Below are 100805 nucleotides of genomic sequence, written 5' to 3' on the forward strand. Positions count from 1 at the left end.
GACCATCTGAAAATGAATTTGCGAAATATGCAATTGATATAACGAAGAAGAATGATGATAAAGAAACTGGTGAAGGAAATCCAACGACACCGCCAACAGGTGGTGGAGAAAATCCGACGACACCGCCAACAGGTAATGGAGAAAACCCAACACCACCAACAGAAGAAGGTAATAATGGTAATGAACCAAAGCAAGATGGAAATAATACCGGATCTGGACAAACTACAACAGATGATCAAAATACAAAAGAAACAACAACAACTGTAAGTGAAAATAAAGAAGCTGAAAAAGATGAACGTGATTTACCGAAAACAGGTGCAAGTATTGCTTCTACAATTGGAGCTGGTCTTGCGTTTGTTGGAGCGGGATTACTTATGTTATTTAGAAGAAAGAAAGCGAATAGATAGTTGAGAAATATAAAAAGGATTACCGATTTGGTAATCCTTTTTGTTATATTATGAAACTGGTACTGCTTTTTCTTTTTTCCATGAAAGGCCGAATCCAGTAAAGCCGACGATAATGGTTACGACTGGACACGCTAAACAGAAGATTGCGTATGGCAAGTAATCGAATGTTGGAACGCTAAGAACGTTTGTTAAGAATACGCCACTGACACCCCATGGTACGAGTGGATTAATTACTGTACCAGCATCTTCTAATACTCGTGATAAATTACGACGCTCTAAACCGACTTCATCGTATTTATTAGCGAATGCTTGTCCTGTTAAAACGATGGATAAGTACTGCTCACCAAGTAAGAAGTTTACACCAATTGCAGTTGAAGCAGTAGAAATAATTAAGCGTGTACTAGTTTTTACGAAGCTAGAGATAATATTCATCAGCTGCGCTATAATGCCCATTCCTTGTAATAATCCTCCCATACAAAGAGCTAGGAAAATAAGAGCAATTGACATCATCATACTTTGCAGGCCACCGCGAGATAATAAGCTATCAATATCTTTGATACCAGTTTTAGAAACGTAACCGTCTTGCATAATTTTCATTAAATCAGCTAAAGAAGTGCTAGGTTTAAAAATAAAGAGAATAATAATTCCTACCACAATTCCTGCAAGTAATGTTGGAACTGCGGGTACCTTTTTAAATGCGAATAGGAACAGTAATAAAATAGGAATAAGTGTAACGATAGAAATCGTTGCATTTTTTTCTAGTGTATTAATAAATGCTGAGAAATCAACGTTTCCACCAGATCCGCTTCCTAAAATGAAAAATGCGATAAAAGCAATAATGAAAGCTGGCACTGTTGTCCAAAGCATGTTACGAATATGTTCAAATAAATCTACACCCGTTACAGCAGGCGCTAAGTTTGTTGTATCAGATAAAGGAGACATTTTATCTCCGAAGAATGCACCAGAAATAATTGCACCAGCAATAAGAGCTGGATCGTATCCAAGGGCAGTACCCATTCCCATAAAAGCAAGTCCTACAGTTGCAGCAGTTGTAAATGCACTACCGATACTCGTTCCAACAATTGCACAAACAACAAAAACAGTTGGAACGAAAATTTTTGGAGATACAAGCTGGAAGCCGTATACCATTAAAGTCGGAATAGTTCCAGCTGCGATCCAAACGCTAATTAATACGCCTACAAGTAAGAAAATAAATATAGATGGAATACCAGCTGAAATACTACTAATCATCCCTTTCTCCATAGTAGACCAAGAGATTCTCTTCAGGAATCCAAATGCTAATAAAAGAACGATACCAAATAAAATTGGGATGTGTGGTGAAACTTCTAATTGAATAACACTAAAACCAATACAGAAAAAGATAAAAATTGTTAAAAGAACAGACTCAATTTTTGAAACCATTGTTTTCCCCTCCTAAGTAATGTAAAATAGCTCTTTTTTATATAAAATTCGCCAATATTGTATATTTCCTTCTAAAATTTAGAATTTTGTGACAAATTACCGGTAATTGTTAGTCCTTCTATATGATACGGAAATGATTGGATAAAAAAACGTCCCTGCATATAATTATGCAGGGACGAAGAAATCGCGGTACCACCCTAGCTTGTGAAATGAATGCGTCACAAAATAAAGGGTCATATGATATGCGCTTATAAAATAAAAAACGCCCCTGCAATATATGCAGGGACGAAAAATTCGCGGTACCACCCTAAATTGTGAAACAGTGTCGTTTCACCACTCTTTAGACATAACGGTCTATAACCGTCTTTCACTACTCCTCACGTTTCGTAAAAGAAGCTCCAGGGGGTAATTCATAATTCGCTCTGTACTGGTTCGCACCGACCACCAGCTCTCTGAAATCAGAAATCGAAATACTACTAAATCCTATCAACGCCGATTCATATGATGTTAGTTAAATTTTTATCATATTTTCATCTTACATGTCAATAAAAATATTAAATGTTTTTTTAGGGAAATAAAGGATAATTGTTTTTAACGCTGTAAAAATGTACGTTATAATGAATTTGAAAGGGGGAGGAAAGAGTGAAGAAAAAAATAATTCTTTTTACCACTTTATTAGTTATTGGAGGAAGTGCTGGAATTTACACAGCTTTTGCGGCTGAATCAGAGCAGTTGAAACAAAAGCAAATACAACAGTCAGAAGTGAAGAAAGTAAAAGAAATAGAAGAGAAGAAATCAATGGAAAAAGCAGCAGAAAAACTAGGAGTTTCTACTGAGGGGAAAACAAAAGAAGAGGTTACGAAAGAAGTAAATACCGCTAGATTTGAGAAGCGTCATGATTTATTAATTGAGCACGCTAAGCAACTTGGAATTGATACAGAGGGGAAAAAAGATGAAGAAATTATTTTAGAAATTGGAAAGATACAGCATGGAAAGTAGAACAACTTATCGTATGATAAGTTGTTCTTTTTTAAGAACTATTTGATTTTAAAATAATTGACAGTCATTCGGATTTAATGTTAACTATATTTATAAACAAGTTAACATTAGGGGTGACAGTTGTGACAATAAATAGTAGAACGATTGAAAAATCATCTTATACATATGAAGAATTAGCAGAGAAAAATAAAGCTTACGTATGGCACCCATTTACACAAATGAAAGATTATTTAGAAGAAGATCCTGTCATTATTGAACGTGGAGAGGGAAGAAAACTATACGATGTAAATGGTAATGAATATTGGGATGGTGTTTCATCTATATGGTTAAATGTTCACGGACATCAAGTACCGGAATTAGATGAAGCAATTCGTGAGCAATTAAATAAAATTGCTCATTCTACTATGTTAGGACTTGCTAACGTTCCATCTATTTTATTAGCAGAAAAAATTATTGAGGTTGTACCAGATGGATTGAAGAAGGTATTCTATTCTGATTCAGGTTCTACCGCTGTTGAAATTGCAATTAAGATGGCTTTCCAATATTGGCAGCATAAAGGGAAAACAAAGAAACAAAGATTCGTTACATTAAAAGAAGCATATCACGGTGATACAATTGGAGCTGTTTCAGTAGGAGCAATAGACTTGTTTCACCAAGTGTATAGTTCGCTCTTATTTGATGCGATTAAAATGCCGTATCCATATACATATCGTTCTCCTTACGGAAATAATAAGGAGGAAATTGTAAAAAGCCATTTAGAAGAAATGGAAGAATTGTTGAAAGAAAAGCATGAAGAAGTAGCTGCCATCATTGTAGAGCCATTAATGCAAGGTGCTGGCGGAATGATTACAATGCCAAAAGGATATTTAAAAGGACTGCGCGATTTATGTACAAAGTACAATGTATTATTTATTACAGATGAGGTAGCGACTGGATTTGGGCGTACAGGGAAAATGTTTGCGTGTGAACATGAAAATGTGACGCCAGACATTTTAACTGCTGGGAAAGGTTTAACAGGTGGATATTTACCAATTGCAGTTACGGTAACGACAGATGAAATATATAATGCCTTCTTAGGAGAATATGAAGAACAAAAAACATTTTTCCATGGACATAGCTACACAGGTAATCCGTTAGGGTGTGCCGTAGCAATCGCGAATCTAGAACTATATGAAAAAACAAATTTAATAGAAGAAGTGGCACGTAAAACGGATTATGTGACAGCGCAATTAGAAAAGCTCTTTGTGTATAAACATGTAGGTGATATTCGTCAGTGCGGATTAATGGTTGGTATTGAGCTTGTGAAGAATAAGGAAACGAAAGAAGCGTTTGACTGGACAGAAAGAGTCGGTGTTCAAGTATGTAAACGCTCAAGAGAGCTGGGTATGATTTTACGACCGCTAGGTAACACGATTGTATTTATGCCACCACTTGCTTCTACTTTTGAAGAGATTGATGATATGTTACGCATTTTATATAAGGCAATCTCAGATGTTACGGAGGGAGAATAATGAGTGGTTTTTTCATAACAGCAACTGATACTGAAGTTGGAAAAACAGTAGTTGCAGGTGCTATAGCAGGTGTATTTAGAGAATTAGGATATAACGTAGGGGTATATAAACCGTTACAAAGTGGGCATGTTGCATCAAACCCTGAGGGAGATGCGGCAAGGTTAAAAGTACTATCAGGTGTACCGACACAAGAAAATGAAATTTGCCCTTATTCTATTGAAGAACCACTTGCTCCGAGACTTGCCATGAAAAGAGCTGGAAGAGTAGTAAAGTTAAAAGAAATTACTGATTACTATAATGAACTATTAAAAGAGTTTAATAGCTTATTTGTAGAAGGAGCAGGTGGGCTTGCTGTCCCATATACAGAAGATGCTTTAGTAATAGATTTTGCAACAGAATTACAGTTGCCTCTTATTGTAGTAGCTCGTCCTACATTAGGAACAGTAAATCATACAGTGTTAACGATTGCTTACGCAAAGGCGCATGGCTTAACCGTAGCGGGTGTCATTTTATCAGGTTGCAAAGAATGTGAAATGGAAAGAGTGCAAGAAAATAAAGAGATGATTGAAGAGCTGAGCGGGGTACCAGTTTTAGGATTATTACCATTCTTTGAAGGTGAGTTTACGAAAGAAGAAGTATTGGAATCTGCAAAAGAATATATTATGATTTCAAAATTAGAGGAGTTTATCCAAAATGAATCAAACGTGGCGGGCGCATCTTCAATCTAAATTACAACAATTACATGAGCAAGGGCAGTATCGAAATTTATATGTAACAGAGAAGGCAGAAGAGACTTGGCTTATTCGAGATAAAAAAAGGATGTTAAATTTAGCGTCAAATAATTATTTAGGGTTAGCTGGAGATGAAAGGTTAAAAGAAGCTGCTATTGCCTGTACAAAAAGATGTGGAACTGGAGCGACTGCCTCTCGTCTCGTTGTAGGAAATCATCCATTATATGAAGAGGTTGAGAGAAGCATATGTGACTGGAAAGGTACTGAAAGAGCTTTAATTGTAAATAGTGGGTATACGGCAAATATAGGTGCCATATCTTCTTTAGCCTCTCGGCACGATATTGTTTTTAGTGATAAGTTAAATCACGCAAGTATTGTTGATGGAATCATATTAAGCGGGGCAGAGCATAAAAGGTATCGTCATAATGATTTGGATCATTTAGAGAAGCTGTTGAAAACAGCGTCACCTGAAAAGCGGAAATTAATCGTAACTGATACCATTTTTAGTATGGATGGTGACACTGCTTATTTGAGAGATTTAGTACAGCTGAAAGAGAAATACGGGGCAATCATTATAGTCGATGAAGCACATGCGAGTGGAATATATGGAATCGGCGGAGCTGGGTTATCTCATATAGAAAAAAATCTTGCTCAAAAAATTGATATACATATGGGGACGTTTAGCAAGGCTTTAGGGTGTTATGGTGCGTATTTGACAGGTGATGAAATTTATATAGAGTATTTACAAAATATGATGAGAAGCTTTATTTTTACTACAGCTTTACCACCAAGTACGTTAGGAGCAGTGCAAAAAGCAATTGAAATTGTAAAAGAAGATAACGAAAGAAGAGAGAACCTTATAGCAAACGGAGAATACTTCAGAACTAAATTAAGGGATGCTGGTTTTGATATTGGGAATAGTTCAACTCATATTGTACCGATTGTAGTCGGTTCAAATGAACATGCTTTACGATTTAGTAAAAGGTTGCAAGAGGCAGGGATTGCGGCTATTGCAATTCGTCCGCCAACTGTGCCGGTTCATAGCTCTCGAATTCGCTTTGCAGTTACATCGCAACATACAATAGATGATTTAAAATGGGCTATTGATCGAATTATTCACATTGCGAAAGAAGAGGAGATTTTCGTATGAACGAGCTAAAGATTATTTTTATCCCAGGATGGGGAATGGAAGAGAATATTTGGGATTTAGTATTTCCGTATTTTAAAGGATACCCTGTTCAAAGCATAGATTGGCGTAATGTGAAAGAACGAAGTGAATTTGCGGAACGAATTGTAGATGTAGCGCATAATGACAACGTAATTTTAGTTGGATGGTCACTAGGAGCGTTAGCAGCAGTTGAAGCTTATAAAAAGATTCAGGCAAAAGGCATCGTATTAATTGGTGGTACTGCTAAATTTACAAATACGAGCGACTACAGTAACGGATGGAATGCTTTGCATGTAGAACGGCTGAAAAGGAATTTGGCGAGAAGGAAAGAAGATACGCTCAAGCGGTTTTATGAAAATATGTTTACGAAAGATGAGCTAAAAGAGAATAAAAACTTTGAAGACATTGTAGAACGTTTTAAAGGTGATTCTATTCAGTCTTTACAACTAGGTTTGGATTATTTAATAGAAACAGATATGAGAGAAGAACTAAAAGAAATTAAAGTACCTATACTACTTATTCACGGAGAACAGGATGTAATATGCCCATTGTCTGCGGCACGTAGTATGACGGAGAATAGCAGCAGCGAGCTGAAAGTAGTAAGTGATGCAGGGCATGCGTTATGTGTGAAGAATTTTGAATATTGCGCAAATGAGATAATTCAATTTATAGAGGGGATACGACATGATCAACAAAACGTTACTACAAAAACGGTTTAATGGGGCAGCCGTATCTTACGATCGATATGCAAATGTACAAAAAAAGATGGCACATTCATTACTTTCAATCTTAAAGGAACGATATAGTGAAACGGCATCAATACGTATTTTAGAACTGGGGTGCGGGACGGGGTATGTAACAGAGCAATTATCAAAGTTATTTCCGAAAGCACATATTACAGCAGTTGATTTTGCTGAAAGTATGATTGCAATTGCGCAAACTAGACAAAATGTAAAAAATGTAACGTTTCACTGTGAAGATATTGAGCGATTGCGATTAGAAGAATCATATGATGTCATTATTTCAAATGCTACATTTCAATGGTTAAATAATTTACAACAAGTGTTAAGAAATTTATTTCAACATTTGTCTATAGATGGGATATTACTCTTTTCAACGTTTGGACATGAAACATTTCAAGAATTGCATGCTTCGTTCCAACGTGCGAAAGAAGAAAGAAATATAAAAAATGAAACATCGATTGGTCAACGTTTTTATTCGAAAGATCAGTTGCTTCATATATGCAAGATAGAAACAGGGGATGTGCATGTTTCTGAAACATGTTACATAGAGAGTTTTACAGAAGTTAAGGAATTTCTACATTCTATTCGAAAAGTAGGAGCGACTAATAGCAATGAAGGATCATATTGTCAAAGTCCCTCACTCTTTCGTGCGATGCTGCGCATATACGAAAGAGACTTCACGGGAAATGAAGGGATAATGGCAACGTATCATGCTTTATTTATGCATATAACAAAAGAGGGGAAGAGATGAAATGAAACAAGTACAAACAAAAAGGGATTGGAAAAAACTTGCATACGACGTAGTGGAAGAGAAGATGATTACGAAAGAAGATGCAATAGCGATATTAGAAGCTGATGATACAGAAGTTCTAGAAATTATGAATGCAGCTTACATCATTCGTCATCATCACTTTGGTAAGAAAGTAAAATTGAATATGATTATTAATACGAAATCTGGATTATGTCCTGAAGATTGTGGATATTGCTCACAGTCTATTATTTCAGAAGCACCGATTGATAAATATGCATGGTTAACGCAGGAGAAGATTGTAGAAGGGGCACATGAAGCAATACGCCGTAAAGCAGGTACATATTGTATTGTAGCGTCTGGTCGTCGTCCGACGGATAAAGAGGTAAATCACGTAATTGGAGCAGTTAAGGAAATTCGTGAAACGACAGACTTGAAGATTTGTTGTTGTTTAGGTTTCTTAAATGAAGATCAAGCAGGACGTTTAGCGGAAGCGGGCGTGCATCGTTATAACCACAACTTAAATACACATGAAAATAATTACGATAGTATTTGTTCAACTCATACGTATGATGATCGTGTTGATACAGTTCAAAAAGCGAAACAAGCGGGCATTTCTCCATGCTCTGGAGCGATTTTTGGCATGGGAGAAACAATTGAAGAGCGTGCTGAAATTGCATTTGAATTACAACGTATAGATGCAGATTCTATCCCTTGTAATTTCCTTGTTGCTGTAAAGGGAACACCTCTTGAAGGGCAAAAAGAGTTAACGCCAGTAGAATGTTTAAAAGTACTGGCAATGATGCGTTTTGTAAACCCGACAAAAGAAATTCGTATTTCAGGAGGACGTGAAATCAATTTACGTTCTGTACAGCCAATCGGTTTATTTGCAGCAAATTCTATTTTTGTCGGGGACTACTTAACGACAGCTGGACAAGAGCCGACTGCAGACTGGGGTATGATTGCAGATTTAGGATTTGAGATTGAAGAGTGTGCATTATAAGATAGATGAAAAAGCAAACTTGTAAAAGGGTTTGCTTTTTTTGTAAATAAAATGTAATAAATAGTTGTGAACGCTTGATATTATTGGTTTTTGAGCGGAAAAAAGAATTTTTGTGGACGAATTTTCCAAGCCCTAGTTGTACATAGTAAATATGTAATTTATATTGGGTTGGAGGATTTTACATGTACAAATACATATTAGCGATTATGACTTGTTTAATTTTAATAAAAGCAATAAGTTCTGATCCAGTTAAGGCTGCTGAAAATCCTGAACAAAAAGAGATGCAACAAAGAATCGAACAACACTTTCGAACGAAAGCTGAACATTTTGGATTGAAAACGGAAGGAAAAGATTTAAAGGAAGTTAGAAAAGAAATTACTATTATAGAAGAAGCGAAAAAAAGAGAGAATGTATGGAGAACAGCACAAGCTCTTCATATAAAAACAGAAGGAAAAACGATGAATGAATTAATAAAAGATGTACAAAAAAAGGTGAAAAAATAAAAAGAGGCCGAAGCCTCTTTTTTTATGCCCATTGTTTTGATAAGTGAGCCATTTCAATTGCAGCAACAGCTGATTCATATCCTTTATTACCAGCTTTCGTACCTGCGCGTTCAATCGCTTGTTCAATTGTTTCTGTCGTTAATACGCCGAAAATAACTGGGATGTCCATTTGTAGTGATAAAGACGCAACACCTTTTGCTACTTCATTACAAACGTAATCGTAGTGAGTTGTAGCACCTCGGATTACAGTACCTAATGTAATAACAGCATCATACTTTCCGCTACTAGCCATCTTTTTAGCGATTAAAGGAATTTCAAATGCACCAGGAACCCAAGCAACATCAATATCATTTTCTTCTACACCGTGACGCTTTAATCCGTCTAAAGCGCCGCCAAGTAACTTACTTGTAATAAATTCGTTAAAACGTCCAACAACAACTCCAACTTTTAATCCTGTACCAACTAAATGACCTTCGAATACCATAATAAATCTCTCCTTTAATTATAAGTTTAGTAAGTGTCCTAATTTGTTTACTTTCGTTTGTAAATACGATTTATTCTCTTCTTTTGCTGGCATTTGCAACGGTACACGCTCGACTACTTCTAAATCGTAACCTTGTAAGCCAGCAATTTTTCTTGGGTTATTCGTTAATAATCGTAAACTTTGTAAACCTAAATCTTTTAATATTTGTGCTCCGATACCGTAATCACGAAGATCAGCAGGGAAGCCGAGTTTTTCATTTGCTTCTACAGTATCGAATCCTTCTTCTTGTAATTTATAAGCACGAAGCTTATTAAGAAGCCCAATGCCTCTTCCTTCTTGTCTCATATAAAGAAGAACACCTTTTCCTTCACGCTCAATTTGAGCAAGTGCTGCATGGAGTTGTGGTCCGCAATCGCAGCGATGTGAACCGAATACATCTCCTGTTAAGCATTCAGAATGAACACGCACAAGTACCGGTTCACCTATTGAAATATCACCTTTTACAAGTGCGATATGTTCTTTCGTATCTAATGAGTTAGAATAGCCAATTGCGTGGAAAGTACCGAAATCTGTAGGTAATGTAATTTCCACCTCTCTCGTCACAAGTGTTTCATGATGGCGGCGGTAAGCAATTAAATCTTCTATTGTAATCATTTTTATCTCAAATTGTTTTGCGCATTCTATTAAATCAGGTACACGTGCCATCGTGCCGTCCTCATTTATAATCTCGCAAATAACTCCAGCTGGTTCGGCACCGCATAGCTTCGCTAAATCAACAGCAGCTTCTGTATGACCTGCACGACGCAGGACACCGCCTTCTTTCGCAATTAATGGAAAGATATGTCCAGGTCGATTGAAATCAGCGCCTTTTGATGCGGGGTTTAACAATTCTTGTATCGTAGTTGCACGTTCGTGAGCGCTAATCCCTGTTGTTGTAGAAACATGGTCAATGCTCACTGTAAACGCAGTATGATGTGAATCTGTATTATGAGATACCATTGGTTCTAATTGTAGACGTTCTGCGTACCCTGCTGTAATCGGTACACAAACGAGACCACGGCCATGTGTAATCATAAAATTAATTGTTTCTGGTGTAATGTACTCTGCTAAAGCAATAAAATCGCCTTCATTTTCTCGGTTTTCATCATCACATACGATAACGACTTTACCTTGTTTTAAATCTTCTAGAGCTTCTTCAATACGATGAAACATTATGCTTCCCCCTTATAGAAATCCGTTTTCTTGTAAAAAGCTTTCAGTCATTGAACCTACTCGTTTTGTAGGTTTAGTAATAAAGCGTTCGATATATTTACCAATCATGTCACACTCAATGTTTACGATATCTCCGGCATTTTTTTCTCCAATGACAGATTCGCTTACTGTGTGCGGGATGAGTGAAATCGTTATGGAAGATTCGTCTATATCAAATATCGTTAAACTCGTTCCATCAACAGCAATGGATCCTTTATGCAAACAATAGCGCAGCAGTTCATCAGAAATTGCTATTTTGTAATAGACGGCATTGTAATGTTGTTTTTTATTTAAAATCGTTCCGATGCCATCAATATGTCCTGAAACGAAATGTCCACCGAATCGTCCGTTTGCAGCCATTGCTCGCTCTAAATTTACTTTAGAGTGCGGTTTAAGCATGCGAAGTGATGTCGACTGCATCGTTTCAGGCATTGCATCAACTGTAAATGAATTAGTTGTAAAGCTTGTTACAGTTAAGCAAATACCGTTCACCGCGATACTATCACCTAAGTGAACATCTGATAAAATTTTCTTTGCATGAATCGTTAATTTCATCGCTTCTCCGCTTTGTTGCATGTTTGCTATCGTTCCTAATTCGTCTACAATTCCTGTAAACATTCCGTCACCTCGTTTCGGGCATTCGCAACAATTTTTATATCATCACCAATTTGTTTCATCTCTTGAATTTTCAAGGAAAGCGCATCTTGTAATTTTGAAAAACCATTTCCTCCAAATAAAGTAGGAGCATCTTTCCCACCAATTAATTTCGGGCTTATATAGGTTACAATTTCATTAAAATTGTTTGTTTTTAAGAAACTTGTATGAATCGATTGGCCACCTTCAACGAATAGAGAAAGAATTTGTTTTTCTCCAAGAAAGGAAAGAAGGTCCTCAATTTCTATATGCTTCGTTTCCATTTGGAATATAGCTATATTTTTAGATTCATAAGAAGATATCTTCTCTTTCTTTACATCCTTACCGACAATAATCCATGTCGGTGCTAAACCATCTGTTATAACATGAGAAGATGGTGGTGTTCGTAAATGGGTATCTAAAACAACGCGAATAGGATGTTTCCCACCATTTGGAATTCTTGTTGTTAAATGAGGATTATCAGCTATAACTGTATTCACTCCAACAAGAATTGCATCATGTATATGGCGATATTGGTGAACATCAGCACGTGCTTCTTCACCTGTAATCCACTTACTTTCACCAGTTACAGTTGCTGTTTTTCCATCTAAGCTCATCGCTGTTTTGATTGTTACAAAAGGGCGTTTCGTTTTCATGTAGTGAAAAAAGTAGCGATTTAATAAAACTGCTTCTGCTTCAAGAACACCGGTAGTTACTTCAATTCTAGCTTCCTCTAATCTTCTTTTTCCGTTACCAGAAACGAGCGGATTACAATCGAGAGTAGCAATTACAACACGCTTAACTCCTTTTTCGATGAGCAATTCACAACAAGGTGGTGTTTTTCCAAAGTGGCTACACGGTTCCAGTGTTACATAAACGGTAGCGTCTTTGGCGTTCTGACCAGCCATTTGAAGGGCATGAACTTCTGCGTGTTCTTCACCAGCCCGTAAATGAGCCCCCATACCAACGATGTTTCCATCTTTTACAACAACAGCACCAACCATAGGATTTGGACTTGTTTGTCCTGATGTTCCTTCTGCTAACTGCAGGGCAATCCTCATATATTCTTGATCTGTCATTTTCTTCACCTCTCCTAAAAAAATCAAAAAACCCCAAGGATTTAATATCCTTGGGGTTTGGGAGACGTGATTTCTAGAAATATAGTTTGAATACGAAAGCATAGGAAAGAAACCTAACGATAATTGATATTTCTGCATAAGGAAAAAACCTAGCAAAATATCGAATTTTTAAACGCTAGTTGTCTCTTTTTATTTCAGTATAAAAAATAAGTATAGAAAATTAAACATATATAAAGAATCAAAATGAATCTTTAAAAATATGCATACTGAAATAAAAGTGTATTCACTATATAAAAAACTAGAAACATATCCTTCTCCCATCCAGACTATACTGTCGGCCCTAGAGTTTCACTAGATCCACCGTTTTCGAGTTGAAAACGGGTCACGGACTTAGAAGTTTTCACTTCATCACCGCCGGTTGGGAATTTCACCCGACCCCGAAGGATGCTGTTTGCTCAAATTATAGCACAAAAAAAATAAAAGGCTAGTAAAAAATATTCGAATGTGAAGAATTGTGTGAAAATATATGCAGGCTGGAATGGAAATAAAAGTATTAGAAATGTTGTAAGGAGAAGGGATATAACGGAGTTGCTAAAAAGAAAAAACATGCACAAAAAAATGTGCATGTCACATGTAAATTTATTCTGCCTCTGGTGCTCTAACAACAGACTCGAATTTACCTTTATGCGAAGCGTCGCAATAAGGCATATTTTTTGATAAACCACAACGGCATAAAGAAAATGCCGGTTTTGCTGGGAATACATTCCCTTGTGAGTCGACTAATTCCACGTCCCCTGTAACGCGAAAAGAGCCATTATCATTTACTTTAATTTGTACTTTTGCCAACGTTATCCCTCCTTCCCAAACGCTTAATTTCATCATATAATCAAGGGAAGTGCTTGGCAATATAAAGTGAAACTTTAATTAGTGGGGGAGGCATCCCCCACTAATTATTATTTGAACCAATCGGGCTTTTAGGGGCAGTTAATCTCCCGCCTAACTTCTTTGTTTCAGCCGAATTTTGAGGTGGGAGTTTTACTGCCCACAAATAGCGGGGAAAAAAGAGCACTTTGTTTGAGAAAGAAGAGAGTGTTATAATAGTTTTCATAACTGACTAGAGTAAGGTGACGAGAGATGGATAAACAATTACATACATTACGAAACATTGCAAATGAGCGCACGTGGGCATCATTTTTGAATGATAATCATCCATATAGTTTGTTACATTGGTCCATTGCAGGTGTAGGGCAAGAGGTAAAGGATGTTTGGTTACTTCAAGATGAAGTAACATTTCAAACGACAGAATTTCCAACGTTAGATGATGCAATGCAATGGATTTCTGAAAATATGGAACAAGTTACAGACGTTTTAGCGCAATAAAAAAACAGGCTTATGCAAGCCTGTTTTTTGTTTCTTTCACATATGTGTTTAAAAATTGATCGATGGCTGCTTCGTACTCTTCTTTATTTTCGTTATAAGAGCAAGCGTGTGCACCGTGTTCTGCAATATAAAGTTGCTTATTATTTTCTTTCGCTTCATATAACGCTTTTGTCATATCAGCTAAAATATAGTCGTCATCTTTACTATGAATAAAGAGAACGGGATTGTTAATGTTTTTTATACAGTCGATTGGTGAAACTTCACGAATTGTATAACCGTCACGAACTTTTAAAAATGCGTTTGCTAAAGGTAATAAAGGCCATTTTGGTAAATGGAATTCAACCTTTAAACGGTGCTGTAATTGTCCGTGAAAATCAGAGAAAGGACAATCTGCAATATAGAAATCAGCGCCATCTTCTACAAGTCCTGCGTATTGAAGAATTGTTGCGGCTCCCATAGATTCACCATGAATACCAAGTGTAATATTGGTTCCAAAACGGTTTTTTAGCCAGTCAACTACGGATTTCAAATCATGCTTTTCATAGTATCCATAGCTTGTTGTTTTTCCGCCAGTTTTACCATGACGACGATGATCGTAAATGAGGACATTATATCCCCTTTTTAAGAATAAGTTTGCATATTTTACAGAGTTTATTTTATTTACAGTTACACCGTGGCAAAAAACCATAAACTTATTGGAATGACCAGCAGGAATGTAATATCCGTGAAGGTCGTATCCGAATTGTGAAGGGATATGAATTTCTTCTTTATGAAGAGCATCAAAATCCTCTATACGAAAATGTTTTTTCGTTTCTCTTTCGAGTACTTCTTCCTCTGTTTTTTTCTTTAAGTACATCACTTTATTTGTAAAGAAAATCCCAAGGGCAGTTATTGCACCTAGTATAGTAAACAATGCTGCAAAAAAACGTTTCATACTTTACCTCATCCTCCAAATACCGTTACATGTGATACACTTATATTGTATCACAATGATATAAAAGGGGAGAAATAGGAAATGCTGCATATACAAAAAATTACGCCAGCGATGAAAGAAACAATCCGAATGTTCATGTGTAAGAACTGGGGAAGTTCATTGATGGTTTCACGTGGTAAGGGACATCAGTTAGAAGAGTTGCCAGGATTTGTTGCGCTCTCAGATGACAGAATAATCGGAATTATAACGTATGAAGTGACCGGAAATATGTGTGAAATTGTATCGCTAGATAGCTTTGAAGAAAGAAAAGGAATAGGGACGAAACTTGTGAATTGTGTATTACAAGTTGCAGAAGAAGAGCGGTGCAGACAGGTTTGGCTTATTACAACAAATGATAATATGAATGCGTTACGATTTTACCAAAAACGTAATTTTGTAATGACTAATTTATATGTGAATGCGGTAGAGGAGGCACGAAAAATAAAGAAAGAAATTCCACGTATTGGATATGATAATATCCCAATTTTACATGAAATTCAGTTGGAGTATCATTTAGTTAAATGATGTAACAATTTTCAGAAATATGAGTTATTAATCTTGACGGATAGTGTAATTTAGGTTACCGTAAAATTGTAATCTATTACCATATTAAGGGGTGACGATGTGGCAACTATACGTGATGTTGCAAAATTGGCAGGTGTTTCAGTCGCAACCGTTTCACGAGTTATTAATGAAAAAGGATACGTTCATGAGGACACAGTAAAACAAGTAAAGGAAGCAATTGAAGAATTACGTTATAGGCCAAACAGTGCAGCGAAGCCACTATTTAAAGAGAATTCAACGATAATTGCATTACTTGTAGATAATTTATGTAACCAATCAAACATCACTTTGCTACATTGTATTGAGGAAATAGCATATAAAGAAGGCTATCAAATCATTATTTGTAATATAGAGAATAAAGATAGATACATACATATGCTGAAGCAAAATAACATTGCAGGTGTTATTTTGACGAGAGCAGTTTTTAAAAGTGTAGGAGAAATTCCATTTCCGTTTGTTGTGATCGATGAGCAACAATCACATAGAAATTATTATGAAAGTGGACAGAGAGCTGTTTCTTTATTAAAAGAGAAAGGGTGTCACTTTCTTGCATATTTCGGTGAGGGAGAAGAAAGTGAAGAAATGGAAGATTATATAGCAGGGTTTTTAGACGCTGTTTGGGATGAAGGAATCTCTTATCGAGAAGAATGTGTACAAGGGTATACAAATAAACAATTTATTACATTATTGCAAAACAATCCGTATATAGATGGAATTGTAACCTCAAGTGATCAGATTGCTATTGAGTTAATTCGGTCAGCGAGATTTCTAAATATACATATACCAGATAAATTAAAAATTGTTGGACCTAATGGGAGCATAGAGTGTGAATGGATAGGTTCATCACTACCGGCAATTGAAAGTTATGTCAAAGATAATGGAAAATTAGCTTTTCAACAATTAAAAGGAAAAATAAAAAAGTAAAAGGTGCGTTTTATACGCACCTTTTTATAATGTAATTGCGGCAATAAAACCAAATATAAGTAACGGTATATTGTAATGTATAAAAGTGGGTACACATGTATCCCATATATGATGGTGCTGACCATCAGCATTTAAACCGGATGTTGGTCCAAGGGTACTATCCGATGCTGGAGATCCTGCGTCACCTAGCGCTCCGGCTGTACCGATAATAGCAATTGTGGCCATTGGACTAAATCCAAGCTGAATGCAAAGAGGTACAAAAATGGTTGTTAAGATAGGGATGGTTGAAAAGGATGAACCAATTCCCATCGTAACGAGAAGTCCAATAACGAGCATAAGAAATGCAGCGAGTGGTTTATTATTTCCGATTATATGTGCACTCGTTTGCACCAGAGATTCAACATGTCCTGTTTTTCGAAGAACAGCGCCGAATCCAGCGGCAGCAATCATAACAAAGCCAATAAAGGACATCATACGCATTCCGCTTGTTAATATCGCATCTGCTTCTTTAAGTGGTAGACTGCCGCTAACCGATAAGACGATAATACCTGCTAAAGCACCAAAAATCATTGATTCTGTTGTTAATTGAACAGTTAATGTAGCAATGATAGATAATAACCCGAAAGTAATGCTACGTTTTGTATAGGGAACGATTTCATTTTCGGTAGTATGAATTTGTTCTGTTTCATACGTACGAGGTTTTCGGTACGTAATGAATACCGCTACACATAATCCAATAATCATACCAATTGCTGGAATAGTCATTGCTTTTGGAATAAGTGTGACATCAAATGTAAGGCCGCTTTGCGCAGCGTTGGTTTGTAATACGTCATGATAAATTTTTCCGAATCCTGCAGGGATCCACATATAAGGAGTAATCAATCCAAATGTAATAATACATGTGACAAGTCTGCGATCCACTTTCAGCTCATTTAATACTTTTAAAAGTGCTGGAATTAAGATGGGGATGAAAGCAATGTGAACAGGAATCACATTTTGTGAGAAACAAGCCATCGTTAAAATAATGAATAAAATAAGTATTTTAGAATAAACTTGTTTTTTCGTGTCTTGTTCATTGCCAATCCATTTTAATGCAGTTTGAATCATAGCATCTGGAAGTCCTGTTTTGGAAAGGGAAATAGCGAAACCACCAAGCATTGCATAACTTAAAGCGATTGGAGCACTGTTTCCAAGACCAGTTGTAAAAGTGTTAATCGTTTCTGAAATACCGAGTCCGCCGATAATTCCGCCTGTTAAAGCTCCAACAATGATGGCGACAATGACCTGGACACGTAACAAACTAAGCAATAGCATAATTGCTACTGCGACGAGTACAGCGTTCATAATAAATGTAATCTCCCTAAATTTTTATTCTGTTAAGACAAGTAAATATGAAACATTTTGCGATGTTTATACATACTTGCGACATATTATTATAAAATGTTTTCTATGAAATGTAAAAGAGCCTTTTGTTACTAATGCTGAAAAGCTAGCTCTTGTTTAATTGATTGCAAAGAATTAGCGAATAATTCTGGTTCTTCTAAATCAGGAGAATGTGCTGAATTTGGGAACCAAATCATCTTTTTTATAGGCGCTTCAATAAGATCGCAATATTCCTGAACGAGTGCATAAGGAGTTTGATAATCATAGCGACCAGAACAAAAATAAACTGGAATAGATAAACTTGAGATAGAAGAAAAGAAATCGATTGTCAGCATTTCTTCCCATAAAATTCCAGATTTTAAATTTCCTACGAGAAACTTGAACCAATCTAATAGCGTATACTCAGGAGAAAAGAACCCTTTTCGTATGAAAGAAAAGGAAGATCCGTTTTGGATTGCGCCTCCAAATGTGCCAAGCCACTTTCTTTGAATAATGAGACGTCTCGTATCTAAAAATGGTGGTTTGCCTAATTTTAAAAGGGAAGCTAATGCTTTTTTATGATCATGTTTTTTTGCAGAATGAATTAAATGTTGATATAGCAATTCTTCATTTTGTTTCATATGTACAATTTGCCCAATACCGATGTAAGCCTCGATATACTTTGGATATTGATGTGCTATGTTAAGCCCAATAATACTTCCCCAAGAATGACCAGCGAGAAATAGTTTTTGTTTGTTGAACCTTTTAAGTACATATTGAATCACTTCTTTTGCATCGGAAACGAATTGTTCAATTGTGAAATTTGCTCCGAAATCTTTCATTGAAAAGGATTTACCAGCCCCGCGCTGATCCCAATTAATAACAATAAATTGCTTCTCTAATTCTTTTTGAAAATGGCGAATAAATCCGATTTGTGCCATCCCAGGTCCGCCGTGACAGCATAATAAAATAGGTTGCTCTACGTTTTGTCCACGCATAAGGAGAGTTTGTTTTCGATTATTTATCATAACGCTTTCTATCGTAGCGATACTATTAGGAATGAGTTGTTTGTTTTCGTTATAGAACTGAGGGGTGTAGCTACGAAAAAGCATATTGAAAACCTCCTTTTGTGAAATCGTATGAATCGCACAGGCTATTCATTTTGCATATACTGTTAGAAAATCATTGTAACATACCATACTAGTGTCATTTCAACACGGGAGGAGGGAAATTGTGACGATTGGAGAAATTATAGATGGTTTAAACAGACGTGAATCCATCGCTATTATAGCAAAACGTCTTGAAATAAGCCCGTATACATTATCGAAGAAATTAAGATTGATTGGATACGAATATGATGGAGAGCAGAAGAAACGTATTTTTGTAGGAGATGGAGAAGAACCACGTCACTTACAACTCCAAGAAGCGACCGCCCTTCAATATGAGAAAACAGATTATCAATTATTAATTTACGAGCAATTACAAAGCATTTATGAGTTACTAAGAAAAAGAGGCGAAGTAATTGCACCAATTATGAGTAAGAGTACAGAGAAAAAGAGACGAACCTTTTCTATTAATACAGAAATATTAGCAAGATTGGACCTTATATCAGAATCGAAAGGAATTCAAAAGTCTAAACTTGTAGAAGAGGCGTTGCAACAATTTTTACAGCAATATGAAGTTGACAAAACATCACATTTTGATAACTAAAGAAAAGGATACTATGTTCATTGGAAGAACGAGTATCCTTTTTATGATGTATATTACGTATAAAATAGAGGATCAGTACAAATCCTTTATGGCGTGAAAAATAAAATTTATTATTAGAGAAACACTTAATTTACTTTTTGAATTCTTCCATCAATAACTGGCTGAATTGGTTCTTTTAATTGTTTTACGTAATCGACTAACGCTTCAAAGTCGTTTGGACCAGTTTCTGCATTTTTACCATTTTTAAATGATACGAATCCGTCACCGCCAGAAGCTAAGAAGGCATTTGCAACTACGCTATACGTTTTAGATGGAGATAATTCTTCTCCGTTTGTTAAACGTATATTTGTAACTTTTTCACCGTTTGTTTTATTTGCATCCCACGTATATTGAATACCTGAAATTTGAAGCATTCTTGTTGTTCCTTTTTGCCATTGCTGATTTAAAATATCGCGAATGTCTTGACCTGTTAAATCTACTTTAATCAATTGATTTCCAAAAGGTTGAATGCCGTATAACTCACCCCACGTAATATCACCAGCATCTAAGTCATTACGAATGCCACCAGGATTCATGAGGGCGATTTGAGTTTGCATCGTTTGACGCTGAGCATCGGCAACTAAATTTCCAAGATTGGACTCACCAGCATCATTTTGTTTACGGTCGATAGGTGCTGTAGATTTTCCGACCACTTCATTTACAAGTGGTGCGATTTTTTCTTTATATTGATCTAGTTTTTTCTTTACTTGTTTATCAGGTTCTACACCTTCATGATACGTTGTAACAACTTCAGCTTTTTTCTTTACAATATCCTTTGTTTTACGATCAATTGTTACATCCACGTCTGAGAAAGCCGTTCCGTATGAATTTGCTTGGACAATTAGTTTATTATTTACTGTACCATTTACATACGTATGACTATGTCCACCGAAAATAACATCAACTTCTGGGTCTGTTTCATTTGCAATTCGAGTAAGATCGCCATTTGTTACCCCAGACTCATCGGTTGTTCCACCGACATGAGCAAGAACGACGATCGATTTAACGCCGAGGCGTTTTAATTGTTGTGTTGATTTATTAATTGCTTCTACTTCATCAGTAATTTGTACATTTTTAAGCATCGTAGGCATAACAACATTTGGTGTATCAGTTGTAACAACCCCAATGAATCCAACAGGAACACCATCTACCATTTTTACAGTAAATGGTGGTAAAAATAAGCGGCCAGTTGATTTGTTATAGAAGTTAGCAGCTACATAGGGGAAGTTAGCCCCTTTGAAATTCCCTGTTTTTTCATGATATCCACCGTAAATGAGGCGTTTCATTTCATCAATGCCTTCATCAAATTCATGGTTTCCGATTGTACCAACATCAAATTTTAAATCATTTAAAAATTCAATCGTCGGTTCATCTTGTAATAATGCTGAAACTGGTGGACTAGCTCCGACGATATCACCAGCATGTACGAGAAGTGTATTAGGGTTTTGTTTTTTACGTTCTTTTAAATAAGTAGCTAAGTAATCAGCGCCACCAGCTTCTTTATTATTGATTTTTTTAACAGTATCTAGTTGTCCATGGAGATCATTAATACCAAGCATTTGTACGTCTATGTAGCGGTTTTGTTCAGCTGGATTCTGAGATGGGGGAGCGGCAAATACGCTTGAAAAAGTAATAGTGCTTAAAACAGCAACGGCAGGAATAATTTTTTTCCACATAATATAATTCTCCTCTTTTTATAATCTGACATCATACGACATAATTTTAATAGATTCATAGGATTATAGCTACATAAAAATTTAGTCTTTTCGAAAAATTAACATATTTACAAAAAGTGAATAATAGAGTAAAGACCCTTTTTTATTGTCGATTTCATCGTGTATCTACTATAATGGAGAAAAAAGTAAAAGGTGAGTAGCATGAAGAAAAAGAAACAAAGACAAATGCAAAGACAATCGCAAGTGAATCAACCAAAGAAAGAAACACTTACATTAGGCGATCAATTAAATGATTCACTCATGCAACAATTAAAGAGTAAGAAGAAAGAGTTGCAAGTGAGAGAAGAGGAAAAAGAGGCAGCTGAACTGGAAAGAAAGCGCCAAGAACAAAAAGAACGTGAAAAGAATAAATCATTTGAAGAACTGCTAAGTGAAAGTAACCTTACTTGGAAAGACTTTAAATAATAAAAAAATGATCAGTGAAATACCACTGATCATTTTTTGACGAGCTTGTAAGAAAAGGGGAGTTAGAATGAGAAAAATTGTCGTTGTTCCACATGAAAACCATTGGATTGAAAAATTTCAAATGGAGGCTGAAAGATTAAAATCAGCGATGCCAGAAACGGTGAAAATGCATCATATTGGAAGTACGTCAGTGCCCGGACTGGCAGCTAAACCTATTATTGATATGATCATGGAAGTAGAAAATATCGAAAGAGTAGATGGGTGGAATGAACGATTTATAGAGCTTGGTTACATCGTAAAAGGGGAAAATGGTATTTCAAGACGCCGATATTTTATTCATGGAACTGAGGAAAAACGTTCGTATCATTTACACGTGTTTGAAAAAGGAAATCCAGAGATAGTAAGGCATTTAGCGTTTCGTGATTATATGATGGCTCATTGTGAAGAAGCAGAGGCATATGCAACCTTAAAGAAAGAATTAGCCGAAAAGTATACATATGATGGCACGTTATATACGGAAGGGAAAAATGAGTTTGTGCGCAATGTGGATAAAAAAGCGAAAGAATGGAGAGAAAATAACGTGAATGAATGAGTTCACGCTATTTTTTAGCTATATAAAAGTGTTATGTAAACTGTACGTATGTTTTGACTTTTGGGATGAATCTTGTTGAAATAAAATTGTGGCTTATAAAAAATGTAACAATGAAAGGGAGACGACTGTGCATATTCCAACAACTACACTTCATAATGGCGTGAAAATGCCGATGATTGGTCTAGGCGTATATAAAGCGAAAGAAGGAGACGAAGTAAAGCAAGCAGTAAAAACAGCGTTAGAAGTTGGATACCGTTCGATTGATACAGCAACTGTATATGAAAATGAAAGCGGTGTCGGAGAGGCGATACGTGAATCAGGAATTCCAAGAGAAGATATATTTATTACAACAAAAGTATGGAACGACGATCAAGGATATGAGGAGACACTCGAGGCGTTTGAAAAGAGTTTGAAAAAATTACAAATGGACTATGTAGATTTATATTTAATACATTGGCCGGTAAGAGGGAAGTATGTTGATACGTACCGAGCTTTAGAGAAATTGTATGAAGAAGGTAAAGTGCGTGCGATTGGTGTTTCTAATTTTCATAAACATCATTTAGAACTATTATTACCAAATTGCAAAGTGAAGCCGATGGTAAACCAAGTGGAACTTCATCCGATGTTGACGCAATTTGAGTTGCGTAATTTCTGTCAAGGTGAGCAGATTCAAATGGAAGCATGGAGTCCATTAATGAGAGGCGGAGAAGTATTTCAGCACCCGATTATTCAGGCTATTGCTACTAAATATGAAAAAACACCTGCGCAAGTTATATTAAGGTGGGATATTCAAAGCGGGATTGTGACGATTCCTAAATCTGTTACACCATCTCGCATTAAAGAAAACTTTACTATTTTTGATTTTGCACTAACTGAAGAAGAGATACGTCAAATTAACACGTTGAATCATGATTTACATGTAGGAACGAATCCTGATAAATATGATACGTTATAAAAAAGACTGTCTCCTAATATTGGAGGCAGTCTTCTGTTTTATCGGTAATTCGATATTTTTAACGATGCAAAGCATATGTGTCATATTTAACAATCTTTTGAAGTTGTATATATTCTTCTTTTGTTAAAGGTAACTGTTGGCTAGCTCGTATATTTTCCTGTAATTGTTGAAGAGAGCTTGCACCAGGTATAACAGCTGCAACAGTCTTATTATGTAAGCAATATTGAATAGCTGTTCCTGTTAAAGAGCGTTCTCCAATCATCTCTTTTACACTTGCTAGAGTTGCATGTAATTCATCGTAAGAATAAGAGAGATAATCCTTTTCCTTTACTCTTTCTATCTTTCTTGCATTATTGTCAGTTAAAATTCCTTTTGCAAGTGGCCCGCGGGCAATGACGCTAATTTGGTGTTCATTTAGAAGGGGGAACCATTCTTCTGGACGACGATTTAAAAGGTTATATTCCATTAGTACACTAACGATGTTTGAGCGTTTTGCATATTCACGAACGACATTTGGGCGTATAGAAGAAATACCGTAATGGCGAATAATACCTTCCTTTTTCAATTCTTCAAAAGCTTCAATTGTTTCATTTATTGGATCTTCAATTGTTCCGCCATGAAGTTGGTAAAGGTCAATATAATCAGTTTGAAGTCTACGTAAACTTTCCTTTACTTCAGTCTTTATGTAAGCTTTAGAAGGATCCCAAGACCAGCCATTTTTTTCTTCTGTCCAACGATTTCCAACCTTCGTTGAAAGAACAATTTGGTCTCTTTTCCCCTTCAAGGCTTTTCCAACAAATTCTTCATTTAATCCGTAATCATATAAATCTGCTGTATCAAAAAAATTAATTCCTAAATCGATCGCTTCATCGATAATACGCATAGCTTCTGTTTCAGATGTACCGAGAGACATACAGCCAAGGCCCATTTCTGTAACAAACAAATCTGAGTTTCCTAATTGACGTTTTTTCATAGGTCAACCTCCTTACCTTTATTGTACGAGAGGGAAAAGAGGTTGACAAACGTTTCCTTTTCGCTTCGCATTAACTGCCCGTAAAAGCATGATTAATGTTTCACTTTATTTGCTGTAATCCACTCTTGTACAGTTGTATACTCTTTGCTATATTGCTTTAGCTTATGGCGAATTTGCCATGCTTTTCCGACTAACGTGATGCGATTTGGTAAAATATAAACTTTCATTTCTATCACGCTCCTTTCAATGTGATAAAATGTATGAAGAAAGAATAGGAAATAGAACAGGGAGATGAAGTAGTATGAGTAATCTTACAGAGAGAACAGTAAAAACTGAGCCGATTTTTGATGGTAGAGTTATAAAAGTTCGTGTTGATGATGTAGTATTACCAAATGGAGAAATGAGTAAACGTGAAATTGTAAATCACCCTGGTGCAGTTGCGATTATTGCTATTACGGATGAGGGGAAAATTGTGCTTGTTGAGCAGTATCGTAAAGCGCTTGAAAAGGCAATTATAGAAATTCCAGCCGGCAAGTTAGAACCCGGTGAAAAACCAGAGGTGACAGCAGTTCGTGAATTAGAAGAGGAAACAGGATATGTATGTGAAAATATGGAGCTCATTACTTCTTTCTATACATCTCCAGGATTCGCAGATGAAATTTTATATGTATATAAAGCGACAGGTTTGACAAAAAAAGAAAATAAAGCTGAGTTAGATGAAGATGAGTTTGTGGAATTGATGGAAGTATCGTTAGAAGAAGCGATTACTCTTATGAAAGATCTTCGTATTCATGATGCGAAGACGATGTTTGCAGTACAATATTTACAATTACAAAAATAAACACTCGCCAAAGGCGAGTGTTTTTTAATTGATTTTTGCATATACACGTGCATCACGTAAGCTACCATCTGGTGCTAGGAAATCATTTTCCATTGTACCTTCTAGAATGAATTCTAGACGTTCTGCTAAGCTACATGCATTTATATTTGTTGCATCAGTACGAATTTCGATTCTTCTAGCGCCTAGTTTATCAAAGGCGAACTGAATTGCACCTTTAACAGCTTCGGTCATATAGCCTTGTTTTGTATAGGCACTATGTAGCCAGAAGTGAAGTGAAAACTTTGGAATATCCCAGTTTTCAGGCTTTAGTGTAATTGCTCCGATGAATGTACCAGATACTTTATCGTATAAGTGAAAATCAAGTGTTTCACGAAGTAAAAACTGTCCGTGAGCTTCGCGAACAATTTCTTCAGCACTTTCTTCTGTTTCAGCGTTAATTGGTATCCACGGTACTAAGTCTTCTAGAGAAGCTTGGATTGCTTCATATACTTCTGCACCATCACCTGGAAATGGTTTACGAACTTGCAAGCGTTCAGTTTGAAATAATGTTGGAAAATCTAATAATAATGGTTTCAAGAGAAATCCCTCCTATTCTCTACTTTTTAGTTTAGCAAAGTAGAGCGGAATTTCAATGTTAATTCGTCATACTTTTTTCTTTCTTTCATACATTTTTAATAAGAGTGTGAACGGAGGGAAGAAAAATGTGGCGAAAAAATTGGCAAGACCGTGTAATGTCTCACATACAGGAAAACTCTTCATTATATATATTTAACGCCGTTTTATTATTGATGGGAGTAATATTCGGAGCCATTCTGGTGAATAGTTTACAAATCAATCAAAAACAAGATTTATCATTTTATTTACAACGTTTTTTTGGACAAGTCTCTAAAGGAGAATTTGCCATTGCAGGCGAAATGTTTCGAGAAAGTTACTTTTCGCAATTAAAATACATCGGATTTATTTGGATTTTAGGGATTTCAATTATTGGATTACCACTTATTTTTATTTTATTATTTGTAAAAGGAGTTGTCGTTGGATTTACAGTTGGTTTTTTAGTAAGTCAGCATGGATGGAATGGACTATTATTAGCATTTGTATCTGTTTTGCCACAAAATTTAATTATCATTCCAGTCTTTCTCGTTATGACAACTATTGCTGCAAGTTTTTCTTTACGGATGATTAGGCATCAATTTATTAGAAAAATAACCGAGCCACTATTACCATTATTAATCCGTTATACATGCTTCTTTCTCGTAATTGGAGTGGTGTTAGCACTTGCTTCTAGTGTGGAGGCTTACGCATCACCAGTTTTAATGAAAGAAGTCGTTGAGGCTATTAATAAAAAATAAATACTTTTTGAGAATAATTATCAATTTGTTTTTATTGTTTTTTCTTTTGACAGAAGCCCTTCTTCTGATATAATGGTGTAAGAGTGGCGAGGAGGGAGTAGTACCGAATGGAAGAAAGAATTGAACGAATTAAGAAGCAATTACATGCAGCGAGCTACAAATTAACACCGCAACGTGAAGCAACAGTTCGTGTGCTGCTAGAAAATGAAGAAGATCATTTAAGCGCAGAAGATGTTTACCTCCTTGTAAAAGAAAAGTCGCCAGAGATCGGATTAGCAACCGTCTATCGAACTTTAGAACTATTATCTGAGTTAAAAGTTGTCGATAAGATTAACTTCGGAGACGGTGTTTCACGCTATGACTTACGCCAAGAAGGTGCGCAGCGTTTCCACCATCATTTGATTTGTACACAATGTGGTGCTGTACAAGAAATACAAGAAGATTTACTTGGTGAAGTGGAAAGGAAAGTAGAACGAGACTGGAGCTTTAAGGTGAAAGATCATCGTTTAACATTCCATGGGATTTGTAAAAACTGTCAAGAAAATGAAACGGATGAAAAATAACCTTTTCCTATTTATCTAGGAAGAGGTTTTTTATTTGAATAAGGTATAAATTGGTGAAAGCTTGGCATATGTTGTAATAACTTATATTTTGGAGGAATTTACAATGCGCCGAGCTTTAAAATTAACTTTTGATGGAATAAAAGTATTTTTATTATTTACAAGTTGTACGATTTTGTTTTATTTCGCTATACTATGGATAAATGAAGAATATGAAAGCTATCATCGTTATGAAAAACCTAAAGAAGAGACTGTAGAAAAAGTATCAGGGAATGAAGAACCGGCAAAGGATGCTTTCGTAAATAGAATGATGTTTTTCTATGAAAATGGGGAGTAGTGTAGAGTGGAAGATCAATTAAAAGATTTTATTCATTATATGGTTGTCGAAAAAGGATTAGCAAAGAATACAGTAGTATCTTATGAACGGGATTTAAAAAGCTACGTAAAGTATTTGCAAAATGTGGAACAGACGAAAACTTTTCATGAAGTGACCCGTTTACACATTGTTAACTTTTTGCAGTATTTAAAAGAAAACGGAAAATCTTCGAAAACATTGGCGCGTCATATCGCATCAATTCGTTCGTTCCACCAATTTTTACTTCGTGAACGAGCGGTAGAACACGACCCATCCGTACATATTGAAACGCCACAAGGGGAACGGAAATTACCAAAAGTATTATCAGTTGATGAAGTAGAGGCGTTACTTCAAACACCAAAAATGACAAGTGCTTTTGGGATTCGTGATAAGGCGATGCTAGAGTTACTGTATGCGACAGGACTTCGTGTTTCAGAATTGATTGCACTCAATTTAGAAGATGTACATTTAACGATGGGATTTGTTCGTTGCATAGGGAAAGGGAATAAAGAAAGAATTATTCCACTAGGAAGTTTAGCAACGGAAGCGATTCAAAAGTATATTGAAAAAGGAAGAAGAGAATTAATGGGGAAAAAAGTAGTAGATGCACTCTTTTTAAACCATCATGGTAATCGATTATCAAGACAAGGATTTTGGAAAATATTAAAACGATTAGCGAAAGAAGCAAATATTGAAAAAGAGCTTACACCTCATACGTTGCGTCACTCGTTTGCTACGCACTTATTAGAAAATGGAGCAGATTTACGTGCTGTACAAGAAATGCTTGGACATGCAGATATTTCAACGACGCAAATCTATACGCACGTTTCAAAAACTAGATTAAAAGATGTATATAAACAGTTTCATCCGAGAGCATAGTTACTATGCTCTTTTTTTCATAGATTAAGAGGGGAAGAGCGTTTCACAGAAACTTCACAAACATTTCGTATATTGTTTTCAGCAGAAGACTGGAATATTACAATGTATTTCCTCTATACTAAATAAAGTATAAAGGAGGAAATGATGATGAAAAAACTGATGATAACTTTATTTATCGCGATGCTAGCGTTGGCTGGCTGTAATACAAACAAAGAAGAACCGAAAAAAGAACAGAAACTTGAAGCTATAAAAGTAGCAGTCCAAACAAATCCGAAAGAAATTAAACCAGGTGAAAAAACAGAAGTACAAGCACTTGTTACACAAGGAAAAGAAAGAGTAACGGATGCTGATGACGTAAAGTTTGAAATTTGGAAAGATGGCGACGAGAAACACGAGATGTTAGATGGTAAGCATAAAGGAAAAGGTGTTTATGCAGTCGAGAAAACATTTGAAACTGATGGAGTATATCATATTATTCCTCATACAAATGCACGTGAAATGCACGTTATGCCAGAAGTGAAAGTTGCTGTAGGAAATGCGAAAGTAGAAGATGCGAAAAAAGAAAATAGTGATCACAGTGCAGGACATGGAGATCATAAAAGTGACACAATGATCCATCTTATGGCTGGAGACATAAAGGCAAATGCTGAATCTACAATGAAAGTTCATTTAAAGCAAAAAGAAGAAGCATTAACTGGTGCTGAAGTACAACTAGAGATTTGGAAAGATGGTGTTGAAAAACACGAATTTATTCCAGCGAAAGAAGGGAATAAAGGAGAGTATGAAACGAAACATACTTTCAAAGAGAACGGTGCTTACAAAGTGAAAGTACATGTAAGAAAAGGCGAATTGCATGAACATAAAGAAGAAACAATAGAAGTAAAATAAAAAGTAGCTCTTTAGAGCTACTTTTTATTTTTAATATGAAGAAATAAATCATAAAAAAATTAGCACTTCGTTGCAGAATGGATTACAATAGAAGTATGAAGAAAATGAGAAATTCTACGAAAATGTATTAAAAAGAAAGCGTAAACATGTTATGATATCAGTATCAGATGTCTGACATCTGACTTAGAAAAAACTAGAAATGTTTTTGAATCGTTTCAAGTAAACGAAATAGGTTAGAAAATGATTTAAAGAAGTACTGTTTGACAATGAGAATTCTTTTGGATAACAGTTTCACTTTATAGCGTTTTGAACATACTACAAGAAGTAGAACTGAACTTATAGGAGGTCGCAGTTATGAATAAATATAAACGTATATTCCTAGTCGTAATGGACTCTGTGGGAATCGGTGAAGCACCAGATGCTGAGCAATTTGGTGATCTAGGATCTGACACAATTGGTCACATTGCTGAACATATGAATGGGTTACAAATGCCTAACATGGTGAAATTAGGTCTTGGTAACATTCGAGAAATGAAAGGTATCTCTAAAGTAGAGAAACCACTTGGATATTACACAAAAATGCAAGAGAAATCTACTGGTAAAGATACAATGACAGGTCACTGGGAAATCATGGGCCTTTACATTGATACACCATTCCAAGTGTTCCCAGAAGGATTCCCGAAAGAATTACTTGATGAATTAGAAGAAAAAACAGGCCGTAAAATTATCGGTAATAAGCCAGCTTCTGGAACTGAGATTCTTGATGAACTTGGTCAAGAGCAAATGGAAACAGGCTCTTTAATCGTTTATACTTCTGCTGATAGCGTTTTGCAAATTGCAGCACACGAAGAAGTAGTGCCACTTGATGAATTATATAAAATTTGTAAAATTGCACGTGAATTAACATTAGATGAGAAATACATGGTAGGTCGTGTTATTGCTCGTCCATTCGTTGGTGAACCTGGAAACTTTACACGTACACCAAACCGTCATGACTATGCATTAAAACCATTCGGTCGTACAGTAATGAATGAATTAAAAGATAGTGACTACGATGTAATTGCTATCGGTAAAATCTCTGATATTTATGATGGCGAAGGGGTAACTGAATCACTTCGTACGAAGTCTAACATGGATGGAATGGATAAGCTTGTAGATACATTAAATATGGACTTTACAGGTCTTAGCTTCTTAAACTTAGTTGACTTTGATGCATTATTCGGCCACCGCCGTGATCCACAAGGATACGGAGAAGCTCTGCAAGAATATGATGCACGTCTTCCAGAAGTATTCGCAAAACTAAAAGAAGATGATCTATTATTAATTACAGCAGACCACGGTAATGATCCAATTCACCCTGGTACTGACCATACACGTGAATATGTACCATTATTAGCATATAGTCCAAGCATGAAAGAAGGCGGACAAGAGTTACCACTTCGTCAAACATTTGCTGATATTGGTGCAACAGTAGCAGAAAACTTCGGTGTGAAAATGCCAGAATACGGAACAAGCTTCTTAAACGAGCTAAAGAAATAGGGGGATAAACAAATGAATCGTGAACTTATTACAAAATCAGCTTCATACTTAAAAGAGAAATTTCAAGAGACACCACAAGTAGGACTAATCCTTGGATCAGGACTAGGTGTATTAGCAGACGAAATTGAGAACGCAGTAACAGTACCTTACAGTGAAATCCCTGAATTCCCAGTATCAACTGTAGAAGGCCATGCAGGTCAACTAGTATTTGGTACACTTCAAGGTGTAACAGTAGTAGCAATGCAAGGACGTTTCCACTTCTATGAAGGATACGACATGCAAAAAGTAACATTCCCAGTTCGTGTTATGAAAGAACTAGGTGTAGAAACAGTAGTTGTAACAAACGCAGCTGGTGGTGTAAATACATCATTTGAGCCAGGCGATCTTATGTTAATTTCAGACCACATTAACTTCATGGGTACCAATCCATTAATCGGACCGAATGATTCTGAAATGGGCGTACGTTTCCCTGATATGTCTACATCATATACAGTAGAACTTCGCGAAATGGCGAAACAAGTTGCAGCAGACTTAAATATTAAAGTACAAGAAGGTGTATACGTAGGAATGACAGGTCCTGTATATGAAACACCTGCTGAAATTCGTATGCTTCGTACACTTGGCGGAGATGCAGTTGGTATGTCAACAGTACCTGAAGTAATTGTAGCGCGTCATGCTGGTATGAAAGTATTAGGTATTTCTTGTATTTCAAATATGGCAGCTGGTATTTTAGATCAGCCACTTCACCACGATGAAGTAATTGAAACGACAGAACGTGTTAAAGCTAACTTCTTAGCATTAGTAAAAGCAATCGTAAAACAAATGAAGGGGTGACTTCACAATGAGAATGGTGGACCTAATTGCAAAAAAACGTGACGGACATGCATTAACGACAGAAGAAATTAACTTTATTGTTGAAGGATATACAAATGGTGATATTCCTGATTATCAAGTAAGTTCACTTGCAATGGCAATTTTCTTCCAAGATATGAACGATCAAGAGCGTGCTGATTTAACGATGGCAATGGTAAATAGCGGTGATACAATCGACTTATCAGCTATTGAAGGTGTAAAAGTAGATAAGCATTCGACAGGTGGTGTTGGTGATACAACGACACTTGTATTAGGTCCATTAGTAGCTGCTTTAGGTGTACCAGTAGCGAAAATGTCTGGACGCGGTTTAGGACATACTGGTGGTACAATTGATAAATTAGAAGCAGTTCCAGGATTCCATGTGGAAATTGAAAACGATGAATTCATGCGTCTTGTAAATGAAAACAAAATCGCTGTTATCGGCCAAAGTGGTAACTTAACACCTGCTGATAAAAAGTTATATGCACTTCGTGATGTAACAGCAACAGTAAACTCAATTCCGCTTATTGCAAGTTCGATTATGAGTAAAAAAATTGCTGCTGGTGCAGATGCAATTGTTCTTGATGTAAAAACTGGAGCAGGTGCATTTATGAAAACGGATGAAGATGCAAAACGTTTAGCAGAAGCAATGGTACGCATCGGTAATAACGTTGGTCGTAATACGATGGCAGTTATTTCTGATATGAGTCAACCACTCGGTGAAGCTATCGGTAACGCATTAGAAGTACAAGAAGCAATTGATACATTACAAGGTAAAGGGCCGAAAGATTTAGAAGAGCTATGTTTAACACTTGGAAGTCAAATGGTGTACCTTGCTGGACAAGCTTCATCTTTAGAAGATGCACGTGAAAAGCTAATTGAAGTAATGAACAACGGAAAAGCGCTAGAATCATTTAAAACGTTCTTATCAGCGCAAGGCGGCGACGCATCTGTTGTTGATGACCCTTCTAAATTGCCACAAGCACAATTTAAAATTGAAGTGGAAGCGAAAGAAGACGGATATGTATCAGAAATCGTTGCAGACGAAATCGGAACAGCAGCAATGCTTTTAGGAGCAGGACGTGCAACGAAAGAGTCTGAAATTGATTTAGCAGTTGGTCTAATGCTGCGCAAAAAAGTAGGCGATGGCGTGAAGCAAGGTGAATCCCTTGTTACAATTTACGCAAACCGCGAAAATGTTGAAGATGTAAAAGCGAAAATTTATGAGAACATGAAGATTTCTAAAGAACACGTAGATGCACCAACTTTAGTACACGGTATCGTAACGAAGTAATAAAAAAAAGCTGAGGAGATTTCTCCTTGGCTTTTTTTACTATTTTTTGTTTATAATAATAATGGGTGAAATTATGATTAGAATTTGTGCAGTAACAAAAACAGATGAAGTATTATATGATGTTTCTCTAGAAGAAACAAAGAAAGACCATATTGTATGGTATTGGCTAGATTTATATAAGCCAACGAAAGAAGAGTATACATATATTCTGCAAGACCATTTTAAGTTCCATCCCCTTGCAATTGAAGACTGTCTAGAATATGTACAGAGGCCAAAAGTTGATTTTTATGATGGATATAACTTTTTAGTTCTTCACGCGTTTGGAGAAGATGGGCTAGAACCACATGAAATTGATTTGTTTGTTAGTGATCGCTATATTGTTTCTTTCCATTTTTCTCATAATAATGCAATTGAAAGAGTATGGAAAACACTTGGTGAGAAGAGGCGGATTAAGAAAGGACCTTTACATGTAGCACATACGATCACTGATCAAATTGTAGATGATTATTTCGCACCTGTATATTACATTGAAGATCATTTAAATGCGATTGATGATAATTTAACAGGTGAGACAGCAGGAGCCGTGCTAGAAGAAGTATTTGATATTAGGGCAGATTTATCTAAGTTAAGACGTACAATTATTCCAATGCGTGATTTATTGTATCGTATTTTGAATTCCACTCGTTTTTACGGTATAAGTGATCATGAGATTTATTTTAAAGATATACATGATCATTTACTTAAACTTACGGAAATGATTGAGGCAAGTCGAGAGTTAACGGCGGATATTCGGGATAGTTATTTTTCATTAAACTCACATCATATGAATAACATTATGAAAACATTAACTGTATTCTCGACTATTTTCATGCCATTAACATTTATTGCGGGAGTATATGGAATGAACTTTACGCATATGCCAGAGCTTGGTGGACAATATAGTTATTTTATTTGTCTTCTTCTAATGGCATTAATTGGCGGCGGAATGATGGCCTGGTTTTATAAAAAAGGATGGTTTAAGTAAAAAAACACCGAGGATTTCCCCGGTGTTTTTTCTTAACCAATAGCATGTAATACAAACATAGCTAAGAATAAGCATGTAATGATATACATAGATGGTGCGACTTCTTTACGCTTTCCAAGAGCAACTTTTAAGATAGGGTAAGCAATAAATCCGAACGCAATGCCATCAGCGATACTATATGTGAGCGGGATCATGACGATAATTAAGAACGCTGGAAATCCTTCTGAAAAATCGTTCAGAGGAATTTGCTGAATGCTTGTAATCATCAGGCCGCCAATAATAATTAAGATTGGTGCAATGGCACTATCAGGAATTAGTTTGACAAACGGAAGTGCAAACAATGATGCAAAGAATAACAACCCCGTAACGATAGACGTCAGACCTGTCTTTCCGCCTGCAGTAATACCTGCGGCACTCTCTACTGTTGATACGGTAGGGCTTGTGCCAAATAGACCACATGTCATTGCTGAAATTGCATTGGCTTGGTAAGCACGTGGGAATTTACGGTCATCTTCTAATAAACCGTGCAGAAGTCCCATGTTCTCAAAAATAAGCACCATGCTTAAGGAGAATGTTGCAATCCAAAACGGTAAGGAAGAAAGTTTGCCAAATGACATAGCTCCAAACACATCGCCGTAATTAGCGAATGAGAATGAACTATTTCCGATTTGACTTGTATCAACAAGGCCAAATAGCCATGCAATACCAGTTCCTATTGCAATCGTCCATAAAAAGTTTCCACGTACGTTACGAATAAATAGTACAAGTGCAACGATAAGAGTAAGCACGGTCGCAAGAACGACAGGGTTACTTAATTTACCCATTGCAACAGCAGTATTTGGGTTCGAAACGACTAAACCACCTTTTTGCAATCCGATAAACGCTAAAAATAATCCGATGCCGACAGTAATTGCTTCTTTTAATGACTTTGGAATTGATACTGATAGCACGCGAGCGATTGGTGTAAAAGCGGCAATTGCAAAAATAATACCAGAGATAAAGACAGCAGCTAATGCTTCTTGCCAAGTTAGTCCAAGCGTATGCACAGCTGTGTACGTGAAGAATGCATTTACACCCATACCAGGGACAAGAATAGCAGGTGCATTTGCCCAAAATGCCATGAGTAGACATCCGACAAATGAACTGAAAACAGTTGCTAAAATTCCAGCTTCAAGAGGAATGCCAGCATCGGATAAAATTGACGCATTTACAATCATAATATATACGATCGTGAAAAATGACGTAACTCCAGCTAAAACTTCTTGTTTTGGTGATGTTTCGTGTAAACCTAATTTAAATGTTCTTTCAAGTATTCCTTTCATGTTAAACCTTCTTTTTCATATCCCTCTCCCACCCGTGATATCTCTTTCGTAAGAGCTCACCGTCCTTTATTATATCAGAACATCATGTTTTTACAACAAGGAAAATGATAACGTTTACTTATAAATGAAATTATTTATAAATACGTAAAAATTGCCCGTATTGTTGAAATAATTTCTAATTCTCCCGATTGAATAGGTGGAGCTGCTTGCGCATGTAAAGTAGCATAAGACGTAACCTCCCTTGGTAATTGGGCAGATTCTTCAACGAATGAGAGGGGAACAGGATTAATATTTAAATTATATGTACTCGCAATAGCACGAGCTTTTTCTACTGCCTGGTGCAGAGCTTGAATGAGAGCTTGCTCATAATATTTATTTGGATGAGATACTCGGAAACGTAACCCTTTTGCTACATTTGCGCCATTTGAAACGGCTATATCATATACTTCCCCAGCTTTTTGTACATTTAAAACGGTAATTTCATACAAATGCTCTACACGGTATCCTTGTAGCAATGCTTTATCATTTACATATTCGTATTGAGGAGTAATTGTATAAGAAATCGTCTCTATATCTTTATCGGCAATACCAAGCTGTTTAAGTGCATCCAGCAATTGTTTGGATTGCACTGCATTTTCTTCTTGAGCCTGTTTTACATTTTTATCATCTGTTCGAATGCCGAGTGTTAATATAACAACATTCGGTTTTGCTTTTACAACACCTTCTCCTTGTACAGTAATAGTAGCTTCTTTACCAGTATTAGCAGTGCGTACGTTGTGTAAATAAGGATTCATTCCACCCTGCATTTTCCATCACCATCCTTTTTATATGTATATGTGTGAACAAAAAAGAAATTTATATGAAAAAAGTTACATAAATGAGAATGTTGAGGAAAGAAAGCATATACAACATAGGTATTTATAGATTATAATATGTGTAAATATGATAAAAAAGGGACGAGGCTATTGAACGAAAAAAGAGAAACGCTGATTTTAGATTTATCTGCATCATTTCGAAAAATGATACGTTTATTACAAAATGATATTAATACACGTTTTGCAGAACATATGCCATATAATGAATTTTCTGTATTACGTGCGTTATTTTTAAACAGTCCACAGATGGCTTCGCAAATTGCGAGTGAAGTAAACGTAACCTCCAGTCATATTACAGCTGTTACAGATCGTCTCGTACGAAAAGGATTAGTAGAAAGAAAACGTTCTAATTCAGATCGTCGAATCGTGTACTTAGAAATTACAGAGCACGGAAGAGAAGTAACTGAAAAACTTGAAGCTGTGCGTAAAGAATATTATAAAGAGAGATTTAAAGGTTGGAGCGACCAAGAAATAGAAATGGTCTTAGAACTATTTGGCCGCGTATTATAATAAATGAGGATAGGAAGCGAAAGCACTCCTATCCTTTTTCTTTTGAATAAAAATATTTTGAAACTCCGATACTTTAATTAAAAGATCGGAGGAAAGATTATGAAATATATTGCTGCACTTACCATTTTATTTGGTAGTTTTTTCTGTTTTCAAACATTCACGTACGCAGATACGCCTATCCAAGTGGTGCGAAAAGAAGTGAAGTACATCGAAAATGATAATACAGTCTTATATTCAAAATTATGGGTTCGTTCTATGCAAAACGCAGTATTATTCCACCATAGCGATAATATTCGTAATCGGGACACATTACGTAATGTAACAAGTTCATCGCTTGTTAAAGCGAAGCAACTATCTTTTCAGAAAGCAGCACTTTATATACCGAGACTATCGCAATACGTATCAAAAATAGGGAAAGAAAACATTCAAGTGTACTACATTGCGATTCACTATAATGTGAAAAAAGAAAATGCATATCAATTAGATGGCATGAACTATTTTCTACAAGTATTCGTAAAAGAGCGTGGGGAATGGAAAATTGCCGAAAGTGTAGTTGCACCGACAGAGCAAATTGTGCAAAATGGTGATGGATTTGGGATGAAAGAAGAGATGGTGTATGGGGATAGGAGAGAGAATGTGAAATAACCTCTTTATTTAGATCGGGATATATAATAAAAAAGCATTGCTCTTGTGCAATGCCTTTTTTATTTAGTTCATATAAGAGTTAAATAATTCATAACATATTTCTTTTGTCATTATATACCTTTTTCGTCAGCTTCTATTTAATGTCATTGTTCCGTGTTTATAGTTTCACATCTAAGATGCTTTTGGAAACATGTATCCACCACCTTAATGCATATTTATTTCCCTACAAAAGCAAACTTCAATTTTAATAGACGTGTAAAAATGAAGTAACTTATGGTAGCGAATAGGAAAAATCCAACATAATAAGACAGAAGTGCATCTCGTCCGCCTAATATTCTACCACCAAGTAGTCCGAAGCATAGAACAGTGCAAATTATGAACCATTTTTGCAAGTTAGGAAACAATAGTATTTTTCCACTTTGTTCGTTCGGTGTACGTGTATATAGAAAGGTTGCTATTGATAAAAAGGTAATGATGTAAGAAAATGGTGTTAATAGTGTCCAAGGAGAAGGTACAGAAATACGCTCCGTAGGATTGTCCTGTGATACACTGGGAAGTTTATTGCCATAGTCATCAAATGTTTCTATCGGGTGGTAATCATAAGTAATAGAAAAATATTCTAATGGTGAAATGATACCTATATGTTGTAAGTACTCATGAGTATGGAGCTCTATTTCTCCGATTGCATCTACAGACCATTGTGCGTGTGAATAAATGAATCCGGAAATTAACCATCCAAAACCGTATGGTAAAAATAATAGAATGATAGTTAAAATACTTTGAGAAAATATATGTCCAGTAAAAGTCCCGATAAATAAGGTGAATGTATAAATAGCGATAAGTACAACGGTAGCATATAGAAAGTAACTATAGAACGGAGCAAAGGTTTGATACTCATTGTGAAACGACATGTTCTTTATTCCGTACATGCTAATCCAGCAAACAATTTGTACTATAATAATATTCAAAACACCAAGCCACCATTTTGTTAAAAAAATATCCTTTCGTTTAAAAGGCATCGAGAATAGAAAATCAGTTGATTGATTATTACGTTCCCATCCAATTAAAAGACAAGCGAGTGCAATTAGAGTAGCTCCTTGAAAGAAGACGGCACCATCAGATGTCTGAAAATAGTAGGAGTAGTAATATGCATAGTCACCAAACTTCATTTTTGATAGCTTTAGTTGCATTTGCGCTTCTTGATAATATTTATAAGGTAGTTGATATAAACTAGTTAACCAAAATAATAGAATTATATATTTTCCTTGCTTCCATTGCCTCATCCATAAAGCTTTATGAAACATGTGAATCCTCCTCAAATGTAGTGATAAAAATATCTTCAAGTGACATTGTTAATTCTTCAATGAGTATAGGTTGCTCTTTATAAAACTTCTCAAGCGTTACAGCTATATTTCCTTCAATTAAAATCGTATATACTTTTCCTGTTTGATTTAATATTTTAATATTGCTTAAGTTTTCTAGTTTTTGAGGTAATGATCGTTCATAAGCAACTTGAATTTTAGCAAATTGTGATTTTGCATCGTCTAGTGATGTAATAGAAGATACGGTATGTCCTTTTAATATGATGATTGTATCTGCAATTTGTTCAACTTCATCTAAATGATGGGTAGATATGAAAATGGTAATCTCTTTTTCTGCAACTTCTCCAACGAGAAACTGTAAAATCTGTCTTTTAACGATAGGATCAAGTCCGTTTGTTGGTTCATCTAAAATAATATATTCTGCCTGTGCAGCAACAGCTAAAATGATGGCAAGCAGTGCCTTCATTCCTTTTGAATAACTACGAATTCGTTTGTTTGGTAAGTTGAAACGTTCTAGTAGTTCGTAGAAATATGGTTCATCAAATGCGGTATAAACTGCTTTATAAAACTTCACGATTTCTTTTACTGTATAACCGTTCAGTATGTTAGTAGAATCCGGGACATATACGATTTTTTGTTTCGTTTCAGGATTCTTATGAATGTCGATATCCTCATATGTAACAGTTCCCTCATCTGGGTCTAAAATGCCGACTATCGTTCGTAATAAAGTTGTTTTCCCCGCACCATTTCTTCCAAGTAATCCGACGATACTACCTCTTTGTAATGTGAAAGAAACATCGTCTAAAATTGTTTGATTATCAATTGTTTTCTTCAAGCTTGTCACTTTCAACATCCGTATTCCCTCCAATCTCTTTATAGTATGAATCTATCCAATCATGAATTTTATCTTTCGTAATACCAAGATAAGAGGCTTCTAATAGTAATTGATGAAATTGCTTTTCAACCATAGCGATTTTCCTTTCGTCTAATGTTGGGGTAATCGATTGGGATACAAATGTTCCTTTTCCTCGTAACGTTTCAATAATTCCTTGTCGCTCTAACTCTTGATACGCTTTACTCACTGTATTTGGATTTATAACGAGTAAAGAAGCGAGTTCGCGTACAGAAGGAAGTTTATCACTTGGAGCCAACATGTTTTTCAATACGAGTTCTTTTATATTTTGAACAATTTGTTCCCATATCGGAGTGTTGCTTCTTGGGTCAAGTTGAATATGCAAGAGCAATGTCTCCTTCCTCATATGTATTAAGTGTACTACTATATGTAATACACTTAATACAATATAGGGGACGAATGTATTTGTCAACTGAAAATAATAGAAAAAATTGGTATTAAAAAAAGGAGAATTGGAAAAAATAGGTCTGATATAGAATGGAGGGTTAGTCATGAAGCGAGTTTTTGGAATACTTGTTTGTTTCATGTTATTGCTTTCTGGAACTTCAGTGAGTTTTGCGCAATCTGAAAAAACGAAGCAGGAGAAAACAGAAGAAACAACGCCGAAGTTAGCGGAACAAGCGTCGTCAGCAATCGTAATTGAGCAAGATACAGGTAAAGTTTTATTTGATAAAAACCCAAATGAAAAATTACCACCTGCTAGTATGACAAAGATTATGACAATGCTTTTAATTATGGAACAAGTTGAAAAAGGAAAACTAAAACTGACCGATAAAGTTAGAGCAAGCGAACATGCAGCTTCAATGGGTGGATCGCAAATCTTTTTAGAACCTGGGGAAGAGATGACTGTAAATGAGATGTTAAAGGGTATTGCAATTGCATCTGGAAATGACGCATCTGTTGCAGTAGCCGAGCACATCGCAGGTTCAGAAGAAGGATTTGTAAATATGATGAACAAAAAGGCGAAAGATTTAGGGCTGAAAAATACACATTTTCTAAATCCAACAGGTCTTCCGGCCAAAGACCATTATTCGACAGCAAATGATATGGCTATAATGGCGAGAGAATTGATGAAGTATCCACTTATTCGTAAATACACAGGTAAGTACGAAGATTATTTACGTGAAGATACGGATAAAAAGTTTTGGCTCGTTAATACGAATAAACTAGTACGTTTTTATCCTGGCGTAGATGGAGTAAAAACAGGTTTTACGACAGAAGCGAAATATTGTTTAACAGCATCGGCTGAAAAAAATGGTATGCGTGTCATTTCAGTTGTCATGGGAGCACCAACATCAAAAGAACGGAACAACCAAGTGACAAAACTTCTTGACTATGCATTTGGACAATATATGACAAAGAAATTGTATATGCGCGGCGAAAAAATTAAGACAGTTCAAGTAGGAAAAGGGAAAAAAGAAAAAGTAGATTTAGTTGCGTCAGATAATGTTTCTCTTCTTATGAAGAAGGGCGAGAATATGGACAAGGTAAAACAAGAAGTAATTGCTGAAAAGAAAGTAAAAGCACCGATTAAAAAAGGTGACGCGCTTGGCACCCTTGTTATAAAAAAAGATAAAGATGTTTTATTAAAACAAACAATTATAGCAAAAGAAGATGTTGCTGCAGCGAGCTGGTGGGAGTTATTTAAAAGAAGTTTTGGGATGTTTTCAACATCAAAATAGCGGCAAATATTTTGCCGCTTTTCTATTCGTATGTAAGTGAATAATGCTGAAAGGTTTCACTTTATGACGAAATAGTTCTTCTTTTGTCAGCAGGAAGGATTCTTATTTTATATCACGAAAATCTTTATGTATGTGAATAAGTAAAGTTTGAGCATAAGGAGGAAATCGTGTGAGTCTTTCCATGCAATTAGAAGTAAAACGTGACGTCCTATGTGTGAGACTAGAGGGTGAATTAGATCATCATACGGCTGAAGAGTTGCGAACGAAAGTAACAGATATGATTGAGACACATGGTGTTCATCATATTGTTTTGAGCCTAGAGAACTTATCGTTTATGGATAGTTCTGGTCTAGGTGTTATATTAGGCCGATATAAACACGTAAAGGGATTAGGTGGAGAAATGGTTGTTTGTGCAATTTCACCGCCTGTTAAGCGTTTATTTGAAATGTCGGGCTTATTCAAAATCGTTCGCTTAGAAGAAAGTGAAGCGCACGCGCTCGCGACGTTGGGGGTGGCATAGATGAGAAATGAAATGAACCTTCAATTTTCAGCATTAAGTCAAAATGAATCATTCGCTCGCGTTACAGTGGCGGCTTTCATTGCACAACTAGATCCAACGATGGAAGAATTAACGGAGATTAAAACAGTTGTGTCAGAAGCGGTTACAAATGCAATTATTCATGGATACGAAGGAAATGCAGAAGGTATTGTTTATATTTCTGTAATTTTGGAAGAAGCAATGGTGAAACTCACGATTCGAGATGAAGGGATTGGAATCTTTAACTTAGATGAAGCGAGACAACCCCTTTTTACAACTAAACCTGAATTAGAGCGTTCCGGAATGGGATTTACTATCATGGAAAATTTTATGGATGAAGTAGAAGTTATTTCAAACGAATCTTTCGGGACAACAATCCATTTGACAAAATACTTATCAAATAGTAACGCTCTATGCAATTAAGGAGAATAGCCTATGGACATAGAGGTCAAAAATGAGAAGAAGAAACCTCAGTTAAAGGACCACGAGCTAAAAGCGTTAATTCAAAAAAGTCAAGATGGAGATCAACAAGCGAGAGATACAATCGTTCAAAGTAATATGCGCCTCGTTTGGTCGGTTGTACAGCGGTTTCTTAATCGAGGATACGAACCAGACGACCTATTTCAAATTGGATGTATTGGGCTCTTGAAATCGGTAGATAAATTTGATTTATCTTTCGACGTGAAATTTTCAACATATGCAGTTCCAATGATTATTGGTGAAATACAACGTTTCTTACGCGATGATGGATCAGTGAAAGTTAGTAGGTCTTTAAAAGAAACAGGAAACAAAATTCGAAAGATGAGAGATGAGCTTTCGAAAGAATTCGGAAGGGCTCCAACGATTAATGAAGTGGCAGAGGCACTAGAACTAACGCCAGAGGAAGTTGTTCTAGCACAAGAAGCGAGCCGGGCCCCTTCATCTATACATGAAACTGTATATGAAAACGATGGAGATCCAATCACTATTTTAGATCAAATTGCAGATCAATCTGAAACGAAATGGTTCGATAAAATTGCTTTAAAAGAAGCGATTAGAGAACTAGATGAACGAGAGCGCTTAATTGTATACTTGCGTTACTATAAAGATCAAACACAGTCAGAAGTAGCCGAGCGCATAGGCATTTCGCAAGTACAAGTTTCAAGACTTGAAAAGAAAATATTAAAACAGATGAAAGATCGAATAGACGAATAATTGTCTATTCGATCTTTTTATGCCGTTAATAGGAGAGCGATGTTAATTTTCGTAAAAATTAACAGAATTTATTTATAATTTAGTCAATTTAAAATATAATCCAAGTATGAACTTGTCATAAAGGGGGAAGGAAAAATGGAAACGAGGCAACAATGGGGAACGAGGGCTGGATTTATTTTCGCAGCGGTCGGATCTGCCGTTGGATTAGGAAACATATGGCGTTTTCCTTATACAGCGTATGAAAATGGAGGAGGAGCATTCTTTTTACCGTATTTATTTGCATTATTAACGACTGGTATTTCATTGTTAGCGTTTGAGTTTGCCCTTGGTCATCGTCATCGTGGCTCAGCACCACTTACATTTTTCCGTATTAGCCCGCGTGCAGAATTTATTGGATGGTGGCAAATGTGCGTAACATTTATCGTTTCAACATATTATGCAGTGATTATTGGTTGGTCTATATCGTATACATACTTTGCAATTACTGGAGCATGGGGAAAAGACACGCAATCATTTTTATTTAAAGAGTACTTACATGTTGCAGATAAGCCAGGACAATTTGGAGGACTTGTACCAGAAGTATTAATTCCGTTAGCTCTCGTTTGGATTATTGTGCTTGGCGTTGCATTTAAAGGAGTTAAAAAAGGAATCGAAGTTGTTAACCGTATATTTATTCCTTTATTAGTTGTTATGTTCCTTATTATCGTTGTTCGTGCAGTGACGATGGAAGGTGCTATGCAAGGACTAGATGCATTCTTTAAACCAGATTGGAGTCGTATTTTTGATGGGAAAGTATGGCTTGCTGCTTACGGTCAAATATTCTTTAGTTTATCTTTAGCATTTGGAATTATGATTACGTATTCTAGTTATTTACCGAAAAACTCGGATACAACAAATAATGCCTTTATTACTGGATTTGCAAACTCAGGATTTGAATTATTAGCAGGTATTGGGGTCTTTGCAGCTCTTGGATTTATGGCAAATAATATGGGAGTACCGGTTGATAAAGTAGCAAGTGCTGGCGTTGGGCTTGCGTTCGTAGTATTTCCCAAAATTATTAATGAATTGCCGATGTCACCGTTGTTTGGTGTTTTATTTTTCTTATCGTTAACGGTTGCTGGAATTACATCACTTATTTCACTCGCGGAAGTATGCTTTGCCGCTGTATCTGAAAAATTCAGTTTAAGTCGGGAAAAAACTATTGGAATTATGGGAACCCTTCTCGTGTTAGTTTCTCTTGTTTTTGCAACACGTGGTGGGCTTATGTTCTTAGATGTTGTCGACTATTTCGCTAATAATTTCGGATTAATTACAATTGCACTTGCGGAAGTAGTTACGATAGGGCTCATTTTACGTCGTTTACCAGTTTATCAAAATCATGCAAACTTTGTATCTGATATTAAATTAGGAACGTTTTGGAGAGTGAGTTTACTCGTTATTACTCCGCTTATGTTAGGGTATATGCTAATTGATGGTACAATCCAAAATATTAAAAAGAACTATGGAGATTATCCGACTGAGTTTGTTGTAACGTATGGTTGGTCGATAGCAGCAGCATTCCTCATAGTTGCAATAATCATTGGTCTGAAAAAATGGGATGCACAAATTCATTCGGATTCTGCCAAGCTTGAAAAAGAATGGAAAGATCGAGGTGTTTCATAATGAGTGGATCAGCGATTATGATGATGGTTATTGGAATCGTAGTCATTTGGGGAGGGCTTGCATTAAGTATTGCAAACTTATTTAAGAAAAAGGCATAAGTAAAAAACATCTGTACCAAAATGGTGCAGATGTTTTTTTATGAAAAAATTGTATTAGAAAAAAATTCAATAACCATACTACAACTACGAGGAAGAGTGAAGGGGTGAATGAAAGTTGGAACAAACGATTTATATTAAAATGCGCAATCGTTTAAAAGTTTCTCCTTCGTATGAAGTGAAGCTAGGTGATGTTGCTCAGCTTGCTGGAGATGCTTTCGTAGTTGAAGCGTTACAAAATGAGATTGTTTACAAAATAACAGCACACGATAAGACGCATGTTGTAATTGATGTTATGAAGATAATTGAGATCATTAGGCGAAAAGCGGCTCACATACAAATTAATTTACTCGGTTCTGGACAAACTCTTGTTGAAATTATTTATGAAAAAAAGAAAGTGCACCCAGTTTTCTTTGGACTTGTATGGTTATTACTTTTTATTGGAGCAGCTCTTGCAATCATTTATTTCCATGAGGATGTAAGTATGCAACAAGTACATCAACGGTTATATTACATGATTACTGGAGAATTTAATGCACAGCCACTTTTATTTCAAATTCCTTATTCTGTAGGTCTTGGCTTAGGGATGGTTCTATTCTTTAATCATGTATTTCAAAAACGAATTAATGAAGAGCCGAGTCCGTTAGAAGTTGAGATGTTTCAATACCAACAGTCGCTTGATCAATATGTAATCGTTAATGAAAACAAGGATAATATGAAACAACTTGCCGATGATTGAGTCTGGATTTGTTATTTTAATTGGTTTAGCTGGAGGGATAGCGGTAGGTAGCGGATATGTCGCATTTTTAGCTGTACTTGGTATAATCCCCCGTTTAGCTCAATTAACGAGAAGTGGAAAGCATATTCAATATTTTGAGTGGGCAGTCATTGCAGGTACTTTAACAGGGGCTTGGTGCAGTTTGAAAAACATTACATTTCAAACGTCGCAATATTGGCTCGTTATATTAGGGCTATTTTGTGGTACGTTCATTGGAATGCTCGCTGCGGCATTAACAGAGGTGTTAAATGTTCTACCTATTTTAGCGAAACGAGTAGGGATAGAGGGGAAGATTATTGTTTTACTCGTTGCTCTTGTACTTGGGAAAGTAATAGGCTCGTTGTTTCACTGGATTTATTTCGTAAAGTAGGAGGCAGTATATAAATGACGAGTCAGAAATTGAAGGATGATTACATAAATAAAGTGAAGGAGTATCATCCAAAGCCAAACTATTTACTAAATTGTATCAAAGCATTTCTTGTAGGTGGACTCATTTGTACAGTTGGAGAAGTATTGATGAAATTTTATATACATTATTTTCACTTCAGTGAACAAGAGGCAGGAAACCCAACTGTTGCAACGCTTGTTTTATTATCCGCGATTTTAACAGGATGTGGTGTATATGATAAAATCGGTCAATTTGCTGGAGCAGGATCAGCGGTACCGGTAACAGGATTTGCAAATTCTATGGCAAGCGCTGCTTTAGAACATAAGAGTGAAGGGATTGTTCTAGGGATTGCGACAAATATGTTTAAACTGGCAGGAAGTGTGATTGTATTTGGGGTTGTTGGTGCATATATCATTGGGTTAATAAGGTATACCTTTAAAATTTTTATGTCTTAAAGGAGGGGCTAGTATGAGGTTGACCGGAAAACAAACGTGGGTATTTCAAAACGATATATATGTGAATGCAACGGGTACTGCTGTCGGTCCGAAAGAAGCTGAGGGCCCTCTTGGAAAAGATTTTGATATTTCATATGATGACTTGCATTGTGGAGAGGAAAATTGGGAGCTAGCCGAACGAAGATTAATGTCAGACTCAATTCAACAAGCAGTGCAAAAAGGGAATATAAAAACATCGCAAATTGATTTCTTTTTAGCGGGAGATTTATTAAATCAAACAGTGACAGCAAATTATGTTGCGCGTCAGTGGGGCATTCCTTTTTTAGGAATGTTTAGCGCCTGTGCGACGTCTATGGAGACTTTAGCAGTTGGCTCAGCTTTTATAGACGGTGGATTTGCAAATCGTGTCTTAGCTACAGTAAGTAGTCATAATGCAACGGCTGAAAGACAATTTCGCTATCCAACAGAGTACGGTGGGCAAAAACCAGGGACAGCAAATTCAACTGTGACTGGTGCAGGATCTATATTAATTAGCAATGAAAAAAGTGCAATTAAAATTACGGCGGCTACAATCGGAAAAGTGCAAGATTTAGGAATCACAAATCCTTTGGATATGGGGGCAGCGATGGCTCCAGCAGCAGCTCATACAATTCAACAGCATTTTGAAGATTTAAAAAGAAGTGCCGATGACTATGATTTGATTGTTACGGGTGATTTATCAGCTGTTGGGACACCGATTGCAAAACAACTTTTACTTGAGGAAGGTTACGATCTTGGACATATATACAATGATTGCGGATTAATGATTTATGAATCAAGTCAAGAAGAAGTGTTTGCAGGTGGTAGTGGTTGCGCTTGTTCAGCAGTTGTCACATATGGCCATTTATTACACGAGATGCAAAAAGGGAATTTACAACGAATTTTTGTCGTTGCCACTGGCGCATTATTAAGCCCGATAATGATGCAACAGAAAGAAACGATTCCAACAATTGCACATGGTGTCGTATTTGAGAGAGTTAAAGGAGAGTGAATTGTGGATTTTATATATGCATTTCTTGTAGGTGGAGCTATTTGTGTAATTGGGCAACTATTGTTAGATTTCGCAAAGTTAACACCAGCTCATTTAATGGCAACTTTTGTAGTCATCGGAGCAATTTTAGATGGATTTGGATTGTACGATAAACTAATAAAGTTTGCAGGTGCTGGAGCAACAGTCCCTATTACAAGTTTTGGACATTCACTATTGCACGGAGCAATGCATGCAGCAGAAAAACATGGGTATTTAGGAATTGGTATTGGCATGTTTAGTTTAACGTCTGCGGGCATTTCCGCAGCGATATTGTTTTCGTTTTTTATAGCACTTATATGTAAACCGAAAGGATAAATCAAATGAGACGAAGGGTTGTTTTGGTCACAGATGGAGATGAATATGCAAAGCGGACAATTGAGCTTTTAACAAAGGAATTTGGGGGAAGGTGTATTTCAGCATCACAAAGTAATCCAACCAAATTGACAGGGAAAAAAGTTGTTGAGCTTATTATGCAAACGCCATATGACCCTGTATTTGTCATGTTTGATGACAGTGGATTTATTGGAGAAGGATCTGGTGAAAAGGCTTTAAAATATGTAGCTACCCATAAACAAATTGATGTGCTCGGTATTTTAGCGGTAGCGTCTAATACGCATCATTGGGAATGGGCACGTGTAGATGTAAGTGTAGATCGGAACGGAAATTTAACCGAATACGGTGTTGATAAATTTGGACTTCCAGATGGTGAAATTGGCAGAATTAGCGGAGATACAATTTATTGTTTAGATGACTTGAATGTTCCTGTCATCGTTGGAGTCGGTGACATTGGTAAGATGTGCGGGAATGATGAATGGGAGAGGGGATCACCTATTACTAGAAAAGCGATTCAATTAATTTTGGAAAGGAGTGGTTTTTATGACGAAGCCTAAAAAAGTGGATATCCCTATATCAACTTTCATAAGTGATAATGAAAATTATTTAAAGCAGACAGTTGGACTAGGCGTTACATACGATGTTGGCATTCGTAAATTTCAAATTTTGAATAAAGAAATCGGTGTGTTATTTGTAAACGGACTTTGTGATACAAATTATATTATCCCTATTTTAGAAGAAGCGGTGGATACAAATGAGATAAGGGATGTAGAAGAAGATACAGTGAAGCTTTTAGAGAATCGCTTAATCCATCAACAAGTAAGCAAAGTGAAAACGATGGATGAGGTAATGCTCCAAGTATTATCAGGGCTCATTGTGATATTTGTGGAAGGTGAAACGGAAGCGTTCGCGATTGATGTTCGTAGTTATCCAGGGCGAACACCGACAGAACCAGATACCGAAAAGGTAGTACGCGGTGCGAGGGATGGATTTGTTGAAAATATCGTTGTAAATACAGCGTTAATTCGTAGGAGAATTCGAGATCCACGACTTCGAAATGAAATGGTTCGAGTAGGAGATAGATCACAAACGGATATTTGTATTACATACGTTCAAGATGTTGCAAATCCAGATTTAGTAAAGATTATAAAACAAGAATTAAATAACATTGATGTAGATGGAATTACGATGGCGGATAAAACAGTAGAAGAATTTGTTGTAAAGCAAAGCTATAACCCATTCCCGCTTATTCGATATACAGAAAGGCCAGATGTAGCAGCAAATCATCTACTAGAAGGACATGTGTTAGTACTTGTTGACACATCGCCAAGTGCTATGATTACACCGACAACATATTTTCACCATTTACAGCATGCAGAAGAGTTTAGACAAAATCCAGCTGTCGGTACATTTTTACGCTGGGTGCGCTTTTTAGGTGTTATATTCTCGTTATTTTTATTACCATTTTGGTTAGTGTTTGTATTTGATCCAACTCTTTTACCAGCAAATCTTGCTTTTATTGGACCGACTAAGATGACGCATTTACCAATCCTATTACAGGTGTTAATGGCAGAGGTCGGACTTGAGTTTTTAAGGATGGCTGCTATTCATACTCCAACCCCATTATCGTCTGCAGCAGGGTTGATTTCCGCCATATTAATTGGTCAAATTGCAATTGATGTAGGTTTGTTTGTGCCAGAAGTAATTTTGTATGTAGCGGTTTCGATGATTGGTGCATATGCAACACCGAGTTATGAATTAGGATTAGGGAATAAGGTTGGGAAATTGTTTGTTATTATTTTAACAGGTCTCTTCCATGAGATGGGATTTGTAATTGGTATGACGATATTAATTTTATTTTTAACGTCTATAAAAAGTTTACAAACACCTTATTTATGGCCGTTTTTACCATTTGATTGGGGCGCGTTAACAAAAATTTTACTCCGTCCAACGATGTCTAGTTTAAAAGTACGACCAAGTATTGTAAGACCTCAAAATGTAAAAAGACAAAAATAAACGGGATTATACACCCGTTTATTTTTTTTAGTAAAAATTTATTGTTTTTTAACAAAAATCAAACATTTTTTGTGTACACTTAGAGTAGATATTGTGTATGGAAGGGGAAGAGGACATGATTAAATTATTTGTAAGTGATTTAGATGACACGCTCGTTTACGATGTGAATCATATGCAAAAAGAAGATGAACGTGCGCTGTGTTGGTTAGCTGAGAAAGGGACAAATATTTGTTTTGCCTCTGGCCGCTTTACACACAGAATTGATGAAGTTGTAAAAAGGTTTTCATTCCCATATTACACAACTGGCTTAAATGGAGCGACAATGTTACTTCCAGATGGGAATTTATTTCATGAATCGAGTTTTGAAAATACGGTTGCCCAGGAAATATATCGATATATACATAAAAAAGGACTAGCGGATATTGTTTGTGCAAATGAGCAACGATATACAAAAAGGAAAAATGAACATCACCATAATTTTGAAGCGTATATGGGCGTGCATATCGCTGAAATTGAAGCGTTAGAAGAAGAGTTTGGTAAGACTGTACACCCTGCAAAATTGTTTGTTTTTGGAGAAGAAGAGAAAATTGTGACGTTAGATCAAGAGCTACGAGATATGTTTCAAGGCGAAGCGGAAGTTTTTATATCAGGTAAACGCTATGTTGATATTATGCCAAGAGGCGTGAGTAAGGGGAGTGCTCTAAAGCGACTAATGGACCATTTGCAAATTGAAGCAAATGAAGTTGCTTGTATTGGAGATTCCTTCAATGATATTTCTATGTTTGAAGTAACCCCGCATTCATTTACTCTTCATCATGCCCATCCATATGTAAAGGAGAAAGCAAATCATATAGTGCGTTCGGTTGAAGAGGCTGTTATGAAATTACCGTTACTTGTATAAAAAAGAAGCCCGTCACTGGCGGGCTTCTTTTTTACTTGAATAAAGATTTAACAAAATCAATGATACTTGAGAAGAAATCTTTCACTTTATCTAGAAAACTTTGTCCTTCTTCAGATCCTAAAAAGGCAGAAACGTGTTCTTTTGCTTTGTTTAATTGACTACCAACTTGATTCCAATCGATATTAAGATTCTTCATTTTATCAAATAACGCTACTAGGTTATCTAATTGTTCATCTGTTAATGTAATGCCGAGTTGATCAGCAATTTTTTTAATTAATGAACGTAAATCTTCTGTTGTTTTTGGCTGTTCTTTTGCAATTTCTTCTTTAATTTTTGCAACAAGTTGAACTGCTTTTTCTTCACCAATTTTATCACCAAGCTGGGCTGTTTGTACCATTTCTTCATTCGCTACTTTTTTAACTTCTTCCGGAATTGGTTTATTGGACGCAGTTTCATATGCTTTCATTAATCCAGTTAAAGCTGCAGTTCCTGAAACTTTAAAAGGTGCAGTAATTTGAATTTCTGCATCTTTTACACCTGCTGTAATCAAAGCGTTAGTGTACATTGCATCTGTTACCCAGTTAATGTTCTTTGATCGCACAATAAGACCAGATCCTGGTTTTGTGTATGTAATCATAGAAGAAGAAATTGCTCTCGTACCAATTTGTGCTTTTGGAACAATGCCTTCTAGAAATTTATGTTCTTCCGCATTAGATACAGTAATAATTGTAGCATCTTTCGGTGCTTTCATTTCTTTTAACAGATCTTGTTTTTGTTGTTCGGATAAGTTCTCTCCTAGTGTAACAATTGATTCTCCCTCGATGATGTCTGCAAATGAAGCTGTTGGCATCATAAATACCGTTACAGCTAATAGCAGAGCTAATAATTTCGTTTTCACGAAAAACCGCTCCCTTTCTCTTTCTAAAATTTTCGGGCAACAAAGTTATTATAGTATATATTTCTTATTTGTCACCTAGCTTTTTCCGCATTTTAAAAAAGAAGTATCTAGATTGTCGGATTCTTTTTGTTTCTAGTCATGAATGTGGTAATATAGTGCTGAGATAGTTGAAAGGAGACATATACATATGAAAACTTTAGGATACATATTAATGGAAAACGGTGAAAAAATCGAATTGGAATTTTTCCCAGAAGAAGCGCCAAAAACAGTAGAAAACTTTAAAAAATTAGCAGAGCAAGGATTTTATGACGGTGTTACATTCCACCGTGTTATTCCTGGCTTCGTAAGCCAAGGTGGAGACCCAACAGGTACAGGTGCTGGTGGTCCAGGTTACTCTATTCCATGTGAAACTGATGGAAACCCTCATAAACACCTTGTAGGATCACTTTCTATGGCTCACGCTGGCCGTAACACAGGCGGTAGCCAATTCTTTGTTGTTCATGAGCCACAGCCACATTTAGATGGCGTTCATACTGTATTTGGTAAAGCAACAAGCGGTATTGAAACAGTATTAAAAATGCGTCAAGGCGATGTAATGAAAGAAGTTAAAGTTTGGGAAGAATAAGGTAAGGAAAAAGAGAGCTTTTGCTCTCTTTTTTATTTTTAATGAGATTGAGTACTTCTTCTATAGCTCATCATACAAGTAGTATTGTTGCTAAAATATATTGCTTGTGAGAACAAAGCTTTAACAAATTACATAGAATACATTACATTATATGTTTCAACAAATATTTTTTGTTATATTAATTTTGCTAGAATTGTGCTGTTTTAGGGGAACTATTAACGAAGTGATGTTGAATGATATGTTTCTTTTCATTCCATATAAAATTTTATTTTTTTCACTCTATTTATTAAAGGAATAGTGCTGAAACATAGATTTGACTTTCTTCTTTTCGCTTTGTATGATTATCAAGTTGTTTTAGACTCTTCTCACTCTGTTGAAAATATTGTAAAATGAATGTGATATGAAAAGAGTGATTGAGGGGATTACTAGTTTGTAACTTTTGTGAGAAGGGATAAGGGTTATGTTAATTCGTTTTAAAAAAAGTTATGAAAAAATTGCAATGGGGCTTCTTTCGTTTATGCCAACTGAAAAAGATGTGAAAACATTACAATTGACAATGAAAGAATATGAAGCAAAAGATGATTGGCAATTGTATTTGTGGAAAGAAAATGAAGATTTTGTTGGAATAATGGGGATTGTAAAAAAAGAGAATCAAGTATTAGAAATCCAGCATTTAAGTGTAAATCCGTCCCACCGTCATGTGGGGATTGGAACGAAGATGGTTCAAGAGTTAAAGAGTAAATTTCTTGAGTTTACAATTTGCGGAAATGAGCAAACAGCAAGTTTTTGCGAAAAATGTAAAGGGCTAGAACAAAATATACATTCGTGAAAGCAGGGATAAGTAGTTTATTATCTCTGCTTTCTTTTTTGTAATTGTTCGTTTCGTTCAGTAATGACCTCTGTGCGATCACGCAAAGTGTGCTTGTGTATAATATATTCACTTGGAATAGCATTCAAGTCTTTCCAAGAGAGGTTTTGTTTTTTGCATAACTCTATGCACTGCTTCTCTAACAATGGATCTGATAAGGGTAAAAATAAAGGTACAAAACGTTCTTTTTTATGGATAGATTGCAATCTTTCATTGAGCAAGGAAAGAAGTTGTACTTGATTAATTCCTAAACGTTGTAAAGACACACCGCTTTTTTCTAAAATTGTGATTGCGCTTTTCATCATTTTTGTGGAACCATTCCAGTTAGCACGTCTTTGATGGTATAAAGAAACGGCAATTTGAATGAGACCAACTAAGTAATGATCACGATTTCCTCTTGGTTTTGTCTTCCAGTACTCTTCTAGTATTTCGTGGCATTCAAAATAGTCGTAATCTCCTTGGAAATGAATTAAAAATTGTATGTATTCGGTAGGATACATGTTTTCTCGCCCCTATCTAACGGTTATACATATAAGTGTATCATAGAAATATGAACAATAAACGACTAGGAGATTTCCCCCTAGCCGTTATTGTTCATATTAGCAGAAGCAAGCTGCTCCTACAATAATTAGCAAAATAAACAGTACAACAAGTAATGCGAACCCACCGCTAAAACCACAATCAACGTGACCCATAGTTTTTTGACCTCCTACATTGTTCTTACTACACTGTTATCATATGAAGTGGTGGGCATGATGACATAGGCATCGGTCTATTTTTAATTAAATTTCTTAAAAAGGTTGGATAGAACATGAGTATGCTCTATACTTATGTTGTTATAGAAAAAATGTGGTGGGATGCTTTGTGCAATATAATTTTAAAGTAGAGGCTTTTGAAGGGCCTTTAGATCTATTGTTACATTTAATACATCGTTATGAAATTGATATATATAATATTCCTGTAGCAGATATTACAGAGCAATATTTATCTTATGTGCATACGATGAAAGAACTGCAATTAGATGTTGCAAGTGAGTATTTAGTAATGGCCGCAACGTTATTACAAATTAAAAGTAAAATGTTGTTGCCGAAACATGAAGAAGATGTACTTGATAACGGTGATGATTTTATAGATGATCCTCGTCAAGAATTGATGGAGAGGTTAATTGAATATAAGAAATATAAGCAAGTTGCTACTGAGTTAAAAGAAAGAGAACAAGAAAGAGCACAGCTATATACACGTCCACCAATTGACTTTACATCGTTGCAACAAGAAGAAGAGACAAGCTTGCCTCTTGATGTTACGTTATATGATATGCTAGCGGCATTTCAAAAATTAATGCGCCGTAAAAAGGCAAAAAAACCTGTAACAACACGTATTACTCGTCAAGAAATACCAATTGAACAGCGAATGACTGATATTTTAAAGCAATTAAAAATAAAGGGTGGTCGCCAAAGTTTTCATGATTTGTTTGTTGATGATGAACGTGAAATAATGGTTGTAACATTTTTAGCAGTTCTGGAACTTATGAAAAATCAACAAATCATAATTGAGCAAGAACATAATTTTGATGAAATTTTCGTATCAAGCTCTAATAAATCTGCATAGAGCAAGTATATGAAATTGGGATAGAAACACTTTATCCCGTGCTATGTTTTAATGTATCGTTTGGAACAAGAGAAAAAATATTGAACCGAACGCATTGATTGTGATTCGGTTTTTTGATGTGTATTTTTATGAGAAAATAGAAGGAAGGAGCTCGTGAAATGGATAGGAAAGAACAAAAGTCAATTATTGAAGGCCTTTTATTTGTTTCTGGTGATGAAGGGATTTATCCAGAACAAATAGCGAAAGTTCTTGAAATTGAAATGAATGAAGTAATTAATATTTTAGAAGAAATGCAACAAGAATGTGAAGGTGCAAACCGTGGTTTGCAAATTGTACAGTATGCAAAAGTATATCGTTTTGCTACAAAGAAAGAACATGCTTCATATTATCAAAAATTAATAGATACACCAACAGCTGCTTCGCTCTCACAAGCTGCCCTTGAAACGTTAGCGATTGTTGCATATCGTCAACCAATCACAAGGACTGAAATGGAAGAGATTAGAGGGGTTAAAACCGATAAGGCGTTACAAACGTTGGTTTCACATTTACTTATAAAAGAAATGGGAAGAGCGGAAGGACCAGGGCGTCCTATTTTATACGGAACAACAAAAGAATTTTTGGACACATTTGGATTGAAAACATTAGATGATTTACCGCCGCTTTCTGAAGAGAATGAACAAATGAATGAAGCGGATTTATTCTTCGGTTCCTTACAAGAGATATCGAAATAAAAGCTTAGCATTTTGCTAAGCTTTTTTTGTATATCAATTATTTACAGTGCCATACTAAATGAAAAAAGGAGACGAGTTATGAGAGGTATGCGGATTATTCTATTATTAGTTTCTGTTTTATTATGTTTTTCTTTAAATAGCGCATCAGCTAAAAGGTATATGATGTCCATTCATACTACGTCTCCTTTACATATGCATCGGCAACATCTTAGTAAAATGAAAGTGAGCTTTTTAAAAGTGGGGCAAGGTGATGCAACACTTATCATAATGCCAAACGGACAAACAATGTTAATTGATGGAGGACCTTATGAAGCAGGAGAAGTTATTATTCAGAAATTAATTGAGAAAGGGATTAATCATTTAGATGTAATTGTCAGTACGCATCCCGATATGGATCATATAGGGGGGCTAATTCCAATTGTAGAGCAAATGCCGGTATCGCTTATATTAGATAGCGGAAAAACATATAGTTCTCTTACTTATCATACATATCGGAATAATATTAAAAAAAGAGGGATACCTTTCGTTTCGGTAAAGGAAGGGCAATATATACCGCTGGATCCACATGTTTCTATACAAGTATTAAACAATGGGAAATCAAAAGATGAAAATAATGAATCCTCAATTGTTTTAAAGGTGCGATATGGAAAAGCGGATTTTTTATTAATGGGTGACGCGGATGTACGGACAGAACATGAAATATTAAAACAATTTGATGTACATGCAGATGTTTTAAAAGTGGGGCATCACGGTTCGTATACTTCAACAAGTGAAACGTTTATAAAAAAAGTGGAACCGCAGTTTGCTATTCTGTCTTACGGGAGTAGTAATCCGTATGGACATCCTCACCAAAGTGTAGTAAAACGCTTAAAAAGGCACGGTATAATGGTATATAGAACGAATAAACGTACAGTAGAAATAGAAACAGATGGTGAACATGTTATGTTAGAGTCTAGCGGGTTAATGCCATTGTTGAAGTGATTTCTATATTAGGGGTGGATACTGTCCCTTTTTGGAAAAATGAATAATATATATTATAATTATAAAGGACGTAAGAAATTTCCTTTTTTGTTGAATAAAAAGGAAATTTCATTAGAATGTATAGACAACTACTCGTGCATATATTAAGATGGAACTAGGCGAATAAGGTAATAATAACAAGTAGGTATTTCATGGGAAAGGATCGATGAAAATGAAAACGCAAATTGTCATCAATGCCAAAATTTACACAGGTCAAGATATAGTGGAAAACGGATTTATCCGTTACGCAGAAACCATTAAAGAAATTGGTTTGATGGCTCAATATGTACCACAAGAAAATGAAACTGTTTTTGATGCTACAGGGAAGATTGTAATTCCAGGTATGATCGATGTTCATATTCATGGAGGATACGATATTGATGCGATGGATGCAAATAGCGATGGGTTAGTAACTCTAGGTAAAGAAATGTTAAAAGAAGGGGTTACAACTTACTTCCCAACAACAATGACACAAGCTCCAGAGGCAATTGAAGCAGCGCTAACCGCTGCGAAAGAAGCAAAAGAAAAAGGAGCACATTTCGAATATATTCACTTAGAAGGACCTTATGTTTCAAAGAAACGTGCAGGTGCACAACCACTTGAACATATCGTTCCTGCAAATATTGAGCAATTTAAACAATGGCAAGAAGCAAGTGGGAATTTAATTAAATTAGTAACATATGCACCAGAAGAAGAGGGAGCATTAGAGTTTGAACAATATCTTGCTGAAACTGGTGTAGTTGGCACAATGGGGCATACAGATGCAATTGATGCGCAACTAAAAAATAGAAAGATTACACATGCGACACATTTATACAATCAAATGCGTGGATTACATCACCGTGAACCAGGGGTTGTTGGTCATGTGTTATTAAATCCAGATGTAATGGTTGAAGTAATTACAGATGGTATTCATATTCACCCTGATATGGTGAAATTAGCATATAAGTTAAAAGGACCGAAAAAAGTAAGTGTTATTACTGACGCAATGCGCGCAAAAGGTCTTGAAGATGGATTATATGAGCTTGGCGGACAGCCGGTACATGTAAAAGATGGTAGTGCTCGATTAGAAGATGGAACGTTAGCTGGTAGTATTCTAAAAATGGATCAAGCTTTCCGAAATGTAATTGAATTTACAGGTTGTTCAATCGAAGATGCAGTACTGATGACATCAGTTAACCAAGCAGAAGAGTTTGGATTAAATAATAAAGGTGCATTAGCGGTAGGAAAAGATGCAGACTTTGTTGTGATGAATGAAGATTTACATGTATATGATACGGTTCGTTTAGGAATTCATATGAAGGAAGGGAAGTAATTAAATGAATATTCTTGTTGTAAAAACTCCAGAAGAACTAGCAGAAGCAGGTTATAAATTAATTGAAGAAGTTGTAAAAACAAAAGAAAATCCAACATTAGGAATGGCTACAGGAAGCTCTCCATTAGGTATTTATGCAGAAATGCGAAAAAATAAACTTGATACAAGCCGTGTAACCACTGTAAACTTAGATGAGTACGTAAATTTACCACATGAAGATAAAAACAGCTATCACTATTTCATGCAAGAACAGTTGTTTGATTATCTTCCATTTAAACAAACTTATGTACCAAACGGGATGGCAAGTGATTTAGAGGAAGAGTGCAAACGTTACGAGGGCATTCTAGCTGCTAACCCAGTTGACCTACAGATTCTTGGAATCGGTGAAAACGGTCACATCGGATTTAACGAGCCAGGAACACCGTTTAATTCTCCAACGAACATTGTTGAATTAACAGAATCTACACGCCAAGCAAACCTTCGCTTCTTCGAAAAAGAAGAAGATGTGCCAACTCATGCGATTACAATGGGAATTGGAAGCATTATGAAAGCGAAACAAGTTCTACTTGTAGCTATGGGTGCTAAAAAGGCAGAAGCTGTTAAAGAATTATTGCAAGGTGAATATAGTGAAGAGTGTCCGGCTACAGTTTTACAACGTCATCCGAATGTAACCGTAATCGCAGATCAAGAAGCTCTATCTTTATGCAGTGAGGCGATTGCTGATGAACATCGACAAGTATTCACCATTTCCGATCTATTATCAGATTCAAGAGTGGGTGAAACAGCTAATTGAGGACGGCGAATGGAAGCCGGGAGATAAAATCCCATCTGAGAATGAACTTTGTGATAAGTTCGAAGTGAGTCGTATGACAATCAGACAGGCGATTAATAATTTAGTGGAACAAGGCTATTTATATCGGAAGCGTGGAATTGGAACATTTGTCCAACTTCCGAAAGTGGAACAAAAATTGCAAGGAATGACGGGATTCACAGAAGATATGATTTCTCGTGGAATGAACCCAAGTAGTCAATTACTTAGTTTCCGCCTAGTTCCAGCTACTGCTAAAATAGCAGACCGGTTGAGAATACAGGAGGGGGAATCGGTTTATGAAGTGAGGCGTATTCGCTTAGCTGATGATGAACCGATTGCTTTTGAGACGACATATTTGTCGCCAGCTCTTGTAAAAGATATTAACGAAGAGATATTGCAACAATCTTTATATGAACATTTAGAGAAAAAACTGGGCTTTAAACTTGTTAGCGCTACTCAGTCAATTGAAGCTTCTGTTGCGACGGAAAATGAAGCTGAACATCTGCATATTCCTAAAAAGGCGCCTGTACTTGTAATGCGTCAATGGTCATATTCAGAAGGTGAGATACCGCTAGAGTACGTGAAATGTATTTATCGTGGAGATCGTTATAAATTTATTACGAATATCGCACGTAACAAATAGTATATTTCAGTTTGTGAAGTACAGTCGAAATGAAAATGGATAACATGTAAAGAAATAAAAATACGACTCATCCTTATAAGGAATGAGTCGTATTTTTATTATGAGCAATTACGTGGTTAACAGCATCTTTGACGTGATTTACTACATAGTGAGCGTGTTTTTTTACTGCATCATCTGCTTGCGACATAGCAAAACTGTGAGGAGTTAAAGAAAACATAGGAATATCATTGTAAGAATCCCCTATACAAGCAATTTCCTCAGGTTTTATTTGAAACTCATTTAATAAAACAGAAATGGCAGAGCCTTTACTAACATTCGGTGGCATTACATCTAAACATTGTTCTGCTGAGATGAAAGTACTAACTTTCCCGTGGAATTTTTCATCAATTTTTTTTTGAAGGAGTTGTAAGCTCTCCTTTGTTCCACCGACAGAAATTTTATTTGGGAAAATTGTATCATCAATCTTCTGTAGTAAGTTTGGTTCTTCAACAGAAGTCATTGTTACTTGTTGTTCAAGTTCTTGAATAAAAGGTGTTTTCTCTTCAATGTAATAATTATGCTCATCACTTACATAACGGAAATAAGGATTTTCATTCGTCATAGCTAACAAATCGGGAAGTATGCTGGAATCAAAAGTTGCAGATAATAGTTGTTTATTTTCATGTGTATATACAAAAACACCATTTACACTAATACGATGAAAATTTGTATTTACAGCTTTCATTAAGTCTGCAATTTCATTATCAAGTCTTCCGGAAGCGAAGCAAAGAATAACATTTTGCTCGGCGAGGCTGCGTAGTGCCGCAACATCTTGTTCATCAATAAGACCTCCGTGTTGCATCATTGTACCATCGATATCACTTACAAACATTTTAATCATGCTGTTATCTCCTTTCTATGTACAGTTGCTCTTACATTATACGCATCATATATAAACATGTCTAAAAAATGAATTTTTATTAAATGGCAGATGTTTTACATTGACGACAAAGAAGAATATTCTGTAACATAAAAGTAGGCTATTTAAGTACGAGGGTGGTGTTATATGAATAATTATCTAGAAATTAAAAAAGTTTTAAATAATAATGTCATCATTGCTAGCCATCCTGAACACGAGGAAGTAGTAGTGATTGGTAAAGGAATTGGATTTGGGAAAAAAGCGAAAGATGTATTGGAGCAAGAACAAATCGAAAAAATGTTTGTCTTAAAAAATGAACGTGATCGTGAACAATATAAATTATTAGTGCCGCATGTTAGTGAAAAATTAATTGAATTGATGAACGATATTATGCTGTACATTCAAGAAAAAGCGAAATCTCCACTAAATGAACATATTCATATTGCGTTAACAGATCATATTTCATTTGCAATTAAAAGGTTAAAACAAGGACTTACAATTGATAATCCTTTTTTAGTTGAAACAAAAATGCTCTATCCAGAGGAATATGAAATTGCGGAAGGTGTTGTAGAACTTTTAAATTCTCGTTTGCAAATTACATTGCCAGAAGGAGAAATTGGTTTTATTGCACTTCACATTTACAGTTCGCTTACAAATTCTGATTTATCTTCAGTTAATCAAAACTCCCGTCTCATTGCACAACTTGTATCTTTAATTGAGACAAACTTAGAAATTACATTAGATCAAGAGAGCATTCATTATTTACGCCTTATTCGTCATCTTCAATATGCTATTGAGAGGGTGAAAAAAGGAGAAAAAGTAGAAGAATCGCAAAGTTTTGCTGATTTATTAAAGGCGGAGTATCCAGTTTGCTATAACGTAGCTTGGAAGCTAGTTAAGGTCATGCAAAAAGAGTTGCAACTACCTGTATATGAAGCTGAAAGTATTTATTTAACGATGCACTTGCAACGCTTAGTCAAGGCAGAGCATGTGTAATAATTCATATATTTTTGTCTAAAATGAAAACGTTAAAAAAAATGATTGAATCGCTTACAATAGTTATGTATAATAACTATTGCAAAGTTATACAAATTTCGACAAACACATTAAGGTGAGTAACGAAAACGTTTGCCTTAATTATAGTGAACTTATACGTAAACCTATTTTTGACACGTGTTACTGATTCGATCAGGCATGAGTGGAGAAAAGTAAGGAATGTAAGCTAGAGAAAGGGATATACTACCCTTTGTATAGCTATCGTTCTATCTTTTTTTCCTCATGTCTTTTTGGCGTTTGTCGGAAGGTATCAATATAGATAAGAGAGGAAGGGTTTCCATGTTTAAGAAGATCTTTGGTGTTCTTCAAAAAGTCGGAAAAGCGTTAATGCTTCCAGTAGCGATTTTACCGGCAGCAGGTATTTTACTTGGATTTGGTAATGCATTTCAAAATCCACAGTTAACAAATGTTATTCCTGCTTTAAAAGCAGATTGGTTCGTAATGGTTGCAAAAATTATGGAACAATCTGGTGATATTATTTTCGCTAACCTTGCATTATTATTCGCAGTTGGGGTAGCAATTGGTTTAGCTGGTGGAGACGGAGTAGCTGGTTTAGCAGCATTCGTCGGTTACTTAATTATGAACAAAACGATGAGTGTGTTCTTAGAAGTAGATAAGCTAGTGAAAGTAACAAGTTCTGGAGCAGACCCAGTAAAAATTGGATTTACAGATCCAGCGTATGCAAACGTATTAGGTATTCCAACGCTACAAACAGGGGTATTTGGTGGTATTATCGTCGGTATAGTAGCGGCATATTGCTATAATAAATACTTCAACATTGAATTACCATCATACTTAGGTTTCTTTGCAGGTAAGCGTTTCGTACCGATCGCAACTGCAACATTCTCTTTAATAGTAGGTATTATCATGTGCTTCGTTTGGCCATACATTCAAGGTGGCTTAAACACGTTCTCACATCAAATGATTGATGCAAATAGAACAATCGCAGCATTTATATTCGGTTTAATTGAACGTTCATTAATTCCATTTGGACTACATCACATTTTCTATTCACCGTTCTGGTTCGAATTCGGTCAGTATACAAATGCAGCTGGCGAATTAATCCGTGGTGACCAAAAAATCTTTATGGCACAGTTAAAAGACGGTGTAGAATTAACAGCAGGTACATTTACAACTGGTAAGTATCCGTTCATGATGTTCGGTCTTCCAGCAGCAGCTTTAGCAATGTACCATGAAGCACGTCCAGAAAATAAAAAATTAGCAGCAGGTATTTTAGGTTCTGCAGCATTAACATCTTTCTTAACAGGTATTACAGAGCCACTTGAATTTTCATTCTTATTCGTAGCGCCAGTATTATTCGGAATTCACGCTGTATTTGCTGGTCTATCATTTATGACAATGCAAATTTTAGGTGTTAAAATTGGTATGACATTCTCTGGTGGTTTAATTGACTTCCTATTATTCGGTGTACTACCAGGCCGTACAGCATGGTGGTGGGTAATTATTGTTGGTCTTGTACTAGCAGTTATTTACTACTTCGGATTCCGCTTTGCAATCCGTAAATGGAATCTAAAAACACCTGGTCGTGAAGAGGCAAATGCGAATGACGGTGCAGGAAAAACAGAAGCAGGCGAACTTCCTCGTGAAGTATTAGTAGCACTTGGTGGTAAAGAAAACATTGCTTCTTTAGATGCTTGTATTACTCGTTTACGTGTTCAAGTTAACGAACAAAAGAATGTAAACAAAGACCGCTTAAAAGAACTTGGAGCAGCTGGTGTACTTGAAGTTGGAAATAACATTCAAGCTATTTTCGGACCGAAATCTGACACGTTAAAATCACAAATTCATGATATAATGTCAGGTCGTACACCTCATGTTGAAAAAGAAGAACCTGTAAAAGTGGAAGAAACTCCTCAAAAAGTTGATGAAAATGAAACAATTGTATCACCAATCGAAGGGAAAATCTTACCAATTACAGAAGTGCCTGACCAAGTATTCTCAGGAAAAATGATGGGAGACGGATTTGCAATTGAGCCAACTGAAGGAACAGTAGTTTCTCCAGTTAACGGTGAAATTGTCAATGTATTCCCTACAAAACATGCGATTGGTATTCAATCTGAAGGCGGAAAAGAAATTTTAATCCACTTTGGTATTGATACTGTAAAATTAAATGGTGAAGGATTCGAGGCACTTGTAGCACAAGGTGATAAAGTGAAGCAAGGCCAACCATTATTAAAAGTAGATCTTGCATTTGTAAAAGAAAATGCACCATCTATCATTACACCAATTGTATTTACAAACTTACAACAAGGGCAACAAGTCGAATTGAAAAAAGATGGAAATGTTAAGAAGGGCGAAACCGCTATTATTGACATTCAGTAGGAATTTGACGCAAAATGTTTATAATTATAATAGGCGATGTGGTTGACCGAACATCGCCTATTATATACAATAGATGATGTAGTACTCACGTCTATACAACTAAAAAAAACTGTAATTTAAAGGAGATAAATAATCATGGAAAAAATCTTTAAAGTAACTAGCGACTCAGGAATTCATGCTCGTCCAGCAACTCTACTTGTAAACACTGCAAGCAAATTCGGTTCTGACATTAACTTAGAGTATAACGGAAAGAACGTTAACTTAAAATCAATCATGGGCGTTATGTCTTTAGGCATTCAACAAAACGCAGAAATTAAAATCACTGCAAATGGTGATGATGCAGCTCAAGCACTAGCAGCTATCGAAGAAACTATGAAAAACGAAGGATTAGGAGAATAATGACTCTTAACATTCAAGGGATCGCTGCATCAAGTGGGATTGCTATTGCAAAGGCTTTCAGACTTGAAAATCCTGAATTTAACATCGAAAAGAAATCAATTACAAACGAAGCTGCAGAAATTGCACGCTTAGAAGCTGCGCTTGAGAAAGCAAAAACTGAATTAGAAGCTATTAAGGACCACGCATTTGCTGAGCTAGGTGCTGACAAAGCTGCGATCTTTGAAGCACATTTATTAGTGTTAAATGATCCAGAACTAGTAAACCCAGTAAAAGATAAAGTAAATAGCGAAAAAGTAAATGCTGAATTTGCAATGGATGAAGTTGCATCAATGTTTATTTCTATGTTTGAAAACATGGATAACGAATATATGAAAGAACGTGCTGCGGACATTCGTGATGTAACAAAACGCGTTCTTGCACATTTACTAGGAATTAACTTCTCAAATCCTGGTACAATTTCTGAAGAGGTAATCATTATTGCTGAAGATTTAACACCATCTGATACAGCTCAGTTAAACCGTAAGTATGCAAAAGGTTTCACTACTGATATCGGTGGACGTACATCTCACTCTGCAATTATGGCTCGTTCTATGGAAATTCCAGCTGTTGTTGGTACGAAAGTTGTTATGGAGAAAATCCAAAACGGCGATATCGTTATCATTGACGGTTTAGATGGAGAAGTAATTGTAAACCCATCAGAAGAAACTCTTCGTTCGTTTGAAGAAAAGAAAGCGAAATTTGAAGAGCAAAAAACTGAATGGGCAAAATTAAAAGACCAAGCTACTGTAACAAGTGATGGACATCACGTTGAGCTTGTTGCAAATATCGGAACACCAAATGATGTACAAGGTATTATCGATAATGGCGGAGAAGGCGTTGGCTTATACCGTACAGAATTCTTATACATGGGTCGTGACAATCTTCCAACAGAAGAAGAGCAGTTCGAAGCGTATAAAGCAGTTCTTGAAGGTGTAAAAGAAGGTCAACCAGTCGTTGTTCGTACACTTGACATCGGTGGAGATAAAGAGCTTCCATACTTACATTTACCAAAAGAAATGAACCCATTTTTAGGATACCGTGCAATTCGCTTATGTCTTGATGAGCAAGATGTGTTCCGTACACAACTTCGTGCATTACTTCGTGCTAGCGTATACGGTAACTTAAAAATTATGTTCCCAATGATTGCAACTCTTGATGAGTTCCGTCAAGCAAAAGCAATTTTATTAGAAGAGAAAGCGAAACTTGTAGAAGCGGGTACAACTGTTTCTGATTCTATTGAAGTTGGTATGATGGTTGAAATCCCAGCTTCAGCAGTATTAGCAGATCAATTCGCGAAAGAAGTTGACTTCTTCTCTATCGGAACAAATGATTTAATCCAATACACAATGGCTGCAGACCGTATGAACGAACAAGTATCATACTTATACCAACCATATAACCCATCTATTTTACGTCTTGTAAAAATGGTTATCGATGCTGCTCATAAAGAAGGCAAATGGGCTGGTATGTGTGGTGAGATGGCAGGCGATTCACTTGCTATCCCATTATTATTAGGATTAGGTTTAGATGAGTTCAGTATGAGTGCAACATCTATTCTTCCTGCAAGAACACAACTAAGCAAGTTGTCAAAAGCAGAAATGGAAACATTAGCAGAAAAAGCATTAATGATGTCAACTGCTGAAGAAGTTGTTGAACTAGTTAAAAGCATATAACCAATAAAAAAACCTGAGTCGATTTGAAATCGGTCTCAGGTTTTTTCTATGAGAAAAATAAATCTTATTTTCTTACTATAGAGGATAAGGAACGGAATTAGATAGCGATAGCAACGATATCAGTTGGGCATACACGTAAAATACCAGTAAAAGTATTTCGATTTTGATTGTTCTTATCGTCTTTATTGTTATCTTTGTCGTCTTTGTTATTACGAGCTAAAGCAGAGAAAAGAGCAACACCGTTAGCGAAACCTTCAAAAATTACATTGTTGAAAGTGCCATTACCTCTAATGCTTAAAAGAGAAAGTTCTGTTCCAACTGAAATGCTAGCAAGTACGTTACATACAGCTGGTTGTTGTGGTCTAACTACTTCTCTCTCTTTCTCTTTCTCATGATGTCTGCACTCTCTTTCATGATGATGACAGTCTCTAAAGTTATCACAGCATCCAAATGATCCAAACATAATCCTCATCACCCCCTTCACACTTATAATCTATGTAAGTTCGGTAGTGAGTGACTGGACAGAGAGTGGAATTTTTTCTAGGGGATTTTCTCATTTTAAATGACTAGCTGGGTGTTTAGTATGGAATGATGTTTAAAATAGGGGGAATATAACAAAAAAATGTAAAAACCACCGAAATAAATGAAATAGGTAGCCTTTACACTTTTTTACTTTTATATAAAACGATGATATATACAGGAAGAGCTAGGAGTAGTGGTACAATGGATCGTGCAGTATGTTTTTCTGATTCTAATTGGAATGCTTCTTCTTTTGGGAATTGTAAAATGGAGATGTTTGCGGCATCACCAATAAAATATAGAAGCAGTACAGTTACTATGTAACATAAAAGTGCGATAAAGCTTCCGTATGAACTCAATGAAAATCCCTCTCTTGTTATCTATTTGTTATCATTGTATCACAATTGTAACAAAAATACACGGGTATATTTCAACACCTAAACAAAATTCGACACAAAACGTCAAGTTTATTTATGATAAGGGAATAGAATATACTTTTCCCTTATCATAAATGTCGAATGATTTGTAGTAATATTACAAAAGTATGACAGGGAATAAAAAAACGAAGGCAATGTAGTTACCTTCGTTTTTTATTATTTTGCCCACTCACTCACTTGCTCTACGCTCATACGAGGTGCAGGGTGTCCTTTTAAAGTTGATTCACCAATTGTAATAAGCATAATTGGAACGTAACGAGATGAAACGTTAAATTCGTCTGTCAGTGCTTGTGGATTGAAGCCACCAATAGCACAAGTATCCCAACCAGTTGCTTTAGCTGCAAGCATAAGTTGCATTGCTGCTAAAGATGCATTTGAAAAGGCAGCATCTCTTGGGAATTGTTCACGAGCATATGCAGATTCAATATTTTTAGCTAAGCGTTCTTTTGCTTCTTCTTTCATAAATCCTTGTTCTACAATTGGACCATATACTGGCTCAACATTTTTATAAGCTTCTAAATCACCTAAAATAGCGACTACTGCAGAAGCATCAAGAATTTGTTGCTGGTTATAAGCTATTGGGTGTAATCGTTTTTGTACATCTTCACCTTGAAAAACAAGGAATTTCCAGTGTTGCAAGTTCCAAGCGGAAGGTGCTTGTGCTGCGGCTTTTAAAATCTCATGTAATTCTGTAGATGAGATTTCTTTATTTGGGTTGAATGCACGTGTAGATGTGCGTTCATATAGAACGTTAAAAAAGTTGTCGTTTGTCATTGTATATCCTCCAAATTGTATATCGAATTATTTTCAAAAAAATAATATACACTACTTACATTTTGTAAGTTATCGAATTTAAGAATATAATATCTTTATTTTAATTGTCAAGTTTTAAAAATAAGCTAGGGCATTCATACAAACGATACAATTCCTACAATCATACACTAAAAAAGGAATTTATAGAGTGAAAAGCGAAGATAACATTCTCAATTAGCTTGTTAATATGTATCTCTCACAAATTAAAGTTTATTGGAGAACAGTCTTTTAAAAAAGTTTGTGAGGAATTCAGTAGAACAAGATATATGAAGTGAGTGAAGACTAGTGATGAACATACTACATTTTTTATTAGAGAATACGGTTTTCCAAAATGTGTTACAAGATCTGCAGTTAAATGTCCTTTATATAGAAAATGGATGTAAGCATCAACAAACGGTAGAAAATATCCATCCAAAATGTATGTTTATAGCAAATAGTTTTGAAGAGGGCGAACTATTATTTCAAAGAACGAAACCACACATTATCATTACGTATGTAACAGATTATTCTCAAATAAAATATATAAAGAATATGTATACTCCGCACAGTACATTCATTGTCATTTGGGATCAACAAATAACAAAAGAATTCACAGATGTACTTGCATTAGGAATACGTAATATTGTAATAGCTCCTGTAACTCCGCAAGCAGTGTTAGAGGAAGTGAATAAGAGTTTGTATCAACTTTCTTTAGTAAGGCAAGTCGGTTTGCAGCAGGAATTGCTTCAAACGATGTTTGATTTTCAAAATGATCTATTATTTATAGTAGAAGATGATGAGGTTGTTGATTGTAATACAAATTTTTTAGCTTTTTTTGGATATGAAAATCTGTTTGCCTATCGTGAGCAACATTTAGTATTTGCTGAACATTTTATTAGAGAAAGTGGATACTATTCGACGACGCATGATATCACATGGTTAGACGATACTTTATCAAGTGGTAGAAGAATTAAGATGCTAAATTATGAAGGGGTAGTATCCACTTTTTTATTACGTGCGACACCATTGCCAGAAGATTTATCAAGATTTATTGTAAAGTGCACGGAAATTACAGAATTAGATGAAATCTATCAAGAGCAAGAAAGACTTGCTATGGTAGATTCATTGACAGAGATTTATAATCGTTTAAAGTTTCAACAAATACTAGAGGTAGAGTGGGAAAAGGTAATACGTAGTGATGAGAAAATAGCTATCATTTTATTTGATATAGATAATTTTAAAACGGTTAATGACACATATGGTCATGATTTTGGTGATTTGGCATTAATACAACTTGCAGAGCTTATGAAATCTAAAGTGGAGCAACAACATGTATTTGCAAGATGGGGAGGAGAAGAATTCATTATATTAGTGACAAATACAGTAGAAAAGGAAGCATTTCAAGTTGCGGAGTCATTACGATTCTTCATTGAAACAAAGCAATTCACTGGAATTTCGAAGCTAACAGCTAGCTTTGGAGTTGCGTTATATGAACAAGGAACTACAAGAGAAGAATTAATGCAACGAGCGGACATTGCATTATATGAAGCGAAAAAAAATGGGAAGAATCAAGTATGTGTGTATAGAAAAGAAAAAATGTAATTTTTCGCAACAAATTGTTGCGATTTTTTTTTATTGTTTGATAATAGAATAGGGGGACAATTTTTAGCGAAGGAATTATGGAGGATCAATATGATAAAAAAAGTAATGGTGATGGCTTCACTGTCTGCTATAGTTGGCGGCGGAGTATACTATTTTCTTGTTAGCCCCAATATAAAGGAAAACACTGTATTAACAACTAAAGTGAATCCTACTATTGAATCAGAAGTACAAGGGAATATAGAAGAAAAAGAAGAGCAACAAATTGATTATGCTAGCATATCTCAAAAATTAGATCAATATTTAGTCGGAAAGCAATTTAATGGAACAGTTTTGGTAACAGATAAAGAGCGTGTTATATTGAATAAAGGATATGGGTATGCTGATGTTCAAAATAAAATAGAAAATACGCCTCAAACAAAATATCGTATTGGTTCTATTACGAAAACAGTTGTTGCCACATCTATTTTACAGTTGCAAGAACAAGGTAAATTGAATATTCAAGATAATGTAAATAAATATATTCCTTCATTTCCGGAGAATAAAAATATTACGCTATATCATTTATTAACCCATACCTCTGGTTTACCTGAACATGCGAAAGGAAATGTGAATGCTGCTTCCCGTTTACAGTTAATTAATTGGATTGGACGTCAAAATTTAGAATTTCCTGCAGGAACAGGTTGGAGATATACAGATTATAATTATATGGTTCTTGCTTATATAATAGAACATATCTCGAAAAAACCTTTAGGAGATTACATAAAAGAAAACATATTTGTAAAAGCAGATATGCATGAATCCGGTATGGGAAATATGGTACCTGGAGATAAAAATTTTACAAAGGGTTATGTGAAAAAAAATCAAGAGCTTGTACCAGCGCAGAAGTTAGGCATGGATTGGCTATATGGTTGTGGTGAGATGTATACGACAGTTGGAGATATGAAGAAGTTAGACGAAGCAATTATAAATGGAAAACTTCTTTCTGAACAAAGTATACAAGCAATGTTTTCGCCTTCAGCAGAACGGAAATATGCATTTAGTTTTTATATATATCCAGATTATTTTCATAATCATGGTGTATTATCTGGTTGGAACACTTTCAATAATTTTAATAAAGAAAAAGGAATTTTTGTTATGTTATTTTCAAATGTAAAAAATAGTATGGATGATGACTTTAATAAAGAGTTCCGAAAGATGGTAAATGATTTATTAGAACAAAGGGGATGAGAAAATGGAACATAAAACTTTATCAATAGGTTTCATTGGTATTGGCGTAATGGGAAAAAGTATGGTTTATCACTTAATGCAAGATGGTCATAAAGTATATGTATATAATAGAACGAAAGCAAAAACAGATTCTTTAGTGCAAGATGGTGCACAATGGTGTGATACGCCAAAAGAGTTAGTGAAGCAAGTTGATATTGTAATGACAATGGTTGGATATCCACATGATGTAGAAGAAGTGTATTTTGGTATAGAAGGAATTATAGAACATGCAAAAGAAGGTACGATAGCAATTGACTTTACGACATCTACACCTACTTTAGCAAAACGTATTAATGAAGTTGCAAAAAGCAAAAATATATATACGTTAGATGCACCTGTCTCAGGAGGAGATGTTGGTGCGAAAGAAGCAAAACTCGCAATTATGGTAGGTGGAGAGAAAGAAATATATGATAGATGCTTACCTTTACTTGAAAAGTTAGGAACAAACATTCAATTACAAGGACCAGCTGGGAGTGGACAACATACAAAAATGTGCAATCAAATTGCGATTGCTTCCAATATGATTGGAGTATGTGAGGCTGTTGCTTACGCGAAGAAGGCTGGATTGAATCCAGATAAAGTGTTAGAGAGTATTTCAACAGGGGCAGCAGGTAGTTGGTCATTAAGTAATTTAGCTCCTCGAATGTTAAAAGGAGACTTTGAGCCAGGATTTTATGTAAAGCATTTTATGAAAGATATGAAAATTGCTTTAGAGGAAGCAGAGAAATTACAATTACCAGTCCCAGGCTTAAGTTTGGCGAAAGAATTGTATGAAGAGTTAATTAAGGATGGCGAAGAAAATAGTGGAACACAAGTATTATATAAAAAATATATAAGGGGGTAAACGAGGTGGACCTTCAAAAGTTTGATGAGATGATTGATACTGTACAGCGAGCTACTTGTATGCAAATTAATGAAAAACAAAAAGAAGCTTTTAAACAAAAATATGATTTTGAACCAGACTTTGAATATGGAAGAGATGAGAAGGGGCATTATGTAATTCGAACCTCTAAAAAGATGTTAGAAGAAATGGAGTTTTATTTGGCATTGAAATATGATCGTGATGGAGTGGATCTTTATATGCAAGCTGAGATTGACGGTATATTTCATGTATCTGTTAGCTATGGTGAAGATGCCCTACATCTACAAGAATTGTTTCAATTTCTAGAAGAAAATAAATAAAAGTCCTCATTTGAGGACTTTTATTTATTTAGTCATTATAAGTTAGAAGCGCGGCGACATCGTTCAACCGGGAATGGGATAATTTGTGCGATGTGATTAGGACCAAATTGTTTTGTACGAGCATGGCGTATTATATAAAAAGCACACAGAATTGAAACAGGAATAGCGCCGAATAAACCAAATAATAAAGCGCTTACACAAGATGCGACAAATCCTAAAACACCAATTTCTAACTCTTCCATAATAGCTCCTAAAATAACAGGAAATGCTCCACATGTAACTCCAAGTATAAGTGCGATAAGTAAGCTCATGATTATCCCCCTCTGTTTGCGATATTATTTTCCTTCTTAGTTAATTGTAGTATATCACATTTAAAACAGAATTTTCAGAAAGATTTCAATAAATGTTCAATAAATGTTCAAAAAATACACTTGAAAAATCAAGGCGTTAAATTTGTGATGAAATGGTACTTTTGAGTAAATAAAAAATCAGGCTTATTTCAAAAGTGAAATAAGCCTGTTCCATAGGAGGATGTATATATGTAGAGTGAATAAAAGTTTGGAAAAGGGGATCCAAGTCCTTTTATTCAACTAACTACCTTAATAGATTGGAACCCAGCCTTCAGTTGTTACAAAAATACGAATAGCTACAACTTGACGATCATCTTGCAAGGTAAAATAATGTCTTGCATTTTCTGGAACAGATATTAGATCGCCTGGCTCAAGTTCAACATCAAAGAATTTCCCATCTTTGCCTTCAATAGCGAAAATGCCATGACCACTGACGATAAAGCGGACTTCGTCGTCTGTATGATGATGTTCTTTTTGGAAATTAATTAATAATTCGTCAAGGTTAGGTGTGCTATTTGAAAGTGAAATTACATCATGTGCTTTATAACCTCGACGTGCTGAAACATCAGCGATTTCTTTTGAAAAAACAGCTAATATTTCAGCTTTGTTTTCATCTGTTAAAGAATAATTTTCATTTAAATGAGTAGGAAGTTTAGAAATATTCCATTTCTCATATAAAACGCCTTCCTCTTGTAGAAATTTAGATACTTCCACTTCATTTTCAATACGAGTATTTACTTCATGAATACGAATTTGCGCCATTAGAAACGCCTCCTTGAATTGATAATAGTTTTATATGAAATTGGAATAAAAACTCATAAGCTTCTAATCTCTTCTTTGCATCAAAGCTATCTCGGCCCCATACGGTAATACCGTGGTTACGGATTAATACCGCTCCCGAATCACCTTGTATATGCTTTCGGAAGTTTTCTCCAAGCGTTGGGATATTGGCATGGTTTTCGATAATAGGAATGTGAATTGTTGCCCCTTCTTCCCAAATATCGAGAGCTTTAATAATTTCTTGATTTTGAAGGGTAACTGCATCACTATATAAATTTGTGATGACATTATTATCAGTTGTATGAACATGAAGTACGCACCCGGCATTCGTATTGTTATAAATATGTGTATGCAATATTGTTTCTGCTGAAGGGCGTAATTCAGTCTCTAAAACGGGAACTCCTACATGATCTACTAATAGAAAATCATCTGGAGTGGTTTTTGTTTTATCTTTACCGCTTGCTGTAATGAGAAAAGTAAGTGGCTCATGACTAACTTTTATAGAAATATTACCACTTGTTGCTGGGAACCAATTTCGAGTTGTTAATTCTTTTTTTATCTCGCTTAAGTCATACCATTGACGAAAAAGTTGTTTCATGATTTCACCTCCAACAAATGTTTTAATTCATTTTGAATATCATGGAATGTTTCAAACGGTGTATAAGCAATATAATTCTCTTCACACTTTGTAATAAGGAAGTCACGAGCAAATACTTTATCTGCTTGTTTCGCAGCTTGTAAATCAGTAATTGAATCTCCAATCACAATATGGAAGTCATTCGTATCACTCAATTTACGGATGAGTGATGATTTACATAATCCGCAATGATTTTGACAATGATGATCACAAGGATGAGGCCAATTCACCGTAATGTATTCATTTGAAAAATCTGTTTCATTACAGTAAATTTGCTCTTTTGGAATGAGTCCTTGTAAGAGTGGATAGACGAAGAAATCCATTCCACCTGATATAACGTAAAAAGAAATGTTATTTTCATTTACAAATTGTATAAATTCATGAAAACCATTACGAATTTCAGCAGTTTCTATTAAAAATTGAATAATTTCATCGTGCAGATGAGTAGGTATTAATCGAAATAATTGAGAAACACCTTCTTGAATAGATAGCTCTTGTGATAAAATTCTATTCTTTACTTCTTCAGCTTCTGGTGGTGCGAATTTTTCCATAATGGACATAATGTTATCATTATTTGTAATCGTGCCATCGAAATCACAAAATACTTGAATACTCATAATTTCACCTCATGAGAGGGATTTCCCCATATTTGTAGTGCACTATGCAAATTTATGTCATCTACTTCATGGAGTGGTTTATTTTGCAAAGTAGCATCAATTGCAGTACGGAAAGCTTTACCACCGCCTTGCGCTCCATTTGGATGTCCATGTATCCCGCCGCCAGCATTAATAACAACATCTTTACCAAAATCTCGTACAATAAAGGGAACGAAACCAGGGTGAATACCAGCAGATGGAACAGAAAAGCTCTTCTTGAAAAATGCATCGTCTTCAGTTAAATATTTTGAGATAGCAAGAGCTTCCTCTTTTTCTAGCGCAACACTTCCGTATGGAGATGGGAATAATGAAAAGTCAGCCCCAGCATAGCGTAGTAGCTTTCCGAGTAATAATGGAGATGAAATTCCATATAACTTAGATGCTGAATAAGCACCACTTACAGCAGGGTGTGCCATAATAGGAACTGGGATTTCATCATCTTCTGCAAGTGATTGCAGTACATCTAGTCCGTAAGCAAATACGTTAAATAATAGAATATCAGCTCCAGCTTGCACTGCACGTTTCGCATTTTCTTTTAAATCAAAAGTTCGTCCTGTTAAATTTACGGCATATAACGTTTTATGTCCGTATGTTTCATATACAGATTGTAAAACTTCTTTTCCAGATACAATGCGTTTCGTAAGTGGTGTTAATGCATTTTCAAATAATATTTCATCATCTTTTACTATATCTACACCACCACTTGCTTGATCACGTAATTGCGTTTTTAAATACCCAATATTTCGTCCAATCATTCCTTTAAAAATACTCATTAAAAGGGGACGATCATGCACTTGTAAAAGGTTTCGAATCCCATCTATCCCGAATTTTGGACCAGGAAAATGTTCTTTCAATTCTTCTGAAAAAGTTAAGTCAATTAATTTTACTTCGCCATCAAGGGATAGCTTTCCAAATGTAGTCGTTAAAATTGCTGGTAAATCTGGACTGAAGTTTAATAACGGATATTCGATTTTAATAATTCCGCGTTCTACTTTTTTACGTAAATACGAATTCGTATGTTCATGTTCAGCTAATTCCTCAATATGAATGACGTTGCCTTTATGTTGCTTTAATTGTTCTTGCAATAATTGTGGCAAATGAGTCCAAGAGCCAATTGTTAAACCAAGAGCAATTTGCTCAGCCTTTTTTTCTAAGTTATGTGAATCATCATGGATTAAATACGTCGCTATAATTCCGCTCATTGTTATAACCTCCTAGTTAAATAAAAAAACCTCTCAGCTAAGGAGAGGTTTTTTTACAACCAGCTCCTTATCTGTCAGCATAATGCTGCGAGAATTAGCACCGTGTCTACGATTGTAGATCGGTTGCCGGGTTTCGTCGGGCTCGTCCCTCCACCTGCTCTTGATAAGAAGTATTTAGAAATGTTTAAATTTTTAAGATAACTGAATTTTGTCAGATATTTTTCATGTTGTCAATTACTTTTTGAAAAAATTTAATTTATCAATTCGATTAATGGCTTCTCGTAATCTATCTTCTGTATGCAAGAGACCAACACGGACATACCCTTCGCCATGTTCACCAAATCCAACACCAGGAGCAACTGCAACGTGTGCTTTTTCTAGTAAAATATCAGAAAATTGCTCGGATGTATAACCTTCTGGTACAGGAAGCCATGCAAAGAATGATCCGGTTGGAATGTCTACATTCCAACCAATTGAGTGACAAGCTGAAATAAGAGCGTTTCTCCGAGATTCGTAACTATTTACAAGATCTACTACACAAGACTGTGAACTTAATAGTGCTTCGCGAGCAGCATCTTGAATTGCACCAAAAATACTAACATACATATGATCTTGCAATAGGTTAATGGTTTCGATGACACTTTCATTTCCAACTGCAAAAGCAATACGCCAGCCAGCCATATTGAAAGTTTTTGATAACGTGTAAATTTCAATTCCTATATCTTTCGAACCATCTGCTTGCAAGAAACTAACAGGTTTTTGACCATCAAATCCGATAGCACCGTAAGCGAAATCGTGAACAACTAATATATTATGTTTATTAGCAAAATGAATGGTTGTATCAAAAAAATCTTTTGATGCAGTAGCACCTGTAGGGTTATTTGGATAGTTTAAAAACATTAACTTTGCCCGTTCAGCGATAGAGTCGTCAATTTTTTTATAATCCGGTAAAAAATGATTTTCTGCAATAAGCGGCATGGTTTCAAAGTGTGCCTTTGCTAAGGCAACCCCAGATAAATAATCTGGATAGCCTGGATCCGGAACGAGAATTGTATCACCAGGATTTGTAAAACAAATTGGTAATTCTACTAGTCCAGCCTTCCCACCAAACAAAATAGCAACTTCAGTTTTTGGGTTTAATTCGACGCCGTATTCACGTTTATAGAATGTAGTCACGGCTTCCTTTAAGCTTTCATGTCCGCGAAATGGCGGATATTTATGATGAATGGTCTTTTCGGCAGCATCTTGTAAAGCTTTTACGATATGCTGCGGTGTTGGTTGATCTGGATTACCTTGACCTAGATTAATAACATCGTGACCAGCTGCAACGACTTTGTTAACTTTTGCAACAAGTGAAGCGAAAAATTGTGTTGGCAATGATGTTACTATCTCAGAAGGTTGAAATAATTTCATACTTTCCACCTCTTTTGAAAGTTGTTACAATTCTAGTGACAAATGATATAATCTTTCCAGTATTTTGTAAAGAAAAAAATAAGAATGGGGCTGAAAAAATGAAAGTCGCATGTATTCAAATGGATATTGTTTTTGGAGATGTAGAAAAAAATATTGAGAATGCTAAAAATAAAATAAGCGAAGCTATGAAGGAAAGGCCAGATGTTATCGTCTTACCAGAACTATGGACAACAGGATATGATTTAACGAGACTTTCTGAAATTGCAGATAGGGATGGAGTGGAAACGAAAGAAAAGTTAATAGAATGGGCGAAGCAATATGATGTGCATATTGTTGGTGGTTCTATAGCAAAGCAAACAGAGCAAGGCGTTACAAATACGATGTATGTTGTAAATAATGAAGGACAGCTAGTCAACGAATATAGTAAAGTACATTTATTTCAGCTTATGGATGAACATAAATATTTAATAGCCGGTAATGGTACGGGCGAATTTAAGCTGGATGATGTTGAATGCGCTGGAACAATTTGTTATGATATTCGTTTTCCAGAGTGGATGCGTGTCCATACTGCTAAAGGGGCAAAAGTATTATTTGTTGTAGCTGAATGGCCATTAGTTCGTTTAGCACATTGGCGTTTGCTATTGCAAGCAAGAGCAGTTGAAAATCAGTGTTATGTTGTTGCATGTAATAGAGCGGGAAAGGATCCAAATAATGTATTTGCGGGTCATTCTTTAATTGTGGACCCTTGGGGTGAAGTTGTAGTAGAGGCGAATGAAGAGGAATCAATTTTATTTGGAGAGCTTGAATTCGAGAAAATTAAAGAAGTACGTAAAGGAATTCCAGTTTTTGCGGATCGCCGTCCAGAATTATACAAATAAAATGTTGACAAGTGATTTTTATTCTTGGTATAGTCTTCAACATAAAGTTAAAAATTCAAAAAATTATACAACTCTTATCAAGAGCAGGTGGAGGGATTTGGCCCGATGAAGCCCAGCAACCGACCGTAATACCATTGTGAAATGGGGCGTTTATTACGCCAAAAGGCACGGTGCTAATTCCAGCAGAAAGTAAAACTTTCTGGCAGATAAGAGGGGAGAAGATAAACTTCAAACCTCTTTCTTAGTGGAAAGAGGTTTTTCTATGTTAGAAAAACCTCTGAATTTAAAAAGGGGGAGAAGACGATGGGATATTATTCATTAACAGAAATAACAGCTGTACAATATGCGAAAGATCATGGCTATTTTGAAGCAAAGGCAAATGTCGTTTGTCATGAAATTGGAGACGGAAACTTAAATTACGTGTTCAAATTAGATGATGGAGAGAAATCAATTATAATAAAACAAGCACTGCCTTATGCGAAAGTAGTTGGTGAAAGCTGGCCATTGTCTATAAAAAGAGCAACGATTGAAAGCAAGGCATTACAAATTTTTGCGCAGTATGTACCGGATTATGTTCCAGTAGTGTACAGTCATGATGAAGAGTTAGCGATAACGGTAATAGAAGACTTATCAAGACTAACAATTACAAGAAAAGGATTAATAGACGGAGAAGAATATCCGCTTTTATCCCAGCATATCGGCCGTTTTCTAGCACATGTTTTATTTTACACTTCAGATTTTGGTTTACAGTCAGAAGAGAAGAGGGTACTAGAAGGTACCTTTGTAAATCCGGACCTTTGTAAAATTACAGAGGAATTAGTGTTTACAGATCCGTTTGGACATTATGATACAAATGATTATGAGCCAGATTTACAGCTAGTGGTTGATGAACTTTGGAGTGATAAAACTTTAAAACTAAAAGTAGCACAATATAAATATAAGTTCTTAACAAGAAAAGAAACTCTTATTCATGGTGATTTACATACTGGTAGTATTTTTTCGTCACCTTCTGAAACGAAAGTGATTGATCCAGAATTTGCGACATATGGCCCATTTGGATTTGACATAGGTCAATTTATTGCAAATCTATTACTAAATGCTTTATCTAGAGAAGAAGAAAAAAGAAGTGTACTATTTTTCCATATAGAAAAGACGTGGAGTTATTTTGTAGAAAATTTTACAAAATTATGGATTGGAGAAGGTGTAGAAGCATATACGAAAGAAAAACAATGGTTACCAATTATTTTGCAAAATATCTTTACTGATGCAGTTGGATTTGCCGGATGTGAACTGATTCGTAGAACAATTGGTTTAGCTCATGTAGCAGATTTAGATGAAATAGAAAATAAAGAAACAAGAATTCAAGCTAAGAAACAAGCGCTATCCTTAGGTAAAGAACTAATAAAATATGAATCTAAAAGTGCTGATATTCAACTGTTTCGAACATTATTTCAACAGACAGTTTCAGGGGGCGTAAAAGCGTGAGTACAATTGTTACTGTTCCGAGATCTGTAAGCTGGAAAGGTGATGCAATTGCGGTATTAAATCAAACGAAATTGCCGCATAGCACAGAATACAAAACATTGACGACTATTGAAGAGGTTTGGAAAAGTATCGTAATGTTAGAAGTACGAGGAGCGCCTGCAATTGGAATTGTAGCTGCATTTGGCTTGGCGCTTGCATCAAAAAAATATAACACTGTACATATTGAAGAATTTCAAAAGAAGTTTAATAGAGATTGTAATTATTTAGGAACGTCACGCCCGACAGCAGTAAATTTATTTTGGGCAATTGATCGTATGAGAGAATCTATTCGAGAGATTACTACAATAAAAGAAGCACAAAAAACATTAGAAGAAGAAGCGCTTCGCATTCAGCAGGAAGATGAAGAGGTGTGCCGAAATATTGGGGAATATGCGTTAACATGTTTTAAAGATGGCGATAATATTTTAACAATCTGTAACGCTGGAAGTATCGCAACTGCCAGATATGGAACTGCATTAGCTCCCTTTTATATTGGAAAAGAGAAAGGTGTGCGTCTACATGTATATGCGTGTGAAACGAGACCAGTTTTACAAGGTGGTCGCTTAACGACCTGGGAATTGAAGCAAGCAAATATTGATGTGACCCTTATTACAGATAATACTGCAGCTCATGCTATTCAAACGAAAGAAATAAATGCAATTATTGTAGGGGCGGATCGAATTGTCGCAAATGGAGATACGGCAAATAAAATAGGGACAATGAATTTAGCTATTTTGGCAAAGCACTTTGATATCCCATTTTATGTTGCTGCGCCACTGTCAACATTTGATGTTACGAAAGAAACTGGAGCCGAAATAATTATTGAAGAAAGAGATGAAACAGAAGTTACGAAAATCTTTGGAAAACAAGTAGCACCAATTGGAACGAATGTTTATAACCCTGCATTTGACGTAACACCGAACGAATTAATTACAGGAATTATTACTGAGAAAGGTATTATAAGCGGGGATTATAAACGAGAAATTGTATCATTATTTGAAAAACAGGCTAATACATAATAGCTTGTTTTTTTATGCCTAAATGCATTGTTTTCTCTTACTTATATAATGAAAGGAGGAGAAGAGGATGGAAGAGTGGATCAAGATGATAGGTAATGTAGGGTTTCCAATTGTTGTAACATTATATTTACTCCACCGTATTGAAAGTAAATTAGAGGGGGTAATTGTTGCAATTGAGAAGCTCCCGCGGCAATTACTAATGTACGAAGATCCTCGCAATAAAAAATAAAGTTTGCTCTTCTTGAGCAAACTTTATTTTTTATTGAGCAGTATAGCCACCATCGATAACGACAGCTTGACCAGTAATACCTTTAGCTTTTTCACTCGCTAAAAACATAGCATAATCAGCGATTTCTTGTACTTGTAATAAGCGCTTTTGTGGGACGAGTGGATAAATAACATCTTCTAAAACATTTTCAAGTGGTACATTTCGTGTAGTAGCTAAGTCTTGTAGTTGATTACGTACAAGAGGGGTATCGACATAACCAGGGCAAAGGGCATTAACAGTAATACCATGCGTAGCACCTTCTAAAGCGGCAACTTTTGTTAATCCAATTACGCCATGTTTTGCACTATTGTAGGCAGCTTTTCCAGCAAACCCGACAAGGCCGTTAATAGAAGCGACATTAATAATACGACCATATTTTTGTTGTTTCATAATCGGAAAGGCATGCTTAATTGCGATAAACGGAGCAATTTGCATAATTTGAATTAGTAGCTCAAACTTTTCCGTTGGAAAGTCTTCAATGGGTGAAACGTGTTGCATTCCTGCGTTGTTAATTAATATATCTAATGAACCGAAATGACTAACTGTTTGAGAAATTGATGCTGTAATTTCCTCTTCAGATGTAACGTCACATTTTAAACTGATAGCTTGAAAACCTTCACTTTGTAATTGCTCAGCAGCTTCTTTCGCACGTTCTTCAAGACGATCAGTAATCACAACTTTTGCACCTTCTTTTGCAAAAGCACTTCCCATTTCATATCCAATACCACTCGCAGCACCTGTTAAAAAGACAACTCGATTTGTAACCATGATGAAAAACATCCCTTCATAATAAAGTTTTCATAGTGCTCTATTTAGAGAGGTTATAATGAAAATCCTGCAAACATTTGGAAAAAATATCGTTAGCTATCTTGTTTTGCAAAATAGTCTTTGCTATACTATTTTGTAAAGTAAGATACTTACGTTTATCTATCTTGTAAAACAAGATAGTAGGAGGATTTGAATTATGTCGACAAGTCAAATGCTGAAAGGGATCTTAGAAGGATGCTTACTTGCTATTATTTCTGAAGGCGAAATATACGGTTATGAAATGAGTGAGAAGCTAGCAAAGTATGGTTTTACAATGGCGAGTGAGGGAAGTATTTATCCGTTATTAATACGAATGCAAAAAGAAGGACTAATAACAAGCGTAATGAAGGAATCTCCATCTGGTCCAAAGAGAAAATATTACACATTAACAGAAAAAGGCGAGGAAGCACTTGATGAATTTATGGATCGCTGGGAAGCGATGCAAAGTAGTGTAGAACGTCTACTTGAAGGGAAGGGAAGGAGAAAATAATGTTATCAAGTGAAGCACGCAAGTTTTTGTTAGATATGAGATTATTTTTGACGGCAAAGAGTGTGAAAGAAAGTGATATTGAAAACTTTTTAGAAGACGCAGAACTTCATTTAATAGAAGGTGAGAGTGAGGGGAAGAGTGTAGAAGATATTTTCGGAAGCTCACCGAAAGAATATGCAAATGAACTTGTAAAAGTGATGGAAAGAGATAGACAGGAAACGTGGAAGCAAATTGGTTTTACAGTAATGAATATCGTATCTTTTTGGATTATTGCTTCTATCTTAATAGTGAATAATGGAATGTTACAGATTTCACTTATTCAGTGTATCGGTTACAGTTTTTCATTGATTTTAGTTGTTATAGGTCCTAATTTTCTACTTCGCAAAATGACCTTCGTCACAAGCTTTACAAAAACATGGTTTTCCATGTGGTCTTTAGTTATGATTGCTCCATTGTTTTTATTAGGAGCTGTTACGATATTAGATGTGATATATCCTACAAAAATGCTCACATTCACCGAAGTCCAAAGTTATATAGTAGCTGGTGGGATTTTTATGATAACAGTAGCTATAAATATATATTTTGAAGGATGGTTTAAAAACTTATATTTAATCATTCCGCTTTCTATTATGTTAATGTTTAAAACATTTACATCTGAAGATCTCATGCCAATGTTATTTCAAATTATATGTTTATACGGAAGTTTGTTTATTTTAATTTTCCTTGAAATTATGATGAAGACGAATAGAAGAGAAATGGTTAAATAAGGGAGGGGTTATAATGAATGTTTCTAAAGAAGGAGAAAAGTTTTTAATTGATACGAAAGTATATTTAATAACAAAAGGGATTAAAGAAGAAGAGGTGGACGCCTTTCTAGAAGATGCAGAGCTTCATTTAATAGAAGGTGAAAAAAAGGGGAAGACGGTAAGGGACATATTTGGTGACTCACCAAAAGAGTATGCGGAAGAATTAGCGAAAGAGATGGAGAAGGATAAAAGCGGGAGTATAAAGACTATTTTAGGAATGATAATTGGAATAGGAGGATATTGGTTACTTACAAATATTTTATTTGGAAATCCGAATCAACAATTTACGTTAACGAATGTACAGTTAATCGGTTATCCTATCGTTTTAATCATTACGACTATTGGAACGATTGTTGCGTTTAGAATGTCTTCTTTTAAAAGTAAATTAGTAGAGTTTGGAATTATTTATGTAGTAGTGATGATACCTATTTTATTATTAGTGTTATTAATATTTATGAATAAATGGTATGGGACACCAATTTTACAATTGTCGACAATACAGACATATATATTAGCAGTAACTATATTTTTATTACTTCTTATTGGTGAAGTATATGTTCTTGGTTGGATGGGTGTTGTGGTACTAATTGTTCCTCTTGCGATTATGTTCGTATTTAAAGACTTAGAAGAAAGAAATGTATTTTGGGGAATTGCAAAGATCTTACTTATGTATGGAAGTATATATGGATTAATGAGATGGTCTTTAAAAATTGAAGAAAGAAAAATTGGGAACTAGAAATTCAATAAAAAGCGGCTGCTCTGGATATGCAAAAAATTATTTCCAAAGAAATATTATATAGGGATTTTTAGAGGGATTACATTTACATTTAGTTGTCTATTTTTATTTCTAGCAGCCGGAATTTGGTTTGTTGATTGGAACAAGTTGTTTTAAACAGTAACATGAGGGTTACTGTTTTTTTCTTTGTAGTAAAGAGCTTTGTAAAGAGAGCGCTTTTTGTTCTGTTGTTAATAAGGAATGAATATGAACGTTTTCTGGACGAGGGACTATCGGATACATAAGATTTGTTGGAGAAGGGTGGTGCTCCGAGCCGGTTGGAGAATGAGGATCTGCATGAGTAAGTTTTCCATGAATACGTCTTGTAAATAAAATATGACCGATTTCGTGAGCGAGCGTATATATATTTTTCATAGGGGCAGCCGAATTTGTTAAAACGATATAGCCAGTAAGTTGCTGTTGTTTTGCTAAAGAATAAGCGCAGGCAATTACTGCTGTTTCTTTGAAATAATCACTGCCAATATAACAAATATAAAGGTCGCATTCAGGAGCTTCATTTACACATGTTTGGAAAAAGGATGCCAACTTTTCTTGACTTTGAATGGAATTTTTATAACTGATTTCACGGTCAAAAAAACGGAAAAGTTCATTTAATACAATTACTTCTTGAATTTGAAATGTAATGGGGTGCCAAATTGATTCTGCAACAGCTAAATCTTTTGCGATGCGGTCATCAGAAATATCGGCACCGGGAGTAATACAAATACATATATTGACGTATGGATCCATAAGGAACACCTCAAATGAAAAAAGTTCTTCCTATAATATATGTGGGAAAAAGATGTCATGTATGGATAAACGCCTTCTTTATTGAATATATAGATGACAAGTCGAAAAAATTTCATAGTTCTATAACATTGTGTGGTCGTCTTTTTGATATAGTAAAGGAAAGGGGGAGAATATATGTATACATTAAAAATCGTTTCAGACAGAGAAGCACTTTATCAATTTGCGAGTTATGTAAGAGTTGTACAAGGGGTTGAAGATGTATATGTAGAGGTGGGAGAACCTTTATATGAACATCCTTTAATGAAGTTTTATGTACATATTAAGCTGAAAGAAACATATGAGCAGCATAAAGCGTTACAGGAAATAGCAAGATTAGTAGAATTGGGTCGTTTTACATATGTCCATTATCGTAATGATGAAATTGAGGAAGCTTTTGAAGCTGTAAAATATGAAAGTTTTAAGAAATAAAGATGAAAAAACGGAGGCGAAAGCTTCCTTTTTTTCTTTAAAATTACATGAACAAAAAGAGAGAAATTTTGTTATGATAAGGGAGGTTAGGGAAAGGGGAATTTACATATGGGGTATATTGAAGAGTTACGAAAAGTCGTTGGTACAAGACCGCTTATTCTCGTAGGATCAGCAATCATTATATTAAATGATAAACAAGAAGTATTGCTTCAATATCGTTCAGATACATATGATTGGGGTGTACCTGGCGGGGCGATGGAACTGGGTGAAACGACAGAAGAAACGGCACGTAGAGAGTTATTTGAGGAAACGGGGTTAACTGCAAAAATAATGCAATTTCTTGGTGTTCTATCAGGAAAAGAAGTATATTTCCGTTATCCGAATGGCGATGAAATTTTCAATGTCATTCATCTGTATCAGGCACATCATGTGAGCGGGGAATTAAAGCTCGATCATGAAGGGTTGAAACTTCAATATTTTCCAGTAGATAAGTTGCCAAAATTGAATGAAACGACAGAGAAAATTTTGCAAAAGTTTTTATATGCACTGACAGAATAGAAGGTTAATTCCTTCTATTTTTATTATATTAAATATTTTGATTTTTTAGTATGTTTATAGTATGATAGTTATAGATATACATCTTATGGAATTTCACCTAAAAACTTACTAGGGTACATAAGAGAGGGGCAAGTACAAAATGCATAATGTTGTTATTACAGCTGCAGTTCGTTCGCCAATTGGAACTTTTGGAGGAGCGCTAAAAAATGTAACGCCAGTAGAATTAGCTGTTCCTGTACTTCAGGAAGCTGTAAAACGAGGCGGGGTAGAACCACATGAAGTTGATGAAGTAATTTTAGGTCATTGTATTCAAAGAACTGATGAAGCAAATACAGCGAGAACAGCTGCATTAGCGGCAGGATTTCCTGACACAGTTACGGGATATACAATCCAACGTCAATGTTCTTCAGGTATGCAAGCAATTATGTCAGCTGCAATGCAAATCCAATTAGGTGTAAGTGATGTTGTTGTTGCAGGTGGAGTAGAAGCGATGAGTTCGAGCCCTTATGCATTGAAACAGCACCGCTGGGGACAACGTCTACAGCACGGAGAAATTCGTGATACGGTGTGGGAAGTGTTAGAAGATCCGATTCACCATATTATGATGGGTGAAACAGCGGAAAATTTAGTTGAACAATATGAAATTACAAGAGAGGAACAAGATGAAGTTGCTCTTCGCAGTCATACATTGGCACTGAAGGCAATCGAGTCTGGACACTTTGACGATCAAATTGTTCCTATTACAATAAAAGAACGTAGAAAAGAAGTAGTATTTTCGAAGGATGAGCATCCACGTGCAGATATTACAGCGGAAAAATTAGCAGGGTTAAAACCAGCATTCCGTAAAGATGGGTCTGTAACTGCAGGTAATGCATCTGGCCTGAATGACGGAAGTGCAGTTCTAGTATTAATGAGCGAAGAAAAAGCGAAAGAAAAAGGCTTACAACCGTTAGCTAGAATTGTTGGATATTCAGTAGCTGGAGTAGACCCGAAAATTATGGGTATTGGACCAGCACCAGCAATTCGTAAAGGTTTAGAAAAAGTGGATTGGTCATTAGAAGATGCAGATTTACTTGAAATTAATGAAGCTTTCGCGGCTCAATATTTAGCTGTAGAGAAAGAGTTAGGTTTAGACCGTGAAAAAGTGAACGTAAACGGTAGTGGCGTAGGACTTGGGCATCCAATTGGTTGTACAGGGGCTCGTATTACGGTAAGTTTAATTCACGAATTAAAAAGACGTGGGTTAGAAAAAGGAATTGCCTCTTTATGCGTCGGTGGCGGTATCGGGGTTGCCTTATTTATAGAAGCACTATAAAAAAGAAGCAGCTATTGCTGCTTCTTTTTTTATGACTCAAATAGATGATGGAATAATCGATCGCGATTTTCAAAGAAAAGTTTCGTCGTTTGATAATGCTCAGTTTCTTCTAATGTGGATTCGTGAATCCCTTCTTGTGTTAAAGAATATATAGTGGATTCAGGGTAGGCCATTAAAATAGGAGAATGCGTCGCAATAACAAATTGTGAACCTTGTTCCGCTAGCTCATGCATTCGAATAAGCATGGAAAGTTGTCTCATTGGTGATAAAGCTGCCTCAGGCTCATCTAAAATGTATAAACCTTGTCCTGAAAAACGGTTCATAAATAAGGAAAAGAATGATTCGCCGTGAGATTGTTCGTGTAGTGAAACGCCGCCGTAAGATTTTATAGCATCTATTTCATCAATATAAGAAGCAACGTTATAAAATGATTCAGCGCGAAGAAAGAAACCGTCGTTTGGTGTATTGAAACTTTTGGAAATTCGAAGGTATTCATGTAAAGATGAATGTGAATCGTTAGTGCTAAAGCGGAAATTCTTCGTTCCACCTTCTGCATTAAAGCCTAACGCAATTGCAATTCCTTCAAGTAATGTTGATTTACCCGTTCCATTTTCTCCAATAATGAATGTTACATTTGGATGAAAAACTAGTGATTGTAATGTTCGGATAGCAGGTAAGCAGTAAGGATATGCGGAAAAACTAGGGATATTTTCTTTTTTTAATGTGACATTTTGTAAAAAGGGTACGTCAATCAATATATAAACCTCAATTCATAACGGATTTTGATTCTAAAAAGGCGGCAAATACAAGTGTTAATGACACCTGAATCCCTTCCTTATTTTCTGAATATTTTATGTGGATTATATCATTTAAACTATCATATTCCAATGTGAAAATAAATATTGCATGAAGATCCATTCTCTCGTTATGATATATGGTATTCTATTGAAAATGTGAGAAGGAGTTAAAGTATGCCGTTTACATTTGCACATCCAGCAGCAGTTCTTCCTTTTGCGAAAAAGCATTCTAAACATATTTCAGTAACGGCTCTTATATTAGGTAGTATGGCGCCTGACTTTGAATATTTTTTACACTTTAGACCGTATGGTGTAATTGGGCATACGTGGCTTGGATTCTTATATTTGAATTTACCACTGGTCTTCTTGTTAGCATACATATATCATTACATTTTAAAAAAGCCTTTTATAACGCATTTACCTAAACCGTTTGCTGGGTATTATACATATGTAGTAGACAAGCGGTGGGAGCTTCATAGATGGAAGAATCTTTTTGTATTTTGTTATTCAGCATTATTCGGTATGTTAACGCATGTTGTTTGGGATGCATTCACTCATAAGACAGGCTATTTTGTTATGAAAATACCATTATTACAAAGAGAATGGTACGGTATCTCTGTTTATAAATATATGCAACATGGAAGTACATGTATTGGTTTTCTATTATTAGTATACGTTTTATGGAAGTATAGAAATGAAATGGGTAAAGATCTTATTTTAGCTTCGGAAAAAAGAAAGTATTGGGTTTCAGTAATTGTTGTAGCAACTATTATATTTATCGTGCACGCGTTCCTAGATCCCTATTTTCATATTTTCCAAATTGGAGGTATAATAGTATCTGGACTGACAAGTTCATTTTGTGGACTTGTCATTGTTTCTATAGTTTACAAAGCCAGGGACTAATTTTATATTCATGAATGATAGCGTTAGGAGAAATGAAATGATGAAAGCATGGAAAAGTATTTTTGTTTTATGTAGTTTTCTTCTTATGTTAAGTGGTTGCTTCCATCAAGAAGAAAAGAAAGCTGAACCGAAGAAGAAAGAATCTATTCCTGAAACAAAAGAATATGGTGGGCGTGAGCTGAAAAAAGTAGGACAAAAAGTGAAAGAAACAGGATGGGGTACTTTCAAGTTAGAGCAGATGCATTCTGTGAATCAAACATTTGAAGTAGCACCAATGAAAATTCACGTACAAGATGTGAAAGTAATTTCTTTATCACAGATGAGTGAAAAGGCAAAAAAAACATTGAAAGTATACACGGCACTAACTCCTGAAGAAGTAAAACGGAGATTAGGGGATAAAGTAAGCCAAGAAGATGCAGAATTATATGCATCGCTAAGTGGAACAGAGATTAGTAATACAATTCGTTACGTTGAGATTACATATAAAGTGGAGAATACCGGAAATAAAAATATGCAATTTTTCTCTATGAATGATGTTATGATTAATGGTAAGCAACATTTTAAAGTAGCCACTCAAAACTTTTTATATGACGAAGATACGTTAGTTGGTACAAAAAATGTATCAAGAGAAGACTATAAGCCTGGTGAAACAAGAGATGGTATTATTGGTTTAATACTTGACGATGGAAAAGACAAGGTAAAGGATATTCAGTTTACAACTGATGATTTACTTGCAGGAGATTCAGAAACACAAGATGTTGTAAAAGAGCCACAAACGTTTAACATCTCACTTTCGGAGTAATGTGTTTTTAAAATAATGTAAGAAAAAACAGTCAGCACTCAAAAGATTATGTTGACTGTTTTTTTATTTCTTTTATGTATGAATCTACATTTTGAAAAGGCACCTTAATTTTAAACGCATCTTTTTGTTCATTAAATTGCTTTTCATTGTAGGGACCGAAACGTTTATTGTGCTTTACGTCAATAATCCAATAATGTTCACTTTTTTTATTTGCAATTGCTGCGTCAGGGTTATTCGGATCTGATTTTTCCTCGGTTTGTTTTGCAATAATGTATTTATCATCCCAAGCAATGTCTGTAATTTTTGCAGGGATGTATTGTGTGGCATATACAGCATCTTGCGAGGGGAAAAGTTCAAATGCATTTCCAGAAGTACGTATGAGTTCGTATTCATCGTTAACCGTATAAGTTAAGTGACCTGTGTTTCCTGCACAACCAGTTAATAGGAAGGCGACGAATAGGATTATCCATTTTTTCAATATGGGAACCTCCTTTATAATGCTATTGTAACAAATTGTACAAGAAAAGTAAGAGAAACGCTAGTTTACAATGTTTTTTAGAAGTGGTACGATGAGACGGGTAAAGAAGGATATGAAGGAGTCGACATAAAATGAAGTTAAAGATGCATCGTCCAGCGCTTGTAATGAATCGCATAGGTGCTTCCCTAATTGACATGTTTTTAATCTCGGTTATGTATGGTGCAGTAGTAGCTGTTATGACCGGAAACTATAGTGCTATGTTTAAGCGCTTTAATATAAGTTTAGGTGATTTTAGATATGATTTCGCAGTAGTTTTTATATTAATGGCGATATATTTTATTGTGTTACCCTTTATTTGGAACGGTGTTACACTTGGAAAAAAGGTAACGAGAATAAAATTAATTTCATTGAAGAGTGAAAAGCTAACGTTGCAAACATTAATTATAAGATTTTTTGTAGTGTTATTACCGAACGTATTGCTATTAGGAATTCCATTAATATGTAACGTATATATGATGTTGTTCCGCAAAGACAATTGCGGTTTTCAGGACTTAATTACAAAGACGAAAATAATAAGTCTTGTATAATAAAATAAAAAAAGACCTTTTTATATATAAAAAGGTCTTTTGGATTTTATAAGTCTATTTTGAATGTTTACAGTAAGGAAAAGCTAAAATGTGTCATTTTTATTTATAATAGATTGAAAATTAAGACAATGGTATAATAATTAAAAATAATATCTTTATCTCACCATTTGGGGCTGATTAAAGTTTTACTTTATATAATAAGGGGGAAGTTGAGATGACAGGAGGTAGCATAATTTTTTGGGGCATCCTCATTTTTATCGGTCTAGTTCTTGATCAGCGTAATAGTAAGAAAAAAGAAGGATAAAAAGTAAACGTTTACAAATCAAATAGCAATTTTTCTTGCTTGCAGAATAATCTCATAAAGGAGTATACTGAATGACGGTAAGACTTATAGAAGGGGTAATGAAAATGAAGCTTGCAGGAAAAGTTGCTATCGTAACTGGCGGTGGCATCGGTATTGCACGTAATACAGCTCTTTTGTTGGCTAAACAAGGCGCAAAAGTAATTGTGACGGACATTGATCAAGAAAGTGGACAAGCAACAGTGGAGGAAATTACGAATCTAGGCGGAGAAGCCCTTTTTGTATTCTATGATATGGAAAAGCAAGGAGATTGGCAACGCGTTATTAGCATTACTTTGAATGCATTCAGTCGCATTGACATGCTTTTTCAAAATGCTGGTTTATATAAAATAGATTCGATTTTTTCTCGCCAACAAGAGAACGATTCCAATGTACTTTGTATTAATGACGTTTGGATAGAGATAAAACAATTAACGTCATCTTTTATGAAACAGCAAGAAGAAGTGGTGCTTAGTGATTTACCGATTTTCGGTATTATTGGCACGAAAGGACAATCATTTCATACAGTAGAAGCCCTAGTATAATAATGAAAACCGCCCTCGATATATGTGGACGGTTTTTTTGTATGTTATATAGAAGGAAATTTTTTTAGCGAATACGTTGTTCTGTTTGGCTGTCAAAGAAATGCGCTTTATTTAAATCAAATGCCAATTTAATTTGGTCTCCAGGTGAGAATATATGTCTTGCATCAACACGTGCTGCAAAATCTTGATTTCCAAGTTTCATATATAAAATAGATTCAGCACCTAACAATTCAGCAACTTCAATTTTTGTTGTGAAAGTAGTAGATTGTGAAGCTTCTAAAAATAGTAGTTCATCATGAATGTCCTCCGGGCGAATACCTAAAACAATTTCCTTATTTACATAGCCTTGTTCACGTAGCATCTTCATTTTTCCTTCAGATACTTTGATTTTTATAGTATTATCTATAACGAAATCGGTTTCAGTCAATTTACCACGGAAGAAGTTCATCGCTGGTGACCCGATAAATCCACCCACGAAAATGTTTTCTGGTGTTTCATATACTTCTTTTGGTGTTCCAATTTGTTGAATCTTTCCATCCTTCATAACGACAAGACGCGAAGCCATAGTCATTGCTTCTGTTTGGTCGTGTGTTACATAAATTGTTGTTGTTCCAAGGCGATGATGTAGCTTAGAAATTTCTGAGCGCATTGCAACACGGAGTTTAGCATCTAAGTTTGATAATGGCTCGTCCATTAAGAAAACTTTTGCATCTCGAACGATTGCTCTACCTAACGCAACACGTTGGCGCTGTCCACCTGATAATGCTTTCGGTTTTCTATCTAAATATTGTTCAAGTCCTAAAATTTTTGCTGCATCTTTTACACGACGATCGATTTCATCTTTTGGTATTTTTCGAAGTTTTAATCCAAATGCCATATTATCATATACACTCATATGTGGATAAAGAGCGTAGTTTTGGAAGACCATTGCGATATCTCGATCTTTTGGAGGAACATCATTCATTAGTTTACCATCAATTGAAAACTCGCCTTTTGAAATATCTTCGAGTCCAGCTACCATTCGTAATGTTGTAGATTTTCCGCATCCAGAAGGACCGACAAATACGATAAATTCTTTATCTTGAATGTGTAAATTAAAATCAGTTACAGCTGTTACGTTATTATCATATATCTTATAAATGTTTTCTAATTTAAGTTCTGCCATGGTATTTCCCCCTAGAAATAATTATGCAAACGTTTTCTTTGAGTTCATTATAAACGAATAGATTCAAAAAATAAATAAAAAAATAAAACGTTTTCATATATTGGAGAATTATTAGTGATTTTCGCGTTTTTTCTTAGAAAAAGAACAATAAAAATTGTAAGCGCTATTTTAAATTGAGATAGAATCTGTTATCATTCATTAATGAAAACGTTTGCGCCTTAAAAAAGAGAAAAATGAATTATGAATGAAATGGGGTAGCATAATGGAAAAACAATGGTGGAAAGAAAGCGTAGTATATCAAATTTATCCTCGTAGCTTTATGGATAGTAATGGTGATGGTATAGGAGATCTTCAAGGGATTATTTCAAAGCTAGATTACTTAAAAGAGTTAGGGATTGATGTGATTTGGTTATCACCAGTCTATGAATCTCCAAATGATGATAATGGTTACGATATAAGTGATTATTGTAAAATTATGAACGAGTTCGGAACAATGGAAGATTGGGATGAACTATTACATGAAATGCATGAACGTAATATGAAATTGATGATGGATTTAGTTGTTAATCATACATCTGATGAACATAATTGGTTTATTGAATCACGTAAATCAAAAGATAATAAATATAGAGATTACTATATATGGCGTCCTGGAAAAGAAGGGAAAGAACCAAACAACTGGGGAGCTGCTTTTAGTGGATCTGCATGGAAGTATGATGAAATGACGGATGAATATTATTTACATCTGTTTTCTAAAAAACAACCGGATTTAAACTGGGATAATGAAAAGGTAAGACAAGATGTTTATGAGATGATGAAGTTTTGGTTAGAAAAAGGAATTGATGGATTCCGCATGGATGTTATCAATTTTATTTCTAAAGAAGAAGGGTTACCAACAGTTGAAACAGATGAAGATGGTTATGTTTCAGGTCATAAACATTTTATGAACGGTCCAAACATTCATAAATATTTGCATGAAATGAATGAGGAAGTATTATCGAATTATGATATTATGACGGTTGGTGAAATGCCAGGTGTAACGACAGAAGAAGCCAAATTGTATACTGGAGAAGAACGAAAAGAGTTGCAAATGGTATTCCAATTTGAACATATGGATTTAGATTCAGGAGAAGGTGGAAAGTGGGATGTAAAACCATGCTCACTTCTTACTTTAAAAGAGAATTTAACAAAGTGGCAAAAAGCATTAGAGCATACCGGATGGAATAGCCTTTATTGGAATAACCATGATCAGCCTCGCGTTGTATCTCGTTTTGGTAACGATGGAATGTATCGCATTGAATCTGCAAAAATGTTAGCGACAGTTCTTCATATGATGAAGGGGACGCCATATATTTATCAAGGTGAAGAAATCGGAATGACGAACGTTCGATTCCAATCAATTGATGAATATAGAGATATTGAAACGTTAAATATGTATAAAGAAAAAGTGATAGACCATGGTGAAAATATAGAAAAAGTAATGGAATCTATTTATATAAAGGGTCGTGATAATGCTAGAACTCCAATGCAGTGGGATGATCAGAATCACGCTGGATTTACAACGGGTGAGCCTTGGATTACTGTAAATCCTAACTATAAAGAGATTAATGTGAAACAAGCAATCCAAGATGAAAGTTCAATTTTTTATTACTATAAGAAATTAATTGAGCTACGCAAAAATAATGAAATAGTTGTATATGGATCATATGATTTAATATTAGAGAATAATCCTTCTATTTTTGCTTATGTAAGAACATATGGAGACGAAAAACTACTTGTTATTGCAAACTTTACTGCGGATGAAAGTGTATTTGAAATGCCTGAGGATATTAGTTATAGTGAATCAGAATTATTCATACACAATTACGATGTAGAAATCGGATCGATAGATAACATTACATTACGTCCGTATGAAGCGATGGTATTCAAATTGAAATAAGAAAAAGCCTTATGCCATCTTGGCATAAGGCTTTTTTGATTACCATTTTAATATGGAGAATCCATATGGAGGAAGTGTAACTTGTAATACACTTGCTTCTGCTGAAAATTCTTCATTTGTATAAATGTTAATTATTTTCTTACCAGTAACATGAAGAGGGAGTGAAACTGTAACTTCACTATTAGTAGGGTTTAAAACGAAAAAGATAGTTTCATCCTCATATGTTTTCGTATAAGAAATATAATTATGTTCATCATTTGCTTCGATGAATTGAAAAGTACCATGTCCTCCAAAAGCTGCATGTTGTTTTCGTAATGAAATCAATGTTTGTATATGTGTAAATAATGCATGATCTTGTTCTTTAGTATCCCAAATCATACATTTACGGCAATTGGGGTCCATACCACCATCCATGCCGATTTCATCTCCGTAATAAATACATGGAGAGCCGATGAAAGAAAGATGGAATACATAGAGCAATTTCAACTTATTTTTATCTCCATTGCATGTTGTTAAAATTCTTGGAGTATCATGGCTATCTAATAAATGAAAGGCTGCTTCATTTACATTCATAGAGTAGGAATGTAGAGATTCTGTAATTTGCTTCATGAATTCACTTGCTTTAATGGAATCGTTAGCAAAGTAAGAAAGTAGAGCGTTTGTAACAGGATAGCTCATGACAGCATCAAATTGATCACCTTGTAGCCACGGAAGGGCATCGTGCCAAATTTCTCCCAAAATATATACTTCAGGATTTAATGTTTTTATTTCAGTTCGGAATTCTCTCCAAAAGTTGTGATCGACTTCATTTGCGACATCAAGGCGCCAGCCATCTATATTGAATTCTCGTACCCAATAACGTCCTACTTCAAGTAAGTACTCTTTTACATCTGGATGAGCTGTATTTAATTTAGGCATATACGGTGTAAAGGCGAAAGTATCATAATTTGGAAGTGGTTCGGTTATAATCGGGAAATCATGAATGTGGAACCACTCTTTATATGCGGACTTCTCACCATTCTCTAGTACGTCTTGAAATTTCTCGAAAAAGTATCCACTATGATTAAACACAGCATCGAGCATGACTTTTATACCGTGCTTATGACATTCTTCAACGAGCTCTTTAAAAGTTTCTTTCGTCCCAAATTGTGGATCAATTTCCATATAGTCAATTGTGTCATATTTATGGTTTGAATGAGCTTTGAAAATAGGTGTGAAATATATTCCGGAAATGCCAAGCTTAACAAGGTAATCAAGGTTTTGAATAACACCAGCAAAATCCCCACCGAAAAAATTAGTTGGAGTAGGATTCGCACTTCCCCAAGGAAGGGTGTTTTCTGGATTCAGCGTACTATCGCCATTAGCGAATCGTTCAGGGAAAATCTGATACCAAATGGTGTCTTTAATCCAAGATGGTGCTTTGAATACATCATCTGCATGAATAAATGGAAAACAAAAAAAGTTACCAACATCATCATTTGGAATGTTAGAAAAGAATCCTCGCTCTGTATAAATAAGAGTGTCTGTTTCAGATTTTAATTCAAACCCATAACGTAAGCGCTTAAATTTTGGTTCGATTGCAATGGACCAATAATCAAATAATGCAGTAGAACCCGTTTTTTTCATTGGTGTACTTGCTGATATCCATTTCCCATCTTTCCATTCGTAAGGATCACCGTAAATAAGATCGGCGCTTTGAACATCATCTCTCTTAGTACGTATTCGGATGTGAATTGTTTGTTCATCGTAAGCGTATGCATAATTATCTTTCGGCCTATGATAAATGGCTTCTTTAAACATATAGAAAATCCCCCTTCAATATCTCTATACATAGTATTCCCTTAAGTGTAATAATAAAGCCTATATTGCAAACGATTGCCTTTCTTATAGCTTTAATATTGCTTATAAGAGTAGTATTCATTTCATATAAAGTCAATGTATAAAGAGTATAATGACATAATTTTTAAATTAATATTTGCAAAATGAATAAAAGAATGTATAATGATAGACAAATAGCGCAAACGTTTTCATAGACTTGAGATATTGTTTGCGCTTCAATTAAACTATTAAATGCAAACGTTTTCAGTTACTAAGGTACATAGACAATTTAGGGAGGTTTTTGGGATGAAGAAAGCATTATCATTATTAACGGTTTCAGCATTATCTATTGGTATGTTATCTGCATGTGGACCGAAAGATTCAGGGAAAAAAGAGGAAAGTAAAGCGAAAAAAGACTATGATCTTCTTGTTTGGGAAGATGAGAAAAAAGGTGTGGGTCTAGAGCCAGCGGTGAAAAGTTTTGAAAAGAAATATAATGTGAAAGTAAAAGTTGAAGAGGTTCAGATGACGAAACAAATAGAAAAACTTCGTCTCGACGGTCCAGCTGGCACAGGGCCAGATGTTGTAACATTGCCACATGATCATATTGGTAATGCGGTAACAGAAGGGCTACTTTCAGAAGTGAAAGTAGATGATACAGTAAAAAGTAAATTTACAGATTTATCAATAGAAGCACAAACATATAACGGAAAAATATATGGTTTACCAAAAGCGATTGAAACACCAATCTTTATTTATAATAAAAAAATGATGCAAAAAGCGCCGGAAACGATGGATGAACTGTTTAACTTCTCAAAAGACTTTACGAAAGATGGAAAATACGGATTTTTAGCACTAGGAGATAACTTCTACTTTGCTAATGCATTTATGGCAGGTATGGGTGGTTATGTATTTGGTGAAAAAGATGGAAAGCCAAATGCAAATGATATTGGATTAAATAATAGCGGTGCGGTACAAGGTGCTGAATATATTCAAAAATGGTATAAAGAAAAGTTATTCCCGAAAGGTATTATCGGTGAATCTGGTGGTTCAGCTGCAGATGGATTATTTAATGAAGGAAAAGCAGCATCTATTATGAATGGTCCATGGGCATTCCAAGCGATGGAAAAGGCTGGAATAGACTATGGTGTTGCTCCAATGCCGAAATTACCAAATGGTCAACCGATGAAAACGTTCGTTGGCGTAAAAGGATGGCATGTAACAAGCTTCTCTAAACAAAATGATTTAGCTACAAAATTTACTGAGTGGGTTACAAATGAAGAAAATGCTAAAATTCGCTTTGAGAAAACGAAAGAAATTCCACCAGTAAAATCAGTAATGGAAGATCCAATCATTAAAGAAAATGAGGCTGCAAAAGCGGTTGCGACACAATCTGAAAATGGAATTCCAATGCCAAACATTCCAGAAATGCAAGAAGTTTGGAAACCAGCTGGAGATGCGCTTCAATTAGTTGTATCAGATAAAGAAGCACCAAAATCCGCACTTGATAGTGCAGTGAAACAAATTAAAGGTAATATTGAGGCAAATCATAGTAAGAAAAAATAAGGTGAAATTCGTGCCTCTAATATGAGGGGCACGAATTCTCTCCCTTCCATGTAGGAAGAAAAAAGGGGGAAGGAACATGCAAACATCTATGGAACCTGCAAAGGGGTTAAATGATTCAAAGCATAGGAAAGTGGCAACCATGTTATCAATCATTCCAGGCGTGGGCCAAATGTATAATAAACAATTTGTAAAAGGTCTTATTTTTCTAGTATTAACAGGTTCATTTATTGTAGCCTTTGCTGATTTATTAAATATGGGATTATGGGGCATTGTAACGCTCGGTACAGAAGTTCCACGTGACCATTCCGTCTTTCTATTAGTAGAAGGGATCTTGGCACTTATCGTTATCGCTTTTGGGCTTGGCATATATGCATTTAACTTATATGATGCATATCAAAATGGGAAGAAACGTGATATTGGAACACCGTTAAATTCTGTAAAAGAGCAATACCGTAATTTGTTAGATCAAGGCTTTCCTTATTTAATGGTTTCACCAGGTTTTCTACTACTTATCTTTGTTGTCGTATTTCCAATCATCTTCGTAATTTTAATTGGATTTACAAACTATGATTTATATCATTCTCCTCCAGCTAAATTAGTAGATTGGGTGGGCTTTAAAAACTTTATTGATATTTTCACATTACCGATGTGGAGAGATACATTTTTAAGTGTATTTTCTTGGACTGTCATTTGGACATTCGTTGCAACAACATTACAAGTTGCGCTCGGTATTTTCTTAGCGATTATCGTAAATCAGCCTGGTATTAAAGGTAAGGCAATTATTCGAACAATCTTTATTTTACCGTGGGCTGTTCCAGCATTCGTATCTATTCTTGTATTTGCTGGTATGTTTAATGAAACATTTGGAGCAATTAATAACCAAGTATTAGCTTTATTCGGGATTGAAAAGATTGCTTGGATGACAGACCCGTTTTGGTCAAAGATTGCTTTAATTATGATTCAAACGTGGCTTGGTTTCCCGTTCGTCTTTGCGATGACAACAGGTATACTGCAATCGATTCCAGGAGAATTATATGAAGCGGCTACAGTAGATGGAGCGACAGCTTGGCAACAGTTCCGCAAAATTACATTGCCACTTGTGTTATATGCAACAGCGCCAATATTAATTACGCAATATACGTTTAACTTTAATAATTTTAGTATTATTTATCTATTTAATAACGGGGGACCTGCTGTGTCTGGACAAAATGCAGGTGGAACGGATATTTTAATTTCATGGATCTATAAGTTAACGATGACTTCGGCTCAATACGGCAAAGCAGCAGCTCTTACAATGATTTTATCGTTAATCGTTATTACAGTTGCGTTATGGCAATTTAAGAGAACAAAATCATTCCAAGAAGAGGATATGATGTAAATGAATATTAAACGACAAAAGATGCTACGTCTTTCATTAAGTTATTTAGTTATCTTCATAATGTGTGCGATTGTTTTCTATCCATTACTATGGATAATTGGCTCATCGTTTAATCCAGGTGATAGTTTATCTGGGTCAAGTATTATTCCGAAAAATGCCACATTAGATCATTATCGCAAGCTACTTGATCTCGATTCAAGTAATTACTTACTTTGGTATAAAAATACTTTGAAAGTTAGCGTAATGACGATGATTTTCTCTGTACTAGCCATTAGTTTTACTGCTTATGCATTTTCGAGATATCGTTTTGTTGGAAGAAAGAATGGTTTATTAACATTTTTAATTCTGCAAATGATCCCGAATTTTGCAGCGTTAATCGCACTATATATATTAGCTCAGTTAACAGGATTACTTGATACACACCTTGCATTAATTTTAATTTATGTGGGCGGAGCAATTCCGATGAATACATGGCTTATGAAAGGGTATTTTGATACGATTCCGAAAGAGTTGGATGAATCAGCTCGAATGGATGGAGCAGGGCATTTCCGTATTTTCTGGCAAATCATTATGCCACTTGCAAAGCCAATCGTAGCGGTTGTAGCATTATTTACTTTCATTGGTCCATTTACAGATTTCATTTTAGCGAGTATTATTTTGCGAACACCAGAAAATTATACTTTAGCAGTTGGATTATATGAAATGGTTGCGAAAAAATTCGGTAATGAATTTACAACGTTTGCAGCGGGTTCAGTGTTAATTGCGATCCCGATTTCAATTTTATTCCTATCACTACAAAAATATTTTGTTTCCGGTTTAACAGCTGGAGGTACAAAAGGATGAAAAATGGGACATTATGTCCCATTTTTCTTTTCATCTCCCTATAAATAACTTTATAGGGAGATGAAAAGAGATTTGACATCACATGTGAAAAGAAGTGAAATAAATAGTATATTATAGTATAGGAAAAAATAGCTATATCCCTTACAATACATGAAGAGGGAGAATAGGATTAGTTTTGCAAGATATAAGAAATGAAAGTTTATGACTTGCAATGAATGCGAGATAAAATATATGAAAAATGACAGAGAAATGAGAGGAGGGGGATTTTTATGACAGTTACAATTAAAGATGTGGCGAAGCAAGCGAATGTTGCACCATCAACAGTTTCTCGTGTAATTGCTGATAATCCAAGTATAAGTGAAAAGACAAAGCGCCGTGTTAGGAAAGTGATGAGTGAATTAGGGTATCATCCCAATTTAAATGCGAGAAATCTTGCGAACCAAACGACGAAAACACTTGGTCTTGTTATGCCAAGTTCTGCAAGTAAAGCTTTTCAAAATCCATTTTTCCCAGAAGTTATAAGAGGGATTAGTTCATTTGCACACGTAGAAGGTTATGCGCTTTACATGTCGACAGGTGAAACGGAAGAAGAAATTTTTAATGGTGTCGTAAAGATGGTACAGGGACGCCAAATTGGTGGCATTATTCTTTTATATTCAAGGGAGAATGATCGGATTATTCAATATTTACATGAACAGAATTTCCCGTTTGTTTTAATAGGAAAACCATATGATCGAAAAGATGAAATTACATATGTAGATAATGACAATTATACAGCTGCAAGAGAAGTGGCAGAATATTTAATTTCATTAGGGCATAAGCAAATCGCGTTCATTGGTGGTGGATCAGATTTACTTGTAACGAGAGATCGTTTAGCTGGTATGAGTGATGCCTTGAAATTAGCAGACATTGTATTACCAAAAGAATATATTTTACATTTTGATTTTTCGAGGGAAAGTGGTCAACAAGCCGTTGAGGAATTAATGGGACTGCAGCAACCGCCGACGGCAATTATGGCAACGGATGACTTAATTGGACTTGGTGTGTTAAGTGCTCTTTCTAAAAAAGGATTCGTTGTACCGAAGGATGTTTCTATTGTAAGCTTTAATAATGCTTTATTATCAGAAATTGCGAGCCCTCCACTTTCGACAGTTGATGTGAATATTTATCAGCTAGGATATGAGGCAGCGAAAGCTTTAGTTGATAAAGTAGAGAATGCAGAATCCACTGCAAAGTGTATCATTATTCCTCATAAATTACTAAAACGTCAAACTTGTGATCATTATGCAGAAAAAAGCTAAGAGTTTAACTCTTAGCTTTTTTCTCAGGCTGTGGAGAAAGTCTTCTCCACAGCCTGTTTTTGTGTCTGAACCTCTTTTTATGTGTCAACACTGATAAAAAAGAGGAAAAGGAGAGAGTTTTTATGATGGGTGCTTTAAAAAATCATCGTGATGAACGTGTATCTGTTTCTGTAGAAGAGTTGGTTCCACAAGATCATTTCCTTCGTGCGATTGAAGCGACAATTAGTTTTGATTTTATTGAAGAGAAATTACGCCCTTATTACTGTGAAAACAATGGACGTCCGTCAATCCATCCTATCGTTTTATTTAAAATGATGTTTATTGGATATTTTTACGGTATTCGTTCGG

116 protein-coding genes, 1 pseudogene, 3 riboswitches and 1 other annotated feature (1 of these 121 only partly in view) are annotated in these 100805 nt (G+C 35.5%); of the genes and pseudogenes, 80 read left to right on the forward strand and 37 right to left on the reverse strand.

What is annotated here, in order from left to right:
- A protein-coding gene (gene cpdB / locus BUA87_RS16840) for a bifunctional 2',3'-cyclic-nucleotide 2'-phosphodiesterase/3'-nucleotidase (protein WP_000748639.1) crosses the window boundary here: on the forward strand, window positions 1-407 show its final stretch. It extends 1918 nt beyond the left edge of the window; the window shows 407 of its 2325 coding nt (coding positions 1919-2325); its start codon lies beyond the left edge, outside the window; it ends in the stop codon at window positions 405-407.
- Between the two features lie 48 nt (window positions 408-455).
- On the opposite strand, the gene nhaC is transcribed toward cpdB, so the two are convergent.
- Complete coding sequence (gene nhaC, locus BUA87_RS16845) at window positions 456-1829, reverse strand: Na+/H+ antiporter NhaC (protein ID WP_000253737.1); 1374 nt, start codon at window positions 1827-1829, stop codon at window positions 456-458.
- A 278-nt stretch (window positions 1830-2107) separates the two neighbouring features.
- Window positions 2108-2328 (reverse strand) — a binding site (T-box leader).
- Window positions 2329-2471: 143 nt separating this feature from the next.
- On the opposite strand from nhaC, the gene BUA87_RS16850 reads away from it, so the two are divergent.
- The 8 genes from BUA87_RS16850 to BUA87_RS16885 all read left to right on the forward strand — a co-directional run bounded on the left by BUA87_RS16850 (window position 2472) and on the right by BUA87_RS16885 (window position 9235).
- Window positions 2472-2828 carry a hypothetical protein gene (locus BUA87_RS16850; RefSeq protein ID WP_000726902.1) on the forward strand — a complete coding sequence of 119 codons (357 nt, stop codon included), beginning with the start codon at window positions 2472-2474 and terminating at the stop codon, window positions 2826-2828.
- Between the two features lie 77 nt (window positions 2829-2905).
- Window positions 2906-4339, forward strand: coding sequence for an adenosylmethionine--8-amino-7-oxononanoate transaminase (gene bioA, locus BUA87_RS16855; RefSeq protein WP_061659912.1), 1434 nt, complete (start codon window positions 2906-2908; stop codon window positions 4337-4339).
- Window positions 4339-5067 carry a dethiobiotin synthase gene (gene bioD, locus BUA87_RS16860; protein WP_000012479.1) on the forward strand — a complete coding sequence of 243 codons (729 nt, stop codon included), beginning with the start codon at window positions 4339-4341 and terminating at the stop codon, window positions 5065-5067. Before bioA ends, bioD begins: the two co-directional genes overlap by 1 nt.
- The gene (gene bioF, locus BUA87_RS16865; RefSeq protein WP_001077298.1) at window positions 5033-6220 is read left to right on the forward strand and encodes an 8-amino-7-oxononanoate synthase; all 1188 of its coding nucleotides are present in this window, start codon (window positions 5033-5035) and stop codon (window positions 6218-6220) included. The genes bioD and bioF overlap by 35 nt, the downstream gene beginning before the upstream one ends.
- Window positions 6217-6957 (forward strand): alpha/beta fold hydrolase, encoded by a 741-nt coding sequence (locus BUA87_RS16870; protein ID WP_072940295.1) that lies wholly within the window; start codon window positions 6217-6219, stop codon window positions 6955-6957. Before bioF ends, BUA87_RS16870 begins: the two co-directional genes overlap by 4 nt.
- Window positions 6923-7732 carry a malonyl-ACP O-methyltransferase BioC gene (gene bioC, locus BUA87_RS16875; protein WP_000608912.1) on the forward strand — a complete coding sequence of 270 codons (810 nt, stop codon included), beginning with the start codon at window positions 6923-6925 and terminating at the stop codon, window positions 7730-7732. The genes BUA87_RS16870 and bioC overlap by 35 nt, the downstream gene beginning before the upstream one ends.
- Before the next feature lies 1 nt (window position 7733).
- Window positions 7734-8732 carry a biotin synthase gene (bioB, locus tag BUA87_RS16880; RefSeq protein WP_000815858.1) on the forward strand — a complete coding sequence of 333 codons (999 nt, stop codon included), beginning with the start codon at window positions 7734-7736 and terminating at the stop codon, window positions 8730-8732.
- A gap of 182 nt (window positions 8733-8914) precedes the next feature.
- On the forward strand, window positions 8915-9235 hold the full coding sequence (locus BUA87_RS16885) for a hypothetical protein (RefSeq protein WP_000280032.1): 321 nt from the start codon (window positions 8915-8917) through the stop codon (window positions 9233-9235).
- Between the two features lie 22 nt (window positions 9236-9257).
- Here the strand turns inward: BUA87_RS16885 and ribH are convergent, their stop codons facing one another.
- The 5 genes from ribH to BUA87_RS16910 all read right to left on the reverse strand — a co-directional run bounded on the left by ribH (window position 9258) and on the right by BUA87_RS16910 (window position 13528).
- The gene (ribH, locus tag BUA87_RS16890; protein ID WP_000230895.1) at window positions 9258-9719 is read right to left on the reverse strand and encodes a 6,7-dimethyl-8-ribityllumazine synthase; all 462 of its coding nucleotides are present in this window, start codon (window positions 9717-9719) and stop codon (window positions 9258-9260) included.
- Between the two features lie 18 nt (window positions 9720-9737).
- Window positions 9738-10931, reverse strand: coding sequence for a bifunctional 3,4-dihydroxy-2-butanone 4-phosphate synthase/GTP cyclohydrolase II (gene ribBA, locus BUA87_RS16895; protein ID WP_072940298.1), 1194 nt, complete (start codon window positions 10929-10931; stop codon window positions 9738-9740).
- A gap of 12 nt (window positions 10932-10943) precedes the next feature.
- A complete protein-coding gene (gene ribE / locus BUA87_RS16900; protein WP_000493869.1) occupies window positions 10944-11588 on the reverse strand; it encodes a riboflavin synthase subunit alpha in 645 nt (214 codons plus the stop codon).
- Window positions 11570-12682, reverse strand: a complete 1113-nt coding sequence (gene ribD, locus BUA87_RS16905; protein WP_072940301.1) for a bifunctional diaminohydroxyphosphoribosylaminopyrimidine deaminase/5-amino-6-(5-phosphoribosylamino)uracil reductase RibD — start codon at window positions 12680-12682, stop codon at window positions 11570-11572. Before ribD ends, ribE begins: the two co-directional genes overlap by 19 nt.
- Before the next feature lie 305 nt (window positions 12683-12987).
- Window positions 12988-13131, reverse strand: a riboswitch (FMN riboswitch).
- Window positions 13132-13321: 190 nt separating this feature from the next.
- Complete coding sequence (locus tag BUA87_RS16910; RefSeq protein ID WP_001151582.1) at window positions 13322-13528, reverse strand: CDGSH iron-sulfur domain-containing protein; 207 nt, start codon at window positions 13526-13528, stop codon at window positions 13322-13324.
- A gap of 288 nt (window positions 13529-13816) precedes the next feature.
- Between BUA87_RS16910 and BUA87_RS16915 the strand changes: the two genes are divergently transcribed.
- A complete protein-coding gene (locus tag BUA87_RS16915; RefSeq protein ID WP_000360796.1) occupies window positions 13817-14062 on the forward strand; it encodes a DUF2552 family protein in 246 nt (81 codons plus the stop codon).
- A gap of 10 nt (window positions 14063-14072) precedes the next feature.
- On the opposite strand, the gene BUA87_RS16920 is transcribed toward BUA87_RS16915, so the two are convergent.
- Entirely contained in the window at window positions 14073-14996 is a 924-nt protein-coding gene (locus BUA87_RS16920; protein WP_000819228.1) for an alpha/beta hydrolase, read from the reverse strand.
- A gap of 81 nt (window positions 14997-15077) precedes the next feature.
- On the opposite strand from BUA87_RS16920, the gene BUA87_RS16925 reads away from it, so the two are divergent.
- Together BUA87_RS16925 and BUA87_RS16930 are read left to right on the forward strand one after the other, a co-directional pair.
- Window positions 15078-15560, forward strand: a complete 483-nt coding sequence (locus tag BUA87_RS16925; RefSeq protein ID WP_072940304.1) for a GNAT family N-acetyltransferase — start codon at window positions 15078-15080, stop codon at window positions 15558-15560.
- Window positions 15561-15659: 99 nt separating this feature from the next.
- Window positions 15660-16523, forward strand: coding sequence for a LacI family DNA-binding transcriptional regulator (locus BUA87_RS16930; RefSeq protein WP_023522965.1), 864 nt, complete (start codon window positions 15660-15662; stop codon window positions 16521-16523).
- A gap of 24 nt (window positions 16524-16547) precedes the next feature.
- On the opposite strand, the gene BUA87_RS16935 is transcribed toward BUA87_RS16930, so the two are convergent.
- Together BUA87_RS16935 and BUA87_RS16940 are read right to left on the reverse strand one after the other, a co-directional pair.
- Window positions 16548-17867 (reverse strand): Na+/H+ antiporter family protein, encoded by a 1320-nt coding sequence (locus BUA87_RS16935; RefSeq protein ID WP_016512336.1) that lies wholly within the window; start codon window positions 17865-17867, stop codon window positions 16548-16550.
- 131 nt (window positions 17868-17998) lie between these two features.
- Window positions 17999-18997: an alpha/beta fold hydrolase gene (locus BUA87_RS16940; protein WP_000898974.1), complete on the reverse strand. Its 999-nt coding sequence runs from the start codon at window positions 18995-18997 to the stop codon at window positions 17999-18001.
- Window positions 18998-19118: 121 nt separating this feature from the next.
- Between BUA87_RS16940 and BUA87_RS16945 the strand changes: the two genes are divergently transcribed.
- Window positions 19119-19595 (forward strand): ribbon-helix-helix domain-containing protein, encoded by a 477-nt coding sequence (locus tag BUA87_RS16945; RefSeq protein ID WP_000151933.1) that lies wholly within the window; start codon window positions 19119-19121, stop codon window positions 19593-19595.
- A 125-nt stretch (window positions 19596-19720) separates the two neighbouring features.
- Here the strand turns inward: BUA87_RS16945 and BUA87_RS16950 are convergent, their stop codons facing one another.
- Window positions 19721-21310 carry a bifunctional metallophosphatase/5'-nucleotidase gene (locus tag BUA87_RS16950; protein WP_072940307.1) on the reverse strand — a complete coding sequence of 530 codons (1590 nt, stop codon included), beginning with the start codon at window positions 21308-21310 and terminating at the stop codon, window positions 19721-19723.
- A 201-nt stretch (window positions 21311-21511) separates the two neighbouring features.
- Between BUA87_RS16950 and BUA87_RS16955 the strand changes: the two genes are divergently transcribed.
- The 3 genes from BUA87_RS16955 to BUA87_RS16965 all read left to right on the forward strand — a co-directional run bounded on the left by BUA87_RS16955 (window position 21512) and on the right by BUA87_RS16965 (window position 23322).
- On the forward strand, window positions 21512-21775 hold the full coding sequence (locus BUA87_RS16955; RefSeq protein ID WP_000727561.1) for a YqkE family protein: 264 nt from the start codon (window positions 21512-21514) through the stop codon (window positions 21773-21775).
- A gap of 67 nt (window positions 21776-21842) precedes the next feature.
- Window positions 21843-22367, forward strand: a complete 525-nt coding sequence (locus BUA87_RS16960; protein WP_001227176.1) for a GrpB family protein — start codon at window positions 21843-21845, stop codon at window positions 22365-22367.
- Window positions 22368-22494: 127 nt separating this feature from the next.
- On the forward strand, window positions 22495-23322 hold the full coding sequence (locus BUA87_RS16965; RefSeq protein ID WP_072940310.1) for an aldo/keto reductase: 828 nt from the start codon (window positions 22495-22497) through the stop codon (window positions 23320-23322).
- 58 nt (window positions 23323-23380) lie between these two features.
- Here the strand turns inward: BUA87_RS16965 and BUA87_RS16970 are convergent, their stop codons facing one another.
- Both BUA87_RS16970 and mciZ read right to left on the reverse strand, forming a co-directional pair.
- Window positions 23381-24295: an aldo/keto reductase gene (locus BUA87_RS16970; RefSeq protein ID WP_065229314.1), complete on the reverse strand. Its 915-nt coding sequence runs from the start codon at window positions 24293-24295 to the stop codon at window positions 23381-23383.
- A gap of 92 nt (window positions 24296-24387) precedes the next feature.
- Entirely contained in the window at window positions 24388-24522 is a 135-nt protein-coding gene (mciZ, locus tag BUA87_RS16975) for a Z-ring formation inhibitor MciZ (protein ID WP_000870292.1), read from the reverse strand.
- A gap of 74 nt (window positions 24523-24596) precedes the next feature.
- Between mciZ and BUA87_RS16980 the strand changes: the two genes are divergently transcribed.
- Window positions 24597-25136, forward strand: a complete 540-nt coding sequence (locus tag BUA87_RS16980; RefSeq protein WP_016080378.1) for an NUDIX domain-containing protein — start codon at window positions 24597-24599, stop codon at window positions 25134-25136.
- A gap of 24 nt (window positions 25137-25160) precedes the next feature.
- On the opposite strand, the gene BUA87_RS16985 is transcribed toward BUA87_RS16980, so the two are convergent.
- Entirely contained in the window at window positions 25161-25712 is a 552-nt protein-coding gene (locus BUA87_RS16985) for a GNAT family N-acetyltransferase (RefSeq protein WP_000803479.1), read from the reverse strand.
- 155 nt (window positions 25713-25867) lie between these two features.
- Here BUA87_RS16985 and spoIIM point away from each other — a divergent pair, with 155 nt between their 5' ends.
- From spoIIM to corA, 9 genes are all read left to right on the forward strand, one after another.
- On the forward strand, window positions 25868-26485 hold the full coding sequence (gene spoIIM / locus BUA87_RS16990; RefSeq protein ID WP_013142149.1) for a stage II sporulation protein M: 618 nt from the start codon (window positions 25868-25870) through the stop codon (window positions 26483-26485).
- Window positions 26486-26592: 107 nt separating this feature from the next.
- On the forward strand, window positions 26593-27048 hold the full coding sequence (locus tag BUA87_RS16995; protein WP_000392657.1) for a ferric iron uptake transcriptional regulator: 456 nt from the start codon (window positions 26593-26595) through the stop codon (window positions 27046-27048).
- 103 nt (window positions 27049-27151) lie between these two features.
- The gene (locus BUA87_RS17000) at window positions 27152-27382 is read left to right on the forward strand and encodes a YqzK family protein (RefSeq protein ID WP_001250432.1); all 231 of its coding nucleotides are present in this window, start codon (window positions 27152-27154) and stop codon (window positions 27380-27382) included.
- A gap of 6 nt (window positions 27383-27388) precedes the next feature.
- Window positions 27389-28279: a site-specific tyrosine recombinase XerD gene (gene xerD, locus BUA87_RS17005; RefSeq protein WP_000390088.1), complete on the forward strand. Its 891-nt coding sequence runs from the start codon at window positions 27389-27391 to the stop codon at window positions 28277-28279.
- Window positions 28280-28423: 144 nt separating this feature from the next.
- Window positions 28424-29167 carry a FixH family protein gene (locus BUA87_RS17010; protein ID WP_072940313.1) on the forward strand — a complete coding sequence of 248 codons (744 nt, stop codon included), beginning with the start codon at window positions 28424-28426 and terminating at the stop codon, window positions 29165-29167.
- A 354-nt stretch (window positions 29168-29521) separates the two neighbouring features.
- Complete coding sequence (gene deoB, locus BUA87_RS17015) at window positions 29522-30706, forward strand: phosphopentomutase (protein ID WP_001046079.1); 1185 nt, start codon at window positions 29522-29524, stop codon at window positions 30704-30706.
- A 12-nt stretch (window positions 30707-30718) separates the two neighbouring features.
- Entirely contained in the window at window positions 30719-31540 is an 822-nt protein-coding gene (locus BUA87_RS17020) for a purine-nucleoside phosphorylase (protein WP_001078446.1), read from the forward strand.
- A gap of 7 nt (window positions 31541-31547) precedes the next feature.
- A complete protein-coding gene (locus BUA87_RS17025; protein WP_069356161.1) occupies window positions 31548-32852 on the forward strand; it encodes a pyrimidine-nucleoside phosphorylase in 1305 nt (434 codons plus the stop codon).
- A gap of 61 nt (window positions 32853-32913) precedes the next feature.
- Complete coding sequence (gene corA, locus BUA87_RS17030) at window positions 32914-33876, forward strand: magnesium/cobalt transporter CorA (protein WP_002026281.1); 963 nt, start codon at window positions 32914-32916, stop codon at window positions 33874-33876.
- Between the two features lie 32 nt (window positions 33877-33908).
- Here corA and BUA87_RS17035 read toward each other — a convergent pair whose 3' ends face one another.
- The gene (locus BUA87_RS17035) at window positions 33909-35198 is read right to left on the reverse strand and encodes an NCS2 family permease (protein WP_000676248.1); all 1290 of its coding nucleotides are present in this window, start codon (window positions 35196-35198) and stop codon (window positions 33909-33911) included.
- Window positions 35199-35332: 134 nt separating this feature from the next.
- Window positions 35333-36004: an SIMPL domain-containing protein gene (locus BUA87_RS17040; RefSeq protein WP_001161449.1), complete on the reverse strand. Its 672-nt coding sequence runs from the start codon at window positions 36002-36004 to the stop codon at window positions 35333-35335.
- Between the two features lie 159 nt (window positions 36005-36163).
- On the opposite strand from BUA87_RS17040, the gene BUA87_RS17045 reads away from it, so the two are divergent.
- Both BUA87_RS17045 and BUA87_RS17050 read left to right on the forward strand, forming a co-directional pair.
- Window positions 36164-36583 carry a MarR family winged helix-turn-helix transcriptional regulator gene (locus BUA87_RS17045; RefSeq protein WP_001003307.1) on the forward strand — a complete coding sequence of 140 codons (420 nt, stop codon included), beginning with the start codon at window positions 36164-36166 and terminating at the stop codon, window positions 36581-36583.
- Window positions 36584-36682: 99 nt separating this feature from the next.
- A complete protein-coding gene (locus BUA87_RS17050) occupies window positions 36683-37228 on the forward strand; it encodes a hypothetical protein (RefSeq protein ID WP_000873787.1) in 546 nt (181 codons plus the stop codon).
- A 215-nt stretch (window positions 37229-37443) separates the two neighbouring features.
- Here BUA87_RS17050 and BUA87_RS17055 read toward each other — a convergent pair whose 3' ends face one another.
- Genes BUA87_RS17055 through BUA87_RS17065 form a run of 3 tightly spaced genes read right to left on the reverse strand, consistent with a single transcriptional unit; the run spans window position 37444 to window position 39788 of the window.
- A complete protein-coding gene (locus BUA87_RS17055) occupies window positions 37444-38532 on the reverse strand; it encodes an ABC-2 transporter permease (protein WP_000468508.1) in 1089 nt (362 codons plus the stop codon).
- Window positions 38522-39403, reverse strand: coding sequence for an ABC transporter ATP-binding protein (locus BUA87_RS17060; protein ID WP_071713534.1), 882 nt, complete (start codon window positions 39401-39403; stop codon window positions 38522-38524). Before BUA87_RS17060 ends, BUA87_RS17055 begins: the two co-directional genes overlap by 11 nt.
- Complete coding sequence (locus BUA87_RS17065; protein ID WP_000548027.1) at window positions 39369-39788, reverse strand: GntR family transcriptional regulator; 420 nt, start codon at window positions 39786-39788, stop codon at window positions 39369-39371. Before BUA87_RS17065 ends, BUA87_RS17060 begins: the two co-directional genes overlap by 35 nt.
- A gap of 166 nt (window positions 39789-39954) precedes the next feature.
- Between BUA87_RS17065 and dacF the strand changes: the two genes are divergently transcribed.
- The 14 genes from dacF (at window position 39955) to BUA87_RS17140 (ending at window position 50574) form a co-directional block, all read left to right on the forward strand.
- Window positions 39955-41145: a serine-type D-Ala-D-Ala carboxypeptidase DacF gene (dacF, locus tag BUA87_RS17075; protein ID WP_072940316.1), complete on the forward strand. Its 1191-nt coding sequence runs from the start codon at window positions 39955-39957 to the stop codon at window positions 41143-41145.
- A gap of 169 nt (window positions 41146-41314) precedes the next feature.
- A complete protein-coding gene (spoIIAA, locus tag BUA87_RS17080; protein ID WP_000059135.1) occupies window positions 41315-41665 on the forward strand; it encodes an anti-sigma F factor antagonist in 351 nt (116 codons plus the stop codon).
- A complete protein-coding gene (gene spoIIAB / locus BUA87_RS17085) occupies window positions 41666-42106 on the forward strand; it encodes an anti-sigma F factor (RefSeq protein ID WP_001243398.1) in 441 nt (146 codons plus the stop codon).
- A gap of 12 nt (window positions 42107-42118) precedes the next feature.
- Window positions 42119-42877 carry an RNA polymerase sporulation sigma factor SigF gene (gene sigF / locus BUA87_RS17090; protein WP_000350729.1) on the forward strand — a complete coding sequence of 253 codons (759 nt, stop codon included), beginning with the start codon at window positions 42119-42121 and terminating at the stop codon, window positions 42875-42877.
- A gap of 135 nt (window positions 42878-43012) precedes the next feature.
- Complete coding sequence (locus tag BUA87_RS17095; protein ID WP_071713532.1) at window positions 43013-44539, forward strand: sodium-dependent transporter; 1527 nt, start codon at window positions 43013-43015, stop codon at window positions 44537-44539.
- The gene (locus BUA87_RS17100) at window positions 44539-44637 is read left to right on the forward strand and encodes a methionine/alanine import family NSS transporter small subunit (protein ID WP_000016826.1); all 99 of its coding nucleotides are present in this window, start codon (window positions 44539-44541) and stop codon (window positions 44635-44637) included. Before BUA87_RS17095 ends, BUA87_RS17100 begins: the two co-directional genes overlap by 1 nt.
- 115 nt (window positions 44638-44752) lie before the next feature.
- On the forward strand, window positions 44753-45373 hold the full coding sequence (locus BUA87_RS17105) for a stage V sporulation protein AA (RefSeq protein WP_016512343.1): 621 nt from the start codon (window positions 44753-44755) through the stop codon (window positions 45371-45373).
- On the forward strand, window positions 45366-45782 hold the full coding sequence (gene spoVAB / locus BUA87_RS17110) for a stage V sporulation protein SpoVAB (RefSeq protein WP_043352414.1): 417 nt from the start codon (window positions 45366-45368) through the stop codon (window positions 45780-45782). Before BUA87_RS17105 ends, spoVAB begins: the two co-directional genes overlap by 8 nt.
- Window positions 45783-45796: 14 nt before the next feature.
- Window positions 45797-46255: a stage V sporulation protein AC gene (gene spoVAC / locus BUA87_RS17115; RefSeq protein ID WP_000203808.1), complete on the forward strand. Its 459-nt coding sequence runs from the start codon at window positions 45797-45799 to the stop codon at window positions 46253-46255.
- Window positions 46256-46268: 13 nt separating this feature from the next.
- Window positions 46269-47285, forward strand: a complete 1017-nt coding sequence (gene spoVAD, locus BUA87_RS17120; RefSeq protein WP_072940319.1) for a stage V sporulation protein AD — start codon at window positions 46269-46271, stop codon at window positions 47283-47285.
- A 3-nt stretch (window positions 47286-47288) separates the two neighbouring features.
- Entirely contained in the window at window positions 47289-47639 is a 351-nt protein-coding gene (spoVAE, locus tag BUA87_RS17125) for a stage V sporulation protein AE (protein ID WP_000345907.1), read from the forward strand.
- 5 nt (window positions 47640-47644) lie between these two features.
- Window positions 47645-48214, forward strand: a complete 570-nt coding sequence (locus tag BUA87_RS17130) for a stage V sporulation protein SpoVABEA (RefSeq protein ID WP_001254416.1) — start codon at window positions 47645-47647, stop codon at window positions 48212-48214.
- Window positions 48201-49673 (forward strand): spore germination protein SpoVAF, encoded by a 1473-nt coding sequence (gene spoVAF, locus BUA87_RS17135; RefSeq protein WP_000165595.1) that lies wholly within the window; start codon window positions 48201-48203, stop codon window positions 49671-49673. Before BUA87_RS17130 ends, spoVAF begins: the two co-directional genes overlap by 14 nt.
- 97 nt (window positions 49674-49770) lie before the next feature.
- Window positions 49771-50574, forward strand: a complete 804-nt coding sequence (locus tag BUA87_RS17140) for a Cof-type HAD-IIB family hydrolase (RefSeq protein ID WP_003271593.1) — start codon at window positions 49771-49773, stop codon at window positions 50572-50574.
- A 31-nt stretch (window positions 50575-50605) separates the two neighbouring features.
- On the opposite strand, the gene BUA87_RS17145 is transcribed toward BUA87_RS17140, so the two are convergent.
- Window positions 50606-51472: a DUF1002 domain-containing protein gene (locus tag BUA87_RS17145; protein ID WP_000850513.1), complete on the reverse strand. Its 867-nt coding sequence runs from the start codon at window positions 51470-51472 to the stop codon at window positions 50606-50608.
- 187 nt (window positions 51473-51659) lie between these two features.
- On the opposite strand from BUA87_RS17145, the gene BUA87_RS17150 reads away from it, so the two are divergent.
- Together BUA87_RS17150 and ribT are read left to right on the forward strand one after the other, a co-directional pair.
- Window positions 51660-52097, forward strand: a complete 438-nt coding sequence (locus tag BUA87_RS17150; protein WP_000853788.1) for a peptidylprolyl isomerase — start codon at window positions 51660-51662, stop codon at window positions 52095-52097.
- A 460-nt stretch (window positions 52098-52557) separates the two neighbouring features.
- On the forward strand, window positions 52558-52926 hold the full coding sequence (gene ribT / locus BUA87_RS17155) for a GNAT family N-acetyltransferase RibT (RefSeq protein WP_000908401.1): 369 nt from the start codon (window positions 52558-52560) through the stop codon (window positions 52924-52926).
- A 20-nt stretch (window positions 52927-52946) separates the two neighbouring features.
- On the opposite strand, the gene BUA87_RS17160 is transcribed toward ribT, so the two are convergent.
- A complete protein-coding gene (locus BUA87_RS17160) occupies window positions 52947-53465 on the reverse strand; it encodes a DUF309 domain-containing protein (RefSeq protein WP_000283610.1) in 519 nt (172 codons plus the stop codon).
- A 99-nt stretch (window positions 53466-53564) separates the two neighbouring features.
- Window positions 53565-53660: a YjcZ family sporulation protein gene (locus BUA87_RS17165; RefSeq protein WP_000510194.1), complete on the reverse strand. Its 96-nt coding sequence runs from the start codon at window positions 53658-53660 to the stop codon at window positions 53565-53567.
- 169 nt (window positions 53661-53829) lie between these two features.
- On the opposite strand from BUA87_RS17165, the gene scpA reads away from it, so the two are divergent.
- The 6 genes from scpA to BUA87_RS17200 all read left to right on the forward strand — a co-directional run bounded on the left by scpA (window position 53830) and on the right by BUA87_RS17200 (window position 59093).
- On the forward strand, window positions 53830-54573 hold the full coding sequence (gene scpA, locus BUA87_RS17170; RefSeq protein WP_001199751.1) for a segregation/condensation protein A: 744 nt from the start codon (window positions 53830-53832) through the stop codon (window positions 54571-54573).
- A 158-nt stretch (window positions 54574-54731) separates the two neighbouring features.
- Entirely contained in the window at window positions 54732-55304 is a 573-nt protein-coding gene (gene scpB / locus BUA87_RS17180; RefSeq protein ID WP_000375171.1) for a segregation/condensation protein ScpB, read from the forward strand.
- A gap of 78 nt (window positions 55305-55382) precedes the next feature.
- On the forward strand, window positions 55383-56285 hold the full coding sequence (locus tag BUA87_RS17185) for a ComEC/Rec2 family competence protein (protein WP_001214828.1): 903 nt from the start codon (window positions 55383-55385) through the stop codon (window positions 56283-56285).
- Between the two features lie 211 nt (window positions 56286-56496).
- A complete protein-coding gene (gene nagA, locus BUA87_RS17190; protein ID WP_002094130.1) occupies window positions 56497-57639 on the forward strand; it encodes an N-acetylglucosamine-6-phosphate deacetylase in 1143 nt (380 codons plus the stop codon).
- Window positions 57640-57643: 4 nt separating this feature from the next.
- Window positions 57644-58432 carry a glucosamine-6-phosphate deaminase gene (gene nagB, locus BUA87_RS17195; protein ID WP_001024213.1) on the forward strand — a complete coding sequence of 263 codons (789 nt, stop codon included), beginning with the start codon at window positions 57644-57646 and terminating at the stop codon, window positions 58430-58432.
- Complete coding sequence (locus BUA87_RS17200) at window positions 58362-59093, forward strand: GntR family transcriptional regulator (RefSeq protein WP_014894892.1); 732 nt, start codon at window positions 58362-58364, stop codon at window positions 59091-59093. Before nagB ends, BUA87_RS17200 begins: the two co-directional genes overlap by 71 nt.
- 73 nt (window positions 59094-59166) lie before the next feature.
- Here BUA87_RS17200 and BUA87_RS17205 read toward each other — a convergent pair whose 3' ends face one another.
- Window positions 59167-59973: a Cof-type HAD-IIB family hydrolase gene (locus tag BUA87_RS17205; protein WP_000594250.1), complete on the reverse strand. Its 807-nt coding sequence runs from the start codon at window positions 59971-59973 to the stop codon at window positions 59167-59169.
- A gap of 165 nt (window positions 59974-60138) precedes the next feature.
- Here BUA87_RS17205 and glcT point away from each other — a divergent pair, with 165 nt between their 5' ends.
- The 4 genes from glcT (at window position 60139) to ptsP (ending at window position 65501) form a co-directional block, all read left to right on the forward strand.
- Window positions 60139-60987: a glucose PTS transporter transcription antiterminator GlcT gene (glcT, locus tag BUA87_RS17210; protein WP_001067322.1), complete on the forward strand. Its 849-nt coding sequence runs from the start codon at window positions 60139-60141 to the stop codon at window positions 60985-60987.
- A 339-nt stretch (window positions 60988-61326) separates the two neighbouring features.
- Window positions 61327-63390: a PTS glucose transporter subunit IIABC gene (gene ptsG / locus BUA87_RS17215; protein ID WP_000473191.1), complete on the forward strand. Its 2064-nt coding sequence runs from the start codon at window positions 61327-61329 to the stop codon at window positions 63388-63390.
- A gap of 135 nt (window positions 63391-63525) precedes the next feature.
- The gene (gene ptsH, locus BUA87_RS17220) at window positions 63526-63789 is read left to right on the forward strand and encodes a phosphocarrier protein HPr (RefSeq protein ID WP_000411080.1); all 264 of its coding nucleotides are present in this window, start codon (window positions 63526-63528) and stop codon (window positions 63787-63789) included.
- A complete protein-coding gene (ptsP, locus tag BUA87_RS17225; protein ID WP_060632134.1) occupies window positions 63789-65501 on the forward strand; it encodes a phosphoenolpyruvate--protein phosphotransferase in 1713 nt (570 codons plus the stop codon). Before ptsH ends, ptsP begins: the two co-directional genes overlap by 1 nt.
- 97 nt (window positions 65502-65598) lie before the next feature.
- Here ptsP and BUA87_RS17230 read toward each other — a convergent pair whose 3' ends face one another.
- The 3 genes from BUA87_RS17230 to BUA87_RS17240 form a co-directional block, all read right to left on the reverse strand.
- Complete coding sequence (locus BUA87_RS17230) at window positions 65599-65964, reverse strand: DUF3915 domain-containing protein (RefSeq protein ID WP_000468017.1); 366 nt, start codon at window positions 65962-65964, stop codon at window positions 65599-65601.
- A gap of 196 nt (window positions 65965-66160) precedes the next feature.
- Complete coding sequence (locus tag BUA87_RS17235) at window positions 66161-66379, reverse strand: hypothetical protein (RefSeq protein ID WP_000100485.1); 219 nt, start codon at window positions 66377-66379, stop codon at window positions 66161-66163.
- 234 nt (window positions 66380-66613) lie between these two features.
- Window positions 66614-67231: a nitroreductase family protein gene (locus BUA87_RS17240; protein ID WP_000180387.1), complete on the reverse strand. Its 618-nt coding sequence runs from the start codon at window positions 67229-67231 to the stop codon at window positions 66614-66616.
- A 327-nt stretch (window positions 67232-67558) separates the two neighbouring features.
- Here BUA87_RS17240 and BUA87_RS17245 point away from each other — a divergent pair, with 327 nt between their 5' ends.
- The 4 genes from BUA87_RS17245 (at window position 67559) to BUA87_RS17260 (ending at window position 71299) form a co-directional block, all read left to right on the forward strand.
- The gene (locus BUA87_RS17245; RefSeq protein ID WP_072940323.1) at window positions 67559-68851 is read left to right on the forward strand and encodes a GGDEF domain-containing protein; all 1293 of its coding nucleotides are present in this window, start codon (window positions 67559-67561) and stop codon (window positions 68849-68851) included.
- A gap of 90 nt (window positions 68852-68941) precedes the next feature.
- Window positions 68942-70078: a serine hydrolase gene (locus tag BUA87_RS17250; RefSeq protein ID WP_000592902.1), complete on the forward strand. Its 1137-nt coding sequence runs from the start codon at window positions 68942-68944 to the stop codon at window positions 70076-70078.
- Between the two features lie 4 nt (window positions 70079-70082).
- Window positions 70083-70961 (forward strand): NAD(P)-dependent oxidoreductase, encoded by an 879-nt coding sequence (locus tag BUA87_RS17255; protein ID WP_000400437.1) that lies wholly within the window; start codon window positions 70083-70085, stop codon window positions 70959-70961.
- A 5-nt stretch (window positions 70962-70966) separates the two neighbouring features.
- Window positions 70967-71299, forward strand: coding sequence for a DUF3909 family protein (locus tag BUA87_RS17260; RefSeq protein ID WP_000365617.1), 333 nt, complete (start codon window positions 70967-70969; stop codon window positions 71297-71299).
- Between the two features lie 35 nt (window positions 71300-71334).
- Here the strand turns inward: BUA87_RS17260 and BUA87_RS17265 are convergent, their stop codons facing one another.
- From BUA87_RS17265 to BUA87_RS17290, 6 genes are all read right to left on the reverse strand, one after another.
- Complete coding sequence (locus BUA87_RS17265; RefSeq protein WP_000054659.1) at window positions 71335-71610, reverse strand: hypothetical protein; 276 nt, start codon at window positions 71608-71610, stop codon at window positions 71335-71337.
- A gap of 288 nt (window positions 71611-71898) precedes the next feature.
- Complete coding sequence (locus BUA87_RS17270) at window positions 71899-72411, reverse strand: 1,2-dihydroxy-3-keto-5-methylthiopentene dioxygenase (protein WP_000057317.1); 513 nt, start codon at window positions 72409-72411, stop codon at window positions 71899-71901.
- Window positions 72389-73027, reverse strand: coding sequence for a methylthioribulose 1-phosphate dehydratase (locus tag BUA87_RS17275; protein WP_072940325.1), 639 nt, complete (start codon window positions 73025-73027; stop codon window positions 72389-72391). The genes BUA87_RS17270 and BUA87_RS17275 overlap by 23 nt, the downstream gene beginning before the upstream one ends.
- Window positions 73024-73683, reverse strand: a complete 660-nt coding sequence (gene mtnX / locus BUA87_RS17280; protein ID WP_000027487.1) for a 2-hydroxy-3-keto-5-methylthiopentenyl-1-phosphate phosphatase — start codon at window positions 73681-73683, stop codon at window positions 73024-73026. The genes BUA87_RS17275 and mtnX overlap by 4 nt, the downstream gene beginning before the upstream one ends.
- A complete protein-coding gene (mtnW, locus tag BUA87_RS17285; protein WP_061659899.1) occupies window positions 73680-74924 on the reverse strand; it encodes a 2,3-diketo-5-methylthiopentyl-1-phosphate enolase in 1245 nt (414 codons plus the stop codon). Before mtnW ends, mtnX begins: the two co-directional genes overlap by 4 nt.
- Window positions 74925-74988: 64 nt before the next feature.
- Window positions 74989-75094, reverse strand: a riboswitch (SAM riboswitch).
- A gap of 64 nt (window positions 75095-75158) precedes the next feature.
- Window positions 75159-76337 (reverse strand): pyridoxal phosphate-dependent aminotransferase, encoded by a 1179-nt coding sequence (locus tag BUA87_RS17290; protein WP_072940328.1) that lies wholly within the window; start codon window positions 76335-76337, stop codon window positions 75159-75161.
- A 14-nt stretch (window positions 76338-76351) separates the two neighbouring features.
- Here BUA87_RS17290 and BUA87_RS17295 point away from each other — a divergent pair, with 14 nt between their 5' ends.
- From BUA87_RS17295 to BUA87_RS17310, 4 genes are all read left to right on the forward strand, one after another.
- A complete protein-coding gene (locus tag BUA87_RS17295; protein WP_016512349.1) occupies window positions 76352-77215 on the forward strand; it encodes a carbon-nitrogen family hydrolase in 864 nt (287 codons plus the stop codon).
- A gap of 71 nt (window positions 77216-77286) precedes the next feature.
- Window positions 77287-77428: riboswitch (SAM riboswitch) on the forward strand.
- A 90-nt stretch (window positions 77429-77518) separates the two neighbouring features.
- Entirely contained in the window at window positions 77519-78700 is a 1182-nt protein-coding gene (mtnK, locus tag BUA87_RS17300) for an S-methyl-5-thioribose kinase (protein ID WP_000542679.1), read from the forward strand.
- The gene (gene mtnA / locus BUA87_RS17305; protein ID WP_072940332.1) at window positions 78697-79758 is read left to right on the forward strand and encodes an S-methyl-5-thioribose-1-phosphate isomerase; all 1062 of its coding nucleotides are present in this window, start codon (window positions 78697-78699) and stop codon (window positions 79756-79758) included. Before mtnK ends, mtnA begins: the two co-directional genes overlap by 4 nt.
- Window positions 79759-79825: 67 nt before the next feature.
- Window positions 79826-79987: a YvrJ family protein gene (locus BUA87_RS17310; RefSeq protein WP_072940335.1), complete on the forward strand. Its 162-nt coding sequence runs from the start codon at window positions 79826-79828 to the stop codon at window positions 79985-79987.
- A gap of 30 nt (window positions 79988-80017) precedes the next feature.
- On the opposite strand, the gene BUA87_RS17315 is transcribed toward BUA87_RS17310, so the two are convergent.
- Window positions 80018-80794 (reverse strand): 3-hydroxybutyrate dehydrogenase, encoded by a 777-nt coding sequence (locus BUA87_RS17315; protein WP_072940338.1) that lies wholly within the window; start codon window positions 80792-80794, stop codon window positions 80018-80020.
- Window positions 80795-80990: 196 nt separating this feature from the next.
- Here BUA87_RS17315 and BUA87_RS17320 point away from each other — a divergent pair, with 196 nt between their 5' ends.
- The 4 genes and pseudogenes from BUA87_RS17320 to BUA87_RS17335 form a co-directional block, all read left to right on the forward strand.
- Window positions 80991-81323: a PadR family transcriptional regulator gene (locus BUA87_RS17320; RefSeq protein ID WP_000107977.1), complete on the forward strand. Its 333-nt coding sequence runs from the start codon at window positions 80991-80993 to the stop codon at window positions 81321-81323.
- On the forward strand, window positions 81323-82090 hold the full coding sequence (locus tag BUA87_RS17325) for a DUF1129 domain-containing protein (RefSeq protein WP_000952892.1): 768 nt from the start codon (window positions 81323-81325) through the stop codon (window positions 82088-82090). The genes BUA87_RS17320 and BUA87_RS17325 overlap by 1 nt, the downstream gene beginning before the upstream one ends.
- A gap of 13 nt (window positions 82091-82103) precedes the next feature.
- Window positions 82104-82865, forward strand: a complete 762-nt coding sequence (locus tag BUA87_RS17330; protein ID WP_072940341.1) for a DUF1129 domain-containing protein — start codon at window positions 82104-82106, stop codon at window positions 82863-82865.
- 12 nt (window positions 82866-82877) lie between these two features.
- Window positions 82878-83021: pseudogene (locus tag BUA87_RS17335) on the forward strand (DNA-binding protein); the annotation flags it as partial.
- Between the two features lie 15 nt (window positions 83022-83036).
- Here BUA87_RS17335 and BUA87_RS17340 read toward each other — a convergent pair.
- A complete protein-coding gene (locus BUA87_RS17340; RefSeq protein ID WP_000371606.1) occupies window positions 83037-83654 on the reverse strand; it encodes an ImmA/IrrE family metallo-endopeptidase in 618 nt (205 codons plus the stop codon).
- A gap of 174 nt (window positions 83655-83828) precedes the next feature.
- Between BUA87_RS17340 and BUA87_RS17345 the strand changes: the two genes are divergently transcribed.
- The 3 genes from BUA87_RS17345 to BUA87_RS17355 all read left to right on the forward strand — a co-directional run bounded on the left by BUA87_RS17345 (window position 83829) and on the right by BUA87_RS17355 (window position 85995).
- Window positions 83829-84122 carry a DUF3928 family protein gene (locus BUA87_RS17345; RefSeq protein WP_000288330.1) on the forward strand — a complete coding sequence of 98 codons (294 nt, stop codon included), beginning with the start codon at window positions 83829-83831 and terminating at the stop codon, window positions 84120-84122.
- Between the two features lie 108 nt (window positions 84123-84230).
- A complete protein-coding gene (locus tag BUA87_RS17350; protein ID WP_002005651.1) occupies window positions 84231-84680 on the forward strand; it encodes an NUDIX hydrolase in 450 nt (149 codons plus the stop codon).
- Window positions 84681-84819: 139 nt separating this feature from the next.
- The gene (locus BUA87_RS17355; RefSeq protein ID WP_000552075.1) at window positions 84820-85995 is read left to right on the forward strand and encodes an acetyl-CoA C-acetyltransferase; all 1176 of its coding nucleotides are present in this window, start codon (window positions 84820-84822) and stop codon (window positions 85993-85995) included.
- A gap of 29 nt (window positions 85996-86024) precedes the next feature.
- Here BUA87_RS17355 and BUA87_RS17360 read toward each other — a convergent pair whose 3' ends face one another.
- Window positions 86025-86750, reverse strand: a complete 726-nt coding sequence (locus tag BUA87_RS17360; protein ID WP_000568009.1) for an AAA family ATPase — start codon at window positions 86748-86750, stop codon at window positions 86025-86027.
- A gap of 216 nt (window positions 86751-86966) precedes the next feature.
- Between BUA87_RS17360 and BUA87_RS17365 the strand changes: the two genes are divergently transcribed.
- Window positions 86967-87695, forward strand: coding sequence for a DUF4184 family protein (locus BUA87_RS17365; protein WP_061659896.1), 729 nt, complete (start codon window positions 86967-86969; stop codon window positions 87693-87695).
- A 37-nt stretch (window positions 87696-87732) separates the two neighbouring features.
- Entirely contained in the window at window positions 87733-88497 is a 765-nt protein-coding gene (locus BUA87_RS17370; RefSeq protein WP_000973896.1) for a hypothetical protein, read from the forward strand.
- A 46-nt stretch (window positions 88498-88543) separates the two neighbouring features.
- Here the strand turns inward: BUA87_RS17370 and BUA87_RS17375 are convergent, their stop codons facing one another.
- Entirely contained in the window at window positions 88544-88975 is a 432-nt protein-coding gene (locus BUA87_RS17375) for a DUF3997 domain-containing protein (protein WP_000758786.1), read from the reverse strand.
- 131 nt (window positions 88976-89106) lie between these two features.
- Here BUA87_RS17375 and BUA87_RS17380 point away from each other — a divergent pair, with 131 nt between their 5' ends.
- The 3 genes from BUA87_RS17380 to BUA87_RS17390 all read left to right on the forward strand — a co-directional run bounded on the left by BUA87_RS17380 (window position 89107) and on the right by BUA87_RS17390 (window position 90447).
- Entirely contained in the window at window positions 89107-89562 is a 456-nt protein-coding gene (locus tag BUA87_RS17380; protein ID WP_000769096.1) for an RDD family protein, read from the forward strand.
- Between the two features lie 214 nt (window positions 89563-89776).
- Window positions 89777-89866, forward strand: a complete 90-nt coding sequence (locus tag BUA87_RS17385; RefSeq protein WP_016080421.1) for a hypothetical protein — start codon at window positions 89777-89779, stop codon at window positions 89864-89866.
- Window positions 89867-89937: 71 nt separating this feature from the next.
- On the forward strand, window positions 89938-90447 hold the full coding sequence (locus BUA87_RS17390; protein ID WP_000218406.1) for an SDR family NAD(P)-dependent oxidoreductase: 510 nt from the start codon (window positions 89938-89940) through the stop codon (window positions 90445-90447).
- Window positions 90448-90511: 64 nt separating this feature from the next.
- On the opposite strand, the gene ugpC is transcribed toward BUA87_RS17390, so the two are convergent.
- Window positions 90512-91612, reverse strand: a complete 1101-nt coding sequence (gene ugpC, locus BUA87_RS17395; RefSeq protein WP_000818934.1) for an ABC transporter ATP-binding protein — start codon at window positions 91610-91612, stop codon at window positions 90512-90514.
- A 262-nt stretch (window positions 91613-91874) separates the two neighbouring features.
- Here ugpC and malL point away from each other — a divergent pair, with 262 nt between their 5' ends.
- Window positions 91875-93551, forward strand: coding sequence for an oligo-1,6-glucosidase (gene malL / locus BUA87_RS17400; RefSeq protein ID WP_071713524.1), 1677 nt, complete (start codon window positions 91875-91877; stop codon window positions 93549-93551).
- A 39-nt stretch (window positions 93552-93590) separates the two neighbouring features.
- Here malL and BUA87_RS17405 read toward each other — a convergent pair whose 3' ends face one another.
- Complete coding sequence (locus BUA87_RS17405) at window positions 93591-95351, reverse strand: alpha-glycosidase (RefSeq protein WP_000471773.1); 1761 nt, start codon at window positions 95349-95351, stop codon at window positions 93591-93593.
- Between the two features lie 324 nt (window positions 95352-95675).
- Between BUA87_RS17405 and BUA87_RS17410 the strand changes: the two genes are divergently transcribed.
- The 5 genes from BUA87_RS17410 to BUA87_RS17430 form a co-directional block, all read left to right on the forward strand.
- Window positions 95676-96935 carry an extracellular solute-binding protein gene (locus BUA87_RS17410; RefSeq protein WP_000709931.1) on the forward strand — a complete coding sequence of 420 codons (1260 nt, stop codon included), beginning with the start codon at window positions 95676-95678 and terminating at the stop codon, window positions 96933-96935.
- Between the two features lie 76 nt (window positions 96936-97011).
- Window positions 97012-98313: a maltosaccharide ABC transporter permease MalC gene (gene malC, locus BUA87_RS17415; protein ID WP_001194982.1), complete on the forward strand. Its 1302-nt coding sequence runs from the start codon at window positions 97012-97014 to the stop codon at window positions 98311-98313.
- Complete coding sequence (gene malD / locus BUA87_RS17420; protein ID WP_001022603.1) at window positions 98314-99156, forward strand: maltosaccharide ABC transporter permease MalD; 843 nt, start codon at window positions 98314-98316, stop codon at window positions 99154-99156. It abuts the gene before it with no gap.
- A 269-nt stretch (window positions 99157-99425) separates the two neighbouring features.
- Entirely contained in the window at window positions 99426-100457 is a 1032-nt protein-coding gene (malR, locus tag BUA87_RS17425) for a maltose operon transcriptional repressor MalR (RefSeq protein ID WP_016512354.1), read from the forward strand.
- A gap of 122 nt (window positions 100458-100579) precedes the next feature.
- Window positions 100580-100805 (forward strand): transposase (locus tag BUA87_RS17430; RefSeq protein WP_083530664.1); only part of this gene is annotated, 226 nt, incomplete at its 3' end.

Origin of the sequence: Bacillus sp. bc15, from assembly GCF_900142585.1 — a bacterium.
GTDB lineage: Bacteria > Bacillota > Bacilli > Bacillales > Bacillaceae_G > Bacillus_A > Bacillus_A cereus.

What these genes read in the sequence shown, in the direction of transcription:
- spoVAF (WP_000165595.1), top strand. Translation starts at nt 48,201, where the DNA reads ATGACGAAGCCTAAAAAAGTGGATATCCCTATATCAACTTTCATAAGT.
- BUA87_RS17345 (WP_000288330.1), top strand. Translation starts at nt 83,829, where the DNA reads ATGTATACATTAAAAATCGTTTCAGACAGAGAAGCACTTTATCAATTT.
- ribBA (WP_072940298.1), bottom strand. Translation starts at nt 10,931, where the DNA reads ATGTTTCATCGTATTGAAGAAGCTCTAGAAGATTTAAAACAAGGTAAA.
- BUA87_RS17365 (WP_061659896.1), top strand. Translation starts at nt 86,967, where the DNA reads ATGCCGTTTACATTTGCACATCCAGCAGCAGTTCTTCCTTTTGCGAAA.
- BUA87_RS16870 (WP_072940295.1), top strand. Translation starts at nt 6,217, where the DNA reads ATGAACGAGCTAAAGATTATTTTTATCCCAGGATGGGGAATGGAAGAG.
- ptsP (WP_060632134.1), top strand. Translation starts at nt 63,789, where the DNA reads ATGACTCTTAACATTCAAGGGATCGCTGCATCAAGTGGGATTGCTATT.
- BUA87_RS16970 (WP_065229314.1), bottom strand. Translation starts at nt 24,295, where the DNA reads ATGAAAAAACGTCAATTAGGAAACTCAGATTTGTTTGTTACAGAAATG.
- BUA87_RS17320 (WP_000107977.1), top strand. Translation starts at nt 80,991, where the DNA reads ATGTCGACAAGTCAAATGCTGAAAGGGATCTTAGAAGGATGCTTACTT.
- spoIIM (WP_013142149.1), top strand. Translation starts at nt 25,868, where the DNA reads ATGTCTCACATACAGGAAAACTCTTCATTATATATATTTAACGCCGTT.
- bioA (WP_061659912.1), top strand. Translation starts at nt 2,906, where the DNA reads ATGTTAACTATATTTATAAACAAGTTAACATTAGGGGTGACAGTTGTG.
- BUA87_RS16925 (WP_072940304.1), top strand. Translation starts at nt 15,078, where the DNA reads ATGCTGCATATACAAAAAATTACGCCAGCGATGAAAGAAACAATCCGA.
- nagB (WP_001024213.1), top strand. Translation starts at nt 57,644, where the DNA reads ATGAATATTCTTGTTGTAAAAACTCCAGAAGAACTAGCAGAAGCAGGT.
- BUA87_RS16885 (WP_000280032.1), top strand. Translation starts at nt 8,915, where the DNA reads ATGTACAAATACATATTAGCGATTATGACTTGTTTAATTTTAATAAAA.
- BUA87_RS17000 (WP_001250432.1), top strand. Translation starts at nt 27,152, where the DNA reads ATGCGCCGAGCTTTAAAATTAACTTTTGATGGAATAAAAGTATTTTTA.
- malD (WP_001022603.1), top strand. Translation starts at nt 98,314, where the DNA reads ATGAATATTAAACGACAAAAGATGCTACGTCTTTCATTAAGTTATTTA.
- BUA87_RS17025 (WP_069356161.1), top strand. Translation starts at nt 31,548, where the DNA reads ATGAGAATGGTGGACCTAATTGCAAAAAAACGTGACGGACATGCATTA.
- BUA87_RS17185 (WP_001214828.1), top strand. Translation starts at nt 55,383, where the DNA reads ATGAGAGGTATGCGGATTATTCTATTATTAGTTTCTGTTTTATTATGT.
- ribE (WP_000493869.1), bottom strand. Translation starts at nt 11,588, where the DNA reads ATGTTTACAGGAATTGTAGACGAATTAGGAACGATAGCAAACATGCAA.
- nhaC (WP_000253737.1), bottom strand. Translation starts at nt 1,829, where the DNA reads ATGGTTTCAAAAATTGAGTCTGTTCTTTTAACAATTTTTATCTTTTTC.
- BUA87_RS16950 (WP_072940307.1), bottom strand. Translation starts at nt 21,310, where the DNA reads ATGTGGAAAAAAATTATTCCTGCCGTTGCTGTTTTAAGCACTATTACT.
- mtnW (WP_061659899.1), bottom strand. Translation starts at nt 74,924, where the DNA reads ATGAGCGGAATTATAGCGACGTATTTAATCCATGATGATTCACATAAC.
- BUA87_RS17265 (WP_000054659.1), bottom strand. Translation starts at nt 71,610, where the DNA reads ATGAGCTTACTTATCGCACTTATACTTGGAGTTACATGTGGAGCATTT.
- mciZ (WP_000870292.1), bottom strand. Translation starts at nt 24,522, where the DNA reads ATGAAAGTTTATATTTTACCAAATCGCATCACGTTAGTCGGAAAAGCA.
- BUA87_RS17290 (WP_072940328.1), bottom strand. Translation starts at nt 76,337, where the DNA reads ATGAAATTATTTCAACCTTCTGAGATAGTAACATCATTGCCAACACAA.
- scpB (WP_000375171.1), top strand. Translation starts at nt 54,732, where the DNA reads ATGGATAGGAAAGAACAAAAGTCAATTATTGAAGGCCTTTTATTTGTT.
- BUA87_RS17340 (WP_000371606.1), bottom strand. Translation starts at nt 83,654, where the DNA reads ATGGATCCATACGTCAATATATGTATTTGTATTACTCCCGGTGCCGAT.
- mtnX (WP_000027487.1), bottom strand. Translation starts at nt 73,683, where the DNA reads ATGAGTATTCAAGTATTTTGTGATTTCGATGGCACGATTACAAATAAT.
- spoIIAB (WP_001243398.1), top strand. Translation starts at nt 41,666, where the DNA reads ATGAGAAATGAAATGAACCTTCAATTTTCAGCATTAAGTCAAAATGAA.
- BUA87_RS16995 (WP_000392657.1), top strand. Translation starts at nt 26,593, where the DNA reads ATGGAAGAAAGAATTGAACGAATTAAGAAGCAATTACATGCAGCGAGC.
- bioD (WP_000012479.1), top strand. Translation starts at nt 4,339, where the DNA reads ATGAGTGGTTTTTTCATAACAGCAACTGATACTGAAGTTGGAAAAACA.
- ptsG (WP_000473191.1), top strand. Translation starts at nt 61,327, where the DNA reads ATGTTTAAGAAGATCTTTGGTGTTCTTCAAAAAGTCGGAAAAGCGTTA.
- BUA87_RS16955 (WP_000727561.1), top strand. Translation starts at nt 21,512, where the DNA reads ATGAAGAAAAAGAAACAAAGACAAATGCAAAGACAATCGCAAGTGAAT.
- BUA87_RS17130 (WP_001254416.1), top strand. Translation starts at nt 47,645, where the DNA reads ATGAGACGAAGGGTTGTTTTGGTCACAGATGGAGATGAATATGCAAAG.
- BUA87_RS17060 (WP_071713534.1), bottom strand. Translation starts at nt 39,403, where the DNA reads ATGTTGAAAGTGACAAGCTTGAAGAAAACAATTGATAATCAAACAATT.
- BUA87_RS17150 (WP_000853788.1), top strand. Translation starts at nt 51,660, where the DNA reads ATGAAAACTTTAGGATACATATTAATGGAAAACGGTGAAAAAATCGAA.
- BUA87_RS17050 (WP_000873787.1), top strand. Translation starts at nt 36,683, where the DNA reads ATGAAATATATTGCTGCACTTACCATTTTATTTGGTAGTTTTTTCTGT.
- BUA87_RS17385 (WP_016080421.1), top strand. Translation starts at nt 89,777, where the DNA reads ATGACAGGAGGTAGCATAATTTTTTGGGGCATCCTCATTTTTATCGGT.
- BUA87_RS17230 (WP_000468017.1), bottom strand. Translation starts at nt 65,964, where the DNA reads ATGTTTGGATCATTTGGATGCTGTGATAACTTTAGAGACTGTCATCAT.
- bioB (WP_000815858.1), top strand. Translation starts at nt 7,734, where the DNA reads ATGAAACAAGTACAAACAAAAAGGGATTGGAAAAAACTTGCATACGAC.
- BUA87_RS17350 (WP_002005651.1), top strand. Translation starts at nt 84,231, where the DNA reads ATGGGGTATATTGAAGAGTTACGAAAAGTCGTTGGTACAAGACCGCTT.
- BUA87_RS17250 (WP_000592902.1), top strand. Translation starts at nt 68,942, where the DNA reads ATGATAAAAAAAGTAATGGTGATGGCTTCACTGTCTGCTATAGTTGGC.
- glcT (WP_001067322.1), top strand. Translation starts at nt 60,139, where the DNA reads ATGAATAATTATCTAGAAATTAAAAAAGTTTTAAATAATAATGTCATC.
- BUA87_RS17405 (WP_000471773.1), bottom strand. Translation starts at nt 95,351, where the DNA reads ATGTTTAAAGAAGCCATTTATCATAGGCCGAAAGATAATTATGCATAC.
- spoVAC (WP_000203808.1), top strand. Translation starts at nt 45,797, where the DNA reads ATGACGAGTCAGAAATTGAAGGATGATTACATAAATAAAGTGAAGGAG.
- BUA87_RS17140 (WP_003271593.1), top strand. Translation starts at nt 49,771, where the DNA reads ATGGAAGGGGAAGAGGACATGATTAAATTATTTGTAAGTGATTTAGAT.
- BUA87_RS17095 (WP_071713532.1), top strand. Translation starts at nt 43,013, where the DNA reads ATGGAAACGAGGCAACAATGGGGAACGAGGGCTGGATTTATTTTCGCA.
- BUA87_RS17205 (WP_000594250.1), bottom strand. Translation starts at nt 59,973, where the DNA reads ATGATTAAAATGTTTGTAAGTGATATCGATGGTACAATGATGCAACAC.
- BUA87_RS17410 (WP_000709931.1), top strand. Translation starts at nt 95,676, where the DNA reads ATGAAGAAAGCATTATCATTATTAACGGTTTCAGCATTATCTATTGGT.
- BUA87_RS17390 (WP_000218406.1), top strand. Translation starts at nt 89,938, where the DNA reads ATGACGGTAAGACTTATAGAAGGGGTAATGAAAATGAAGCTTGCAGGA.
- BUA87_RS17275 (WP_072940325.1), bottom strand. Translation starts at nt 73,027, where the DNA reads ATGAAACAACTTTTTCGTCAATGGTATGACTTAAGCGAGATAAAAAAA.
- BUA87_RS17055 (WP_000468508.1), bottom strand. Translation starts at nt 38,532, where the DNA reads ATGTTTCATAAAGCTTTATGGATGAGGCAATGGAAGCAAGGAAAATAT.
- BUA87_RS17020 (WP_001078446.1), top strand. Translation starts at nt 30,719, where the DNA reads ATGAATCGTGAACTTATTACAAAATCAGCTTCATACTTAAAAGAGAAA.
- BUA87_RS17010 (WP_072940313.1), top strand. Translation starts at nt 28,424, where the DNA reads ATGATGAAAAAACTGATGATAACTTTATTTATCGCGATGCTAGCGTTG.
- bioC (WP_000608912.1), top strand. Translation starts at nt 6,923, where the DNA reads ATGATCAACAAAACGTTACTACAAAAACGGTTTAATGGGGCAGCCGTA.
- nagA (WP_002094130.1), top strand. Translation starts at nt 56,497, where the DNA reads ATGAAAACGCAAATTGTCATCAATGCCAAAATTTACACAGGTCAAGAT.
- BUA87_RS17380 (WP_000769096.1), top strand. Translation starts at nt 89,107, where the DNA reads ATGAAGTTAAAGATGCATCGTCCAGCGCTTGTAATGAATCGCATAGGT.
- BUA87_RS17315 (WP_072940338.1), bottom strand. Translation starts at nt 80,794, where the DNA reads ATGGTTACAAATCGAGTTGTCTTTTTAACAGGTGCTGCGAGTGGTATT.
- BUA87_RS17370 (WP_000973896.1), top strand. Translation starts at nt 87,733, where the DNA reads ATGATGAAAGCATGGAAAAGTATTTTTGTTTTATGTAGTTTTCTTCTT.
- BUA87_RS17355 (WP_000552075.1), top strand. Translation starts at nt 84,820, where the DNA reads ATGCATAATGTTGTTATTACAGCTGCAGTTCGTTCGCCAATTGGAACT.
- bioF (WP_001077298.1), top strand. Translation starts at nt 5,033, where the DNA reads ATGAATCAAACGTGGCGGGCGCATCTTCAATCTAAATTACAACAATTA.
- ribD (WP_072940301.1), bottom strand. Translation starts at nt 12,682, where the DNA reads ATGACAGATCAAGAATATATGAGGATTGCCCTGCAGTTAGCAGAAGGA.
- ptsH (WP_000411080.1), top strand. Translation starts at nt 63,526, where the DNA reads ATGGAAAAAATCTTTAAAGTAACTAGCGACTCAGGAATTCATGCTCGT.
- BUA87_RS16915 (WP_000360796.1), top strand. Translation starts at nt 13,817, where the DNA reads ATGGATAAACAATTACATACATTACGAAACATTGCAAATGAGCGCACG.
- BUA87_RS17330 (WP_072940341.1), top strand. Translation starts at nt 82,104, where the DNA reads ATGAATGTTTCTAAAGAAGGAGAAAAGTTTTTAATTGATACGAAAGTA.
- BUA87_RS16940 (WP_000898974.1), bottom strand. Translation starts at nt 18,997, where the DNA reads ATGCTTTTTCGTAGCTACACCCCTCAGTTCTATAACGAAAACAAACAA.
- malC (WP_001194982.1), top strand. Translation starts at nt 97,012, where the DNA reads ATGCAAACATCTATGGAACCTGCAAAGGGGTTAAATGATTCAAAGCAT.
- malR (WP_016512354.1), top strand. Translation starts at nt 99,426, where the DNA reads ATGACAGTTACAATTAAAGATGTGGCGAAGCAAGCGAATGTTGCACCA.
- BUA87_RS16935 (WP_016512336.1), bottom strand. Translation starts at nt 17,867, where the DNA reads ATGAACGCTGTACTCGTCGCAGTAGCAATTATGCTATTGCTTAGTTTG.
- ribH (WP_000230895.1), bottom strand. Translation starts at nt 9,719, where the DNA reads ATGGTATTCGAAGGTCATTTAGTTGGTACAGGATTAAAAGTTGGAGTT.
- BUA87_RS17240 (WP_000180387.1), bottom strand. Translation starts at nt 67,231, where the DNA reads ATGACAAACGACAACTTTTTTAACGTTCTATATGAACGCACATCTACA.
- sigF (WP_000350729.1), top strand. Translation starts at nt 42,119, where the DNA reads ATGGACATAGAGGTCAAAAATGAGAAGAAGAAACCTCAGTTAAAGGAC.
- dacF (WP_072940316.1), top strand. Translation starts at nt 39,955, where the DNA reads ATGAAGCGAGTTTTTGGAATACTTGTTTGTTTCATGTTATTGCTTTCT.
- BUA87_RS16980 (WP_016080378.1), top strand. Translation starts at nt 24,597, where the DNA reads ATGAGTAATCTTACAGAGAGAACAGTAAAAACTGAGCCGATTTTTGAT.
- BUA87_RS17160 (WP_000283610.1), bottom strand. Translation starts at nt 53,465, where the DNA reads ATGTATCCTACCGAATACATACAATTTTTAATTCATTTCCAAGGAGAT.
- BUA87_RS17040 (WP_001161449.1), bottom strand. Translation starts at nt 36,004, where the DNA reads ATGCAGGGTGGAATGAATCCTTATTTACACAACGTACGCACTGCTAAT.
- spoVAB (WP_043352414.1), top strand. Translation starts at nt 45,366, where the DNA reads ATGATTGAGTCTGGATTTGTTATTTTAATTGGTTTAGCTGGAGGGATA.
- BUA87_RS16920 (WP_000819228.1), bottom strand. Translation starts at nt 14,996, where the DNA reads ATGAAACGTTTTTTTGCAGCATTGTTTACTATACTAGGTGCAATAACT.
- spoVAD (WP_072940319.1), top strand. Translation starts at nt 46,269, where the DNA reads ATGAGGTTGACCGGAAAACAAACGTGGGTATTTCAAAACGATATATAT.
- ribT (WP_000908401.1), top strand. Translation starts at nt 52,558, where the DNA reads ATGTTAATTCGTTTTAAAAAAAGTTATGAAAAAATTGCAATGGGGCTT.
- BUA87_RS17100 (WP_000016826.1), top strand. Translation starts at nt 44,539, where the DNA reads ATGAGTGGATCAGCGATTATGATGATGGTTATTGGAATCGTAGTCATT.
- deoB (WP_001046079.1), top strand. Translation starts at nt 29,522, where the DNA reads ATGAATAAATATAAACGTATATTCCTAGTCGTAATGGACTCTGTGGGA.
- BUA87_RS17270 (WP_000057317.1), bottom strand. Translation starts at nt 72,411, where the DNA reads ATGGCGCAAATTCGTATTCATGAAGTAAATACTCGTATTGAAAATGAA.
- BUA87_RS17035 (WP_000676248.1), bottom strand. Translation starts at nt 35,198, where the DNA reads ATGAAAGGAATACTTGAAAGAACATTTAAATTAGGTTTACACGAAACA.
- corA (WP_002026281.1), top strand. Translation starts at nt 32,914, where the DNA reads ATGGGTGAAATTATGATTAGAATTTGTGCAGTAACAAAAACAGATGAA.
- ugpC (WP_000818934.1), bottom strand. Translation starts at nt 91,612, where the DNA reads ATGGCAGAACTTAAATTAGAAAACATTTATAAGATATATGATAATAAC.
- BUA87_RS17255 (WP_000400437.1), top strand. Translation starts at nt 70,083, where the DNA reads ATGGAACATAAAACTTTATCAATAGGTTTCATTGGTATTGGCGTAATG.
- BUA87_RS17165 (WP_000510194.1), bottom strand. Translation starts at nt 53,660, where the DNA reads ATGGGTCACGTTGATTGTGGTTTTAGCGGTGGGTTCGCATTACTTGTT.
- BUA87_RS17310 (WP_072940335.1), top strand. Translation starts at nt 79,826, where the DNA reads ATGGAAGAGTGGATCAAGATGATAGGTAATGTAGGGTTTCCAATTGTT.
- BUA87_RS17325 (WP_000952892.1), top strand. Translation starts at nt 81,323, where the DNA reads ATGTTATCAAGTGAAGCACGCAAGTTTTTGTTAGATATGAGATTATTT.
- mtnK (WP_000542679.1), top strand. Translation starts at nt 77,519, where the DNA reads ATGGGATATTATTCATTAACAGAAATAACAGCTGTACAATATGCGAAA.
- BUA87_RS17245 (WP_072940323.1), top strand. Translation starts at nt 67,559, where the DNA reads ATGAACATACTACATTTTTTATTAGAGAATACGGTTTTCCAAAATGTG.
- BUA87_RS17200 (WP_014894892.1), top strand. Translation starts at nt 58,362, where the DNA reads ATGAACATCGACAAGTATTCACCATTTCCGATCTATTATCAGATTCAA.
- malL (WP_071713524.1), top strand. Translation starts at nt 91,875, where the DNA reads ATGGAAAAACAATGGTGGAAAGAAAGCGTAGTATATCAAATTTATCCT.
- BUA87_RS16960 (WP_001227176.1), top strand. Translation starts at nt 21,843, where the DNA reads ATGAGAAAAATTGTCGTTGTTCCACATGAAAACCATTGGATTGAAAAA.